The 91,672-nt window shown below is 65.0% G+C and carries 91 protein-coding genes; 44 read left to right on the top strand and 47 right to left on the bottom strand.

The features are described 5' to 3' along the window. On the top strand, positions 1-234 hold a 234-nt coding region (locus WCE05_RS14805), incomplete at its 5' end, for a hypothetical protein (RefSeq protein WP_368816107.1). Positions 235-381: 147 nt separating this feature from the next. Here WCE05_RS14805 and WCE05_RS14800 read toward each other — a convergent pair. Beyond that, the gene (locus tag WCE05_RS14800; RefSeq protein WP_225789944.1) at positions 382-1,359 is read right to left on the bottom strand and encodes an NADPH:quinone reductase; all 978 of its coding nucleotides are present in this window, start codon (positions 1,357-1,359) and stop codon (positions 382-384) included. A gap of 135 nt (positions 1,360-1,494) precedes the next feature. On the opposite strand from WCE05_RS14800, the gene hemF reads away from it, so the two are divergent. Together hemF and aroE are read left to right on the top strand one after the other, a co-directional pair. Beyond that, on the top strand, positions 1,495-2,406 hold the full coding sequence (hemF, locus tag WCE05_RS14795; protein ID WP_225789945.1) for an oxygen-dependent coproporphyrinogen oxidase: 912 nt from the start codon (positions 1,495-1,497) through the stop codon (positions 2,404-2,406). Positions 2,407-2,431: 25 nt separating this feature from the next. Beyond that, positions 2,432-3,256, top strand: coding sequence for a shikimate dehydrogenase (aroE, locus tag WCE05_RS14790; RefSeq protein WP_225789946.1), 825 nt, complete (start codon positions 2,432-2,434; stop codon positions 3,254-3,256). 40 nt (positions 3,257-3,296) lie between these two features. Here the strand turns inward: aroE and WCE05_RS14785 are convergent, their stop codons facing one another. The 4 genes from WCE05_RS14785 to WCE05_RS14770 all read right to left on the bottom strand — a co-directional run bounded on the left by WCE05_RS14785 (position 3,297) and on the right by WCE05_RS14770 (position 8,260). Further along, entirely contained in the window at positions 3,297-4,862 is a 1,566-nt protein-coding gene (locus WCE05_RS14785) for a SulP family inorganic anion transporter (protein WP_253080750.1), read from the bottom strand. 149 nt (positions 4,863-5,011) lie between these two features. Next, positions 5,012-5,938, bottom strand: coding sequence for a choline ABC transporter substrate-binding protein (gene choX / locus WCE05_RS14780; protein WP_225789948.1), 927 nt, complete (start codon positions 5,936-5,938; stop codon positions 5,012-5,014). Positions 5,939-5,952: 14 nt separating this feature from the next. Beyond that, positions 5,953-7,470: a choline-sulfatase gene (gene betC, locus WCE05_RS14775; protein WP_225789949.1), complete on the bottom strand. Its 1,518-nt coding sequence runs from the start codon at positions 7,468-7,470 to the stop codon at positions 5,953-5,955. Between the two features lie 172 nt (positions 7,471-7,642). Further along, positions 7,643-8,260, bottom strand: a complete 618-nt coding sequence (locus WCE05_RS14770) for an NAD(P)H-binding protein (RefSeq protein ID WP_253102769.1) — start codon at positions 8,258-8,260, stop codon at positions 7,643-7,645. 78 nt (positions 8,261-8,338) lie between these two features. Between WCE05_RS14770 and WCE05_RS14765 the strand changes: the two genes are divergently transcribed. Beyond that, positions 8,339-8,668, top strand: a complete 330-nt coding sequence (locus tag WCE05_RS14765) for a DOPA 4,5-dioxygenase family protein (protein ID WP_253102768.1) — start codon at positions 8,339-8,341, stop codon at positions 8,666-8,668. 56 nt (positions 8,669-8,724) lie between these two features. On the opposite strand, the gene trpA is transcribed toward WCE05_RS14765, so the two are convergent. Beyond that, positions 8,725-9,534, bottom strand: a complete 810-nt coding sequence (gene trpA / locus WCE05_RS14760) for a tryptophan synthase subunit alpha (protein WP_225789952.1) — start codon at positions 9,532-9,534, stop codon at positions 8,725-8,727. Next, complete coding sequence (gene trpB / locus WCE05_RS14755) at positions 9,531-10,748, bottom strand: tryptophan synthase subunit beta (protein WP_225789953.1); 1,218 nt, start codon at positions 10,746-10,748, stop codon at positions 9,531-9,533. Before trpB ends, trpA begins: the two co-directional genes overlap by 4 nt. 107 nt (positions 10,749-10,855) lie before the next feature. Here trpB and WCE05_RS14750 point away from each other — a divergent pair, with 107 nt between their 5' ends. After that, entirely contained in the window at positions 10,856-11,752 is an 897-nt protein-coding gene (locus WCE05_RS14750) for a LysR family transcriptional regulator (RefSeq protein WP_368816106.1), read from the top strand. Here the strand turns inward: WCE05_RS14750 and WCE05_RS14745 are convergent. Next, complete coding sequence (locus tag WCE05_RS14745) at positions 11,749-12,072, bottom strand: YqjD family protein (RefSeq protein ID WP_225789955.1); 324 nt, start codon at positions 12,070-12,072, stop codon at positions 11,749-11,751. The genes WCE05_RS14750 and WCE05_RS14745 overlap by 4 nt on opposite strands. Positions 12,073-12,223: 151 nt before the next feature. On the opposite strand from WCE05_RS14745, the gene WCE05_RS14740 reads away from it, so the two are divergent. Then, positions 12,224-12,439: a dodecin gene (locus WCE05_RS14740; protein WP_225789956.1), complete on the top strand. Its 216-nt coding sequence runs from the start codon at positions 12,224-12,226 to the stop codon at positions 12,437-12,439. 110 nt (positions 12,440-12,549) lie between these two features. Beyond that, positions 12,550-12,771, top strand: a complete 222-nt coding sequence (locus WCE05_RS14735; RefSeq protein ID WP_225789957.1) for a DUF1161 domain-containing protein — start codon at positions 12,550-12,552, stop codon at positions 12,769-12,771. Between the two features lie 104 nt (positions 12,772-12,875). Here WCE05_RS14735 and WCE05_RS14730 read toward each other — a convergent pair whose 3' ends face one another. Next, entirely contained in the window at positions 12,876-13,880 is a 1,005-nt protein-coding gene (locus WCE05_RS14730) for an LLM class flavin-dependent oxidoreductase (RefSeq protein WP_368816105.1), read from the bottom strand. Positions 13,881-14,036: 156 nt separating this feature from the next. On the opposite strand from WCE05_RS14730, the gene WCE05_RS14725 reads away from it, so the two are divergent. Beyond that, positions 14,037-14,462 carry an OsmC family protein gene (locus WCE05_RS14725; protein WP_225789959.1) on the top strand — a complete coding sequence of 142 codons (426 nt, stop codon included), beginning with the start codon at positions 14,037-14,039 and terminating at the stop codon, positions 14,460-14,462. 72 nt (positions 14,463-14,534) lie between these two features. Beyond that, entirely contained in the window at positions 14,535-14,768 is a 234-nt protein-coding gene (locus tag WCE05_RS14720) for a DUF1161 domain-containing protein (RefSeq protein ID WP_225789960.1), read from the top strand. A gap of 71 nt (positions 14,769-14,839) precedes the next feature. Here the strand turns inward: WCE05_RS14720 and WCE05_RS14715 are convergent, their stop codons facing one another. Both WCE05_RS14715 and WCE05_RS14710 read right to left on the bottom strand, forming a co-directional pair. Continuing rightward, positions 14,840-15,253: a hypothetical protein gene (locus WCE05_RS14715; RefSeq protein ID WP_225789961.1), complete on the bottom strand. Its 414-nt coding sequence runs from the start codon at positions 15,251-15,253 to the stop codon at positions 14,840-14,842. 89 nt (positions 15,254-15,342) lie between these two features. Further along, positions 15,343-15,756 (bottom strand): hypothetical protein, encoded by a 414-nt coding sequence (locus tag WCE05_RS14710; RefSeq protein WP_225789962.1) that lies wholly within the window; start codon positions 15,754-15,756, stop codon positions 15,343-15,345. A 66-nt stretch (positions 15,757-15,822) separates the two neighbouring features. On the opposite strand from WCE05_RS14710, the gene WCE05_RS14705 reads away from it, so the two are divergent. Next, entirely contained in the window at positions 15,823-16,914 is a 1,092-nt protein-coding gene (locus tag WCE05_RS14705; RefSeq protein WP_368816104.1) for an aminopeptidase, read from the top strand. A gap of 38 nt (positions 16,915-16,952) precedes the next feature. Here the strand turns inward: WCE05_RS14705 and WCE05_RS14700 are convergent, their stop codons facing one another. Further along, complete coding sequence (locus WCE05_RS14700) at positions 16,953-17,603, bottom strand: HAD family hydrolase (RefSeq protein WP_368816103.1); 651 nt, start codon at positions 17,601-17,603, stop codon at positions 16,953-16,955. A 44-nt stretch (positions 17,604-17,647) separates the two neighbouring features. Then, on the bottom strand, positions 17,648-18,196 hold the full coding sequence (locus tag WCE05_RS14695; protein WP_225789965.1) for a gamma carbonic anhydrase family protein: 549 nt from the start codon (positions 18,194-18,196) through the stop codon (positions 17,648-17,650). Positions 18,197-18,298: 102 nt separating this feature from the next. On the opposite strand from WCE05_RS14695, the gene prlC reads away from it, so the two are divergent. The 6 genes from prlC (at position 18,299) to WCE05_RS14665 (ending at position 26,681) form a co-directional block, all read left to right on the top strand. Beyond that, positions 18,299-20,350, top strand: a complete 2,052-nt coding sequence (gene prlC, locus WCE05_RS14690) for an oligopeptidase A (protein ID WP_253102766.1) — start codon at positions 18,299-18,301, stop codon at positions 20,348-20,350. Next, positions 20,347-20,625, top strand: a complete 279-nt coding sequence (locus tag WCE05_RS14685) for a YheV family putative zinc ribbon protein (RefSeq protein ID WP_225789967.1) — start codon at positions 20,347-20,349, stop codon at positions 20,623-20,625. The genes prlC and WCE05_RS14685 overlap by 4 nt, the downstream gene beginning before the upstream one ends. 45 nt (positions 20,626-20,670) lie before the next feature. After that, positions 20,671-22,833, top strand: coding sequence for a M3 family metallopeptidase (locus tag WCE05_RS14680; RefSeq protein WP_368816109.1), 2,163 nt, complete (start codon positions 20,671-20,673; stop codon positions 22,831-22,833). Between the two features lie 61 nt (positions 22,834-22,894). Then, positions 22,895-23,953, top strand: coding sequence for a PA0069 family radical SAM protein (locus WCE05_RS14675; RefSeq protein WP_368816108.1), 1,059 nt, complete (start codon positions 22,895-22,897; stop codon positions 23,951-23,953). Between the two features lie 276 nt (positions 23,954-24,229). Beyond that, positions 24,230-24,949 carry a carbonic anhydrase gene (locus WCE05_RS14670; protein WP_225789969.1) on the top strand — a complete coding sequence of 240 codons (720 nt, stop codon included), beginning with the start codon at positions 24,230-24,232 and terminating at the stop codon, positions 24,947-24,949. A 202-nt stretch (positions 24,950-25,151) separates the two neighbouring features. Further along, positions 25,152-26,681: a SulP family inorganic anion transporter gene (locus tag WCE05_RS14665; protein WP_368816102.1), complete on the top strand. Its 1,530-nt coding sequence runs from the start codon at positions 25,152-25,154 to the stop codon at positions 26,679-26,681. A gap of 2 nt (positions 26,682-26,683) precedes the next feature. Here WCE05_RS14665 and WCE05_RS14660 read toward each other — a convergent pair whose 3' ends face one another. Together WCE05_RS14660 and WCE05_RS14655 are read right to left on the bottom strand one after the other, a co-directional pair. Then, complete coding sequence (locus WCE05_RS14660; RefSeq protein WP_368816101.1) at positions 26,684-27,772, bottom strand: hypothetical protein; 1,089 nt, start codon at positions 27,770-27,772, stop codon at positions 26,684-26,686. A 103-nt stretch (positions 27,773-27,875) separates the two neighbouring features. Next, positions 27,876-28,520 (bottom strand): hypothetical protein, encoded by a 645-nt coding sequence (locus WCE05_RS14655; RefSeq protein ID WP_225789972.1) that lies wholly within the window; start codon positions 28,518-28,520, stop codon positions 27,876-27,878. Between the two features lie 368 nt (positions 28,521-28,888). On the opposite strand from WCE05_RS14655, the gene coxB reads away from it, so the two are divergent. The 4 genes from coxB to WCE05_RS14635 are packed head-to-tail and all read left to right on the top strand — an operon-like array spanning position 28,889 to position 33,139. Further along, positions 28,889-30,016, top strand: a complete 1,128-nt coding sequence (coxB, locus tag WCE05_RS14650) for a cytochrome c oxidase subunit II (RefSeq protein ID WP_225789973.1) — start codon at positions 28,889-28,891, stop codon at positions 30,014-30,016. 52 nt (positions 30,017-30,068) lie between these two features. Beyond that, positions 30,069-31,658, top strand: coding sequence for a cytochrome c oxidase subunit I (gene ctaD, locus WCE05_RS14645; RefSeq protein ID WP_225789974.1), 1,590 nt, complete (start codon positions 30,069-30,071; stop codon positions 31,656-31,658). Positions 31,659-31,668: 10 nt separating this feature from the next. Next, positions 31,669-32,235, top strand: a complete 567-nt coding sequence (locus WCE05_RS14640; RefSeq protein WP_225789975.1) for a cytochrome c oxidase assembly protein — start codon at positions 31,669-31,671, stop codon at positions 32,233-32,235. Between the two features lie 16 nt (positions 32,236-32,251). Then, a complete protein-coding gene (locus WCE05_RS14635; protein WP_225789976.1) occupies positions 32,252-33,139 on the top strand; it encodes a cytochrome c oxidase subunit 3 in 888 nt (295 codons plus the stop codon). A 21-nt stretch (positions 33,140-33,160) separates the two neighbouring features. Here the strand turns inward: WCE05_RS14635 and WCE05_RS14630 are convergent, their stop codons facing one another. Then, entirely contained in the window at positions 33,161-33,364 is a 204-nt protein-coding gene (locus WCE05_RS14630; protein ID WP_225789977.1) for a twin transmembrane helix small protein, read from the bottom strand. A 63-nt stretch (positions 33,365-33,427) separates the two neighbouring features. Between WCE05_RS14630 and WCE05_RS14625 the strand changes: the two genes are divergently transcribed. From WCE05_RS14625 to WCE05_RS14605, 5 genes are read left to right on the top strand one after another with little or no spacing between them, the layout of a single operon-like run. After that, entirely contained in the window at positions 33,428-34,168 is a 741-nt protein-coding gene (locus tag WCE05_RS14625; protein WP_253091316.1) for an SURF1 family protein, read from the top strand. Next, positions 34,134-34,718 (top strand): hypothetical protein, encoded by a 585-nt coding sequence (locus tag WCE05_RS14620; protein WP_253091315.1) that lies wholly within the window; start codon positions 34,134-34,136, stop codon positions 34,716-34,718. Before WCE05_RS14625 ends, WCE05_RS14620 begins: the two co-directional genes overlap by 35 nt. Positions 34,719-34,727: 9 nt before the next feature. Beyond that, positions 34,728-35,801: a heme A synthase gene (locus WCE05_RS14615; RefSeq protein WP_225789980.1), complete on the top strand. Its 1,074-nt coding sequence runs from the start codon at positions 34,728-34,730 to the stop codon at positions 35,799-35,801. Continuing rightward, a complete protein-coding gene (cyoE, locus tag WCE05_RS14610; RefSeq protein ID WP_225789981.1) occupies positions 35,786-36,685 on the top strand; it encodes a heme o synthase in 900 nt (299 codons plus the stop codon). Before WCE05_RS14615 ends, cyoE begins: the two co-directional genes overlap by 16 nt. After that, positions 36,682-37,314: an SCO family protein gene (locus WCE05_RS14605; protein WP_225789982.1), complete on the top strand. Its 633-nt coding sequence runs from the start codon at positions 36,682-36,684 to the stop codon at positions 37,312-37,314. Before cyoE ends, WCE05_RS14605 begins: the two co-directional genes overlap by 4 nt. Positions 37,315-37,417: 103 nt before the next feature. Here WCE05_RS14605 and WCE05_RS14600 read toward each other — a convergent pair whose 3' ends face one another. From WCE05_RS14600 to WCE05_RS14590, 3 genes are all read right to left on the bottom strand, one after another. Next, positions 37,418-38,188 carry a MetQ/NlpA family ABC transporter substrate-binding protein gene (locus WCE05_RS14600; RefSeq protein WP_225789983.1) on the bottom strand — a complete coding sequence of 257 codons (771 nt, stop codon included), beginning with the start codon at positions 38,186-38,188 and terminating at the stop codon, positions 37,418-37,420. Between the two features lie 64 nt (positions 38,189-38,252). Further along, entirely contained in the window at positions 38,253-38,924 is a 672-nt protein-coding gene (locus tag WCE05_RS14595) for a methionine ABC transporter permease (RefSeq protein ID WP_225789984.1), read from the bottom strand. Continuing rightward, the gene (locus tag WCE05_RS14590; protein ID WP_225789985.1) at positions 38,924-39,931 is read right to left on the bottom strand and encodes a methionine ABC transporter ATP-binding protein; all 1,008 of its coding nucleotides are present in this window, start codon (positions 39,929-39,931) and stop codon (positions 38,924-38,926) included. Before WCE05_RS14590 ends, WCE05_RS14595 begins: the two co-directional genes overlap by 1 nt. Before the next feature lie 173 nt (positions 39,932-40,104). Here WCE05_RS14590 and katE point away from each other — a divergent pair, with 173 nt between their 5' ends. Continuing rightward, complete coding sequence (gene katE / locus WCE05_RS14585) at positions 40,105-42,300, top strand: catalase HPII (RefSeq protein WP_368816100.1); 2,196 nt, start codon at positions 40,105-40,107, stop codon at positions 42,298-42,300. 63 nt (positions 42,301-42,363) lie between these two features. On the opposite strand, the gene WCE05_RS14580 is transcribed toward katE, so the two are convergent. The 4 genes from WCE05_RS14580 to zur all read right to left on the bottom strand — a co-directional run bounded on the left by WCE05_RS14580 (position 42,364) and on the right by zur (position 45,229). Then, positions 42,364-43,071, bottom strand: a complete 708-nt coding sequence (locus tag WCE05_RS14580) for a PA5502 family lipoprotein (RefSeq protein ID WP_368816099.1) — start codon at positions 43,069-43,071, stop codon at positions 42,364-42,366. Between the two features lie 127 nt (positions 43,072-43,198). Then, positions 43,199-43,981: a zinc ABC transporter permease subunit ZnuB gene (gene znuB, locus WCE05_RS14575; protein ID WP_225789988.1), complete on the bottom strand. Its 783-nt coding sequence runs from the start codon at positions 43,979-43,981 to the stop codon at positions 43,199-43,201. Further along, on the bottom strand, positions 43,974-44,747 hold the full coding sequence (gene znuC / locus WCE05_RS14570; protein ID WP_368816098.1) for a zinc ABC transporter ATP-binding protein ZnuC: 774 nt from the start codon (positions 44,745-44,747) through the stop codon (positions 43,974-43,976). Before znuC ends, znuB begins: the two co-directional genes overlap by 8 nt. Beyond that, entirely contained in the window at positions 44,744-45,229 is a 486-nt protein-coding gene (zur, locus tag WCE05_RS14565; protein ID WP_225789990.1) for a zinc uptake transcriptional repressor Zur, read from the bottom strand. Before zur ends, znuC begins: the two co-directional genes overlap by 4 nt. Before the next feature lie 66 nt (positions 45,230-45,295). Between zur and WCE05_RS14560 the strand changes: the two genes are divergently transcribed. Next, entirely contained in the window at positions 45,296-46,207 is a 912-nt protein-coding gene (locus WCE05_RS14560; RefSeq protein WP_368816097.1) for a zinc ABC transporter substrate-binding protein, read from the top strand. Positions 46,208-46,317: 110 nt separating this feature from the next. Here the strand turns inward: WCE05_RS14560 and WCE05_RS14555 are convergent, their stop codons facing one another. Beyond that, complete coding sequence (locus tag WCE05_RS14555) at positions 46,318-47,268, bottom strand: homoserine kinase (protein WP_225789992.1); 951 nt, start codon at positions 47,266-47,268, stop codon at positions 46,318-46,320. A gap of 72 nt (positions 47,269-47,340) precedes the next feature. Further along, positions 47,341-47,628, bottom strand: a complete 288-nt coding sequence (locus WCE05_RS14550) for a DUF2782 domain-containing protein (RefSeq protein WP_225789993.1) — start codon at positions 47,626-47,628, stop codon at positions 47,341-47,343. A gap of 75 nt (positions 47,629-47,703) precedes the next feature. On the opposite strand from WCE05_RS14550, the gene polA reads away from it, so the two are divergent. Then, complete coding sequence (gene polA / locus WCE05_RS14545; RefSeq protein WP_368816096.1) at positions 47,704-50,469, top strand: DNA polymerase I; 2,766 nt, start codon at positions 47,704-47,706, stop codon at positions 50,467-50,469. 336 nt (positions 50,470-50,805) lie between these two features. Here polA and yihA read toward each other — a convergent pair whose 3' ends face one another. Next, positions 50,806-51,438, bottom strand: coding sequence for a ribosome biogenesis GTP-binding protein YihA/YsxC (yihA, locus tag WCE05_RS14540; RefSeq protein ID WP_225789995.1), 633 nt, complete (start codon positions 51,436-51,438; stop codon positions 50,806-50,808). 193 nt (positions 51,439-51,631) lie between these two features. Here yihA and WCE05_RS14535 point away from each other — a divergent pair, with 193 nt between their 5' ends. The 7 genes from WCE05_RS14535 (at position 51,632) to WCE05_RS14505 (ending at position 58,770) form a co-directional block, all read left to right on the top strand. Beyond that, the gene (locus tag WCE05_RS14535) at positions 51,632-51,934 is read left to right on the top strand and encodes a cytochrome c5 family protein (RefSeq protein WP_225789996.1); all 303 of its coding nucleotides are present in this window, start codon (positions 51,632-51,634) and stop codon (positions 51,932-51,934) included. Positions 51,935-51,965: 31 nt separating this feature from the next. Continuing rightward, positions 51,966-52,583 (top strand): cytochrome c, encoded by a 618-nt coding sequence (locus WCE05_RS14530; protein WP_225789997.1) that lies wholly within the window; start codon positions 51,966-51,968, stop codon positions 52,581-52,583. Between the two features lie 152 nt (positions 52,584-52,735). Beyond that, positions 52,736-53,368, top strand: coding sequence for a thiol:disulfide interchange protein DsbA (gene dsbA, locus WCE05_RS14525; RefSeq protein ID WP_225789998.1), 633 nt, complete (start codon positions 52,736-52,738; stop codon positions 53,366-53,368). Between the two features lie 12 nt (positions 53,369-53,380). Further along, entirely contained in the window at positions 53,381-54,235 is an 855-nt protein-coding gene (locus WCE05_RS14520) for an endonuclease/exonuclease/phosphatase family protein (protein WP_225789999.1), read from the top strand. A gap of 63 nt (positions 54,236-54,298) precedes the next feature. Further along, a complete protein-coding gene (locus WCE05_RS14515) occupies positions 54,299-56,185 on the top strand; it encodes a diguanylate cyclase (RefSeq protein ID WP_368816095.1) in 1,887 nt (628 codons plus the stop codon). A gap of 61 nt (positions 56,186-56,246) precedes the next feature. Next, positions 56,247-57,023 carry an N-acetylmuramoyl-L-alanine amidase gene (locus WCE05_RS14510; protein ID WP_253080763.1) on the top strand — a complete coding sequence of 259 codons (777 nt, stop codon included), beginning with the start codon at positions 56,247-56,249 and terminating at the stop codon, positions 57,021-57,023. 145 nt (positions 57,024-57,168) lie between these two features. Further along, positions 57,169-58,770 carry an EAL domain-containing protein gene (locus WCE05_RS14505; protein ID WP_225790002.1) on the top strand — a complete coding sequence of 534 codons (1,602 nt, stop codon included), beginning with the start codon at positions 57,169-57,171 and terminating at the stop codon, positions 58,768-58,770. Positions 58,771-58,851: 81 nt separating this feature from the next. Here WCE05_RS14505 and WCE05_RS14500 read toward each other — a convergent pair whose 3' ends face one another. Both WCE05_RS14500 and algB read right to left on the bottom strand, forming a co-directional pair. Then, the gene (locus tag WCE05_RS14500; RefSeq protein ID WP_225790003.1) at positions 58,852-60,630 is read right to left on the bottom strand and encodes a KinB sensor domain-containing domain; all 1,779 of its coding nucleotides are present in this window, start codon (positions 60,628-60,630) and stop codon (positions 58,852-58,854) included. Next, positions 60,627-61,973: a sigma-54-dependent response regulator transcription factor AlgB gene (gene algB, locus WCE05_RS14495; RefSeq protein ID WP_225790004.1), complete on the bottom strand. Its 1,347-nt coding sequence runs from the start codon at positions 61,971-61,973 to the stop codon at positions 60,627-60,629. The genes WCE05_RS14500 and algB overlap by 4 nt, the downstream gene beginning before the upstream one ends. Before the next feature lie 208 nt (positions 61,974-62,181). Here algB and WCE05_RS14490 point away from each other — a divergent pair, with 208 nt between their 5' ends. From WCE05_RS14490 to WCE05_RS14465, 6 genes are all read left to right on the top strand, one after another. Continuing rightward, positions 62,182-63,003: a BON domain-containing protein gene (locus WCE05_RS14490; RefSeq protein WP_225790005.1), complete on the top strand. Its 822-nt coding sequence runs from the start codon at positions 62,182-62,184 to the stop codon at positions 63,001-63,003. Between the two features lie 172 nt (positions 63,004-63,175). Beyond that, a complete protein-coding gene (locus tag WCE05_RS14485) occupies positions 63,176-63,460 on the top strand; it encodes a hypothetical protein (protein WP_253080764.1) in 285 nt (94 codons plus the stop codon). A 41-nt stretch (positions 63,461-63,501) separates the two neighbouring features. Beyond that, positions 63,502-63,663, top strand: coding sequence for a DUF1328 domain-containing protein (locus WCE05_RS14480; protein ID WP_011531543.1), 162 nt, complete (start codon positions 63,502-63,504; stop codon positions 63,661-63,663). Between the two features lie 2 nt (positions 63,664-63,665). Beyond that, on the top strand, positions 63,666-64,136 hold the full coding sequence (locus WCE05_RS14475) for an inhibitor of vertebrate lysozyme family protein (RefSeq protein ID WP_225790007.1): 471 nt from the start codon (positions 63,666-63,668) through the stop codon (positions 64,134-64,136). A gap of 788 nt (positions 64,137-64,924) precedes the next feature. Continuing rightward, positions 64,925-66,259 (top strand): glutamate/aspartate:proton symporter GltP, encoded by a 1,335-nt coding sequence (gene gltP, locus WCE05_RS14470; RefSeq protein ID WP_253080765.1) that lies wholly within the window; start codon positions 64,925-64,927, stop codon positions 66,257-66,259. Between the two features lie 135 nt (positions 66,260-66,394). After that, the gene (locus WCE05_RS14465; RefSeq protein WP_368816094.1) at positions 66,395-67,624 is read left to right on the top strand and encodes a nucleoside recognition domain-containing protein; all 1,230 of its coding nucleotides are present in this window, start codon (positions 66,395-66,397) and stop codon (positions 67,622-67,624) included. Here the strand turns inward: WCE05_RS14465 and WCE05_RS14460 are convergent. From WCE05_RS14460 to WCE05_RS14420, 9 genes are all read right to left on the bottom strand, one after another. Then, complete coding sequence (locus tag WCE05_RS14460) at positions 67,606-68,226, bottom strand: ABC-type transport auxiliary lipoprotein family protein (RefSeq protein ID WP_253080766.1); 621 nt, start codon at positions 68,224-68,226, stop codon at positions 67,606-67,608. The genes WCE05_RS14465 and WCE05_RS14460 overlap by 19 nt on opposite strands. Further along, positions 68,223-69,161, bottom strand: a complete 939-nt coding sequence (locus tag WCE05_RS14455) for an MlaD family protein (RefSeq protein ID WP_225790011.1) — start codon at positions 69,159-69,161, stop codon at positions 68,223-68,225. Before WCE05_RS14455 ends, WCE05_RS14460 begins: the two co-directional genes overlap by 4 nt. A 2-nt stretch (positions 69,162-69,163) precedes the next feature. Next, positions 69,164-69,958: an ABC transporter ATP-binding protein gene (locus tag WCE05_RS14450; protein WP_225790012.1), complete on the bottom strand. Its 795-nt coding sequence runs from the start codon at positions 69,956-69,958 to the stop codon at positions 69,164-69,166. Then, complete coding sequence (locus WCE05_RS14445) at positions 69,955-71,088, bottom strand: ABC transporter permease (RefSeq protein ID WP_225790013.1); 1,134 nt, start codon at positions 71,086-71,088, stop codon at positions 69,955-69,957. Before WCE05_RS14445 ends, WCE05_RS14450 begins: the two co-directional genes overlap by 4 nt. A gap of 118 nt (positions 71,089-71,206) precedes the next feature. Then, entirely contained in the window at positions 71,207-72,229 is a 1,023-nt protein-coding gene (locus WCE05_RS14440) for a DUF5924 family protein (RefSeq protein ID WP_225790014.1), read from the bottom strand. Between the two features lie 166 nt (positions 72,230-72,395). After that, positions 72,396-73,802 (bottom strand): M16 family metallopeptidase, encoded by a 1,407-nt coding sequence (locus WCE05_RS14435; protein ID WP_368816093.1) that lies wholly within the window; start codon positions 73,800-73,802, stop codon positions 72,396-72,398. Between the two features lie 30 nt (positions 73,803-73,832). Then, the gene (locus tag WCE05_RS14430) at positions 73,833-75,491 is read right to left on the bottom strand and encodes a Na/Pi cotransporter family protein (protein WP_225790016.1); all 1,659 of its coding nucleotides are present in this window, start codon (positions 75,489-75,491) and stop codon (positions 73,833-73,835) included. Between the two features lie 237 nt (positions 75,492-75,728). Continuing rightward, positions 75,729-76,499 (bottom strand): TerC family protein, encoded by a 771-nt coding sequence (locus WCE05_RS14425; protein ID WP_225790017.1) that lies wholly within the window; start codon positions 76,497-76,499, stop codon positions 75,729-75,731. A 66-nt stretch (positions 76,500-76,565) separates the two neighbouring features. Then, positions 76,566-77,873, bottom strand: coding sequence for a CitMHS family transporter (locus tag WCE05_RS14420; protein WP_225790018.1), 1,308 nt, complete (start codon positions 77,871-77,873; stop codon positions 76,566-76,568). Positions 77,874-78,141: 268 nt separating this feature from the next. On the opposite strand from WCE05_RS14420, the gene WCE05_RS14415 reads away from it, so the two are divergent. Next, entirely contained in the window at positions 78,142-78,543 is a 402-nt protein-coding gene (locus tag WCE05_RS14415; protein WP_225790019.1) for a GFA family protein, read from the top strand. A 68-nt stretch (positions 78,544-78,611) separates the two neighbouring features. Here WCE05_RS14415 and WCE05_RS14410 read toward each other — a convergent pair whose 3' ends face one another. The 10 genes from WCE05_RS14410 to gcvA form a co-directional block, all read right to left on the bottom strand. Then, positions 78,612-80,570 (bottom strand): DUF4105 domain-containing protein, encoded by a 1,959-nt coding sequence (locus tag WCE05_RS14410; protein ID WP_368816092.1) that lies wholly within the window; start codon positions 80,568-80,570, stop codon positions 78,612-78,614. Continuing rightward, on the bottom strand, positions 80,567-80,887 hold the full coding sequence (locus WCE05_RS14405; RefSeq protein ID WP_225790021.1) for a DUF2388 domain-containing protein: 321 nt from the start codon (positions 80,885-80,887) through the stop codon (positions 80,567-80,569). The genes WCE05_RS14410 and WCE05_RS14405 overlap by 4 nt, the downstream gene beginning before the upstream one ends. Before the next feature lie 36 nt (positions 80,888-80,923). Then, positions 80,924-81,217, bottom strand: a complete 294-nt coding sequence (locus tag WCE05_RS14400) for a DUF2388 domain-containing protein (RefSeq protein WP_225790022.1) — start codon at positions 81,215-81,217, stop codon at positions 80,924-80,926. A gap of 89 nt (positions 81,218-81,306) precedes the next feature. Continuing rightward, positions 81,307-81,627, bottom strand: a complete 321-nt coding sequence (locus WCE05_RS14395) for a DUF2388 domain-containing protein (RefSeq protein ID WP_225790023.1) — start codon at positions 81,625-81,627, stop codon at positions 81,307-81,309. Positions 81,628-81,941: 314 nt separating this feature from the next. After that, positions 81,942-82,157 carry a DUF1127 domain-containing protein gene (locus WCE05_RS14390; RefSeq protein WP_225790024.1) on the bottom strand — a complete coding sequence of 72 codons (216 nt, stop codon included), beginning with the start codon at positions 82,155-82,157 and terminating at the stop codon, positions 81,942-81,944. Positions 82,158-82,630: 473 nt separating this feature from the next. Continuing rightward, on the bottom strand, positions 82,631-84,124 hold the full coding sequence (locus tag WCE05_RS14385) for an acetyl-CoA hydrolase/transferase family protein (protein WP_253081720.1): 1,494 nt from the start codon (positions 84,122-84,124) through the stop codon (positions 82,631-82,633). 214 nt (positions 84,125-84,338) lie between these two features. Beyond that, entirely contained in the window at positions 84,339-85,775 is a 1,437-nt protein-coding gene (locus WCE05_RS14380; protein ID WP_225790026.1) for an NAD(P)(+) transhydrogenase (Re/Si-specific) subunit beta, read from the bottom strand. Between the two features lie 2 nt (positions 85,776-85,777). Beyond that, positions 85,778-86,092 carry an NAD(P) transhydrogenase subunit alpha gene (locus WCE05_RS14375; protein WP_003256966.1) on the bottom strand — a complete coding sequence of 105 codons (315 nt, stop codon included), beginning with the start codon at positions 86,090-86,092 and terminating at the stop codon, positions 85,778-85,780. A gap of 11 nt (positions 86,093-86,103) precedes the next feature. Next, a complete protein-coding gene (locus tag WCE05_RS14370) occupies positions 86,104-87,225 on the bottom strand; it encodes a Re/Si-specific NAD(P)(+) transhydrogenase subunit alpha (protein WP_368816091.1) in 1,122 nt (373 codons plus the stop codon). Positions 87,226-87,654: 429 nt separating this feature from the next. Next, a complete protein-coding gene (gcvA, locus tag WCE05_RS14365; RefSeq protein ID WP_253081721.1) occupies positions 87,655-88,572 on the bottom strand; it encodes a transcriptional regulator GcvA in 918 nt (305 codons plus the stop codon). 162 nt (positions 88,573-88,734) lie between these two features. Here gcvA and WCE05_RS14360 point away from each other — a divergent pair, with 162 nt between their 5' ends. Both WCE05_RS14360 and WCE05_RS14355 read left to right on the top strand, forming a co-directional pair. Beyond that, positions 88,735-89,916 (top strand): acyl-CoA dehydrogenase, encoded by a 1,182-nt coding sequence (locus tag WCE05_RS14360; RefSeq protein ID WP_225790029.1) that lies wholly within the window; start codon positions 88,735-88,737, stop codon positions 89,914-89,916. 15 nt (positions 89,917-89,931) lie between these two features. Continuing rightward, positions 89,932-91,152: a CaiB/BaiF CoA-transferase family protein gene (locus tag WCE05_RS14355; protein WP_253081722.1), complete on the top strand. Its 1,221-nt coding sequence runs from the start codon at positions 89,932-89,934 to the stop codon at positions 91,150-91,152. Positions 91,153-91,672 lie beyond the last annotated feature (520 nt).

Below are 91,672 nucleotides of genomic sequence, written 5' to 3'. Positions count from 1 at the left end.
CACCCACCCCTCTTCACCGTAAACCCCGACATCTGCGCCCACGATGCCCTGGTCCACGTAGCGCTTTACCTGCGCTGTGCCTACGAAACCGGCTACAAGGCGCTTGACCACCTGGGTGAATCAGGTCGAGGCATGTACTGGTCGAGCTTGCATGCGATCGAGATGGCCGAGGGATTGGTGGAGGCCATGCTGGATGACATCGAGTCTGCGCCAACGGGGCAGCAGGGAGCCTGAAGCAAGGCAGGCAGAGCCTCATCAGGTCTAGCCCATTCGCGGGCAAGCCCGCTCCCACATGGCCCTGCAAATCACATCGTTGGTGATCGACTCAGAACCCTGTGGGAGCGGGCTTGCCCGCGAATGGGCCGCAGCGCGGCCCCGGGTTCAGGGCAGCAGGACCGTCGAACCCACCGTCCGGCGCGCCGACAATTGCGCTTGTGCCTTGGCCGCCTCGCTCAGCGGGTACCGTTGCTGGATATCCACCACCAGCTTGCCGCTGGTGATCATGCCGAACAGGTCATCGGCCATCAGTTGGGTGTTCTCGGCATTGTTGGCATAGGACGCCAGGGTCGGCCGGGTGACGTACAGCGAGCCCTTCTGCGCCAGGATGCCGAGGTTCACGCCGGTCACCGCGCCGGAGGCATTGCCGAAGCTCACCATCAACCCGCGCGGGCGCAGGCAGTCGAGCGAGGTCAGCCAGGTGTCGGCGCCCACGCCGTCGTAGACCACCGGGCACTTTTTGCCGTCGGTCAGTTCCAGCACCCGCTGCGCCACGTCCTCGCGGCTGTAGTCGATGGTTTCCCACGCACCCAGCGCCTTGGCGCGTTCGGCCTTTTCAGCCGAGCTCACGGTGCCGATCAGCTTGGCGCCCAGGGCCTTGGCCCACTGGCAGGCCAGGGAGCCGACCCCGCCGGCGGCGGCATGGAACAGAATGATGTCGCCATGCTGCACGGCGTAGGTCTGCTTGAGCAGGTACTGCACGGTCAGGCCCTTGAGCATCACCGCCGCGGCCTGTTCGAAGCTGATCGCCTCTGGCAACTTGACCAGGTTGGCCTCCGGCAAGGTGTGCACCTCGCTGTAGGCGCCCAGCGGCCCGCCGGCGTAGGCCACACGGTCGCCGACCTGCAGGCGGGTCACCCCCTCGCCCACCGCCTCGACCACGCCGGCCGCCTCGGTGCCCAGGCCCGAAGGCAGTGCGGGCGGTGCGTACAGCCCACTGCGAAAGTAGGTGTCGATGAAGTTCAGGCCGACCGCATGGTTACGCACGCGAACCTGCTGCGGGCCGGGTGGGGCCGGATCGAACTCGACCCACTGCAACACCTCTGGGCCGCCATGCTGGCTGAACTGGATACGCTTGGCCATCTCGCACTCCTGTTGTCGGGATTGGGACAGGCCCTCTATCGGACGCCTTTGCTTGATCGCCGTCAACTGCGGCGTGGCGGCCGCCGGTGGTATGCTAGCCGGCGAATTTCTTCTCCGCTCCTTCCAGGTGACCCGATGACCAGCCGCACCGAGGCCGTGAAAGCCTACCTGCTCGACCTGCAAGACCGCATCTGCTCTGCCCTCGAGAACGAAGACGGCGGCGCCCGCTTCGTCGAGGATGCCTGGGTGCGCGAAGCCGGTGGCGGTGGCCGCACGCGGGTGATCGGCGAGGGCAAGGTGATCGAGAAAGGTGGCGTGAACTTCTCCCACGTGTTCGGTGCCGGCCTGCCGCCGTCGGCCAGTGCCCACCGTCCGGAGCTGGCGGGCCGTGGCTTCGAGGCGCTGGGCGTGTCGCTGGTGATCCACCCGCACAACCCGCACGTGCCCACCTCCCACGCCAATGTGCGTTTCTTCATCGCCGAGAAGGAAGGCGAGGAGCCGGTCTGGTGGTTCGGCGGCGGCTTCGACCTGACCCCCTACTACGGCAATGAGGAAGACTGCATCCACTGGCACCGGGTCGCCGAGCAGGCCTGTGCGCCCTTCGGCGCCGATGTCTACCCGCGCTACAAGGCCTGGTGCGACCGCTATTTCCACCTCAAGCACCGTGGCGAGCCGCGTGGCATCGGCGGGCTGTTCTTCGATGACCTGAACGAGTGGGACTTCGACACCTGCTTCGCCTTCATCCGCGCCATCGGCGATGCCTACATCGACGCCTACCTGCCCATCGTCCAGCGCCGCAAGGCCACGCCCTACACGGCCCAGCAGCGTGAATTCCAGGAGTACCGCCGTGGGCGCTACGTGGAATTCAACCTGGTCTACGACCGTGGCACGCTGTTCGGGCTGCAGTCGGGCGGGCGTACCGAGTCGATCCTGATGTCGCTGCCGCCGCAGGTGCGCTGGGGCTACGACTGGAAGCCCGAGCCGGGCAGCGAGGAAGCGCGCCTGACCGAGTACTTCCTGCAGGACCGCGACTGGCTCAGCCAGTAAGCCGGTGGAAACTTAAGGAGCCCCCATGGACCAGTACGTCGTTTTCGGCAACCCCATCGGCCACAGCAAGTCGCCGTTGATCCACCGCCTGTTCGCCGACCAGACCGGCCAGGACCTGGAATACAGCACCCTGCTGGCACCGCTGGATGAGTTCAGCGACTGCGCGCGCGGTTTCTTCAAGCAGGGCCGTGGCGCCAACGTCACCGTGCCATTCAAGGAAGAAGCCTTCCGCCTGTGCGACAGCCTGACGCCGCGTGCCCGGCGCGCTGGTGCTGTGAACACCCTGAGCAAGCTGGACGACGGCACCCTGCAGGGCGACAACACCGACGGCGCAGGCCTGGTGCGTGACCTGACCGTCAACGCCGGGGTGGAGCTGGCTGGCAAGCGCATCCTGGTCCTGGGCGCGGGTGGGGCGGTGCGTGGGGTATTGGAGCCGATCCTGGCGCATGGGCCGCAGTCGCTGGTGATCGCCAACCGTACCGTGGAGAAAGCCGAGCAACTGGCCCGCGAGTTCGATGAGCTGGGGCCGGTGGTCGCCAGTGGCTTCGCCTGGCTGCAGGAGCCGGTGGACCTGATCATCAATGCCACCTCGGCGAGCCTGTCCGGCGAGTTGCCGCCGATCGCCGACAGCCTGGTCGAGCCAGGGCGCACGGTGTGCTACGACATGATGTACGGCAAGGAGCCGACGCCGTTCTGCCAGTGGGCCACGAAGCTGGGCGCGGCCAAGGTGCTCGATGGGCTGGGGATGCTGGCCGAGCAGGCGGCCGAGGCGTTCTTCATCTGGCGTGGGGTGCGGCCGGATACCGGGCCGGTGCTGGATGAACTGAGGCGACAGTTGGCGCGGGGGTGAGCCCTGGTGTTGTGGGGCCGCAAAGCGGCCCCCGGCACCTTCACTCCTCGAACCGGATCGGACACAGCTCCACCCCTTCCAGCTTCTGCAACTCCTCGATCACCTGCGCACGGGCCCGATGCAAGGTCAGGCTGCCGCCGTTGCGCGTCAGGCGCCTGGCTTCGCGGTGCAGCATGTCCACCCCTGAATAGTCGATGAAGTTGATCTGCCGCGCATCGATCACCACGTGCGGCCCCTGGCAACGCTGCAGGCGCACCTGCAGGTAATGCGCGGCGCCGAAGAAGATCGAGCCGCCGACCCGCAGCACATCGGCCTCCCCTTCCCGGCTCTGCTGTACCCGTGGCCGCGAGGTGCGCTTGAGGTAGAAGAACAGCGAGGCCAGCACCCCGGCATAGATCGCCGTCTGCAACTCCAGCAGCAGCGTGGCGGCGGCGGTCAGCGCCATCACCAGGAACTCCGAGCGGCTGACGCGAAATAGCGCGCGGATCGCCCGGTGATCCACCAGCCCCCAGCAGATCAGCAGGATGCTGCCGGCCATGGCCGGGATCGGCAGGTGGGCGATCAACCCGGCACCCGCCACGGCGAACAGCGCCACCCACAGCGCCGAGAACACCCCGGCCAGCGGCGAGCGGGCGCCTGCGTCGTAGCTCAGCCCCGAGCGGGTGAAGGAGCCGGACGACAGGTAACCGGAGAACAATGCGCCGACCATGTTCGACAGGCCCTGGGCGCGGATCTCCTGGTTGGCATCGATCAACTGCTCGGAGCGCGCCGACAAGGAGCGGGCGATCGACAGGCTGGTGACCAGCCCGAGCATGCCCACCGCCACGGCGCTGGGCAGCAGGCGCAGGATCAGTTCCAGGTCCAGCAGCGGCAGGGGGCTCAGCGGCGGCAGTTGGCCGACGAAGGCCGGCACGCGCGGTACATGGCCGAAGAGGCCGGGCAGCAGCCAGGCCAGCAGGCTGACGATCACCAGGCTTATCAACAGGCTGGGCCAGCGTGGGCGCCAGAGCTTGAGGGTGATCCCGATCAGTACGGTGAGCAGGCCCAGTGCCAGGGAGGGCAGATCCACCTCGCCGGCATGGCTGGCCAGGTCCTGCACCGTCTTCAATGCCGTGGCCTGGCTTGGCAGGTCCATGCCCAGCAGGTTCGGCAGTTGGCCGAGGGCGATCACCACCGCCGCGCCGAGGGTGAAGCCGATCACCACGGAATGGGAGACGAAGTTGACCAGCGCGCCGAAGCGCAGCAGGCCGAGCAGCAGTTGGAACACGCCGCCGAGGAAGGTCAACAGCAGTACCAAGGTGACGTAGTCGTCGCTGCCGGCGACCGCCAGCGGGCTGATGCTGGCGTAGAGGACGATGGAAATGGCCGCGGTCGGCCCGCAGATCAGGTGCCAGGACGAGCCCCACAGGCAGGCCACCAGCACCGGTACGATGGCTGCGTACAGGCCGTATTCGGCGGGCAGGCCGGCGATCAGGGCGTAGGCGATCGATTGCGGCAGGGCGAGGATGGCGCCGCTCAGACCGACCAGCAGGTCCTGGCGCAGGCTGCGGCCCGATTGGCGTGGTAGCCAGGTGAGAAAAGGCAGCAGGAGATGGAGGCGGGGCATGCGTTGTTCCTGGTATCCGGTCAGCATTCGAGATCGCAGGCGAGGGCTGTGCCCTCGACAAGGCCGCTCCCACAGGGATCGCGCATGTGGGAGCGGCCTTGTGTCGCGAAAGGGCCGCAGCACGGCCTCGACAGCTTAACAGGCGATGCTCACAACTTGGCCTTCACCGCCGCCAGGGCATCCCCGCCCTGCCTGGTGGTCACCCCGGCAAGCCAGCCCTCCAGCAACTGCGGGTGCGTCTTGACCCAGCCTTTGGCCGCCTCGTCGAAACTGACTTTCTTGTCCACGACCTGCGCCATGATGGCGTTTTCCATGTCCAGCGTGAACGTCAGGTTCCCCAGCAGTTTCGCGGCGTTCGGGCACGCCTGTGGATAACCGTTGCGTACCAGGGTGTATACGTCACCCTTGCCGCCGAACCATTTCTCCCCGCCGCTCAGGTAGTGCATCTTCAGCTTCACGTTCATCGGGTGCGGCGTCCAACCGAGGAAGGTGATGAACTGCTGCTTCTGCGTGGCCCGCTGCACCTGGGCGAGCATGGCCTGTTCGCTGGACTCCACCAGCTTCCACTGGCCGAGGTCGAATTCGTTCTTGTCGATGATCTGCTTGAGCGACAGGTTGGCGGGGGCGCCGGAGCCGATGCCATAGAGCTTCTTGTCGAAACGGTCGGCGTATTTGTGCAAGTCGGCGAAGTTCTTCACGCCGGCGTTCCACACGTAGTCCGGCACCGCCAGGGTGAACTCGGTGCCTTCGAGGTTGCGCGCCAGGCGCTGGACGTCGCCGCTGGCGATGAACTTGTCATGGAAGCCCTGTTGCGCCGGCATCCAGTTGCCGAGGAAGGCATCCACCCGGCCATCCTTGAGGCCGCCATAGATGATCGGCACGGCCAGGTTGTCGATCTTCACCTGGTAGCCCAGGCTCTCCAGCAGCAGGCGGGCGATGGCGTTGGTGGAGGCGATGTCGCTCCAGCCGGGGTCGGCCATCTTCACGGTGCTGCATTGCGTGTCACTGTCGGCGTGGGCTGTGACCGCACCCAGGCCAAGGGCCAGGGCGATCACGGCGGTGGAGAATCTATTCATGGCGGCCTCTCTACTCAATCCAGGGGTGCGGGCTGTGGATAACGTGCCTTGCGCTCGAGGTCGTCGAGATCGATGTGGTTGCGCATGTACTGTTGGCTGGCGTCCACCAACGGTTGGTGGTCCCAGCTTTTCAGCTTGCCGATGGCCAGGGCCTCGGCCACCAGGCGGCGGCGGCGCTGGCTGGCCAGCACCTGCTGGCGCAGGTGGGGAAGGTCCCAGCGTTGCCGGGCTTCATCGACAAATGCCTGCAGCAGCGCCTGGTGATCCGGGCTGCCGGTGAGGTTCTCCCGCTCGTGCGGGTCGCGGCTCAGGTCATAGAGTAGGCAAGGGTCGTCCTCGCTGTACACGAATTTGTACGGGCCGCGGCGGATCATCAACAGCGGGCCGACCGTGCCTTCGGCCATGTACTCGCCGATCACCTCGTCATGCCCGCCCTGCCCTTGCAGGTGGCCGAGCAGCGAGCGGCCGTCCAGGTGCAGGCTGGCGTCGACCTGGCCGCCGGCCAGCTCCACCAGGGTCGGCAGCAGGTCGCAGGTGGACACCGCGGCGCCGACTCGTGCCGGGGCGAAGCGTTTGGGCGCGTGGACCAGCAGCGGCACCCGCGCCGACATCTCGAACCAGTGCATCTTGTACCAGAGCCCGCGCTCGCCGAGCATGTCGCCGTGGTCGCCGGAGAACACGATCAGGGTGTCGTCGGCCAGGTCGCATTCCTCCAGGGTTTGCAGCAACTTGCCGATGTTGTCGTCGATGTAGCTGCAGGCGCCGAAGTAGGCGCGGCGGGCGTCGCGGATCTTGTGTTCGGGCAGCGGCTTGTCCCACAGGTCGTAGACCTTGAGCAGGCGTTGCGAATGTGGGTCTTGCGCGTGCTGGGCGAGGGTGTCGCGGGGCATGGGGATGTCCACAGCCTCGTAGAGATCCCAGTAGTGCCGGGGAATGGTGTACGGGTCGTGGGGGTGGGTCATGGAGACGGTCAGGCAGAACGGCCGGCCATCGCTCTCGCGGACATGGTCGTAGAGGTATTGGCGGGCCTTGAACACCACCTCCTCGTCGAAGTCCAGCTGGTTGGTGCGCACGCACGGCCCGGCCTGCAGCACCGAGGACATGTTGTGGTACCAGCTCGGGCGTTCGTCGGGGGCGTCCCAGTTCACCGCCCAGCCGTAGTCGGCCGGGTAGATGTCGCTGGTCAGGCGTTCCTCGTAGCCGTGCAACTGGTCCGGGCCGCAGAAGTGCATCTTGCCGGACAGCGCGGTGCGGTAGCCGAGGCGGCGCAGGTAATGGGCGTAGGTGGGGATGTCGGCCGGAAAGTCGGCGGCGTTGTCGTAGGCGCCGATGCGGCTGGGCAACTGGCCGCTGACCAGGGTGAAGCGCGAGGGTGCGCACAGGGGGCTGTTGCAGTAGGCGGCGTCGAACACCACCGCTCGCTCGGCCAGCCGGACCAGGTGCGGCATCTTGATGGGGGACGGGTTGTAGATCGGCAGCATGGGCGCGGCCATCTGGTCGGCCATGATGAACAGGATGTTAGGGCGCTTCATGGTTGGCTTCCATCGTTGAAGGTTATGGGAACCGCTTGCGAACGAGGATGAAGCCGTGGGTATCAGGGGTAAAGCCCATGGTGGGCAATGGCTGGGATTAGCTGGGGTTATGTTTTAGCCAGATAATTGAGCGGTGGGTTTCGATCCTGGGGCGCGAAGCGGCCCCAGCGCACTAGGGGACGAAGTTGAGATGCTCACCCTGGTGCAAGTTCAGCTCCAGGGCATCGACCATCCCCGCCGCGATCCGCGCCAATCGCAGCAAAGGCCCGGCCAGCCCAGGCTCCAGCGTGCCCTCGGTATGGCGAAAATGTTCGATCCCCAGCCCAGGCACTTCCTCCGGCGCATTGACCAGCGTCCAGCGTAGCGTGCTGCGTTGCAGCAGGTCGACGATCTGGTCGACGCACTCACGTTGCTCGTCGCTATGCTTTGCTGGCTCGTCCAGCACATCGAAATCGCCCACCAGTAGCAGGCGGCGTATAGTCGTGCGTGACAGGCCGGCCACCAGGGCCTCGGTCATCTGCCGTTGGGCCGGCAGGTCGCCGGGCGCGAGGGCCGACACCAGGGCGATCACCGCCGAAGCGCCGGCGACGCTCTGCTCGGCCTGGTGGGCATTGCCCAGCCCGCCTATCTTGAAGTGCAGGCCGGGGCGCGGTGCCTGGCGGTTGAGGTCATCGACCACCGCGATGACTTCGTGCTGGCGCGACAGCAGCTCGACGGCCAGGGCGCTGCCCAGGCTGCTTTCGGCGCCGAACAGGGCCAGCTTGAACACTGGGGTTTCGGCATTCTTCACCGGATCGCTCCCTTTGCGGGTCGGGTGATCGTTGGACTGCGCGCCATGGGCCGGGTTCGTTGTTATTCAGGAGTTATCGTGCAGAGAATCAAGGGGTATCACGCCCACGTGTACTACGACGCCAGCACCCTGGCCCAGGCCCGGGAGCTGTGTGAGCAAGCGTCGCAACTGTTCCCTGTGACCATGGGGCGCATGCACCAGAAACCGGTCGGGCCGCACCCGGACTGGAGCTGCCAACTGGCCTTCGGGCCGGAGGTGATCGGCGTGGTGCTGCCTTGGCTGGCGCTGCATCGGCGGGGGTTGGTGGTGTTCCTGCATCCTCTGACCGGGGATGAGCTGGCGGATCACCGGGACCATGCGATCTGGATGGGGGCGGTGCGGCCGTTGGATCTGTCGATCTTCACTTGAGGGCCAGGGGCTGCTTTGCAGCCCATCGCCGGCAAGCCGGCGATGGGCCGCGAAGCTCAGGTTCGGGCCGAGCGCACGCCTTCGGCCAGTTGGGCGCACAGGCCCAATACGTCTTTCACGGCCTGGTCGGCATCGTTTGCCTGGGCGATCTTGTCGACCAGCGCCGACCCTACCACCACGCCATCGGACAACCTGGCGATGGCTGCGGCCTGCTCCGGCGTGCGGATGCCGAAGCCGACGCTGATCGGCAGGTCGGTATGGCGGCGCAGGCGGGCGATCGCCTCGTTGACGTGTTCGGTGGTCGCCGAACCTGCACCCGTCACACCTGCTACCGAGACGTAGTAGACGAAGCCGGAGCTGCGCTCCAGCACGCGCGGCAGGCGGGCGTCGTCGGTGGTCGGGGTGGTCAGGCGGATGAAGTCGATGCCCGCGGCCTGGGCCGGGGTGGCCAGCTCGGCGTCGTGCTCGGGCGGCAGGTCGACGATGATCAGGCCATCGACGCCAGCGTCCTTGGCCTCTGCCACGAACTTCTCCACGCCAAAGCGGTGGATCGGGTTGTAGTAGCCCATCAGCACGATCGGCGTGGCCTGGTTGCCTGTGCGGAACTCGCGGACCATCTGCAAGGTTTTCGCCAGGGTCTGGCCGGCTTCCAGGGCGCGCAGGGTGGCGAGCTGGATGGCCACGCCGTCGGCCATCGGGTCGGTGAACGGCATGCCCAGTTCGATCACGTCGGCACCGGCTTCTGGCAGGCCCTTGAGGATCGCCAGGGAGGCGTCGTAGCCCGGGTCGCCAGCGGTGATGAAGGTGACCAGCGCGGAGCGGCCCTCGGCCTTCAGCTCGGCGAAGCGTTGTTCAAGACGGCTCATGCCTGTTTCTCCTGGGCGGCCATGTGGTTCATCACGGTTTGCATGTCCTTGTCGCCGCGGCCCGACAGGCACACGACCATCAGGTGGTCCTTGGGCAGGTTCGGTGCGCGCTTGATCGCCTCGGCCAGGGCATGGGAGCTCTCCAGGGCCGGGATGATGCCTTCCAGGCGGCAGGTGGCATGGAAGGCGTCGAGGGCTTCGTCGTCGGTGATGCTGACGTACTCGACGCGCTTCACTTCGTGCAGGTAGGCGTGCTCCGGGCCGATGCCGGGGTAGTCCAGGCCGGCGGAGATCGAGTGGGCGTCGGTGATCTGGCCGTCCTCGTCCTGCAGCAGGTAGGTGCGGTTGCCGTGCAGCACGCCCGGGACGCCGCCGTTGAGGCTGGCGGCATGCTTGTCGGTATGCACGCCGTGGCCACCGGCCTCGACGCCGATGATCTGCACGCTGGCATCGTCGAGGAAGTCATGGAACAGGCCCATGGCGTTGGAGCCGCCGCCGACGCAGGCGATCAGGCTGTCGGGCAGGCGGCCTTCCTTCTCTTGCAACTGGGCACGGGTTTCCTTGCCGATGATCGACTGGAAGTCGCGGACCATCGCCGGGTACGGGTGCGGGCCGGCCACGGTGCCGATCAGGTAGAAGGTGTCCTCGACGTTGGTGACCCAGTCGCGCAGGGCCTCGTTCATGGCGTCCTTGAGGGTGCCGGTGCCGGCGGTGACCGGGACGATCTCGGCGCCCAGAAGCTTCATGCGGAACACGTTGGCCTGCTGGCGCTCGATGTCGGTGGCGCCCATGTAGATCACGCAGGGCAGGCCGAAGCGCGCGGCCACGGTGGCAGTGGCCACGCCGTGCATGCCGGCGCCGGTCTCGGCGATCAGGCGCTTCTTGCCCATGCGCTTGGCCAGCAGGACCTGGCCGATGCAGTTGTTCACCTTGTGCGCGCCGGTGTGGTTGAGTTCTTCGCGCTTGAAGAAGATCTTCGCGCCGCCGCAGTGCTCGGTCAGGCGCTCGGCGAAGTACAGCGGGTTGGGGCGGCCGATGTAGTCGCGCTGGAAGTAGGCCAGCTCTTCGAGGAACTTGGGGTCGGCCTTGGCCGCTTCGTACTCGCGGGCCAGGTCCAGCACCAGCGGCATCAGGGTCTCGGCCACGTAGCGGCCGCCGAACGAGCCGAACAGGCCGTTGGCATCGGGGCCGGCGCGGTATTGGGTCTGGGTCATGGGCGCTCCAGGGCGTGATCTGTGGTTGATGGGCTTTACTCTACCCACGACATGCCCGGCTGAAAACCGATAAGATTGCGCCAACCTGTCAGGAAAACTCACACGTCATGCGCCAGGACCTTCCGCCCCTCAATGCCCTGCGAGCCTTCGAGGCGACTGCCCGGCTGAACAGCGTCAGCCTGGCGGCCGAAGCGCTGCATGTCACCCACGGGGCTGTCAGTCGGCAGATCAAGGTGCTCGAGGAGCACCTGGGCGTGGCCCTGTTCGTCAAGGATGGGCGCGGCATCAAACTCACAGATGCCGGGATCCGCCTGCGCGATGCCAGTGGCGAGGCGTTCGACCGCTTGCGCGGGGTCTGCGCGGAACTCAGCCGCGATGTCGGCGAGGCCCCCTTCGTCCTCGGTTGCTCGGGCAGCCTGCTGGCACGCTGGTTCATCCCACGGCTCGGACGGCTCCAGGCAGACCTGCCGGAACTGCGCCTGCACCTCTCGGCAGGCGAAGGCGACCTCGACCCGCGCCGTCCTGGGCTGGATGCGCTGCTGGTCTATGCCGAGCCGCCGTGGCCTGCGGACATGCACGTCCATGTACTGGCCGAGGAGCGCATCGGGCCGGTGCTGAGCCCCTTGTACAGCGGCTTCGAACGGTTGCGCCACGCACCGGCAAGGGCCTTGCTGGACGAGCCTTTGCTGCACACCACCTCGCGCCCCCAGGCGTGGCCGACATGGGCCGCCTCGCAAGGGCTGGAGCCTGCCGCGTTGACGTTCGGCCAGGCGTTCGAGCACCTGTATTACCTGTTGGAAGCTGCAGTCGCCGGGCTGGGCGTGGCCATCGCGCCACAGCCGCTGGTGGCGGACGACCTGCGCGCCGGGCGCTTGAGCGCGCCCTGGGGCTTCTCCCCCTCCCGCGCGGCGCTGGCGCTGTGGGTGCCCCGGCGCGCCGCGGACGGGCGCGCCGGGCAGTTGGCGCAATGGCTGCGCAACGAGTTGGAGCGGCAAACCGCCTAGTTGCGCTTGCACATCAGCCAGGCGGCCAGCAGGCCGAGGGCGCCGATGGCGACCCCGGCGGTGGTCCAGGGATGTTCCTGGGCGTAGTCGCGGGTCGCAAGGCCGGTCTGCCGGGTGCGGGTCTTCACTTCCTCGTAGGCATCGCTGAGCAGGCTGCGCGAATGCTTGAGGGCATTCTCGGCATTGCTGCGGATGGCCTTCATGCTTTTCTGCGACTCCTCCGAGGCGTCGTGCTTGAGGTTTTCCAGGGTCTTGAGCAGGCTTTCGATCTCGGCTTCCATGCTTTCCAGGGATGTTTTGCGCAACGCATTGCGGGCCATGTCGACTCTCCTTCGCTGGGGTAGGGGTGGTAAGGGTTGCGACTGCGCGGCATGGCGAAAGTGCGATCGAACTTTCGTCGTTGACGATTGCTCGCAGGTAAACCGGGCCTGCGCTGCTAGGCTCAATCTCAGACATCCAAGGAGAGTGCTCATGTCCGATCATCACACCTACAAGAAGATCGAGCTGGTCGGTTCCTCGACCACCAGCATCGAAGAGGCGATCAACAATGCCCTGGCCGAAGCCGGCAAGAGCATCAAGCACCTGGAGTGGTTCGAGGTGATCGATACCCGCGGGCACATCCGCGACAACCAGGCCGCGCATTTCCAGGTCACGTTGAAGGTGGGCTTCCGCATCGCCAATAGCTGAAAACAGCGCCGGGATGGCGTGTCCCGGGGCGATGGGTGAAGCGTCTTCCAGGGTGCCAGTCGTGAATTGGCGCCCTTTACGCTGTGGGTCTGAACAAGGAAAAGCGATCGATGAACAGACTGCTAGGGGTGGTGTGCCTGATGGCACTGGCCGGCAGTGCGCTGGCCGTGGGCAAGCCGTGCGAAGAACTCAAGGCCGAGATCGATGCCAAGCTCCAGGCCAAGGGCGTCACCGGCTATGTGCTGGAGATCGTCGACAAGGGTGCTGGCGGTGGCAAGGTGATCGGCAGCTGCGAGGGCGGGACCAAGGAAATCATCTACCGCCGTGAGTGAGCAGGGCTGCTTTACAGCCCATCGCCGGCACGCCGGCTCCCACAGGCTTGGCGCCGATTTCAAGAGCGGCCCAGGCCGCTGTGGGAGCGGGCTTGCCCCTACCCTCACTCGGCTTTCAGCGCCTGCGCCATCAGCTCATATGACCGTACCCGGTCCGCATGCTCGAACAGGTCGCAGGTGAAGATCAGCTCATCCGCTCCGGTCTGTTCCAGCAACACCTCCACCTTGGCCCGCACTTTCTGTGGGCTGCCGATCATCGCCAGGCCCAGGAAACTGCCCACCGCGTCGCGTTCGTGGGGCAGCCACAGGCCGTCCATGCTCGGCACTGGTGGGCGCTGCATCAGGCTCTGCCCGCGAATCAGCGCGAGGATGCGTTGGTACACCGAGGTGGCCAGGTATTCGGCCTTTTCGTCGGTTTCGGCCACCACCATGGGCACGCCGAGCATCACGTAGGGCTTGTCCAGCACGGCCGAGGGCCGGAAGTGATCGCGGTAGATGCGGATCGCCTCGTGCAGGTAGCGCGGCGCGAAGTGCGAGGCGAAGGCGTAGGGCAAGCCGCGCATGCCGGCCAACTGGGCGCTGAACAGGCTGGAGCCGAGCAGCCAGATGGGCACCTCGGTGCCGTGGCCGGGCACGGCGATGACCTTCTGCTCCGGGGTGCGCGGGCCCAGGTAGCGCACCAGCTCTTCCACGTCGTCGGGGAAGTCGTCGGCGCTGCCGGAGCGCTCGCGGCGCAGGGCGCGGGCAGTCATCTGGTCGGCGCCTGGCGCACGCCCCAGGCCCAGGTCGATACGCCCCGGGTACAGGCTGGCCAGGGTGCCGAATTGTTCGGCGATCACCAGGGGTGCGTGGTTGGGCAGCATCACGCCGCCGGCCCCGAGGCGGATGGTCGAGGTGCCGTTGGCCAGGTAGCCGATCAGCACGGCGGTGGCGGAACTGGCGATGCCGTCCATGTTGTGGTGCTCGGCGACCCAGAAGCGGTGGTAGCCGAAGCGCTCGACATGGCGTGCCAGGTCCAGGGCGTTGCGCAGCGACTGCGCCGGGCCTGTATCGGCGCGCACCGGTACCAGGTCGAGGGTGGAAATCTTCAGGTCACGCAGGTGCGTCATCGGAGCCTCCGCAGCAGTGGTTGGCCAGAGGCCTTTTCGACTCTGTATGGGCATATCCGGCAGATTCAATGCCAGGTGTGGGACCGATCTGAACTTGCCGGAGGGTGTTGGCCTCTGAACCCATAGGCATACCTACCTCATGACCAGGAGGCAATCATGAAAAAGACAGCATCGGCGATCTGGCAAGGCGGTCTGAAGGACGGCAAGGGCTTGTTGTCCACCGAGAGCGGTGCGCTCAAGCAGAACCCGTATGGTTTCAACACCCGTTTCGAAGGCTCGCCCGGCACCAATCCGGAGGAACTGATCGGGGCGGCCCATGCCGGCTGCTTTTCCATGGCCCTGTCGATGATGCTGGGCGAGGCGGGGCTGACCCCGGAGCGTATCGATACCATCGCCGAGGTCAGCCTCGACAAGCAGCCAGACGGCTTCGCTATCACAGCCGTGCACCTGACCCTCAAGGCCAAGGTGCCTGGGGCCAGCGACGCGCAGTTCCAGGAGATCGCCAACAAGGCCAAGGCCGGCTGCCCGGTTTCCAAGGTGTTGAACGCGAAGATCAGCCTGGACGCCACCCTGCTCTCCTAGCGGCGCAACGGGGACGGTTTCCTGTAGTCTAACCAGCGTTGGCAGCCCGACTGCCTTTTCAGGAGCCGTTCCATGATCCGCGTTGCAACCGTCGTGCTGGCTTGCCTGCTGGGCACGACCGCATGGGCCGCGCCCAAGCCGTGCGAGGAGCTCAAGGCCGAGATCGAAGCGAAGATCCAGGCCGCCGGCGTGACGTCTTATACCCTGGAGATCGTGCCCAACAGCGAGGTCCGCGACCAGAACATGATCGTCGGCAGTTGCGATGGGGGTACCAAGAAGATCATCTACCAGAAGAACGACCGCTGACAGGGGCTACTTGGGGCCACTTCGCGCCCATCGCCGGCCAGCCGGCGATGGGCTGCAAGGCAGCCCTGTCGTCAGGGGATGCAGAACACTTCGCTGGGCTCGTTCACCACCACCTTGCGGCTGGCGTCGAACAGCAGCACCTGCGGTTGCATCACCGGGGCCCGTGCCTCCAGGCGGTAGCGCTCTCCGGCCTTGAAGCCGTCGTAGCGCACGGTCAGGTAGCAGGTGCGTTCGGTCGGGTCTGTCGTGAAGCCGCCCGCATACACTTCGTAGTCGAAGCGCACTACCAGCTCGTGCCGGCCAGGGGTGACCTGGAAATAGCGGCCATCATCGAGGCGCTTGCCGTCCAGGCGGTCTGCCATGATGGTCCTGCCGGGGGTGATGGTGTAGAGGTCGATCCAGGCTTGCTTGGGGTCGACGGGCGGCAAGGGGCTGGCGCAAGCCCCCAGTGCACTGAGGGCGATCAGCATCATGGGCTGGCGCATGGCGAGACTCCCGCTTGCGGTTTACAAGCTACAAGCATAGCGCCGCGCGCGGTCCCCAGCCATGCGCCATGTCACGTCGAGCATGCCTTTCAGGTGCGTTGGCAGCCTGCTGGCAGCCCTTGTCCCACCAGCTTCTGCTGCTGGTCGTAGAGCTTGATCCAGGGGCGAAAGCCAATGCTGCCCGCTTGCAGGCGATAGCGCTGGCCGGCGCCGAAGTCCTTGAACGTCAGGTTGAGCTGGCAATCGCGCCACAGGGGTTCGTCCACCGGGCCGATGTTGCTCGGGGTCACGGCGAACTGATAGCGCACGGTGAGCTCATGGTGGCCAGGCGGCACTTCGAAATAGCGGGTATCGGCCCAGTCGCGCTCGTCCACCTGGACAGCGTGCAGCGAGGTGTCGTCATGCGGGGCCAGGTCGATCCAGGCCTGGTTCGGGTCTGGGTCCGGCAAGGTGGAACACGCGGACAGCAGCATGAGCGTGCCGACGGCAAACAATGGACGCATGGCGAAACTCCCCCCTGGCGAGATAGTCTTGGAACGCACTGGCCGTGAGCGAGACAGACTGCCCCGATGTTCAGACTTTTTCTTTTCTTGCGCTCAAGCCCTGGGGCACTCGACCGCTTTTTCCCTGTTTTGGTTCCCCTGTTGGCGGCCCTTCTGCTGAACGGTTGCGCCAGCGTCGGCTATTACGGCCAACTGGCCCAAGGGCAGTGGCAACTGTTGCGCGCCCGCCAGCCGGTCGAGCGTGTGCTGCAGGACCCGGCCACGTCCCCTCGACTGCGCCAGCGCCTGCTGCATGCCGAACAGGCCCGGGCGTTCGCCAGCGAGCAACTGAAGCTGCCCGACAACCGTAGCTATCGGGTCTACGCCGACCTGGGCCGGCCTTTCGTGGTGTGGAACCTGTTCGCCACGCCCGAGTTGTCGTTGCAGCCGGTGACCCACTGCTTCCCGATCGCTGGCTGCGTAGCCTACCGGGGCTACTACCGCCAAGGGGCTGCCCGGGGCGCGGCGGCCTTGATGCGGCAGGCGGGCATGGACGTCTATGTGGGGGGCGTGGAGGCCTATTCCACATTGGGTTGGTTCGACGACCCGATCCTGTCGTCGATGGCCAGCTGGGACGACGAGCGCCTGGCCGCGCTGATCTTCCACGAGCTGGCGCACCAGCGTTTCTATGTGAAGGACGACACGGCGTTCAACGAGTCCTTCGCCACCTTCGTCGAGCAGGAGGGATCGCGGCAATGGCGCGTGGCGCGTGGGCTTCCAGCGATTCAGGAGCGCGCCGTGCGCCAGCGTGAGCAGTTCATCCGGTTGGTGCTGGCCTGCCGTGAAAGGCTCCAGGCGATCTATGCCGGCCCCCTGGACGATGCGGGCAAGCGGGCGGCCAAGCAGGCGGAGTTCGAACGCCTGCGTGCAGAGTACCGGGTGCTGCGGGATGGCCAGTGGGGCGGTGACCGGCGGTATGACGCCTGGATGTACGGGCCGCTGAACAATGCCAAGCTGTTGCCGTTCGGGCTGTACGACCAGTGGGTGGCGGGGTTCGCGGCGTTGTTCGAGCAGGTGCGGGGGGATTGGAGCCGGTTCTATGCGCGGGTCGAGGCGTTGGGGCGGATGCCGGCCGAGGTGCGCAAGGCTGAGTTGGCCAGGTTGTCGGGGGGACGCTGACCGGGGGGCCGCTGCAAAGCAGCCCCTGGTCATTGCGTTCAGGCGCCGATGAACGCCTGGTGCATCTGCGCCAGGGTGTCGAAATGGAACGCCGGCGCTTCTGCCATCAACTCCTCCCGGCTGCCGAAGCCATACCCCACCGCCACCGCCTGCAACCCGTTGCTGCGGGCTCCGATCAGGTCGTGCTTGCGATCGCCGATCATCAACGTCTGCGCCGGGTCCAGGCCTTCTTCGTCGAGCAGGTGGCGGATCAGCTCGACCTTGTTGGTGCGGGTACCGTCCAGCTCGCTGCCGTAGATCACCTTGAAGTGATGATCGAAGGCGAAGTGCCGAGCGATCTCGCGGGCGAACTCCCACGGCTTGGAGGTGGCGATGTACAGGGTCCGGCCCTGGCCGTTGAGGGTTTCGAGCAGCGCTGGCACGCCTTCGAACACCAGGTTTTCGTACAGGCCGGTGACGCGGAAGCGCTCGCGGTAGAAGTTCACCGCCTCCCAGGCCTTGGCCTCGTCGAAGTCGTAGAACTGCATGAAGGCCTGCAGCAAGGGTGGGCCGATGAAGTGCTCGAGCCGTGCCAGGTCCGGCTCGTCGATACCCAGCTTGGCCAGGGCGTACTGGATCGAGCGGGTGATGCCCAGGCGCGGGTCGGTCAGGGTGCCGTCGAGGTCGAAAAGGATGTTCTGCTGGTGCATGCGCTGCTGTCCACTCAGGTGTTCGGGGGCAAGCCCCACAGGGATCATTCGGGGCGGTCGTAGCCTTCGGCCAGGTGTTGGTCCTTGAGCTTGACGTAGTTGGCGGCGCTGTAGGGGAAGAAGGCGCGCTCCTTGTCGGTCAGCGGCCGGGCCTGCTTCACCGGGCTGCCCACGTACAGGTAGCCGCTTTCCAGGCGCTTGCCGGGCGGCACCAGGCTGCCGGCGCCGATGATCACCTCGTCCTCGACGATGGCGCCGTCCATGATGGTGCTGCCCATGCCGACCAGGATCCGGTTGCCCAGGGTACAGCCGTGCAGCATGACCTTGTGCCCGATGGTCACCTCATCGCCGATCAGCAAGGGGAAGCCGTCCGGGTTGAACGGGCCGGCATGGGTGATGTGCAGCACGCTGCCATCCTGCACGCTGGTGCGCGCACCGATGCGGATACGGTGCATGTCGCCGCGGATCACGGTCAGCGGCCAGACCGAGCTGTCCTCGCCGATCTCCACGTCGCCCAGCACCACCGCCGAGCGGTCGACGAAAGCCCGTGGCCCAAGGTTCGGAGTGTGCTGCTGGAATGTTCGGATGGCCATGATAGCGCCTCTCTTGAATGCCGATAGGCGGGCTGCCTGCTGCGGTCGGCGTCGATTGTAATTAAGATGGGCGCGTGTTTCTCCTGCCAAGGTATCCAAACCGTGAGTGCGAACAACCCGCTTCTGCAGTCCTACGATCTGCCGCCCTTCTCGGCGATCCGTGCCGAACATGTGCAACCGGCGATCGAAGAGATCCTGGCCGACAACCGCAAAGCCATCGCCGAGATCCTCGAAAAGCAGGGCCAGCACCCTACCTGGGCCGGCCTGGTGCTGGCGATGGACGAACTCAACGACCGCCTGGGCGCGGCTTGGAGCCCGGTCAGCCACCTCAATGCGGTGTGCAACAGCAAGGCGCTGCGCGAGGCCTACGAGTCTTGCCTGCCGGCCCTGAGCGCCTACTCCACCGAGCTTGGGCAGAACCGTGCGCTGTTCGAGGCCTATGAAGCGCTGGCCAACAGCCCGCAAGCCGCAGGTTTCGATGCCGCGCAGAAGACCATCATCGAGCACGCCCTGCGTGACTTCCGTCTGTCGGGTATCGACCTGCCGGCCGACAAGCAGCAGCGCTACGCCGAAGTGCAGAGCCGCCTCAGCGAGCTGGGCAGCCGCTTTTCCAACCAGTTGCTGGACGCCACCCAGGCCTGGACCAAGCACGTCACCGACGAGGCCGTGCTCGCCGGGCTGACCGAGTCGGCCAAGGCGCAGATGGCCGCCGCCGCCCAGGCCAAGGGCCTCGACGGCTGGCTGATCACCCTGGAGTTCCCCAGCTACTACGCCGTGATGACCTACGCTGCCGACCGTGCTCTGCGTGAAGAACTCTATGCCGCGTATTGCACCCGCGCCTCCGACCAGGGCCCGAACGCCGGCCAGTTCGACAACGGCCCGGTGATGAGCGAGATCCTCGACCTGCGCCAGGAACTGGCCGAGCTGCTGGGCTACCGGAACTACGCCGAACTGAGCCTGGCGACCAAGATGGCCGAGTCCAGCGACCAGGTGCTCAGCTTCCTGCGCGACCTGGCCAAGCGCAGCAAGCCATTCGCCGCCCAGGATCTGGAGCAGCTCAAGGCCTATGCCGCCGAGCAGGGTTGCGCCGAGCTGCAGAGCTGGGACGCCGGCTACTACGGCGAGAAGCTGCGCGAGCAGCGCTACAGCGTGTCGCAGGAAGCCCTGCGCGCCTACTTCCCGATCGACAAGGTGCTCTCGGGCCTGTTCGCCATCGTCCAGCGTCTGTACGGCATCGAGATCGCCGAGCTCAAGGGCTTCGACAGCTGGCACCCGGACGTGCGCCTGTTCGAGATCAAGGAAAACGGCCAGCACGTGGGCCGCTTCTTCTTCGACCTGTACGCCCGCGCCAACAAGCGCGGCGGTGCTTGGATGGATGGCGCCCGTGACCGTCGCCGTACTGCCGCGGGCACGCTGCAGAGCCCGGTGGCCAACCTGGTGTGCAATTTCACCCCGGCCGCGCCTGGCAAGCCGGCGCTGCTGACCCACGATGAGGTCACTACGCTGTTCCACGAGTTCGGCCATGGCCTGCACCACCTGCTGACCCGCATCGAGCATGCCGGTGTTTCCGGTATCAACGGTGTGGCCTGGGATGCGGTGGAACTGCCGAGCCAGTTCATGGAGAACTGGTGCTGGGAGCCCGAAGGCCTGGCGCTGATCTCCGGCCACTACGAGACCGGCGAACCGCTGCCCCAGGATCTGCTGGACAAGATGCTGGCAGCGAAGAACTTCCAGTCGGGCATGATGATGGTGCGCCAACTGGAGTTCTCGCTGTTCGATTTCGAGCTGCACGCCAACCATGGCGACGGCCGCAGCGTGCTGCAGGTGCTGGAAGACGTGCGCGACGAGGTCTCGGTCATGCGTCCGCCGGCCTACAACCGCTTCCCCAACAGCTTCGCCCACATCTTCGCCGGCGGCTACGCGGCGGGTTACTACAGCTACAAGTGGGCCGAGGTGCTGTCGGCCGATGCCTTCTCGCGCTTCGAGGAAGAAGGCGTGCTCAATGCCGAGACCGGCCGTGCCTTCCGCGAAGCCATCCTGGCCCGTGGCGGCTCCCGCGAGCCGATGGTGCTGTTCGTCGACTTCCGTGGCCGCGAGCCTTCCATCGATGCGTTGCTGCGCCATAGTGGCCTGAGCGAGGACGCGGCGGCATGAGCGAGGTACGTGTGAACAAGACCAAGAAGCGCTTCATCGCCGGGGCGGTTTGCCCGGCCTGCAGCGAGACCGACAAGCTGATGATGTGGGACGAGGACGGCGTACCGCACCGCGAGTGCGTGGCCTGCGGGTTCTCCGACACCCTCAACGAGCAAGGCCTGTCGATTCCGAAGGAGCTCGGCACCCGGGTCAACCAGCTGGCGCCCAAGGCGCCGGCCAAGGTGCAGACGGTCCAGTTCTTTCCCAATCCGAAGCTGAAGAAGCCAGCGGAGTGACACGTCTGCAACGCCCCGGTTCGCAACACTGGGGCGTTGTTGGGTGTGTTCCGTCGGCCAGGTGGTAGATATTCAACCCTTCACCCCGGGATCAGCCCTATAGCCTCTTGCGCTCCTTTTCATTCGATGGAGCAAGAAATGGCCCAGGATAACCCGCTGCTGCAACCCTTCGAGCTGCTCGACTACACTCGCCTGGAGGTCGAGCACCTCGAACCTGCCTTTCGCCAGATCGCCGAAGACAACCGCCGTGAACTCCAGACGATTCTTGCCTCTGCGGCCACCTCCCCTACCTGGGACAACCTGGTCATGGCTATCGAGCGCCTCGACCTGCGTATCGAGGACCGTTTCAAGATGGTTGTTCCCTGTGCCCACCGGGACGACGGCTGGGCTGCAGCGGTCAATGATTGCCATGCCCATCTGAGCGCCTACCGGGATGAGAAAGAGGCCCATGCACCGTTGCTGCTCGAGGCCTATTCCCAGGTGGCCCGTGGTGACCTGGACGCCGAGCAGAAAGCGACCTTGGCCAGCATCCTGGAGGAACTTAGGCTTGCCGGTGCGGCCCTGCCGGAGCCCGAGCGCCAGCAGCTTGTTCGGACGCAGGAGGCCATCAGGGGACTGGAGGATACCTTCCTCGATAACCTGAGCGCGTCCAGGAAAGACGGGGTGTTGTTGATCACTGACCCAGGCGAACTTGCCGGTATTCCAGAACAGACCCTCGTCACCCTGGCGGATAAAGCGAGGACGGCGATGAGCGATGACGTTCCAGACGAAACGCTGGCCGCCATCACGGAAAATGGGCGCAAGGGTTGGCTGGTCACGCTCGACGACACAACGGTGACCGTCCTGCTGCAGCATGCCGACAATCGTTCGCTTCGGGAGACTGTCTACCGCAGAGGGTCGACCTTGGCCTCGGACCAAGCCGCCAAGACCGGCTGGGATAATGCGAAGGTCCTCCAGGCGCTGGTGCGCTTGAGGCACGAAAAGGCCCAATTATTGGGCTTCGAGAATGCCATGGCGTTGAGCCTGCAGAGCAAGTCCGCCCAGACGGTGGATGAGGTGGAGGCGTTTCTTGGCACGCTCACCGAGCATGCCAGACCGGCGTTGAAACAGGAAGCCATCGCTTTGGTCCATCTGGCTGAAACACAAGGTATGGGGAGGTTGCAGCCTTGGGACCAGGCCTACCTTGCCAGCCGCCTGCATGACCGCGAGGCGCAGGGCCCCGAGCAGGACATGCTCGCCTACTTCCCCTTGCCAGGCGTGCTCGCGTCATTGCAGGCATGGGCGGCGCGGCTGTTCGGCATCACACTGGAAGACCAGGGCAACGTGGCGTGGCATCCGGACGTCCAGTTGTGGAAGGTCACCCAGGCAGGTAACACGTTGGGGTACATCTACATCGATGCCTTCGCGCGCCCGGGCAAGCCGGACTGGGCGTTTGCCTTTCCAATGAGGAGCCGGCACGAAGACCCGGGAACGGGGACCACGCTGCCGGTCATAGCGCTGTCCTGTGCTTATCCCAGGCATGAAGACAACCAGCCGACCCTGCTTGGCCACCGTGACCTGTGCAAGCTCTTCCATGAGTTCGGACACTGTCTGCACCAGGTACTGATGGGCAACGCCCAGCGACGGCTGAACTCGATCGAGCACCTTGGCAAGGATGCCTCGGAGTTCGTGGGCAAGGTGCTGGAGCAATGGTGCTGGAGCCCTCAGAGCCTGCAACGTCTCTCCAGGCATTTCGAGCACGGCGGGCAGGCTTCGCTGGAGAAGGTCGAGCGATGGCTGCGGGCAAAGTGCAAGCAGCAATTGCAGACCCTGGCCAAGGAGCTGCGCCTGGCGCTGTTCGACGTCCTGTTGCACCAGGCCGCCGATACACCCATCGACGTGCGGAAAATCGCCGGGCTGGCGAGCAGCCGGGTCATGGTATTGGCTGGCCAGGACGACGAACGATACCCGGAGGCCTTCGACTACCTGGTAACCGGTTATGACGCAAGCTACTACTGCTACCTGTGGGCCGAGGTCCATGCGTTGGATATCTTCGCGCGTTTCGAGGCGCAAGGCGTGGATGACGCCAGGCTCGGGCAGCGGTTGCGCGAGGAGATCCTGGCGCCGGGTGCCTTGCGTTCGATGAGCGCCTCGCTGGAGGCCTTCCTGGGCAGGCCGTTGTCGCACGAGGCCTACCGCGCGCGATACCTGGCGACGGCTGGCGCCTGACGGTACTGGAAACCCGACTAACTCCGAGATACTGTATATGAATACAGTATCTCGGTATCCCATCATGAACCCAGCACCCTTGCGAGGACGCGGCACTTCCAGCAACCCGCACAACCGCTTCGCCCCGAGCCAGTCGGTGAAGGAGGACGATGGCTGGTACCAGGAAGTCCCGCCCACCCAGGGTACCGAGGTGCGGATCGAGACGGCCAAGAGCATCATCACCCGCAACACCTCGCCGGACCTGCCCTTCGACCGTTCCATCAATCCCTACCGGGGCTGCGAGCATGGCTGCATCTACTGCTACGCCCGCCCCAGCCATGCCTACTGGGACCTTTCCCCTGGCCTGGACTTCGAGACCAAGCTGATCGCCAAGACCAACGCGGCCGAATTGCTCGAGCAGCAATTGAGCAAGCCGGGCTACGTTTGCGCGCCGATCAACCTGGGTTCCAACACCGACCCCTACCAGCCCATCGAGCGCGAGCGGCAGCTGACCCGGCGCCTGCTCGAAGTGCTGCTGCGTTTCCGCCATCCGGTGACCATCGTCACCAAGGGTGCATTGGTGCTGCGCGACCTGGACCTGCTGGCGGAGCTGGCGAGCCAGCGGCTGGCGCGGGTGATGATCAGCCTCACCACCCTCGATGACGAACTCAAGCGCATCCTCGAACCCCGCGCCGCGGCACCGAAGGCGCGGCTGCGGGCGATACGGGTCCTGCGCGAGGCGGGCGTGCCGGTGGGGGTGCTGTGTTCGCCGATGATCCCGATGATCAACGACAGCGAGCTGGAGCACCTGCTGGAGGCGGCGAAGGCAGCGGGTGCGCAGAGTGCGGCCTACATGATGCTGCGCCTGCCGCTGGAGGTGGCGCCGTTGTTCGAGCAATGGCTGCACGACCATTACCCGCAGCGCGCCGCCCATGTGCTCAGCCTGATCCGCCAGAGCCGGGGCGGCGAGCTGTATGACAGCCGGTTCGGCACACGCATGCGTGGGGAAGGCGTTTTCGCCGAGTTGCTGGCGCAGCGGTTCGGCAAGGCCATGCGGCGGCTGGGGTTCGCAGGCCGCGAGGCGCAGGCGCTGGATTGCACGGCGTTCTGCCCGCCGAACGGGCAACTGAAGTTGTTCTGATGCCATCCCCAGCCCCACTAATGGCAGCTGTTATTTTCGCTCATGGGTATTGGCGATTGATGTTTTTTTGCTATTATCGAGCACCCGCCTGTATCAGCTAGAACGCCCGTTCTAGAGCCTCCGAATTCAGTTTCAGTTAAGTTTTCCCCGGTAGCGTAGGAAATCAGTCCACAGAGACTGTGATCAATGGCCTGTGCGCGTCATCTAAACCCTGCATAGCCAGAATCTTTAACCGGTAAGATGGAATTTGCCTACAAACCGTCAAGAGGATGAATCATGCCCGTCAAGGACCCCTCCAAGGCCGTCCCGGCTGCACCCGCCGAAAGCGCCGATGCTGCCCTGAAGCATATCGTCGACGGCTTCCTGCGGTTTCATCACGATGTCTTTCCCGAGCAGCAGGAGCTGTTCAAGAAGCTCGCCACGGCACAAACGCCGCGCGCCATGTTCATCACCTGCGCCGACTCGCGCATCGTTCCCGAGCTGATCACCCAGAGCTCGCCGGGCGATCTGTTCGTGACCCGTAACGTCGGCAACGTCGTACCGCCCTACGGGCAGATGAACGGTGGCGTGTCCACCGCCATCGAGTACGCGGTGATGGCCTTGGGCGTGCATCACATCATCGTCTGCGGCCACTCCGACTGTGGTGCCATGCGGGCGGTGCTCAACCCTCACGCGCTGGAGAAGATGCCGACGGTCAAGGCCTGGTTGCGTCATGCCGAGGTCGCGCGCACGGTGGTCGAGGACAACTGCTCCTGTGGCAGCGAGCACGAAAGCATGCAGGTGCTGACCAAGGAAAACGTCATCGCCCAGTTGCATCACCTGCGCACCCACCCTTCGGTCGCTTCTCGCCTGGCGGCTGGCCAGCTGTACATCCATGGTTGGGTCTACGACATCGAGACCAGCCAGATCGAAGCCTACGATGCCGCCAGCGACAGCTTCCTGCCGCTAGCCGCAGGCGAACCGATCCCCTGCGCTACACCGAGAGGCCGCTACTAGGCTACACGCCTCAAGCGACCCGAACACCTCTGCATGACGTCCTGATCGCCGGCCGCACCCTCGTGGTGTGGTCCGGTTATCGGCTGCCTTGAATTCCCTGGATACCTTGCCGGCCTCGCTGGCGGCGCGCCCCTGCGCGCGATTCAGGGATCCCCGTGTCCCGGCCAGAGGAATGGCCGTGCAACTGAAAGTAAGGAGCTTCATGGTGAACAAGACACAGATCAAAGCGGCCCTGCCGCGCGAATTGCTGGCCTCGGTCGTGGTCTTTCTGGTGGCCCTGCCCCTGTGCATGGGTATCGCGATCGCCTCGGGCATGCCGCCGGCCAAAGGGCTGATCACTGGCATCATCGGTGGCATCGTGGTCGGTTTCCTGGCCGGTTCGCCGCTGCAGGTCAGCGGCCCGGCCGCCGGCCTGGCGGTGCTGGTGTTCGAGCTGGTGCGCCAACATGGCATGGCCATGCTCGGGCCGATCCTCCTGCTGGCAGGGTTGCTGCAACTGCTGGCCGGGCGCTTGCGCCTGGGCTGCTGGTTCCGCGTCACCGCGCCGGCTGTGGTCTACGGCATGCTCGCCGGTATCGGCGTGCTGATCGTGCTGTCCCAGGTGCATGTGATGTTCGACACCGCGCCGCAGCCCTCTGGCGTCGAAAACCTGCTGGGCTTTCCCGCCACGCTGGCCTCGGCATTGCCCCAGGAGAGCGCCGGCAGCGGCTGGCAGGCCGGTGCGCTGGGGCTGGGGACCATCGCCCTGATGTGGGGCTGGGAGCGCTGGCGGCCCCAGCGCCTGCGTTTCTTGCCGGGTGCCCTGCTCGGCGTGGCGGCGATGACGGCCATCAGCCTGTGGCTGGCGCTGCCGGTGAAGCGGGTGCAGGTACCGGCCGACCTGTCCGAGGCCATCGATTGGTTGCGCCCGCATGACTTGCTCGCGCTGGCCGACCCGACCCTGCTGGTGGCCGCCCTGGCCCTGGCGTTCATCGCCAGCGCCGAGACCCTGCTGTCCGCCGCCGCGGTCGACCGCATGCACAGCGGCCAGCGCTCGGACTTCGACCGTGAACTGTCGGCGCAAGGTGTAGGCAACATGCTCTGCGGCTTGCTGGGCGCACTGCCGATGACCGGGGTGATCGTGCGCAGCTCGGCCAACGTCCAGGCCGGGGCGCAGACACGCTGGTCGGCGATCTTCCATGGCGTGTGGCTGCTGGCCTTCGTGGTGGCCTTGAGCAGCGTCTTGCAGCAGATTCCGGTGGCGAGCCTGGCTGGCGTGCTGGTCTATACCGGCGTGAAGCTGGTGGATTTCAAGGCGTTGCGCGGCCTTGGCCGCTACGGGCGCATGCCGATGTTCACCTATGCCGCCACCGCCTTGGCGATCATCTTCACCGACCTGCTCACCGGTGTACTCCTAGGTTTCGCCCTGACGCTACTGAAGCTGGCGCTCAAGGCCGCGCGGCTGAAGATCAACCTGGTCCACCTCGACCGTCCCGGGCACATGGAACTGCGCCTGAGCGGGGCGGCGACCTTCCTCAAGGTCCCTGCCCTGACCCAGGTACTCGACAGCGTGCCGCCCGGCACCACGTTGCATGTCCCGCTGGCCAACCTGACCTACATCGACCATTCCTGCCTGGAATTGCTCGAGGATTGGGGCAAGGCCAGCCAGGCCAGCGGTTGCAGCCTGCGTATCGAGCAGCGTGGCCTCAAGCGCAGGATCGAAGGGCGCTTGCGCAGCGCTGCGGGCGCCTGACCTCAGGCGTCCACTTCCTTCATCTGCGGCGCACCCGGCCAGGTACCGGTCAGGTTGACGACCCGGGTGCCGCCGAGCCACTCGGTGGCAGGCGTGTTCCAGGTGAGCGCCTGGCGGGTGTTCTTGCCGAGGTTGATGAACTCGGCGACGAGTGTCATCCGGGTGGCTGTCAGCGGGATATCGCTGAAGCTGGCGGAGCTGCCGCCGACGATGGTCCGGGTGTCTTCGACCGGGCCATTGGGGGTTTCGTACGACAAGGTGACCCGGGTGGTGTAGGTGGTGAAGGCCGAGGCCTTGCTGTCGACCACCAGGCTCAACACACCCATCTTGCGGATCCAGTTGGGCACCAGCACCCTGCTGCCGGCGAAGGATGCGAAGCCATAGGCGACGGGCAGCGGCTCGCTGGCCACCTCGCCGCTTCTTGCCGGCAAGGTGTGCGACTCGATCGCGCTGCTGTCGCTGGTGACGATGAAGCTGGCGTTGCCCTTGCCGGAGATGCCGTCCTCGCCGAGCAACCTGTTCAGGCCGCTGGCGCTGCCGGCGAGGGAGAACCGGGCGTTGCGTTTCTTGGCGCCGGCATTGACGCCGCTCTGGGCATAGACCACCGTGGTCACCACGCCGAAGCCTTCGGAAATGCCGGCGGCGGTGGCCATGTTCACCCGCCTGGCGTGATCCAGCAGCCAGTCGTAGCTGTCGTGCAGCAGCGTGAGGTTGCTGAGGCTGCGTTCACCGCTGAGGGCGAACTCCGAGGCGATGGATTCCTCGCGGTCGAAGCTCCATTCGATGGCGGCATCCGGCTGCACCTGGGCGCCGGTGGCCGGGTCGTAGACCATTCCCGCCACGCTCGTCTTGACTTCGCGGCGCTGTACGCCGCTCGAGCTGATCTGCCACTTGCGGCCCTGCTGGCTGCTCGATACTTCTGCGCCGGGCAATTGTTCGCAGACGAGCCTGAAGTCACCCGAGGCCGGGTCGACGATGCCGACCGCGCCTGGCTGGATGTTGGGGTTCAGGGCCCAGTTGCCCCAGAGCGTCGGCCGGCTGCCGCGCAGCAGGTCGGTATAGATTCGATTCCACTGGATCGTCATTGTCATCACCTGTTCGATGGGTCGGGGCCGCCCTTGCGGCGGCCGGATGACAGTAGCGATCGAGTACGAGGGGCAGCAGCGGGACGCCTTTCCCAGCCGCCTCGGTGCGTCAGGAGGGTTGCAGGGCAAGGTCCACGTTCAGTTGCCGCGACAGGCACGGCCAGCGTTTCCAGGCTTCGCCGGTCGCGGGGCTGCACAGGGTCTCGCGGTAGGTCTCCACCGACTCCACGGCAAAGCTCTCGTCGTCGAGCAACTCGTCCACCGAGTGGTGCACCACCTCGTCCAGCTGGTTGGCGAAGGTCTCGCCGATCAACTGATGGGCGATCAGGTTGGCCACGGTGGTATCGAGGGGGATCAGCGGTTGCTGGAAATGACGGATGTACAGGTCATTGACCTCTTCGACCAGGCGATGGGCCAGGTAGGCCTCGTCCAGCAGGCAGTCGAGGCCGACATGCCCTTGCATGACGCTCGGAGGCTGGAGGAAATAGGCTTCGGCGATCTTCAGCACCGGCTTGATCTGCGACTCGATGCCGGCCTCGCGGGCCACTGCATGCGCAGCTTCCAGCAACTCCGGGACTTGGTCGATATAGGCGCTGACGAAACGCGTCAAGGTACCCTGGGCGTCCTGCTCCGGCAGTCGGATCGACGGATGCAGGTGGGGCAGTTGCTGCTCGAGGCGTACTTTCAATTGGCCGGTCTGGCTTTCATGTTGATGGGCTTGGCTGATCTGCTCGCGTACAGCGGCGATGTTCATGACAACTCCAGGGACAAGGCGTTACAAACGGAAGACACTAAGTTAGCTTGCTTACGAGAATGCCTAAGACGCATTTGTTATAACCGAAAGACACGCCTGCATAAGCAGTTATATCAATGTGCCATCATTGTGCCCCGAGCCGTTGAGCACGGGGTTTACAGGCGATCCGGCGGAATCATGAAGTTCATTTCATGGCCTTCGTTGCGTGCCATTGGTCGGTGTCTATACTCCGGTTGAACGTGATTCGTTGATGAGGCCCGACTGCTGTCGCAGGGGCTCGGTCGTCGAAGTAGGCAGTCTTGGCCGCCGTCCCCCCTTGCCGTAGGTCCACGCCTCCGGGACAACAAGAACGATAAGGGGAACCCGCAATGATGCGACATCCACATGTCTGGATGGGCCTCCTGTTGTGGTTGGGATTCGGTCAGGCGCACGCTGCCTGGACCGTGAACATGGCTCCGGGGGCCACGGAAGTCTCCAGCGCCGTGTTCGACCTGCACATGACCATCTTCTGGATCTGTGTGGTCATCGGCATCGTGGTGTTCGGCGCGATGTTCTGGTCGATGGTCATCCACCGTCGCTCCACCGGCCAGGAGCCTGCTCACTTCCACGAGCACACCTGGGTGGAGATCCTCTGGACCATCGTCCCCTTCCTGATCCTCGTGGCCATGGCCATCCCGGCCACCAAGACACTGATCGACATCTACGACGCCAGCGACTCGGACATCGACATCCAGGTCACCGGCTATCAATGGAAATGGCACTACAAGTACCTGGGCCAGGACGTGGAGTTCTTCAGCAACATCGCCACCCCCGCCGAGCAGATCCGCAACCAGGCGCCCAAGGGCGAGCACTACCTGCTGGAAGTCGACCAGCCGCTGGTCTTGCCGGTCGGGGCCAAGGTGCGCTTTCTGGTGACTGCCGCCGATGTCATCCACTCCTGGTGGGTGCCGGCCTTCGCGGTCAAGCGCGACGCCATTCCCGGCTTCGTCAACGAAGCCTGGACGCGCATCGAGAAACCCGGCATCTACCGCGGCCAGTGCACCGAGCTGTGCGGCAAGGACCATGGCTTCATGCCGGTGGTGGTCGAGGTCAAGTCGCAGGCCGACTACGACACCTGGCTCGGCGAGCGCAAGGCCGAGGCGGCCAAGCTCAAGGAGCTGACCAGCAAGGAGTGGACCCTGGAGGAGCTGGTCGAGCGTGGCGACAAGGTCTACCACACCGCCTGCGTGGCCTGTCACCAGGCCGAGGGCCAGGGCCTGCCGCCGATGTTCCCGGCACTCAAGGGCTCGAAGATCGCCACTGGCCCCAAGGAAGACCACCTGGGCATCGTGTTCCACGGCAAGCCTGGCACTGCCATGGCCGCGTTCGGCAAGCAGCTCTCGGAAGTCGACATCGCCGCCGTGGTCACCTACGAGCGCAATGCCTGGGGCAACAACAAGGGCGATATGGTCACGCCGAAGGATGTGCTGGCGCTCAAGCAGGCAGAAGGCCAATGAGCCGGGTCGACGGGTGTTCCCGCAACAGCCACCGGATTGCAGGAGACAGGACATGAGTGCAGTGATCGACGACCACGCCCAAGGCCATGAGCATGCCCACGGCCCGGCCAAGGGCCTGATGCGCTGGGTGCTGACCACCAACCACAAGGACATCGGCACGATGTACCTGTGGTTCAGCTTCGCCATGTTCCTGCTCGGCGGCTCGTTCGCCATGGTGATCCGCGCCGAGCTGTTCCAGCCCGGCCTGCAGATCGTGGAACCTGAGTTCTTCAACCAGATGACCACCATGCATGGCCTGATCATGGTGTTCGGGGCAGTGATGCCGGCATTCGTGGGCCTGGCCAACTGGATGATCCCGCTGATGATCGGCGCGCCGGACATGGCCTTGCCACGGATGAACAACTTCAGCTTCTGGCTGCTGCCGGCGGCTTTCCTGCTGTTGGTCTCGACCTTGTTCAGCGCCGGCGGCGGGCCGAATTTCGGCTGGACCTTCTACGCTCCGCTGTCGACCACCTACGCGCCGGCCAGCGTGACCTTCTTCATCTTCGCCATCCACCTGATGGGCATCAGCTCGATCATGGGCGCGATCAACGTGATCGCCACCGTGCTCAACCTGCGTGCGCCAGGCATGACCCTGATGAAGATGCCGCTGTTCGTCTGGACCTGGCTGATCACCGCGTTCCTGCTCATCGCAGTGATGCCGGTGCTGGCCGGCGTGGTGACCATGATGCTGATGGACATCCACTTCGGCACCAGCTTCTTCAGCGCCGCCGGCGGTGGTGACCCGGTGCTGTTCCAGCATGTGTTCTGGTTCTTCGGCCACCCCGAGGTGTACATCATGATCCTGCCGGCCTTCGGCGCGGTCAGTTCGATCATCCCGGCGTTCTCGCGCAAGCCGCTGTTCGGCTACACCTCCATGGTCTATGCCACCGGGGCGATCGCCTTCCTGTCGTTCATCGTCTGGGCCCACCACATGTTCGTGGTCGGCATCCCGGTGGTGGGCGAGCTGTTCTTCATGTACGCCACCATGCTGATCGCCGTGCCTACCGGGGTGAAGGTGTTCAACTGGGTCAGCACCATGTGGCAGGGTGCGCTGACCTTCGAGGCGCCGATGCTGTTCGCCGTGGCCTTCGTCATCCTGTTCACCATCGGCGGCTTCTCCGGGCTGATGCTGGCCATCGCGCCGGCGGACTTCCAGTACCACGACACCTACTTCGTCGTCGCCCACTTCCACTATGTGCTGGTGCCCGGGGCGATCTTCGGCATCTTCGCCTCGGCCTACTACTGGCTGCCGAAGTGGACCGGGCACATGTACGACGAAACCTTGGCCAAACTGCACTTCTGGCTGTCGTTCATCGGTATGAACATGGCGTTCTTCCCCATGCACTTCGTGGGCCTGGCCGGCATGCCGCGGCGGATCCCGGACTACAACCTGCAGTTCGCCGATTTCAACATGGTCTCGTCGATTGGCGCCTTCACCTTCGGCGCCACGCAGTTCCTGTTCCTGTTCATCGTCATCAAGTGCATCCGCGGCGGCGCGCCGGCACCGGCCAAGCCCTGGGATGGCGCCGACGGGCTGGAGTGGACGGTGCCTTCGCCGGCGCCCTACCACACCTTCCAGACGCCGCCGGACGTGAAGTAGGAGGTCGAACATGGAAGGCCTGTCGCTCAAACGCCTGGTCACGCGCCTGCTGATGCTGACGGTGGTGATGTTCGCCTTCGGCTTCGCCCTGGTGCCGATCTACGACGTCATGTGCCAGGCCTTCGGCATCAACGGCAAGACCGGCGGGCAGTACCAGGGCAGCCAGGTCAGCGACCCGACGCGCACCGTGCGGGTGCAGTTCATGTCGACCAATGCCAGCGACATGGTCTGGGAGTTCCATTCCACCGCCGACCAGCTCGAGGTCAACCCGGGGGCGGTCAACCAGATGGTCTTCGTCGCCCGTAACCCGACCGATCGGCCCATGAGTGCCCAGGCCATCCCCAGCATCACCCCGGCCGAGGCCGCGGCGTACTTCCACAAGACCGAGTGCTTCTGTTTCACCCAGCAGGTGCTGCAACCCGGCGAGCGCATCGAGATGCCGGTGCGTTTCATCGTCGACCGCGACCTGCCGGCCAACGTGAAGCACCTGACACTGGCCTACACCTTGTTCGATATCACCGCTCGCCACCCGCCGGTCGCCCATGTCGCGGCCCAGGACGTCCAGGGCGCCCGTTAAGGGAAGGAGAACAACAATGGCAAGTCACGAGCACTACTACGTCCCGGCGCAGAGCAAGTGGCCGATCATCGCCACGATCGGCCTGCTCATCACGGTGTTCGGCCTGGGCACCTGGTTCAACGACCTCAAGGCCGGCCACGAGGCGTCCCATGGGCCGTGGATCTTCTTCGTCGGCGCGCTGTTCTTGGCCTACATGCTGTTCGGCTGGTTCGGCGCGGTGGTCAAGGAGAGCCGTGCGGGGTTGTACAGTGCGCAGATGGACCGCTCGTTCCGCTGGGGCATGAGCTGGTTCATCTTCTCCGAGGTGATGTTCTTCCTGGCCTTCTTCGGCGCGCTGTTCTACGTGCGGGTGCTGGCCGGGCCCTGGCTCGGCGGCGAGGGCGACAAGGGCGTCTCGCAGATGCTCTGGCCCGGCTTCGAGTTCGCCTGGCCGCTGCTCAACACACCGGACCCGAAGCTGTTCCCGCCACCCAAGGACATCATCGACCCCTGGCACCTGCCACTGATCAACACCATCCTGCTGGTCAGCTCCAGCGTGACCATCACCATCGCCCACCATGCCCTGCGCAAGGGGCATCGTGGCCCACTGAAGCTGTGGCTGGGGCTGACCATCCTGCTCGGGCTGTCGTTCCTGGCGTTGCAGGCCTACGAGTACTACGAGGCCTATGCCCACCTGGGGCTGACCTTGGGTTCGGGGATCTACGGCGCGACCTTCTTCATGCTCACGGGCTTTCACGGCGCCCACGTGACCTTGGGCTCCTTGATATTGATCGTGATGCTCGTGCGTGTGCTGCGCGGGCATTTCAACCCCGACAAGCACTTCGGTTTCGAGGCGGCCAGCTGGTACTGGCACTTCGTCGATGTGGTCTGGGTCGGGTTGTTCATCTTCGTGTATGTACTGTAGCAGGGGGCTCCTGCACAGGATTCAGAACGGCGCGTGCGAGACGAGCTGCCCGCTGATGAAGCCCCAGGCGACCAGGCCGATGGTCAGCGCCGCGAGGGTGACGCGCACGGTCAGGGCCTTGAGCAGGCGGGTCGAGTGTTCGTCGTCCTTGACCAGGAACACCAGCCCGCTGAACAGGCTGGCGATGGTGGCCAACAGCATCAGGACAATCGCAGCCTTGAGCATGGCGATACTCCGGGGGAATGCAGTGATGGTTTCAAGTATAGCGATCGACCTTGCGAGGCCGTGGTGAAGCCGTTTCGCCCTGGCCTGGTACCGACCCTGGTGGTGCTTGCCCTGCTGCCGGGGTTGATCGCGCTCGGCAGTTGGCAACTGCGCCGAGCGGACGAAAAGCGCCAGCTGCTCGACAGTTATGCCGAGCGTCGCGTCGAGGCGCCGGTGGCGGTCGCGCAGTTGCAGCAATTGCCTGACCCGGCCTTCCAGCGCGTACACCTGCACGGCCGCTTCGATGCCGCACACAGCCTGCTGCTGGACAACCGCCTGCGCGACGGCCAGGTCGGCGTCGAGCTGCTGCAACCCTTCCACGACCAGGCCAGCGGCCTGTGGCTGCTGGTCAACCGTGGCTGGCTGCCGTGGCCCGACCGCCGGGTGCCGGTGCGCTTCGATACCCCCGAACACCCCCTGACCCTCGACGCCTCGGTCTACGTGGCGCCGGGCAGCATCTTCCAACTGCACCCCGACCCGGCCGGCAAGCAGTGGCCGCACCTGCTCACCGCCATCGACCCTGCGCAAGTGTGGCAACAGCTCGGTCGCGAAGGTTTCCCCCATGAGCTGCGCCTCGAACCGGGGCCAGCCAGCTACCGGCTGGACTGGCCGGTGGTCGCCATGGGGCCGGAAAAACACCTGGGCTACGCCGTGCAGTGGTTCGCGTTGGCCACGGCGCTGGTGCTGCTCTACCTCTATTTCGGTTGGCACAACAACAAGGAGAACAACCATGGGCGCCGTCACGAGTCCACTGGGCGTGCCTGAACGCCACAAGTCCCGCGCGCGTGGGCGCTTGCAGCTGATCCTCATCCTGCTGGTGGCGCTGGGGCCGATGATCCTCGCCACCAGCATGTACAAGTTCAAGTTCTGGGTGCCGGAGGGCCGCAGTTACCACGGCGCGATGATCGGCAGCGGCGAAACCCGCGCCGACATTGGCATCGACGCCCAGGAGGAAGGCTGGCAACTGTTGGTCAGCGCGCCGCAAGCCTGTGCCCAGGATTGCCAGCAACTGGTGTACCTGGCCCGGCAGATCCAGATCGGCCTGGGCCGCGACGCTGGCCGTGCCAGCCATGCCCTGGCCGCCGCGCAGCCGCTGGACGCTGACTACCAGGCGTTGTTGGGCCGCGAATATCCGCAGCTGCAGCGTTATCCGCTCGACCTGCAACGCTACGGCCAGAAGGTCGGCGAGCCCGGCCCGCAGCTGTGGATCGTCGACCCCCACGGCAACCTGGTGCTGCGCTACGACGTCAAGGCCAAGGGCAAGCATGTGCTCGACGACCTGCGCCACCTGCTCAAACTGTCCAACATCGGCTAGGAGGCCGCCATGGCCAGACCCGGATACCGCCTCGCTGTGTTCGCCACCCTGCTGGCACTGCTGGTCGTCCTGCTCGGTGCCTATACCCGGCTGACCCACGCCGGCCTCGGCTGCCCCGACTGGCCGGGTTGCTATGGCTTCATCGGCGTGCCCAAGACCGAGGCGCAGTTGGCCCATGCCGAGCTGCACTTCCCGGAGCATCCGGTGGAGCAAGCCAAGGGCTGGGCAGAGATGGTCCATCGCTACTTCGCCGGCACCCTGGCGCTGGTGATCGCCGTGCTGGCGTTCCAGGCGCTGAGGCGCCATGCCCGTGATGGCCAGCCCTATCGCCTGCCGCTGCTGTTGCTGGGCGTGGTGCTGGCGCAGGCGGTGTTCGGCATGTGGACGGTGACCCTCAAGCTCTGGCCCCAGGTGGTCACTGCGCACCTGCTCGGCGGCTTCACCACCCTGAGCCTGTTGTTCCTGCTGTCCCTGCGTCTATCCCGGGCCTTCGCGCCCTTGCCCAAGCTGCCGCTGAGCCTGCGGCGGGTGGCGGCGCTGGCATTGCTGGTGGTGATCGGGCAGATCGCCTTGGGGGGGTGGGTCAGCGCCAACTATGCGGCGGTCGCTTGTATCGACCTGCCCACCTGCCACGGCCAGTGGTGGCCAGCGGCGGACTTCAGCAACGGCTTCCACCTGACCCAGCACGTCGGCCCGAACTACCTGGGCGGGCAACTGGACAGCGATGCGCGTACCGCTATCCACATCAGCCACCGGCTCGGTGCGTTGCTGGTCATCGCCGTGTTGCTGCTGCTCAGCTGGAAGCTGCACCGCAACGCTCTTTCCGGCCTGGCCCGCCTGGTGCTGCTGGCGCTGGCCGTGCAGGTGGGCCTGGGCATCAGCAACGTGCTGTTGCACCTGCCCCTGGGCGTGGCGGTGGCGCACAACGCCGGCGGTGCCGCGTTGTTGCTGTGCATGGTGCTGGTGAACTACCGGATCCGCGTGGTCGACAAGGTCCGCATCACGCAGGGCTGGCGCCTGACACCGGTGACCGGCGTGGGGCTCTCCCAGCACATGAGGGGTGATTCGTGGCGACGCTTCTGAGCGAGCGCAGACGGCGGGCCGGTTGGCGCGACTACCTGGAACTGACCAAGCCCAAGGTGGTGGTGCTGATGCTGATCACCTCGCTGGTGGGCATGTTCCTCGCTACCCGTGCCGGGGTGGCGTGGAGCGTGCTGCTGTTCGGCAACCTGGGCATCGGCCTGTGCGCGGGCGGCGCGGCGGTGGTCAACCATGTGGTGGATCGGCGCATCGATGCGCTGATGGCCCGTACCCACCGGCGCCCGCTGGCCGAAGGGCGGGTCGCGCCGCTGCCGGCGCTGGGCTTCGCTCTGGCCTTGGCGGTGCTGGGCATGGCCCTGCTGCTGGTGTTCACCAATGCCCTCACCGCTTGGCTGACGTTGGCCTCGTTGCTCGGCTACGCGGTGATCTACACGGGCTTTCTCAAGCGTGCCACCCCGCAGAACATCGTGATCGGCGGCCTGGCCGGTGCGGCGCCGCCGCTGTTGGGTTGGGTGGCGGTCAGCGGCCATGTCGGCGCCGAGCCGCTGCTGCTGGTGCTGATCATCTTCGCCTGGACCCCGCCGCACTTCTGGGCCCTGGCCATCCACCGCAAGGAGGAGTACGCCAAGGCCGACATTCCCATGCTGCCGGTGACCCATGGCGAGCGCTACACCAAGCTGCACATCCTGCTCTATACCTTGGTGTTGCTGGCGGTGAGCCTGCTGCCCTATGCCATCCACATGAGCGGCCCGTTGTACCTGGCGTGTGCCCTCGTGCTGGGGCTGCGCTTTGTCCACTGGGCCTGGGTGTTGTACCGTGGCACCAGGCCGCACGCTGCGATCGGGACCTTCAAGTACTCTATCGGGTACCTGTTCCTGCTGTTCATCGCACTGCTCTTGGACCACTACCTGTTGCTGAATCTATGACCCGAACCCAGAAAACCGTTTTCATCCTCGTCGCCGTGGTCGCCCTGATCCTCGGCCTGACCGTCAACAAGGTGCTCAACGGCCGCAGCGAGGCGAACCCGGCCGAACTGATCGACGCCGGCATCATTCTCCTGCCCCAGAGCCGCACCGTGCCGGACGTGAAGATGAGGGACCAGGAAGGCCGGCCGGTGGAGCTGGACGAGCTCAAGGGCAAGTGGTCGTTGCTGTTCTTCGGCTATACCTACTGCCCGGACATCTGCCCGACTACCCTGGCCCAGCTGCGCCAGGTGAAGAGCGAGCTGCCCAAGGAGGCGCTGGAGCGGTTGCAGGTGGTGCTGGTGAGTGTCGACCCGAATCGCGATACGCCGGACCAGCTCAAGCAGTACCTGGGGTACTTCGACAAGGACTTCCTCGGATTGGCGGGCACCCTCGAGGACACCCAGGCATTGGCCAATGCCCTGAGCATTCCGTTCATTCCGGCGGATACCAGCAAGCCGGGGTATACCGTGGATCACAGTGGCAACCTGGCGATCGTCGGGCCGGATGGGCGCCAGCGGGGGTTCATCCGGGCGCCGTTCAACAACCAGAAGCTGGTGGCGCAGTTGCCGGGGTTGGTCAAGCGGGACTGAGTATCGGCTGATTTGGGGCCGCTTCGCGTCCCATCGTCGGCGTACCGGCGATGGGCTGCAAAGCAGCCCTGCTGAACTGACCGGCCCAGAGAACTTGGCGCAATCAGAACGCCGGAATCACCGCGCCTTTGTACTTCTCGGTGATGAACTGCTTCACCTCGGGCGAATGCAGGGCATCGGCCAGCTTCTTCATGGCCTGCGAGTCCTTGTTGTCCGGGCGGGCGACCAGGATGTTCACGTAGGGCGAGTCGCTACCCTCGATGACCAGCGCATCCTTTTCGGGGTTGAGCTTGGCTTCCAGCGCATAGTTGGTGTTGATCAGCGCCAGGTCCACCTGGGTCAGCACGCGCGGGATGGTGGCCGCTTCCAGCTCGCGGAACTTCAGGCCCTTGTCGTTAGCGGTGATGTCCTTGACGGTGGACAGGATGTTCTTGTTGTCCTTGAGCGCGATCACGCCGGCCTTGTCGAGCAGCAGCAGGGCGCGGCCGCCGTTGGTGGCATCGTTGGGGATGACCACGGTGGCGCCGGACGGCAGTTCGTCGAGCTTCTTGATCTTGCTGGAGTAGGCGCCCAGCGGCTCCAGGTGCACGCCGGTGACGCTGACCAGTTCGGTGCCCTTGGACTTGTTGAACTCGTCCAGGTACGGCTGGTGCTGGAAGAAGTTGGCGTCCAGGCGCTTCTCGGCCACCTGTACGTTCGGCTGGATGTAGTCGGTGAACTCCTTGACCTTCAGTTCCACGCCAGCTTTCTCCAGCTGCGGCTTCACGAAGTTGAGGATTTCCGCGTGAGGCACCGGGGTGGCGGCGACGGTCAGGGTTTCGGCGTTGGCCGAGAAGGCCGCGACGGCGGCCACGACAGCAAGCAGTTTCTTCATCGATCACTCCTTGTGAGGGCCGCGACGGCCCCCGAACGGGTCGGCCAGGCCGACCCCATTGGGGTTACTTACGGGAAAAGTGCACGACCAGTTTGTCGCCGACGCTCTGCAGAACTTGAACCAGGACCAGCAGGAGCACCACGGTGACCACCATCACGTCGGTCTGGAAGCGCTGGTAGCCGAAGCGGATGGCCAGGTCGCCCAGGCCGCCCGCGCCCACCACGCCGGCCATGGCGGTGTACGACACCAGGGTGATGGCGGTGACGGTGATGGCCGCGAAGATGCCCGGCCGGGCCTCTGGCAACAGCGCGTTCATGATGATCTGGCGGGTGGTGGCGCCCATCGACTGGGTCGCCTCGATGATGCCGCGGTCCACTTCGCGCAGGGCGGTTTCCACCAGGCGCGCGAAGAACGGCGTGGCACCCACCACCAGCGGCGGGATGGCGCCGGCGACGCCCAGCGAGGTGCCGGTGATCAGCACGGTGACCGGAATCATGACGATCAGCAGGATGATGAACGGCAGCGAGCGCAGGATGTTGACGATCAGCGACAGCAGCGCGTACACGCCCCGCTGCTCGAACATCTGCCGTGGGCCGCAGAGGAACAGCAGCACGCCCAATGGCAGGCCCAGCAGCACGGTGAAGAACAGCGAGCCGAACAGCATGATCATGGTGTCGATGCTGGCCAGCCAGATCTCGGCCCAGTCGACGTTGGCGAAGAAATTCAGGGCGTCCATCAACGCAGTACCTCCATATGCACATCCGCTGCCTTGAAGCGCTCGAACGCCGCGTCCATGTCGCCACCGGTGACGGCCAGGGTCAGCTGTCCATAGGGGACGTCCTTGATGCGGTCGATACGCCCGGCGAGGATGCTGTAGTCCACGCCGGTCTCGCGGGCCACGGTGCCCAGCAGCGGGGCGTACGTGGCCTCGCCCTGGAAGGTCAGGCGCAGGATGCGCCCGGGCACGTGGGCGAAGTCGTCGCGCTGCTCGTTCTCGTCGACCTGCTCGTCTTCCTGGACGAAACGTCGGGTGGTCGGGTGCTGCGGATGCAGGAACACATCGGCCACCGGGCCTTGTTCGACGATCTGCCCGGCATCCATCACCGCCACGCGGTCGCAGACCCGGCGGATCACGTCCATCTCGTGGGTGATCAGCACGATGGTCAGCTTCAGCTCGCGGTTGATCTCGGCCAGCAGTTGCAACACCGACGCGGTGGTCTGCGGGTCGAGGGCGCTGGTGGCCTCGTCGCACAGCAGGATCTTCGGCCGGGTCGACAGGGCGCGGGCGATGCCCACGCGTTGCTTCTGGCCGCCGGAGAGTTGGGCCGGGTACTTGCGGGCATGGTCCGACAGGCCGACGCGGGCCAGCAGTTCGGCGACACGCTGGTCGATCTCGGCCCGCGACAGTTCGCCGGCCAGGGTCAGCGGCAGGGCGACGTTGTCGGCCACGGTCTTGGAGGCCAGCAGGTTGAAGTGCTGGAAGATCATCCCGACCTGCTGGCGGAAGCGACGCAGCTGGTTGGCGTCGAAGGCGGTGACGTCCTCGCCGTCGACGATGATCTTGCCGCCGCTCGGGGCCTCGAGGCGGTTGATCAGGCGCAGCAAGGTGCTCTTGCCTGCGCCGGAATGCCCGATCAGGCCGAACACCTGGCCGTTGTCGATGGTCAGGCTGGTCGGATTGAGGGCGGGGATATCCCTACCGGCGACACGGTAGGTCTTGTGGACATGTTGAAACTCGATCACTGAGCGAACCTTGTGGGGCGCATGGAATAGGGTCAGCGGTTAGCCGGGGCGCGCATTTTAGCCTTTTCCCATAGTTGTTCTTAGCATTTATTTCGTCATGAACCAATCCGGCCGGCATAACGCGACAACTGGTAATCCCGATTGAACGCTCGCGAACGCCTTCCAGTCACTAGTTGAACAAGCCCGATACGGGCTCGCTCAAGACTGATAAGGAGAGCCGAACCATGCCCAGCAAGAAGAAGGACATGCCCAGGGAAAGCCAGGTCGCCGGTACCACGACCCCCGACCGGGCCAACACCAATGCCAAGGTGCAGAGCCTGGAGGCGTTTCGCAGCGACGCCACCGGCCAGGCCTTGCGCACCAACCAGGGGGTGAAGATCGCCGATAACCAGAACACCCTCAAGGCCGGTGCGCGGGGGCCCTCGCTGCTCGAAGACTTCATCATGCGCGAGAAGATCACCCACTTCGACCATGAGCGTATCCCCGAGCGTATCGTCCACGCCCGCGGCACCGGCGCCCATGGCTACTTCCAGAGCTACGGCTGCCATGCGCAACTGACCAAGGCCGGGTTCCTCCAGGACCCCGAGAAGATCACGCCGGTCTTCGTGCGTTTCTCCACCGTGCAAGGCCCGCGCGGCTCTGGCGACACCGTGCGCGACGTGCGCGGCTTTGCCGTGAAGTTCTACACCGACGAGGGCAATTTCGACCTGGTGGGCAACAACATGCCGGTGTTCTTCATCCAGGATGCGATCAAGTTCCCGGACTTCGTCCACGCGGTGAAACCCGAGCCGCACAACGAGATCCCCACCGGTGGCTCGGCCCACGATACGTTCTGGGACTTCGTCTCGCTGGTGCCGGAGTCGGCCCACATGGTCATGTGGGCCATGTCGGACCGGGCCATCCCGCGCAGCTTGCGGATGATGGAAGGCTTTGGCGTGCACACCTTCCGCCTGATCAATGCCGAGGGTGTGGCCAGCCTGGTGAAGTTCCACTGGAAACCACGCCAGGGCGTGCACTCGGTGCTGTGGGACGAAGCCCAGAAGCTGGCAGGCAAGGATACCGACTACCACCGCCGTGACCTGTGGGACGCCATCGAGACCGGCGACTACCCGGAATGGGAACTGGGGGTGCAGATCGTGCCCGAGGCGGATGAGCACCGTTTCGACTTCGACCTGCTCGACCCGACCAAGATCATTCCCGAGGAACTGGTGCCGGTGACGCCGCTGGGCAAGATGGTGCTCAATCGCAATCCGGACAACTTCTTCGCCGAAGTCGAGCAGATCGCCTTTTGCCCCGGGCATATCGTGCCGGGCATCGACTTCACCAACGACCCCCTGCTGCAGGGCCGGTTGTTCTCCTACACCGACACCCAGCTCAGCCGCCTCGGTGGCCCGAACTTCCATGAGATCCCCATCAACCGGCCGATCGTGCCCAACCACAGCAGCCAGCGCGATGCCATGCACCGCATGACCCTCGACAAGGGACGTGCCTCCTACGAGCCCAACTCCATCGATGGTGGTTGGCCCAAGGAGACACCGCCGGCTCCGGAGGATGGCGGTTTCGAGAGCTACCAGGAGCGTATCGATGCGCACAAGATCCGCCAGCGCAGCGACTCCTTCAGCGACCACTTCTCCCAGGCACGGCTGTTCTACCAGAGCATGAGCCCCAACGAACAGCAGCACATCGTCAAGGCCTACAGCTTCGAGCTGGGCAAGGTGGAGCGCGAGGCGATCCGTGTACGCGAGGTCAACGAGATCCTGGCCAATATCGACCTTGGGCTGGCGGCGGCGGTGGCGGCCAATCTGGGCCTGCCTGCACCCAAGGCCGGTACCGTGCAGGTCAAGGGCTCGAAACCGGCGCAGTCACCGGCCTTGAGCCAGATGAACCATCCCGGCAGCGTGGGCATCAAGGGGCGCAAGATTGCCCTGCTGGTGGCCGATGGCGTGGAAGGCGCCAGCGTCGACAGGCTGGTCAAGGCCTTCGAGGCCGAGAGCGCACGGATTTTGGTGCTGGGGCCGACTTCGGCGCCGGTCAAGACCGCCGAAGGCAAGCCGTTGCCGGTGGATGCGTCGATGGAGGGGATGCCGTCGGTGATGATCGATGGGCTGTGGGTGCCAGCCGGCAAGGCGGCGCTGGATGCCCTGGGCGAGAGTGGGGTGGCCAAGCATTACCTGCTCGAGGCCTACAAGCATTTGAAGCCCATGGGCTTGGCCAGGGGCGCCAAGGCCTTGCTGGACAGGCTGGGGCTCAAGGAGGACGAGGGATTGCTACTGGGGGATGATCAGAAAGTGGTGGCGGCCTTCGTCAAGGTGCTGGAGCAGCACCGGGTGTGGGCGCGGGAGGCTGGAGTCGAGGGTATTCCTGCTTAAGGGGGCTGCTGTGCAGCCCATCGCCGGCTTGCCGGCGATGGGCCGCGAAGCGGCCCCAGGATCTCAAGGCTGATGCGGCACCAACACCACCTGCGCCGGCAGCGAGCGCTGGATCTCATGCCGTTGTTTCAGCGCGAACCCTTCGTCGAGCTTGCGCACGCGCTTTTCCAGCAGGGTCTTGAGCCAGGGCGCATCCTGGGTGCGCGGGACTTGGAACACCACCTCGCACTGGTAGTTCACCACGTCGGCAGCGATGTCATCGAGCTGCCGGCGCATGGCACGGATATCCGTGGTCTTCAGCGCCACGACGGTATTCGGCGCGGTGGGGTCGATCAGCCGTGCCTTGGGCCTGGCCTCGGCGGCCTTGAGCGCGGCCTCGGCCTTTTCCAGCTCGGCCTTGCGCGCCTGGGCCACGGCATCGCCGCCGGTCAGCGCCGGCGCCTGGGGCATCAGCGCGCGGGCGCGGGCCAGGGCCGTGGCGGCGGCATTGACGTCACCCTTCTGCAGGACGATCTGGCTGCGCTGCAGGTAGGCCTCGGCGAGCTGTCGCTGGTACTGCTCCAGGCGCGCGTCGTCGGGCGACTGGGCCTGCAGGGCGGCCAGCTGGTCTTCGGCAGTGGCCAGTTCGTTGCTGGTGATGCTCTGCTGCAACTGCTGCCAGGCATCTGGCTGGGCAGGCGCGGCGGACTGTTCGGCCGGCGTGCCGGAACAGGCAGCCAGGAACAGGGAAAACGCGGCAACAAGCAGATAACGGGAGACGAACGGCTTCATTCCTGCGACTCTCTATTTGCGCAAAAAGCGAGCAAGTCTACACCCAGGTGCGCGCGCTCGAAAACACGTCTTACAGACCCTTTACAGGGGAAAAGGTTGCAGGGTGCGCCAGCGCACACCCTGTAACTCAGCGCTTTGGCAACGCCAGGCTCAGCAAGAATAGCACCGCCGCACAGACCACGATCGATGGGCCGGCCGGGGTGTCCTTGAACCAGGACAGGGCCAGGCCGCTGCAAACCGCCGCCACGCCCAGCAAACTGGCGCCCAGGGCCATTTGCTCCGGCGAGCGGGCGTGACGCTGTGCCGCGGCGGCGGGAATGATCAGCAGCGAGGTGATCAGCAGCACGCCGACGATCTTCATGGCCACGGCGATGACCACCGCGATCAGCAGCATCAGCGCCAGGCGCAGGCCCGCCACCGGCAGGCCCTCGACCATCGCCAGCTCCTCGTGCACGGTGATCGCCAGCAGCGGCCGCCACAGGGCGCCGAGCAGCAACAGCACCAGCACGCTGCCGCCGAGGATCCAGGTCAGGTCCGTGGGGCTGATGGCCAACAGGTCGCCGAACAGGTAGGCCATCAGGTCGATGCGCACGTCGCGCATGAAGCTCAGCGCCACCAAGCCCAGGGACAAGGTGCTGGGGGCGAGGATGCCGAGCAGGGTGTCGGAGGCCAGTGGCTGGCGTTGCTGCAGGGTCACCAGGAGGATCGCCAGCAGCAGGCAACCGACGGTCACCGCCAGGGCGGGGCTGATGTCCAGGGCCAGGCCCAGGGCCACGCCGAGCAACGCGGCATGGGACAGGGTATCGCCGAAATAGGCCATGCGCCGCCAGACCACGAAGGAGCCCAGGGGCCCGGCCACCACCGCCAGGGCCAGGCCTGCAAGCAGGGCGTAGAGAAGAAAGTCAGCCATGCTTGCAGTGTTCTCCGTGGACATGGGGGCCTGGGGCGATCACCGAGCCGTGCAGGTCGTGGCGGTGATCGTGATGGTGGTGGTAGATGGCCAGGCTCGGCGCGTTCTGGCCGAACAGTTCGACGAACGCCGGATCGCCGCTGACTTGCTCCGGATGGCCCGAACAGCACACGTGGCGGTTGAGGCAGACCACCTGGTCGGTGGTGCTCATCACCAGGTGCAGGTCGTGGGAAACCATCAGCACGCCGCAGCCGTGGCGGTCGCGCAGGCGGGTGATCAGGCTGTAGAGCTCGGCCTGGCCGGCCACGTCGACTCCCTGCACCGGCTCGTCGAGCACCAGCAGCTGTGGCTCGCGCAGCAGTGCCCGGGCCAGCAGCACACGCTGCATCTCGCCGCCGGAGATGGTCTGGATCGGATTGCCGATCACCTGCTCGGCACCGACCTCCTGCAGCGCAGCCAGCGCCGCGGCACGGTCCACGCCAGGCACCAGGCGCAGGAAACGCAGCACCGACAGGGGCAGGGTCGCATCCACCTGGATCTTCTGCGGCATGTAGCCGATGCGCAGCCGTGGCTTGCGCCAGACCTTGCCCCGGTGCGGCTTGAGCAGGCCGAGCACGGTGCGCACCAGGGTGGTCTTGCCGGCGCCGTTGGGGCCGATCAGGGTGACGATCTGGCCGGGGGCGACCGACAGGTCGATGCTGTCGAGCACCGCCTCGCCGGCGAAGGTGACCCCGACCTGTTCGAGGCGGATCAGCGCGTCGCTCATGGCGTGCCCCGGCAGTTGCTGCACAGGCCGACCACTTCCACGGTCTGCGACTCGACGCTGAAGCCGACACCCTTGGCGCTGGTGACGATGGCGTCGCTGATGCTGTCCTGCTCCAGTTCGATGGCCACGTGGCATTCGCGGCAGATCAGGAACTGGCCCTGGTGCGCGTGCTCGGGGTGGCTGCAGCCGATGAAGGCGTTGAGCGAGGCGATGCGGTGCACCAGGCCGTTTTCCAGGAGGAAGTCCAGGGCGCGGTACACGGTCGGCGGGGCGGCGCGGCGGCCGTCCTGCTCGCTGAGCACGGCGAGGATGTCATAGGCGCCCAGCGGCTTGTGGCTCTGCCAGACCAGTTCCAGCACACGGCGGCGCAGGGCGGTCAGGCGCAGGCCCTGGCGCGTGCACAGGGCATCGGCTTCGGCCAGGGCGCTGTGCACGCAATGGGAGTGATCGTGGGGACGGTGGGCCAGCGGCGTGATGGACATGGGCGGCGACGGTTCTGGATAGAGACGTTATTATGTTACTCGTTTCTGAGCCGTCGAGTATTCATCGTGTCCCGATTCCTTGCCCTTTTTGTCGCGTTCATCGCCTTTTCGGCCCAGGCCGACGTGCGCGTGCTGACCAGCATCAAGCCCCTGCAGCAGATCGCCGCGGCCGTCCAGGACGGTACCGGCAGCCCGGATGTGTTGCTGCCGCCGGGCGCCTCGCCGCATCACTACGCCCTGCGGCCGTCCGATGTAAGGCGGGTGGCCGAGGCCGACCTTCTGTACTGGATCGGCCCGGACATGGAAGGCTTCCTGCCCCGCGTGCTGGGCAGTCGTGGCAAGCCGACCGTCGCCGTGCAGTCGCTGCCAGGCATGCAACTGCGCCATTTCGGCGAAGACAGCCATTCCCATGAACATGAAGAAGACCACGACGATCACGACCATGACCACCGCCCGGGAAGCCTCGATGCGCACCTGTGGCTGTCGTCGGCCAACGCCCGGGTGATCGCGGCGAAGATGGCCAGTGACCTGGCCGCGGTCGACCCGGCCAATGCCGCCCGCTACCAGGCCAACCTGAAGGCCTTCGATGCACGCCTGGATGCCCTGGATGCGCGCATCAAGGCGCGCCTGGCGGGGATCGCGAGCAAGCCTTACTTCGTGTTCCACGAGGCGTTCGACTACTTCGAGGCGGCCTATGGCCTCAAGCACACCGGCGTGTTCAGCGTGGCTTCCGAAGTGCAGCCGGGTGCGCAGCATGTGGCGGCGATGCGCAAACGCCTGCAGGCGGTGGGCAGGACCTGCGTGTTCAGCGAACCGCCGCTGCGCCCGCGTTTGGCCGAGACCCTGACGGCCGGGCTGCCGGTGCGGCTGGCGGAACTGGATGCCCTGGGAGGCACCGACCCGGTGGATGCCAAGGGCTACGAACGGTTGCTGGAGAAGCTGGGCAATGACCTGGCGGGGTGCCTGGAGCAGCTCTAGGGCCGGCGTGGGCTGTGGGGCCGCACAGCGGCCCCACACTTGTTCGCAGCCTGCAAGGCCATCACGATCCCTGTGGGAGCGGGCTTGCCCGCGAAGACGGCCCCGCCGGATCAGAGGGCGAACGGCAGGCTCAGCGCCACCTGCTGACGCTGCGCCAGGCGCACCTCGAACTCGCTCGGGTCGTGGATCATCACGTCCATCCCGGCGAACGCCTGCGCGGCGATCAGGCGCGACAGCCAGAAACGCACGCAACCCACACGCAGCATCATCGGCCACAGTTCGGCCTCGGCCGCGGTGAATGGCCGCAGCGCCGCGTAGGCGCCCAGCAACGCCTGGGCGCGGGGCAGGTCGATGCCACCGGCCTCGTCGCAGCACCAGTCGTTCACGGTAATGGCGATGTCATACAGCATCGGCCCGGAACAGGCGTTGTAGAAGTCGATCACCCCCGTCAGGTGGGTCCCCTCGAACATCACATTGTCGCGGAACAGGTCGGCATGCAGGTTGGCCCGTGGCAAGGCGAGGATCTGCGCCTTGTGCGCGGCGATCTCGTCCAACGCCGCGCGTAGCAGTTGGCCCTGCCGGGCATCCAGCCCTGGCATCAGCTCGGCGCCGGCCGCGAGCATCCAGTCCAGGCCACGGTCGGTGCGGCGTTCGATGATGCGTTCGCGGGTCGCCAGGTGGATATGCGCGAGCAATTCGCCGACCTGGGCGCAATGCTGGCTGTTCGGCGCCTTGATGTGCTTGCCCGACAGGCGTGGCTGCAGCAGCGCCGGCTTGCCGCACAGCTCGCGCAGGGCGTTGCCGTCGCGGTCGCGCAGGGCGTAGGGCACCGGCATGTCGGCATCGTGCAGCACGTCGAGCAATTCGATGAAGAACGGCAGGTCCTCGACCGGCCCCCGTTCGACCAGCGTCAGGACGAACTCCCCCTGCTCCAGGCTGATGAAGAAATTGCTGTTCTCGGTGCCGGCGGCGATGCCCTGGAAGTCGAGCAAACGGCCCAATTCGTAGGGCGCCAGAAAGGTTTCCAGCTCAGGCCGGGTCACAGGGGTGAAGACTGACATGATGAAAAGAAGCCCATGCGGGCACTTCCGCCCGGAAGTGCCTGGTTTATGTGAACGATACGCGTTATTACCTTACCACTCGAAGAGCTTCCAGGAGGGGATCAGCATGTCCGGTTGGTCGGAACGAATGAAATTGCCCTCGGAGCCATCGGCGCGTACCAGGAAATAAGGCTTGCCGTGCTTCGGCGTGACCTTGATCGCATACAGGAAACCGTTCTGCCGGTACTCCTGGATGGTGTTGTCGCCTTCCGTGCGAATGGTCACCTCGGGATCGGCCGAGGGGGCGTCGTCCGCCGCCAGGGTGACGACAGGCATGGTGGCCAGCAGACCGAGCAGCAACAGGCGAATGGGTGTACGCATGATAACCTTGTCCCTTTGTCGTCAATTGTTCCCGCTATTCTAGCGCCGGACCTGCCGAAAAGGTTGATTCTCCTCATGAGCCAAGCGCCCCTCGTCCTGGTGGACGGTTCCTCCTACCTGTACCGCGCCTTCCACGCACTGCCGCCGCTGACCACCTCCAAGGGCATGCCCACCGGCGCGGTCAAGGGCGTGCTGAACATGCTCAAGAGCCTGCGCAAGCAGTATCCGGACAGCCTGTTCGCGGTGGTCTTCGACGCCAAGGGCGGTACGTTCCGCGACGCCATGTTCGCCGAATACAAGGCCAACCGCCCAAGCATGCCGGACGACCTGCGGGTGCAGATCGAGCCCCTGCATGCCAGCGTCAAGGCCCTGGGCTACCCGCTGCTGTGCGTCGAAGGGGTCGAGGCCGACGACGTGATCGGCACCCTGGCGCGCAGCAGCGCGGCACTGGGGCGGCCGGTGATCATCTCGACCGGTGACAAGGACATGGCCCAATTGGTGGACGGGCACATCACGTTGGTCAATACCATGACCGGTAGCGTGCTGGACGTTGCTGGCGTGCACGAGAAATTTGGCGTCGGCCCCGAGCACATCATCGACTTCCTCGCCCTGATGGGGGACAAGGTCGACAACATTCCCGGCGTGCCCGGCGTCGGCGAAAAGACCGCCGTGGGCCTGCTGACCGGCATCGGTGGCGGCCTGCGCGAGCTGTACGACAACCTGGACAAGGTCCCCGCCCTGCCGATCCGCGGCGCCAAGGGCCTGCCGGCCAAGCTCGAGGAGCACCGCGACGCGGCGTTCCTGTCGTACGAGCTGGCCACCATCAAGATCGATGTGCCACTGGAGATCGAGGTCGAGGCGCTGGTCTGCGGCGAGCCGGACCGCGAAGCGCTGCTGGCGCTGTACACCGAGATGGAGTTCAAGAGCTGGATCGCCGAGGTCCAGCGCGATGCGGCCCAGGCCGGCGAAGCGATCGCCACGGCGCAGGAGCCGGTGGCCAAGGCCGAGCCCAAGTACGAGACCATCCTCGACCAGGCGCGCTTCGATCACTGGCTGCAACGGCTGCGCCAGGCGCCGCTGTTCGCCTTCGACACCGAGACCACCAGCCTGGATGCCCAGCAGGCCAGGCTGGTCGGCCTGTCGTTCGCCATCGAGCCCCATGAGGCGGCCTACGTGCCACTGACCCACGACTACGAAGGCGCCCCCGCCCAACTGGACCGCGACGAGGTGCTGCTGGCCCTCAAGCCGCTGCTGGAAGACCCGGGCAAGGCCAAGATCGGCCAGAACGCCAAGTACGACATCAACATCCTGGCCAACTGCGCCATCGGCGGCGACCCGGCCCAGGGCATCCAGATGCGTGGCGTGGCCTACGACACCATGCTCGAATCCTACGTGCTGGACTCCACCGCCACCCGCCACGACATGGACAGCCTGGCGCTCAAGTACCTGGACCATTCCACCATCGCCTTCGAGGACATCGCCGGCAGGGGCGCCAAGCAGTTGACCTTCAACCAGATCCCGCTGGAAAAGGCTGGCCCCTACGCTGCCGAGGACGCTGATATCACCCTGCGGCTGCACCATGCCCTGCAGGCGCGCTTGGCCCGGACCCCGAGCGTGCAGCCGGTGCTGATGGACATCGAGATGCCGCTGGTGCCGGTACTGGCGAAGATCGAGCGCCAGGGCGCGCTGGTCGACGCCGAGCTGCTGGCGGTGCAGAGCGGCGAGCTGGGCGTGAAGATGGCCGAGCTGGAGCGCGAGGCCTTCGAACTGGCTGGCGAGGAATTCAATCTCGGCTCGCCCAAGCAACTGGGCGTGATCCTCTACGACAAGCTGGGCATGCCGGTGCTGAGCAAGACCGCCAAGGGCCAGGCCTCCACCGCCGAGGCGGTTCTGGCGGAACTGGCCGAGCAGGACTACCCGTTGCCCAAGGTGCTGATGCAGTACCGCTCGATGAGCAAGCTCAAGAGCACCTACACCGACCGTTTGCCGGAGCAGATCAACCCGCGTACCGGGCGCATCCACACTTCCTACCAGCAGGCCGTGGCCGCCACCGGCCGGCTGTCGTCCAGCGACCCGAACCTGCAGAACATCCCGATCCGCACCGCCGAAGGCCGGCGTATCCGCCAGGCGTTCATCGCCAGCCCCGGCTACAAGCTGCTGGCCGCCGACTATTCGCAGATCGAGCTGCGCATCATGGCCCACCTGGCCAAGGACGAGGGCCTGCTGTATGCCTTCCGCAATGACCTGGACGTGCACCGGGCGACCGCCGCGGAGGTGTTCGGCGTGCCGCTGGAGCAGGTCACCAGCGACCAGCGGCGCAGCGCCAAGGCCATCAACTTCGGCCTGATCTATGGCATGAGCGCCTTCGGCCTGGCCAAGCAAATCGGTGTCGACCGCAAGCAGTCGCAGGACTACATCGACCGTTACTTCGCCCGCTACCCAGGCGTGCTGGCCTACATGGAGCGCACTCGTGCCCAGGCCGCCGAGCAGGGTTTCGTCGAGACGCTGTTCGGCCGCCGCCTGTACCTGCCGGACATCAACGCGAAGAACCCGGCCCTGCGCAAGGGCGCCGAGCGCACCGCGATCAACGCGCCGATGCAGGGCACCGCGGCCGATATCATCAAGCGCGCCATGGTGGCGGTGGACAACTGGCTGACCGACAGCGGCCTGGATGCGCGGGTGATCCTGCAGGTGCACGACGAACTGGTGCTGGAGGTGCGCGAGGATCTGGTCGAGCAGGTCAGGGAGCAGATCCGCCCATACATGAGCAACGCCGCGCAACTGGACGTGCCGCTGCTGGTGGAAGTCGGCATCGGCTCGAATTGGGACGAAGCTCACTGAACGGTGTGACAAAGAGGCGTAGGATCTGCGGCGTAGTGTCGCGGATCCGAAGCTGGCTCAGCGTCAGTGGTTCTGAGTGCTCATGAAACTATCGCAAATAGTTTTCAGGGCGTCGGAACTAAACCGGTGAACCGGGACTCAGAGTAACTGAATGGCTGGTGAAGCCTTTCGATGCTCCTATGTTGTGTTAAGTGTTGGCAGATACCCGGACCCCGCCCTAGCGGTCCGGACTTGAACCCCGAACTTCCCCCTCCCCATACGAAGTCCGGGGTTTTTTTTGCCCGCGATTCGGCGATCCCGGGCATGTAGCAGCCCCAGCTTGAAGCTTGCCCCCAGTCATGCCGCTGGCTTGTCTTCCAGCTCCATCCAGCCGGCCAGCACGCCATAGGCCTCTTCCAGCCCCATGCGCTTGGGCGCCGAGAACAGCTGGATGGTCACTCCCTCGCCCCAGCCCTTGCGGATTTCCGACTGCACCTTGAGCAAGGTGTTCTTGGCGGCGCCGAAGGTCAGCTTGTCGGCCTTGGTCAGCAGGATGTGCATGGGCATGCCGCTGGCCGTGGACCAGTCGAGCATCATCTTGTCGAAGTCGGTCATCGGGTGACGCACGTCCATCAGCAGGATCACCCCGCGCAGGCACTCGCGGCTGCCGAGGTAGGCCTCCAGGTGATGCTGCCAGTGCTGCTTGAGCGGAATCGGCACTTTTGCATATCCGTAGCCTGGCAGGTCGACCAAACGCCGTTCATCGTCCAGACTGAAGAAATTCAACAGCTGGGTGCGTCCCGGGGTCTTGGAGGTACGCGCCAGGCTGGCATGGGTCAGGGTGTTGAGGGCGCTGGACTTGCCGGCGTTGGAACGGCCGGCGAAAGCCACCTCGTAACCCTGGTCGTCCGGGCATTGTTCGACCTTGGCGGCGCTAAGGGCGAATTTGGCTTTCTGGCAGAGGCCGAGGATGGGGTTTTTGACTTGCATGGGATATCCGATGTGGGTGCCGCCAAGACCAGGCCCGGCAAGCTGTGTCGTTTCCGTTTGGATGGCGGAAGTATATAATGCCCCAGTTTTTGTGTGCGCATTATCCCGGCGTAGGATGATGTGCATGGGGTGTCGATCAGAAGCTCGCGCATCAGAACGCAGCGCGGCCCCCAACCCTGAAAGGTCGTTGCGCATGGCGAAATGGCTGCTTGCTGTCGGTATGTTCCTGCCGTTTTTCAGCGCTCAGGCTACACAGGATCCCGAGGCGTTGTACAACCGCACGTGTGCGGCCTGTCACGCCGGGCAGTTGCCACAGGCACCCAAGAAGGGTGACCGGGCAGCCTGGGAGCCAAGGCTGGCGCGAGGTGTGGAGGTACTGGTGGCGCATGTTACCCAGGGTTTCAAGGCTATGCCGCCGCGTGGATTGTGCATGGACTGCAGTACCGAGGACTACCGGTCGGTCATCCTCTGGATGAGCGACAGTCCCGATACATAACATTTCACCCTTAGCCGTGTTGGATTAGCTGATGAACAAACTATTCGTGAGTCTGCTGTTGACCGTGGGTGTCGCAGGTGCGGCCAATGCTGCGCAACCCATCAAAGGCGATGCTGCTGCCGGCCAGGCCAAGACAGCCGTCTGTGGAGCCTGCCACAACCCCGACGGCAACAGCTTGGCGCCGAACTTCCCCAAACTGGCCGGCCAAGGCCAGCGCTATCTCGAGAAACAACTCCACGACATCAAGTCCGGCAAGCGTACCGTGCTGGAAATGACTGGCATGCTCGACCCCTTCAGCGACCAGGACCTGGCCGACATCGCGGCCTATTTCGCCAGCCAGAAGGGCAGCGTCGGGGCCGCCGACCCCAACCTGGTCGAGCGTGGCCGTGCCCTGTTCAACGGCGGCGACCTGGAAAAAGGCATGCCGGCCTGCACCGGTTGCCACTCGCCCAACGGCGCGGGTATCGCCCTGGCCGGCTTCCCGCACCTGAGCGGCCAGCACGCCCAGTACGTGTCCAAGCAACTCACCGACTTCCGTGAGGGCAACCGCACCAATGACGGCGACGCCATGACCATGCGTTCGATCGCCGCCAAGCTGAGCAACAAGGACATCGAAGCCTTGGCCAGTTACATCCAGGGCCTGCATTAATTTTCGGTTAATGCTGTCAGGCGATGATGAAAGGGCGGCGCGGGCTGCCCTTTTTTCTGTCCGTAGCCATTACACTACAGAACTCGGGCCCTTCCCGACCTGTCACAGTACGGGTCGCGTCGAGGCGACCAATGACTGCTCAGGAGTAAAGCATGCGTAAACTGATTCTCAGCGCTGCGCTGGTCGCCGCCAGCGTATTCGGAATGACCGCCGTACAGGCCGCGGAGCCTGTGGCAGGCGAGCAGTATTTCGAGCTGAGCAACCCTGTCCCGGTTTCCGTGCCAGGCAAGATCGAAGTCGTCGAGCTCTTCTGGTACGGCTGCCCGCACTGCTACCACTTCGAACCGACCATCAACCCCTGGGCTGAAAAACTGCCGGCCGACGTCAACTTCAAGCGCGTGCCAGCCATGTTCGGTGGCCCGTGGGACGCCCACGGCCAGATGTTCCTGACCCTCGAAGCCATGGGTGTGGAGCACAAGGTCCATGCCGCGGTGTTCGATGCCATCCAGAACAAGCGCATGCACCTGACCAAGCCTGAGGAAATGGCCGACTTCCTCGCCACCCAGGGTGTGGACAAGGACAAGTTCCTCGCCACCTTCAACTCCTTCGCCATCAAGGGCCAGGTCAAGCAGGCCAAGGAACTGGCGAAGAAGTACGAGATCACCGGCGTGCCGAGCATGGTGGTCAACGGCAAGTACCGCTTCGACCTGGGCACCGCCGGTGGCCCGGAAGGGGTGCTGGATGTCGCCGACCAGTTGATCGCCAAGGAGCGCGCCGCGAAGTAAGCGGCGCCCTGCATGAGCCGCTTCCGGACCACGCGAGGTATCGGCCCGCATCAGCCGCAGGTCAACGAACATCACCTGCAGGCCCCGGGCCTGCCGGAAGATGGCCGGCTGCGGCTGCTCAGCTTCAACATCCAGGTCGGCATCAGCACCGAGCGCTACCACCACTACCTGACCCGCAGCTGGCAGCACCTGTTGCCGCATACGGGGCGTGCGGGCAACTTGCAGAAGATCGGTGACCTGCTTGGCGACTTCGACCTGGTGGCCCTGCAGGAGGTCGACGGCGGCAGCCTGCGCTCGGGCTACGTCAACCAGGTCGAGCACCTGGCCCAGCTTGGTGCCTTCCCTTACTGGTACCAGCAGCTCAACCGCAACCTGGGGCGTTTCGCCCAGCACAGCAACGGCGTGCTCAGCCGGCTCAAGCCCCAGCACCTGGAAGACCATCCCCTGCCCGGCCCTGCCGGGCGCGGGGCGATCCTGGTGCGTTTCGGTGAAGGCAAGGACGCGCTGATCGTGGTGATGATGCACCTGGCGCTCGGCGCCAAGACCCGTGCCCGGCAACTGGCCTACGTGCGCGAGCTGATCGGCGGCTACCGCCACCAGGTCCTCATGGGCGACATGAACACCCATGCCAACGACTTGCTCGAGCATTCACCCCTGCGCGACTTGGGCCTGGTGGCCCCGCAGGTCGAGGCCACCTTCCCCAGTTGGCGCCCCCAACGTTGCCTGGACCACATCCTGCTCAGCCCGAGCCTGACCCTGGAGCGGGTCGAGGTGCTGGCCCAGCCCATTTCCGATCACCTTCCCGTTGCCGTCGAGATTCGTTTGCCTGAAGCCTTGGCGGTGGATACGCTGCCGGTCGTGAGCTAGAGGTCTCAAGAGTTCGGGCTTTTCGCCGAAATCTAGATGCCACCACCCGTTGCGGACCCAGGCATGACCGACGAAGCCGAGCGCTGGAAAGAAAAATACCTCAAGAGCATCGAACAGCAGGAAAAGCTCGAACGCCGCTGGGAAGCCCGTCTCGACCTGCTGCGCCGTGGCCTGGTGCGCAGTTCCCTGGCAGCCGAGGGCAGTGACAAGGCGGTCGACCAGTGCATGAAGGAAATGCGCGAAGTCATCCGTAGTGACAACCTGGACGCCGGCCTCGCCGGCTTGATCCCACGGCTGGAAAAGGCCGTGCTGGATTCTGAGCAGCGACGCGAAACCCGCATGAACCAGGTCAGTGATGCCTTGACGGCGCTGGTTGGTCAGTTGCAAGGCCTGCCATTGCCAGGCGAGGTCGCCCGCCCTTTGAAGAAACTCTCCAAGAAGCTCGAAGGGGGCGTCAGCCAGTCCCGCGAGCTGCCGCCCTTGCTGGGCGAACTCAGCGGTTTGCAGGGCCGGGCCTTGCGTGTGTTGCAAAGGCCGGAGGAGGAGCCCCGGCCAGGGTTGCTGCAGCGCTTGTTCGGTAACCACGAGACGCAGGCGCAAACCCAGCCTGTCGCGGCCATGGCCGAGACGCTGCCCGTCGCCGGCGCCATGGCGCAGCCGGGTGCCGAGCCCGTAGCCCTTCCGGGCGACATGGATGAATTGCAGCCGCTGGCCGAGGCACCAGGTCCAGACCCGATCGAGATCGAGCTACCCTCGGCGCAGGAGACGGCCCCGACCGAGTGCCCGCTCGAGGTGGAGCCGTCGCCGGACGATGACCGCGAGCCTGGCGAGCCGCTGGCCGATGGCCCAGGCGAAGCCATCGATGAAGACGGTTCCTACGCCCTGCCCGATGCCGTCGAACCGCCCTACAGCACGGTAGCCGCACACATCGAGCAGACCCTGATCGGCCTGCTCGACGACCTGAGCCTACCGGAGCGTCACAAGGCCCAGGCCCTGGCCATGCGTGAGCGGGTGTCACGCGGGCTCAACTGGTATGAGCTGATCCCGGTACTGGATGACCTGGCGGTGCTGATGCTGGCGATCACCGACAGCGGCCAGCACGAGTTCGAGGCCTACCTGCAGCAGCTCAACGAACGCCTGGAAAGCTTCCAGGGCCACCTGCAGGAGGCCAGTGCCGGGCATGCCGACAACAGTTGCGCCGCCCGCGAACTCGACAGCCAGTTGCGCGAGCAGGTCGACGGTCTGCAGAACAGCGTGCAAGGCGCCGTTGACCTGGACAGCCTCAAGCACATCTTGGAGAACCGCCTCGAGGGCCTGCTGACGACCATGGACGAACACCAGCAGGAGCGCGACCGCCGCGAGCAGGAACTGGCCGGCCGCCTGCAGGGTTTGGCCGAACGGGTGGCGCATATGGAGCAGGAGGCCCTCGGCTATCGCGATCACCTGGAGGAGCAGCGGCAGAAAGCATTGATCGACCCACTGACCGGCCTGCCCAACCGAGCCGCCTGGACGGAGCGTGTCGAGCGCGAGGTACAAGCCTGGCAGGAGCAAGGTGGCCATCTGTCGATGGCGATTCTCGACCTCGACCACTTCAAGCGTATCAACGACAGCTATGGCCACCTGGCTGGGGACAAGGTCCTGAAGATCGTCGCCGACCAGTTGCGCAAGCGCCTGCGTGGCCAGGACTTCATCGCCCGCTTTGGCGGCGAGGAATTCGTCCTGCTGCTACCGCAGACCTCGCTGGCGGACGGGGGCGAGATGGCCGAGGCCCTACGCGCGGCAGTCGAGGCTTGCCCGTTCCACTTCAAGGGCCAGCGGGTGGTGATCACCACTTCCATAGGGCTGAGCGCGTTTCGCTCCGGCGAGCGTGGCGACCAGGTGCTCAAGCGCGCCGATGCCGCGCTGTACCGTGCCAAGGAGCTGGGGCGAAATCGGGTGGAACAAGGCTGACTGGGCGAGGCGTGCATACGTTATGCTATTGCATTACTGACCCATCACCCTGGCTGTTTCCATGAAAGCGTTGTTCACTGCCCTGCTGCTGATCGTCCTGACCGGCTGCTCCACTGGCTTGCGTATCGATCGCAGCCATACGTCGGTCAACCAGGACAACCGTATCCAGTTCGTCGTCCTGCACTACACCAACGCCTCGCTGGAGCGCTCCCTGGCGCTGCTGACCCATGGCGAGGTCAGCAGCCACTACCTGATCGGCGATGGCCCGGCGAAGGTCTACCAACTGGTGGATGAGAGCCGCCGCGCCTGGCATGCCGGCGACAGCCAGTGGCAAGGCCGTACCTGGCTCAACTCCAGTTCCATCGGCATCGAGATCGTCAATCCGGGCTATACCGACACACCCACTGGCCGTGTCTGGCACCCCTACAGCGAGGCGCAGGTCCAGGCACTGATCGCCTTGCTCAAGGACATCGTCAAGCGCAACGGCATCGCGCCCCGGAACATTATCGGCCATAGCGACATCGCGCCGCTGCGCAAGCTAGACCCCGGGCCGGTGTTCCCCTGGAAGCGCCTGGCCGATGCAGGCCTCGGCGTATGGCCGGAGGCGACGGCGGTGGCACGGCAGCAGGCGTACTTCAGCGTCAATCCGCCGACGGCGGGCTGGTACCAGCAGCAACTGGCACGGTTCGGCTATGCCATCGCGCAGACCGGCGAGCTGGATGTCGCCACCCGTCATGTCATCGCCGCCTTCCAGATGCGCTTCCGCCCGCAGCGTTTCGACGGCATGCCGGACGCCCAGACTGCGGCGATGCTGCAGGTGCTCAACAGCATGCGCTGAACCTTGGGGCTGCGAAGCGGCCCAGACCTTCGCGGGTCAACATAGCGCCAGCAGCACCCTCGGCCAGCCAGGCCCATGCGCCCAACGGCGAGGCCGATTGTCCATTCCGTTGCTATACCTCTTGGTAATCAACTGGATGCCTGTGATGTCAGCCCTCTTCGCCGCGTTGCGCCAATTTTTCTACCGACCCTGGATGCTGGCCGGGATGGCAGCATTGGCCAGCGCCGTGCTGTTGCTGACGGCCAGCTTCGGCGTGGCCGTGCAACAGATGAAGCAAAGCGAAAGCGCGCAGATGAACGCCCGGGGCGAGCGCTTCCTGGAGCGTCTGGAGCAGGTGTTCGGCCAATTGCGCGAAGGTGTCGACCGTCTGCAGGCACAACCCCTGCGCGGCTGCGATGCGTCGATGCTGGAGGCCTTGCAGCAGGTTGGCCTGAGTTCGCGCTTCATCTATGAGGCGGCTTATGTCGAGGGCAACATCGCCTGCTCCAACCGGGGGGGCGAACGGCTCATCGAGCCTTTGCGGGCACCCGACATCCAGGGCCCGACCTACAGCTACTGGCTCAACACCACCACCGAACCCAACGAGAACCTGGCCGCGCTGATGCTCGGCCGGGGAAGGTTCCTGGTGTCCACCTCCCGCGGCCACCTCAGCGACGTGGTCGACCTCCCCCCCGGCGGCAGCCTGCTGGTGGTCCTCGACCACGGCACCCGGGCGATCCCGGTGCTGGGCCCCGTCCAGGTCTGGCCACCGGTCGCCAACTGGCCTCCTCCTTCGCACAAGGCCCTGCTCGAGCTGAGCGATCGCCTGGTCTACCGCATGCCGACCAAATCGCCGGACTACCAGTTGGTGCTGATTGCCCCCCGCGCCAGCCTGCCGCTGAAAATGAACGGCATGCTCTGGCTGCTGTTCCCTGGCAGCCTGCTGCTGGCCTGTTGCATCGGCTGGCTGGTGCTGCAACTGGTGCTGCAGCGACGTTCGATGAGCTCGGAGCTGCAGAATGCCCTGCGCCGGGGCGAGCTGCAGGTGCTCTATCAGCCGATCTTCGAGCTCGACAGCCGGCGTTGTGTCGGTGCCGAGGCGCTGGTGCGCTGGCGTCGCCCGGACGGTACCCTGACCAGCCCCGAGCTGTTCATCCCGCTGGCCGAGAACACCGGGCAGATCCGCCAGATCACCGACTTCGTCCTGCAACGGGTACTGGAGCAACTGGGCCAGCTGTTGCGGGCCAACCGCCACCTCTATATCTCGGTGAATCTGGCGGCCTGCGATGTCATGGTGCCACGTATCGGCCGGGTGGCGGCGCGCCTGCTGGCGCACCATCGGGTGTCCCCCAGCCAGATCGCCTTCGAGGTGACCGAGCGCGGCCTGATCGACGTGGTGGTGGCGCGTGACAACCTGCAGGCGCTGCGTGCGGTGGGGCACCAGGTGCTGATCGACGACTTCGGCACCGGCTATTGCAGCCTGGCCTACTTGCAGACCCTGCCGGTGGACTGCCTAAAGATAGACAAGTCGTTCATCGACGCGCTGGGCCATGATGCCGCCAGCAGCGGTGTGGCTCCGCACATCATTCGCATGGCCCATGACCTGCATTTGCGGGTGATAGCCGAAGGCATCGAGTGCGAGGACCAGGCGATTTTGCTCAACAATGAAGGCGTCAACTACGGCCAGGGTTGGCTGTTCGCCCACCCGCTCAATGCCCGGCAGTTCGCCGAACTGGTCACGCGGGGGCGGCGCGTGGGCAAGCCCTGACATTGCCGGTGCTTGTCATCCTGGGGCGCGAAGTGGCCCCCCAAAGTCTTGAGTGATTGCCCGCGAAACGAGTCGCCCACCTCAGACCGGCAAGGCCATGTAGAACTGGGTACCCTGCCCTGGCCGGGAAAACACCCCCATGCGCCCCCCATGCAACTGAACGATCTCCTTGCACAGCGCCAGCCCCAGGCCAGCGCCACCCTTTTTGCGCCCCACCTGCACGAAGGGCTCGAAGATGCGCCCTTGCTGGCCATAGGCGATGCCCTCGCCATTGTCCTCGACGCTGATGATCACCCGCTCGGCATGGCGCCGTGCGTGCAGGCGGATACGTCCGCCGCTGGCGGTGTGGCGAATGGCGTTGTGCAGCAGGTTGTCCAGCACCCGCTCGAGCTGGGCGATATCGGCCTGGATACGTGGCAAGGGCAGCTCCAGTTCGGTGAGCAGCTCGATCTGCTTGTGCGTGGCTTGCTCGGCAAAGCGTGCCTGGGCGCGTTCGAGCAGCTCGTCGATGGCACAGGGCGCCAGTTCCAGTTTCTGCAGGCCGCTCTGGTAGCGGGAGAAATTGAGCAGGTCGTTGATCAGCTGAGTCAGCCGCTGCATCTCCTCGCCAATGGTGTCGAGCAGGTCGTTTTCCCGGGCTTCGGGCGGGAACTTCAAGCGTTCGCGCAGCAGGCCGAAGGCCATGTGCATGCCGGTGACCGGCGTGCGCAACTCATGGGAGGCGCGCAGGACGAACTCGCTGCGCACCCGCTCGAAGGCACGCTGCTCGGTGACATCGTGCAGCACCATCACGGCGCCCAGGATCGGCCCCTGGGGATGGCTGACCGGCGTGAGGCTATAAGCCAGCAGGCGGGTTTCCTCATCGACCTCGATGCTCAGGTCATCGGGCGGGCGGTCTAGGTTGCCGCCACGCAGGACCTGGCGCACTTGCTGCTCCAGCTCCGGGCGCTGCAGCGCCTCGGCCAGGCCCGTGCCGACACGGCTGGAGTCCCAGCCAAGCTGGCGTTGGGCCACCGGATTGAGGTGCTCGAGGCAACCCTGGCGGTCGATGATCAACAACCCGTCGTCGATGCTGTCGAGCACCGCCTGCAGCCGTTGCTGGCCGGCCAGCAGTTCGTCGACATTGGTGGCCTGGTGCTTGCGCAGGGCATCGGCCATCAGGCCGAAGCGGCGGGTCAACTGGTTCAGCTCGGTGGCCTGGGTCACGGGCAGGGTGACATCGAAGTTGCCCTGGCCAACCTGGTCGGCGGCCTTGGCCAGGGCTTCGATCGGCTGGCCGAAGCGGCGGGCGATGTTGTGCGCGGTGACGAAGCCCAGCACCAGTACCGCCAGGCCCATCAGGCCGAGCATGCCGCTGATCAGCAGCGCGCGGCCGCGGGTTTGCTCCTCGCTGCGGGTGATGTGCTCCAGCGCCTGCTTGTGCGAATCGATCAGGTCGGTACGCACCTGGTTGAACGCTGCGCCCAGTGGTTGCTCGACCCCCATGCTGCGGGCCGGCGCCGGACTTTCGCGGTACGCCTGGAGAAAGGCCTGGTAGTTGCTGTTGGCCTTGCTGAAGCCGGTGCGCTCGCCACCTTGGGCCAGGCCCTCGTCGAGCAGGGTCTTGAAGCTCTCCTGCAGGGTCACCAGGCTTTGCGGATCGGTGCTTTCGTCGAGGATCAGGTTGAGCTGCTCACCCAGGTTCTGCCGCAGCTTCAGGCCGACTTCCAGGGCATGGGTGGTGTCGCGGACCAGGCGCTGCTGCACGGTGGCCATCTGCAACACGCTGACGAGCCCCAGCAGCAGGCCGAGCAGGGCGACCGTCACCAGCGCCGAGATGCTGAGGAAAAGCCGCGTGCGCAGCTTCATCGACCATTTCATAGGTTGTACTGCTTGCGCTTGCGGTACAGGGTGGAGGCGTCGATGCCCAGGGTCTTGGCGGCCTGGTCGAGGGTGTCGCTGGTGGCCAGCACCGCGCCGATGTGGGCGCGTTCCAGCTCGTCCAGGCTCAGCGCGGCGCCGACCCGCGGCGCGTTGCCCGTGGGTTGTTCGGCCATGCCCAGGTGGCTGATTTCCACACGTTCCTGCGGGCAGATGATGCTGGCCCGCTCCACCACGTTGCGCAGCTCGCGGATGTTGCCCGGCCAGCGGTAGTTGAGCAGGGCTGTGCGGGCTTCGTCGCTGAACACCCGGGCGGGGCGCGAGTATTCCTTGACGAAGCGGGCGAGGAAGCGTTCGGCGAGGGTGAGGATGTCTTCGCTGCGCTCGCGCAGGGGAGGCAGGTGCAGGGTGATGACGTTCAGGCGGTACAGCAGGTCTTCGCGAAAGCGCCCGTCGCGGACCATCTCCTCGAGGTTGAGGTTGGTCGCCGCGAGAATCCGCACGTCGGCCCGGCGGGTGATGGGGTCGCCAACCCGCTCGTATTCCTTGTCCTGGATGAAACGCAGCAGCTTAGGCTGGAGTGTCAGAGGAAAATCGCCGATTTCGTCGAGAAACAGCGTGCCGCCGTCCGCCTGGTTGACCCGCCCGAGGGTGCTTTCGCTGGCCCCTGTGAAGGCGCCACGGGTATGGCCGAACAGTTCGCTTTCCATCAGCTCGGCGTTCAGCGAGGGGCAGTTGATGGTCACGCAGGCCTTGCGTGCCCGTTTGCTCCAGCCGTGGATGGCGCGGGCCAGCTCACCCTTGCCGGTCCCCGACTCGCCGAGGATGAGGATATTGGCGTCGGTGGTCGCCACCTGCCGGGCGGTTTCCAGCACCGCCATCATGGCTGGGCTGTGTGAATCCAGGCCGTCCTTGGGTTTGCGCACCTCGCCTTCCAGCGCCTCCAGGCGCGCCGACAACTGGCGGACTTCCAGCTGCTTGGCCGTGGCCAGGCGCAATTGGTCGGGGCTGCACGGCTTGACCAGGTAATCGGCGGCGCCGGCCTGGATGGCATCGACCGCAGTGTCGATCGCCGAATGGGCGGTGACGATCACTACACGCATCCAGGGAGCCTGGATACGCATCTGGGCCAGCACATCCAGGCCATTGTCCTCGCCCAGGCGCAGGTCGAGGAAACACAGGTCGAACACCTGGCGCTGCAGCAAGGCTTCCGCCTGCGCGGCACTGCTGGCCGTGGCCACGCTGTAGCCTTCGTCTTCCAGGCAATAGCGGAAGGTTCGCAGGATCGCGGATTCATCATCCACCAGCAGAATGCGGCCTTGGTTGTCCTGGGCTGATTCCATTTTCCTACGCTCCTTCGGGATTGATCTCAATTAGTGTCGGAAAAATCGGGCAAGTTGCATGGTCCATTCTGAAGGAATCCGTTGTTTGCATGCTAGCCAATGGCCTGGTCTCGGTCTGAGCCCCCCAACAGCACGAGGTTCCACGGGCTTTTAGGAATGGCACAGCGGTTGCGACTGTCTTTTGTTATGCCAAGCAAGGAGGTGACTCATGCGCTTTTCCCCTCGAATGACCCTGTTGGCGGCCTGCCTGCTGCCGGTGTTCACCCCGGCCCTCGCCGACCCCGTCCAGGACGCGCGCCTGCAAGGCGCCCTGCAAACCGCACTGTCGCTCAACCGTGTGCTCAACCCGTTCCGTATCACGGTCGAGGTGGACGGCGCCCAGGCCCGTCTCTCCGGCGAAGTGGAGAACGCGGTCGAGAGTCAGTTGGCCGAGCGTGTGGCCCTTGCCACCCGTGGTATCGAGCAGGTCGACAACCAGCTGCGGGTCAACCCCGAGCTGGTCGAGCGGCCCCAGGAGCTGCGGGCTTACGCCCAACGTCTGGAAGACGCCACGCTCGCGGCGATCGTGCGCGCACGCCTGCTCTGGAGCCGTATCACCGAGAAGGCGCCGATCGAGGTCGAGAGCCGTGAGGGCGTGGTGACCTTGCGGGGCAAGGTCGATAGCCCTGAGGCCAAGGAGTTGGCCGGCGTGCTGGCGCGTAGCACCGATGGCGTGCACCTGGTGAACAACCTGGTCAGCCTGGACAGCGCCGCCATGGCCAAGGCCCGGGAAAAGCCGGTGGATGCGCCCACGGGGCCGCAACCCAGTGACAGCTGGATCGTCGCCAAGATCCAGAACAGTCTACGCTTCAGCCGCAACCTCGATGGCCTGAACATCAAGGTGGCCAGCGAGCAAGGGCTGGTCCGGCTGTCTGGCGAGGTGGTCAGTAGCGAACAGAAGGCCATCGCCGTGGAGGTAGCCAGGCAGATCATCGGTGTGCGAGGCGTGGACGCCGACCTGCTGAAGATCGCCACCAAAGTGGAAGGATGATCGTGCAAAACGCACGACCTTGCCGGGTCCATCGTGCAGGATACGTCCCCGGTGTTCGTGAGTTTTTTTCTATATTTTTGTTTTAAAAGGAATTTTACAGATGGCCAAGGCTGGCATGCAGGCTGCAACTTCCTGGGCAGGTTCGAATAAAAACACAGCAGGAGGAGCTGGCATGAACCGCCCATCCGTCAACCGCTCGCAGACTACCGCACTGCCCCTGCGCCAGTGCCTGTACCTCGGGCTGGCGCTGCTGCTGACCCTGGCCGCTGGCCAGTTCTACTACAGCTGGCAGACCTCCCGGCTGGCCGAGCAGGTGGCGGCGCAGACCGCGCTGCTGGCGCAGATCCAGGCGAACCGTGCCAATACCCTGGTGAGGGCGACCGAGCCGCTGCCGGCGGCAAAGGCGTCCCCTGCCACCCTGGAGCGCGTCGCACCCCAGGAGCGCTGGGTGTTCTGAGCGCCACGCCAGGCTGATTTCGAAAAGAAAGGAGAACCATCATGCTGAGTTGGGCCATCACTTTCCTGATCATCGCCATTGTCGCCGCCGTGCTGGGCTTCGGTGGTATCGCCGGCGCCGCCACTGGTATCGCGAAGATCCTCTTCATCATCTTCCTGGTCCTGTTCGTGGCTTCCTTCTTCTTCGGACGTGGCAGGGGTTGAACATGCGCAGGATGCTTTGCACAGCCCTGGCTACCGCCCTGCTAGTGGGCGGTGGCGCGGCGGCGATGGCGGCCAATGACGGCCAGGTCCGGGTCAATCAGCTGCTGGGTACGGACCCCGAGTACCGGGAAACCTGGCAGGACACCCTCGAGGGCGAAGAGCGGCTGCCCGATTGGGTGATCAACCTCACCGGCAGTTCGCAGGAGCAGATGTCGGCGGTCACCGAGGATGGCGACCGGTATCTGGTCGGGCCTTTGTGCGAATCGGAGAACAATTGCACCTACAAACGCCTGATCGTGGCGTTCAGTTGGGACAAGGACGACGCCTACGGGATGCTCGTGGAAGTCCCGGAGGGCCTGCCCTCGGACAAGTCGCCCACCCGCCATGCGCAATACCGCTGGCTGGGTGATCCGGACGACGGCATGAAGGCCATGCTGCGCGAGCAGCTCAAGCGCGACCCGAAGTGGTACTGACCGAAGCTCGCGCGTTGTAACGCTGTAGAAGCCGAACTTTTCCCGCTTTCCGGCTTCTATGATGCGCCGCCCCGAGGAGGGATGGCGCATGACCAAGGGGCCGGGCCGTTCTGGTTGTTGCAGGACCGGAGTGGCCTAGGGGTACAGGGAGTGCCTCCGCGATGGGCCGGGTCAGGTGAAGGTGACGTCGGAAGCTTCAGGCCGACCGTGTCGGATGGGCATGGGCTCGGGCCTGGCTTCCGAGGTACCCTCTATATAAAGAAGGCATCCACGTTTCTCCCCCTTTCCCTCGACAAGATCCTCTTTCGATCCGCACGCCTTCCTCCGGAAAAAAGCGAAATTGCCCCGAGACACATTTTGTCTCGACCGTACATCGAAATTTTTTTCGATCCCCTACCGTCACCGACGGGGGCGATTTTGGCCATTCGGATTGTCGAACAGGCCGTTCAAACCCTCGAATGAGTGCAGTCAAATCTGCCGAAAAATGGCGCTTTGGTCTTGTTCGGAAATCCGAACGCAGAAGAGACAACCTCTTCTGATGCCCGATTTCCTCTGGAAGTATCATGCCGATTCGGCATGGGCTACTCGTTTCCGGCATTAGACTGCCCTCTTTTGCATCGCAATAGTTGCCGCCTTTTTCGCTGACCCGAGCGCCGTGTCGCTCGCTTGCGGTGTCCTTCCATGGAGCCGCCGAACGGAAGAAAAACGCTGATCCATGGGCTGGAAACGGCTCTGCAACGCGCTTTTCCGGTTGGTGCCCGTGACCACTAGAACAAAGGGGGAATGACATGAAGAAGGCAAAACTAAGCCTCGCCTGGCAGATCGTCATCGGTCTGGTACTCGGCGTTGCAGTCGGCGCGCTGCTTAATCATTTCAGTGCAGAAAAGGCATGGTGGATCAGCAACGTCCTCCAGCCCGCCGGCGACATCTTCATTCGCCTGATCAAGATGATCGTCGTCCCGATCGTGATTTCGTCGCTGATCGTGGGCATCGCCGGGGTAGGCGACGCGAAGAAACTGGGCAGCATCGGCCTGAAGACCATCATCTACTTCGAAGTGGTGACCACCATCGCCATCGTCGTCGGCCTGGTCCTGGCCAACCTGTTCCATCCGGGTGCCGGCATCGACATGAGCACCCTGGGCACCGTCGATATCTCCAAGTACCAGGCCACCGCGGCCGAAGTGCAGCATGAGCACGCGTTCATCGAGACCCTGCTCAACCTGATCCCGTCGAACATCTTCGCGGCGCTGATGCGTGGCGAGATGCTGCCGATCATCTTCTTCTCGGTGATGTTCGGCCTGGGCCTGTCGAGCCTGCAGGCGGAGCTGCGCGACCCGCTGGTACGTACCTTCCAGGCTGTGTCGGAGACCATGTTCAAGGTCACCCACATGATCATGAACTACGCACCGATCGGTGTGTTCGCCCTGATCGCCGCCACCGTCGCCAACTTCGGCTTCGCCTCGCTGCTGCCGCTGGCCAAGCTGGTGCTGCTGGTGTACTTCGCCATCGCCTTCTTCGCCTTCATGGTGCTGGGCTTGGTGGCGCGGATATTCGGCTTCTCGGTCATCAAGATCATGCGCATCATGAAGGACGAGTTGATCCTGGCGTACTCCACCTCCAGCTCGGAAACCGTGCTGCCGCGGGTGATCGAGAAGATGGAGAAGTACGGTGCGCCGAAGTCGATCTGCAGCTTCGTGGTACCGACTGGCTACTCCTTCAACCTCGACGGCTCGACCCTGTACCAGAGCATCGCGGCGATCTTCATCGCCCAGCTGTATGGCATCGACCTGTCCCTGGGCCAGCAATTGCTGCTGGTGCTGACCCTGATGGTCACCTCCAAGGGCATCGCCGGCGTGCCGGGCGTTTCCTTCGTGGTACTGCTGGCGACCCTGGGCAGCGTGGGCATCCCGCTGGAAGGCCTGGCCTTCATCGCCGGTGTCGACCGCATCATGGACATGGCCCGTACCGCCTTGAACGTGATCGGCAACGCCCTGGCCGCGCTGGTCATCGCGCGCTGGGAAGGCATGTACGATGCGGCCAAGGGCGAGCAGTACTACAGCTCGCTGATGCAGGCCGCGGGCAAGCGGGAAACCGTGCTGGTGGGCGAGACCGCCAAGCGCTGACCCTGCTGCGTTGCACCGAAGAGCCCCGACTTGTCGGGGCTTTTTGTCGTCTGTAGCGACGCATTCGCCCGGCAAGCCCGCTCAACCGACCGGCATGCGTTATCATTCGGGGCATTTTTCAGGGGGAACACACGGATGCTCAACGGCCTTTGGCTCGGCTTTTTCCTGGTGGCGGCCATTTCCGCCCTGGCCCAATGGCTGGTCGGCGGCAATGCCGGCATCTTCGCCGCGATGGTCGAGAGCATCTTCGCCATGGCCAAGCTGTCCGTGGAGGTCATGGTCCTGCTGTTCGGCACCCTCTCCCTCTGGCTGGGCTTTCTCAAGATCGCCGAGCAGGCCGGAATCGTCGAATGGCTGGCCAAGGTCCTGGGCCCGCTGTTCGCCCGCTTGATGCCCGAGGTCCCGCCCGGCCATCCGGCCCTGGGCCTGATCACCATGAACTTCGCCGCCAACGGCCTGGGCCTGGACAACGCTGCCACGCCCATCGGCCTGAAGGCCATGCGCGCCCTGCAGGAGCTCAATCCGAGCAGCAGCACGGCGAGCAACGCGCAGATCCTGTTCCTGGTGCTCAACGCATCGTCGCTCACCCTGCTGCCGGTGACCATCTTCATGTACCGCGCCCAGCAGGGCGCGCCCGACCCGACCCTGGTGTTCCTGCCGATCCTCCTGGCCACCAGCTGCTCGACCCTGGTCGGCCTGCTGTCGGTGGCGGTGATGCAGCGCCTGCGCCTGTGGGACCCGGTGGTACTCGCCTACCTGATCCCCGGCGCCCTGCTGCTGGGCGGCTTCATGGCTCTCCTCGGCACCCTGTCGGCGGCGGCCTTGGCCAGCCTCTCGTCGATCCTCGGCAACCTGACGCTGTTTGGCGTGATCATCCTGTTCCTGGTGATCGGTGCGCTGAAACGGGTCAAGGTCTATGAGGCCTTCATCGAAGGCGCCAAGGAAGGTTTCGACGTGGCCAAGAGCCTTTTGCCGTACCTGGTGGCCATGCTCTGCGCGGTCGGCGTGCTGCGCGCCTCCGGGGCCCTGGAGCTGGCGCTGGACGGCATCCGCCATGCGGTGGAATGGATGGGCATGGATACCCGTTTCGTCGAGGGCCTGCCGACCGCGCTGGTCAAGCCGTTCTCCGGCAGCGCGGCGCGGGCCATGCTGATCGAGACCATGCAGACCCACGGCGTCGACAGTTTCCCTGCGTTGGTGGCGGCGACCATCCAGGGTAGCACCGAAACCACCTTCTACGTGTTGGCGGTGTACTTCGGCGCGGTGGGCATCCAGCGTGTGCGCCACACCGTGGGTTGTGCCCTGCTCGCCGAGCTATCCGGGGTGATCGCGGCGATCTTCGTCTGCTACTGGTTCTTCGCCTGAGCCTGGCCGGCCTGGGCGATGGTCCAGGCCACCACTTGTCCCACCAACTGGTCGCTGGCACTGCCGAAGCCGGCGACCACCGCCGGCACTTGGCTGTCGCCCAGCGGCTGGCGCACCTCGAAGCGGCGGCTGGCCAGGATACGCTGGCTGCGGCCCTGGACCAGCCGTGCGTCATAGCGGATCAGCACCTCTACGCCCCCGGCCCGGTACTCGCTTTGGAACGCCTGCAACTCGCCGACCAGCTCGAAGTCGGCCTGCAGGTTGCTGTCGTCCGCGCTCAGGCGCTGTACCCGGCCGTCGCGCTGGAAACCGTCGAGCAGGCGGTTGCGCAGCAACAGCGGCACCGGGTCGCTCCAGCGCGCACCCTTGTAGCTGCTGATGACGTCACCCTGGGGAATCACGGCGATGCGCGGCCCGGCCAGGGCTTCGCTGGCCAGTGGCTTGTTCAGGCGCAGCGACCAGTCCAGCGGCGCCTGGTTGCCGTTGGCCTGGCTCACCGGCAAGCGATAGATGTCCACCGGCTCGCTTTGCGGCAGGATCGAACAGGCCGTGGCCAGGCCCAGGGAGGCTGTCAGGGCGAGCAGGCGCAGCGACCGTTTCATGGCTGGAACTCCTTGTTGTTGTCGCGGCCCAGCAGGTAGCCGCCTGGGTCTGCCTCCAGGCGCCGGGAGATACCCTTCAGGGCGTTGAGGGTTTCGCGCAGCTCGCGGATCGCCGGGGCCAGCTGGTTCAGGCCCTGGGCGCCGTCGTCGAGGGCTTGGCGGTTATCCTTGAGCAGGGCGTTGATGGTCGCGGTGCTTTCGGCCAGGGACTGCATGGCCTGCTCGGCGCTGCCGATCGCCTGCTTGCCTTCGCTGCCCAGCAAGGCGTTGGCGTCGTGCATCAGCGTTTGGGTCTCGGCCAGGGTGGCGCTGGCCTGCTTGCCGACCTCGGCCAGTTGCTCGATGGCCTGGGCGATGCCGCCCTTGTGGTTGGCGAAGGCGCTGGTGGTTTGCTCGAGGTTCGCCAGGGTGTTGCCCAGGCGGTCGATATTGGTTTCGGAGAACATCTGATTGGCGTTGTGCAGCAGCAGGTTGATGTTGGTCACCAGGTCGCTGCTGTCGTTGAGCAGCCGCGAAATGGGCGATGGCGAGGCGACGATCACCGGCAACTGGCCTCCCTTGCCCTTGAGTTCCGGGCTTTGCGGCGTGCCACCACTGAGCTGGATGAAGGCGTTGCCGGTGACGCCGGCCAGGGTCAGCTTGGCTTGGGTGTCCTGCTTGACCGGTGTATCGGCGTTCAGGCGGATGCGCGCCAGTACCCGGCGTGGGTCCTGCGGGTCGAGGCGCAAGGTGGTGACATCACCGACCTTGATGCCGTTGTACTGCACCGTGCTGCCGCGTGACAGGCCCGAGACCGCTTCGTTGAACACCACTTCGTAGTCCTTGAAGGTGTCGTCGACGCTGGACTTGGCCAGCCACAGGCCGAACAGCATGGCGCCGGCCACCACCAGGACGGTGATCAGGCCGATCAGGACGTGATGAGCTCGGGTTTCCATCTTCAGCGCTCCTGCTCCGCACGGCGGGCGGCGTCTTCGGCCGCCCGCCCGCGCGGGCCGTGAAAGTATTCGTGGATCCAGGGGTCGTCGGTCTGCTCGACCTGTGCCAGGGGGGCGGCCACCAGCACCTTTTTCTGCGACAGTACCGCGACCCGGTCGGTGATGGTGTAGAGCGTGTCCAGGTCGTGGGTGATGAGGAATACCGAAAGGCCCAGGGCGTCGCGCAGGGTCAGGATCAACTGGTCGAAGGCTGCGGCGCCGATCGGGTCGAGGCCAGCGGTGGGCTCGTCGAGGAACAGGATGTCCGGGTCCAGGGCCAGGGCCCGGGCCAGGGCGGCGCGCTTGACCATGCCGCCGGACAGCGACGATGGGTACTTGTCGGCAGCGGAAATCGGCAGGCCGGCCAGGGCCAGCTTGACCCCCGCCAGGTGTTCGGCGTCCGGGCGGGACAGCCCGGCATGCTCGATCAGTGGCAGGGCGACGTTCTCGGTCACGGTCAGCGAAGAGAACAGCGCGCCCTTCTGGAACAGCACGCCGAAGCGCCGCTCCACCCGCGAGCGCTGGGTATCGCTGGCCTGGGCCAGGTCCTGGCCGAACACCTTGACCTGCCCTTCGTTGGGCCGCCGCAGGCCGACGATGCTGCGCAGCAGCACCGACTTGCCGCTGCCCGAGCCGCCGACCACGGCGAGGATCTCACCGCGATACAGGTCCAGGTCGAGGTTTTCATGGACAACCTGGCTGCCGAAGCGGTTGCAGATGCCCCGCGCCTCGATCACTTTCTCGCGCGTGCCGTTCACCAGCCCATCTCCATGAAGAACAGCGCGGCCACCGCATCCAGCACGATGACCACGAAGATCGACTGGACCACGCTGGAGGTGGTATGCGCGCCCACCGATTCGGCGCTGCCGCTGACCTTGAAGCCTTCCAGGCAGCCGATGGCGGCGATCAGGAAGGCGAAGAACGGTGCCTTGGCCAGGCCTACCAGGAAGTGCTGCACGCCGATGTCGCTCTGCAACAGCGAGAGGAACATGGCTGGTGAGATATCCAGCGACAGGGCGCAGACCACCGCGCCGCCGATGATCCCGCAGAGCATCGCGACGAAGGTCAGCAGCGGCAGGGCGATCAGCAGGGCCAGGACCCGCGGCACCACCAGCAGCTCGATGGGGTTCAGGCCCAGGGTGCGGATGGCGTCGACCTCTTCGTTGGCCTTCATCGAGCCGATCTGCGCGGTGAAGGCGCTGGCGGTGCGGCCGGCCATGAGGATGGCGGTCAGCAGCACGCCGAATTCGCGCAGGAAGGAGAAGGCCACCAGGTCGACGGTGAAGATGCTCGCGCCGAAGTCGGCCAGTACCGTGGCGCCGAGGAAGGCCACCACCGCGCCCACCAAGAAAGTGAGCAAGGCCACGATCGGCGCGGCATCGAGGCCTGTCTGCTCGATGTGCGCAACCACCGGCGTGACCCGCCAGCGATGCGGCTGCAAGGCGCGTCGCAGCAGTGTCTCGAGGATCAGGCCGATGAAGCCGAGCAGTTGCCGGGTGTCCTGCCAGAGGGTATCGACGGCCCGGCCGATGCGCTCGAGCAGTTGCAGCAGCACTGGGCGTTCCGGCGCCTTGACCGGGATGCAGTAGTCCTGCACCGAACAGTAGACGTTCTTGAGCAGGGCGCGGCTGGCGTCGGGAAGGTCGCCGGTGCAGCGCGACAGGCGTTCGGCACCGAGCAGTTCGGCCAGCAGCGAGGCGCCGGCGGTGTCCAGGCGGCCCAGCTGGCTGAGGTCGGCGACCGTGTCGTCGCCGTATTGCGGGCGCAGGCGCTCACTCTCGCGCTTGAGGCTGGCGTAGTGGGCCAGGGTCCAGTCGCCGGCGATACGCAAGCAGGCCGGTTGGCTACTGGTGTCCAGGGTGGCGCTGGGGGTTGTCATAGGCTCCATGCATTTGACCGGGCGCGAGGCATCGAGTCAGATCATAGCGTAATGGCGGCATTTGGGGCTGCTTCGCAGCCTATCGCCGGCAAGCCGGCTCCCAGACAGGTTCAGCGGTGCCCTCGGGCTACTGTGCAGGTGCATCGTCCACCACCCTGAAGCGCAACACGCCAATCACCTGCCCATCCTCGGTCAGCACCCTCACCTGCCACTTGCCCACCGGGTTGGGCGGGAAGTTCTGCTTGTGCGTCCAGGCCCGGTAGCCTTCCTTGCGTCCGCCGTGGATATCCAGGGCGATGCGATCCACCTCTTTACCATCGAGCTGCCACACGTGGTAGATGCGTTCGTTGAGGCCGCGCGGGGCATTGATCGCGGTATAGGCATACAGGCCGCCGCTGCGGATGCGGCTGGCAGCGACTTCCTCCAGAGAGTCGCCCGGCTGGCGGTTCTGCACTTCGGTGCTGACGGCCACCTCGGTCATCCACAAGGTGGCCGGCGGCACCCAGGAACGCAGCAACCAGCCACCGCCGCCGACTGCCAGGGTCACCAGCACCAGAGCCACGCCGCGGCGCCAGGTGTTGATCGGGAAGCTGCTGGCCAGGCTGGGGAAGGACAGCGCCATGGCGGCGACCAGGGCCAGCTTGAAGCTCTGCGCCGTGGTCAGGTGCAGGATGATCGGCAGCGCCGTGAGCAGCGCGGCGAACAGGGTCAGGGTGTGCAGGGCGAGGAACAGCCAGCGCCGGGGCGCCAGCCACTTGTAGTACAGCGGGTCGATGATCGAGATCAGCCCCGCAGCGCCGAGCAGGCCGGTGAAGACCAGTTGCCCGCTGTTCCAGGTGGTGGTGATGAAGAAGAACGGCAGGACGAAGAACAGGCTTTCCTGGTGGATCATCTGCGTCGCGTAGCGCAGCAGCGGTTGCGGGATCTCGCGCTTGAAGGCTCGGGCGAACAGGCCCGTGAGGGTGTTTTCCAGCATCAGCCAGACCCAGCTGACCAGCATGACGATGGCGATCCAGCTGGCCAGGCCGGCCTGGCGGTCGACCAGGATGAAGCTGCCGATGCCAGAGAGAAAGCCGCAGAGCGCGATGATGCCGGGGTAGCGCTTGAGCAGTTCGATCACGCGCAGGATGAAATTGGGTATCGGAGGCATGGGGCTGATAGACAGAGAGATTTAGGTGCCGGTTCTGGCTCGGTCGCAGGACGAGCCTGCTCCCACAGGCTTGCGCAAAGCCTGGCACGAATCCTGTGGGAGCGGGCACGTCGGGGCGCCGAACCGCCGTGAAAGGGCCGGATGATGGCTACAGGATACCGCTGAATCAGGGCTGGCGTGTAGCGCCGCTGGAGCGTGGCGTCGGGTGGCGGCGACGGCGCAGCAGCCCGGCGGCCAGGACCAGGCCCAGCAGCAGTGCCAGCAAGCCGTAGAGTTCGTCGTAGCCGAGCAGCGGTTTTTCGATACGCAGGTAGCCTGGGTCGTCGAGCAGCGTGCGCAGGGCTTCGTCGGCCTGCTTGAGGCTGACCTGGCGCAGCTTGCGGACCGGGTCGGCGAAGCGCCCGTCGGTGTAGTCGTTCAACGCGCCCCAGTAGTAGTCGGCCAGGGCGCTGTTACCCTGGGTGGTCCAGCTTTCGCGGGCGATGGCTGCTTCCTTGAGGCGCGCGAAGGTGTCCGGGTCCAGGCCGTTCTTGCGCAGGTGGTCGAACAACTGCTGCATGACCTTGACCGCTTCGTCGATGTCCTGCCGCTCAAGGTCGGCATTGAGGCTGAGCATGCCCCGGTCGCCAAAGCTTTCGCGTTGCACCGAGGGCCCATAGGACAGGCCATGGCGCAGGCGCAACTGGTCGTACAGGGCCCAGTCCAGGTAGCGCGAGAGCAGGTCGAGGGTCTGGTCGTGGGCGTTGTCCAGCACCGGCTCGATGAACAGCCAGTGCAGCTTGACGCTGTCGCCCAGCCAGCCGCGGGTCAGGTCGCGGCGCTGTTCGGCCTGGCGGCTGATGCTTTCCAGGCTGCGCCGCTCGCCTGGCTCCACGGCCGGCAGCTCGCCATAGGTGCGCTCCAGGTAGGCCGGCAGCAGGCGGTCGAGGCCGCCGACGACAATCAGGGTCATGTTGTTGGCGGCATACCAGTGCTCGCGCAGTGCCTGGACCTGCTCCAGGGTCATGTCGTCGAGGTTGGAGCGCTCCGGGCACTTCAGGCCCAGTTCCACGGCCAGTTGGTCGCTGGCGCGGTGGCCGATGTCCTGGCGGTCGAGCCAGCGCTGCAGGTGGCCGTAGTGGCCGCCGTCCTCGCGTTCGATGATCTTCTTCGCCGTGGCCAGGGCCTTGCCATCGATACGTGTGTCGCGGATCGCCGCCAGCAGCAGGTCGAGGACCTTGCGCTGGTTGCGCGCCGGCGCCTCGACGACGAAGGTGGTGTCGGCGCTGCTGGTGTAGGCGTTCCACTCCCCGCCCAGTGCCTGCATGCGCTCTTCCAGGCCGCCCTCGCCGCTGGCGTCGATGCCGCTGAACAGCAGGTGTTCGAGCAGATGTGGCAGCTCCCGCAGGTCGCAGTCGAAATCGTCCAGGCCAACCCCCACCACCAGGCGGATCGCCACATGGTCGCGCTCGTAGCCCGACTTGAGGATCACCTGCAGGCCGTTGGGCAATAGATACCCTTCGACCCGGGAGCGATCGAGGGCGAACGTGGGCAGGCTGCACAACAGCAGGCAAACGAACATCAGGCAACGCATGGGCGAGCTCGGGTCTCCAGGTACGCGGGATCAGGACAGGCGGGCTTCGTCCGGCACGCTGTCGAGCAGAAGCCCGCCCGTGTCCGCGCCGCCCAGTACCACATAGGCACTGCTGCAGAACAAAGAGTTCAACCGCTTCATGTCGGCGATCAGCTCCAAGTGTAGCGAACTGGTCTCGATACTTTGCACCACTTTGCGTTGCAAACGGCTGACATGGGCGTGGGCCAGGCGTCGCTCCTGGGCGCGGAAGCGGCGTTTCTCGCGTAGTAGCAGGCGGGCGCTCTGCGGATCGGCGCTGAGGAACACCGACAGACCCAGGCGCAGGTTGGCCAGCAACTGCTCCTGCAGGCCAGTCAGTTCCTCCAGGCCGACCTGGGAGAACTCGCGGCGCTGGGAGGTTTTTTGCTGCTGGACCTTGCGCAGCATGCGCTCGATCAGGTCGCTGGCGAGCTTGAGGTTGATCGCCAGCTCGATGATCTCGGCCCAGCGCCGGTTGTCCTGTTCGCTGAGATCCTCCCGCGACATCTGCGCCAGGTACAGCTTGATGGCGCTGTACAGGGCTTCGGCATCCTCGACCAAGGCGCGTACCTGCTGCGGCATGGCGGTCTGGGTGCCGCGCAGGGCACCCAGCATGGCTTCGAGCAGGCTGTCGACGATGTCCCCCAGGCGCAGGGTCTCGCGCGCGGCGTTGGCCAGGGCCAGGCTCGGTGTGTCGAGGGCGGAGGCGTCCAGGTGGCGTGGCCGGATCTGGCCGTTGCCGTTCTCGCGCTCCGGCAGCAAGGCGTTGCACAGGCGCCCCATGGGCTTGACCGTGGGCAGCATGATCAGGCAGCGCAGGGTGTTGTAGAGCAAGTGGAAGCCGATCACCAGCTCCTGCGGGCTGAACCTCAGCGAGTCCATCCAATCCACCAGCGGGTGCAGCACCGGGATCACCAGCACCAGGCCGATCAGTTTGTACAGCAGGCTGCCCAGTGCCACCCGTCGGCCCGCGGCGTTCTGCATGCTGGTGGTGAGGAAGGCCAGCAGGCCGCTGCCGATGTTGGCGCCGACCACCAGGCCGATGGCCACCGGCAGGCTGATGACTTCCGCACCGGCCAGGGTGGCGGTGAGCAGCACGGCGGCCAGGCTGGAATAGGACACCAGGGCGAACAGGGCTCCGACCAGGGCGTCGAGCATGATGTCGCCGGTCAGGGAGGCGAACAGGACCTTCACGCCCTGGGCATGGGTGATCGGCGTGGCCGCCTGGACGATCAGCTCCAGGGCCAGGATGATCAGGCCCAGGCCGATGCCCACGCGGCCGAGCTGGCCAGCGCGGGTCTGCTTGCGCGAAAGAAAGAAGATCACTCCGAGGAAGACCAGCAACGGCGACAGCCATGACAGGTCGAAGGTCAGTACCCGGGCCATCAGCGCCGTCCCGACATCGGCACCGAGCATGATCGCCAGGGCCGGGGTCATGGCCATCAGGCCCTGGCCGACGAACGACGTCACCAGCATGGCCGTGGCGTTGCTGCTCTGCACCAGCGCGGTGACCAGGATGCCGGCGATGAAGGCCAGCGGGCGCTTGCTCATGTTCTGGCTGAGCACCCGGCGCAGGTTGGAGCCATAGACCCGCAGGATGCCGGTTCGCACGATGTGCGTGCCCCAGACCAGCAGGGCCACGGCGGAGAGCAGGTTGAGCAGGGTCAGCATGTTTCGAGGCCCCCCTAATGCCTTCGCCCCAGCGTGGGGCCAACGGGTGAAGCCGTGAGGCGGGTTTGCCCCGTGCTCACTCAAGCTTTAGTTGTTTTGCGGACTTGCCGCCAGCTTGGCATGGCTGAAACATATTTGAAACATTTCGTCGCGGGACCCAGCCCGCTGCTACAAGCCCTGTGGCGGGCATGAATGAAAGAAGGCCCCGGAGGGCCTTCTTTCTTGCGCGTCCTGATCTTATTGACCCGGGATGTCCTTGCGCAGTTTCACCGGCTCGTGCTCCTTGCCCTCTTTGCGCGCCATGGCCGTGCGCATGCGGATGTTGATCGCCTCCACCGCCAGGGAGAACGCCATGGCGAAGTAGACGTAGCCCTTGGGCACGTGCACGTCGAAGGATTCGGCGATCAGCACGGTACCGACCACGATCAGGAACGACAGGGCGAGCATCTTCAGCGACGGGTGCTTGTCGATGAAGTCGCTGATGGTGCCGGCGCAGAGCATCATCACCAGCACCGCGACGATGATCGCGGCGATCATCACCGGCACGTGGGAGACCATGCCCACGGCGGTGATCACCGAGTCCAGGGAGAATACGATGTCGATGATGGCGATCTGGATGATGGTGTAGAAGAACTGGCCACCGGCGCCCTTGGGCGCTTCCGGGCTCTCGTCCTCGCCTTCCAGGCCGTGGTAGATCTCCTGGGAGCTCTTCCACAGCAGGAACAGGCCACCGAAGAACAGGATCAGGTCGCGCCCGGAGATGCCCTGCTCGAGCACGACGAACAGGTCGTCGGTCAGGCGCATCACCCAGGTAATCGACAGCAACAGCAGGATGCGCGTGACCATGGCCAGGGCCAGGCCGAAGATCCGGGTGCGTGGCTGCATGTGCTTGGGCATGCGGCTGACCAGGATCGAGATCATGATGATGTTGTCGATACCGAGGACGATCTCAAGTGCCGTGAGGGTGAAAAAGGCAACCCAGATTTCCGGGCTGGTCAGCCATTCCATGTGTATTCCTTCGAACGATAGAGGCGATGCGCCCGGGCTCGGGGCGCATCGCGGTTTGGGCTTGTCTTACAGACTGCTGAACAACGGGAAAATCCCCATGAGCAGTGCGGCGAGCATTATGCACAGGCACACCAGCACTGCCCACTTGAGGGTGAAGCGCTGGTGGTCGCCGAACTCGATGCCGGCCAGGGCCACCAGCAGGTAGGTGGAGGGTACCAGGGGGCTCAGCAGGTGTACCGGTTGCCCGACGATCGATGCACGGGCCATCTCCACCGGGCTGATGCCGTAGTGGCTAGCCGCTTCCGACAGGACCGGCAGGACGCCGTAGTAGAACGCATCGTTGGACATGAAGAAGGTGAACGGCATGCTGACGATCGCGGTGATCACGGCCAGGTACGGCCCGAGCGCCTCGGGAATCACCGACAGCAGGCTCTTGGACATGGCCTCGACCATGCCGGTGCCAGACAGGATGCCGGTGAAGATGCCCGCGGCGAAGATCAGGCCGGTGACCGCCAGGACGCTGCCGGCATGGGCGGCGATGCGGTCCTTCTGCTGCTGCAGGCACGGGTAGTTGACGATCATGGCGATGCTGAAGGCGATCATGAACAGCACCGGCAACGGCAGCGCGCCGGCGATCAGCGCGACCATCAGGGCGGCGGTCAGGGCGCCATTGAACCAGATCAGCTTGGGCCGACGTGCCTCGGGGAACTGCGACACGCTGATCTCGCTGTGGTCGATGTCGTCGGTGGGCAGGTGCAATTCGCCCAGGCGGGCCCGCTCACGCTTGCCGTACATGTAGGCGATGCCCAGGATCGCCAGGACACCGAACACCATGGCCGGGATCATCGGCACGAAGATGTCCGACGGGTCTACGTGCAGCGCGCTGGCCGCGCGGGCCGTGGGGCCGCCCCAGGGGGTCATGTTCATCACCCCGCCGGCCAGGATGATCAGGCCGGCCATGATCCGCGGGCTCATCCCCAGGCGGCTGTACAGTGGCAGCATGGCCGCGCAGCAGATCATGTAGGTGGTGGCGCCGTCACCGTCGAGCGAGACCACCAGGGCCAGCGCCGCGGTACCGACCGAGACTTTCAGCGGGTCGCCCTTGACCAGCTTGAGGATCTTGCGCACGGCCGGGTCGAACAGGCCGGAGTCGATCATCAGGGCGAAATAGAGAATGGCGAACATCAGCATCACGCCGGTGGGCGCAAGCTTGCTGATGCCCTCGAGCATCATCGGGCCGATATGGCTGTAGAAGCCCCCGAACAGGGCGAACAGGATCGGTACCAGGATCAGGGCGATCAAGGCCGATAGGCGCTTGGTCATGATCAGGTACATGAAGGTGATGACCATGGCAAAGCCGAGGAAGGTCAGCATGGCGGTACTCCAGGCGTGGCGCGTCGAAAGGCGGGTCGATTCGGGCGGATCAGCGCGTCAGGCGCTGCGCATGGAATAGCGGATGGGGTACGGCGAGGAGGCGGTTGCAGGAAGACATCAGTATCACCATTGTTTTTGTCGATTGGGCCGGGCGCGGAATGTTCCGGGTGCCCTGGCTGACCGGTCTGTCGCCGGTAGTGGGGCTATCCTATTGGCGAAAGCTTTCAGCCAGCTTTCGCCTGGGACAAGGCGACGGGAGGTCATATCGATGCCGGAGGTACAAGAAGGCGGCTGCCATTGCGGCGCCCTGCGCTATCGCCTGGAGGGTGACCTGACGGATGTCGCCCATTGCCATTGCTCGATCTGCCGGCGGGTCAGCGGTGGGTTGGTGGTCACCTGGCTCACCCTGCCTCGCACCGGCTTCCAGTGGCTGGCGGGCACGCCCAGGTGCTATATGGCGCCGGCCAGCTGCAGCCGTTACTTCTGTGGCCAGTGCGGGGCGCACGTGGCCCTGGTGACCTCGCACAGCCCGGACAGCATCGATGTGACGGTGGCGACGCTGGATCATCCGCAGCGGGTGCGGGCCCATCGGCATATCTGGACCAGCAGCCGGTTGCCCTGGCTGCACCTGGATGAGGACTTGCCTGGGGAGACCGAGGAGCGTCTTTAGGCGGCTGATGGGATGGCGCTGCGAGTCTGGGGCCGCTTTGCAGCCCGTGACGCTCCGCGGCCCAGCCATCAGGGCAGTTGCAGCCCCCCGGCCGCCTTGTGCAATGCACGCAGGTGCTCGCCGATCTGCTGCACATTGGCCTCCACTGCGGCGATCTCCCTGGCCCGCTCAGGCTCGAGCAAGGCCCGCACTGCCTTGTCCAGATCGGTACTCAGGCGCAGCAGTTGCGCCTGGCGCTCGCTGCTGACCTGCTCCAGGTGCTTGCGCTCGTCCGGCTGGGGCAGGCCATAGCCGCTGCTGCCCAGCAGCTCCGCCGGGCGGCTGAGGAAGCCGCTGTTGGCCAACATCTGCTGCAAGGTCTCGTTGGCCTTGGCGATGCTGCCATCCTTCAGCGCCTGGGCGTTCAGGTAACGCTGCTTGACCTCGTCCTGGGCCAGCAGCAACTGGCGGCGCAGGCTGGCTTGCTCGAGCAGGAGCAAGGCGGCGCTGGTGCGCAGGTTGGCCTGCTGGAACCAGGTGCCGCGTTCGCTGGCGTCCAGGGCGAGCCAGTCCTCGACCTTCACCTGCTTGATCGGCAACTGCTGCTTCAGTACCTCGAACATGGCCTGGTAGCGATCGCGGTAGGAGTCGAAGCGGTAACCCAGGCGCAGGGCCTCGCGCGGGTCGTCGAGCACGCTGGTGTCGGCCAGCCCACGGCCCTTGAGCACCTCCAGCAGGCCGTTGGGCATGATACTGTCCAGGTCGTTGAGGCGCGGGTTGGCAGTGCCGCTGCGCAGCAGCTTCAGCGACTCCACCGCACAGTTGTTGGACAGGAAGTAATAGTTGCCGTCATAGCTCCAGTGCATCTCGGCGGCCTGGCGCACCAGCCCTTCCACCTCCTGGCGGTTGAGCTTGAGCGGGATCGAGGCCAGGCTGCGCAGCTCGGTCTTGGTGTACTCGTCGATCACCTGGCCCAGGGGCAGGACGAACAGTCGCGACGGATAGGCGCCGGTGAGACCGTCCCAGCTGGACAGTTGCAGGTCGTTGACGAAGGCCCGGTACGACAGCACCAGGTGTTGGTCGAGGTCCAGCCGGCAATCCGGGCCGCGCGGCCGGCCCGGGGCGCAGATCACCAGGCGCAGCATGCTGTGGCCCCAGCGGCTGACCCAGTTCTGGTTGGCCTCGGCCAGCAGGTAGTCGACCTCGTAGACCCGCTCGGGGTCGATCTCGCCCAGCGGCTGGCGCGCGAAATCGTTGCCGGCATTGAGGAATGGCAAGCCCTTGGCGCAACTGGCTTGTGGCGGTGCCCAGGCGAAATGCTCGCGCAGGTACTGGTTCAACGCCGGGCGGCGGCAGGCGTAGCTCGGGTCGAGGAGAAAGTACTCCATGTTGACCGCGATGAACTCCTTCGGGCTGCTCAGTTCGTAGCTGTCGGGGCTGCGTACCAGCTGGCCGTTGTGCAGCTCGCGCTCGCCACGGCGGCCGACGTATTGCGGCCAGCCGGCCAGGTCGAGCAGGCGCGGATCGTCGCTGAGGGTGAAGCGCCGTTCGGCCTGGCCACGGCACTGCTCTGGCAGGCCGACCTTGCCCAGGCTGCCCTGCTGGCGCGTGCAGCGGGCGATCAGCTGGCGCTCGCCGGCGGGCCAGAGGCGGGCGCGGTCGTAGAGGTGGGTCAGTTCGTGCAGCACGGTGGCCAGCAACTCCTGGCGCACGGTGCCATGGGGGCGCCCGGTCTGTTCGCGGGCCGCGCTGCCGTCCACCAGCCCGGGAAGCAGGCGGCGGTTCAGCTCTAGGGTGGAAACCAGCGAGGCCTGGCCGTAGGCGTCGGCAGGCATGCGCTCGCTCCAACTGACCTGGACGCGGCGGTCCAGTCGCTGCTTGAAGCGCGGCGGGAGCTTGCCCAGGGCCTCGTCGAGCAAGGCCTGGGTGGCATGCTGTTGCCGTGGGGCGAGCCCTTGGGCCTGCAGCTCAAGCTGCAGGTCGGCCAGGGCGGGCGTGCCGAGCAGCGTCAGGGCGCAGCCGAGCAGCCAGGCACGCACGCGTCTCACAGCGCCAGGATGGCTTCGGCCAGTACCTGGTCGTTGGCGTCGCGGGCTTCGGGGACGCGCTGGCGAATGGCATTGAACGCGGCCTCGAGCTGGGCACCACGGATTTCGCCGTGGCTGGCGACGAAGCTGGCCGCGTCGTCGCGGGCTTCCTGCACGACCTTGGCGTCGCGGATGGAGGTGGTGGTGTCCGAGGTGAAATCGATCGAGCGACCGAAGGCGCGCACGATGATGTTGCTGGTGGCCACCAGGGTTCGTGCCTGGGCCAGGTCGGCCAGCAACAACATGCCGAGGATGGCGGCGATCAGCGGTTTACGCATGGAGCATCTCCGAAAGATACAGGGAGTCAGGTGTAGTCATTGGACGAGAATGGCCTCGGCCAGTTCACGGTCGCCGACAGAGTGATGTGGGTAGGCACGTCGCAGCGAATCCAGCGCTGCCTGCAGGCGTGCGCCACGGATCAGGCCGTCGGTGGCGACGAAGGCCGCGGCGTCGTCGCGGGCCTGGATGACCAGCTTGCGGTCGAACGGGGCGGTGGTCACCTGGCTGGTGACGTAGCCGCTGACAACCAGGCTCTGGGTGGTGACATCCATGGCATGGGCGCTTCCCATGCCGGCGAGGGCGAACAGCAACGGCAACAGATAACGCATGGACTTTCTGTAAACGATGGACTCGGGCGGCGAAGGCTACCCCGGATGCGCCGACGAGGGCCAGCGTATCCGGGCGTTGCGGCGAAGGCTCAGAGCGCCAGGATGGCCTGGGCCAGTTGTGCGTCGCTGGCCTGCAGGGTCGGCATCTGCTGGCGGATATGGATGAAGGCGCTCTCCAGCTTCGCGCCCCGGATGCTGCCTTCGCTGCCGACGAAGCTGGCGGCGTCGTCACGGGCGGCCTGGACGATCTTGTCGTCACGCAGCGACGAAGACAGGTCGGAGGTGGCGTCGGTGGAGGCGGCGACACCGCGCACGACCGCGTCAGTGGTGACGACGAAGCTGGAGGCGTTGGCGGTGCCGGTCAGGGCCAACAGCAGGGCGGCGCCAACAAACAGGTGGTTACGGGACATGGTCATGGACTCCTGCACTAGGGGGTTCTGGTTATCGGACGCTCGTTCGGCTCGTCGCGGTACGTGTCTATTTACCAGGCTGGTAAGCCAAGCGTATCACGCGGCGATGTTTCCAGATGTTTTATGGTGAGGTTGGGTGATAACTGTTATGGAATTTTAAGATCTTATTAAAACTGTACCTGTCGCAGTGATCTTTTCGCGGGCACCACAGGAAGCCCCTTTTGGCCTGAAGCAAGCGACAAAAAACCCGCCGCGGTCTCCCGTGGCGGGTTCTTGGAATTCTTTGGTGCCGGGCAAGCCCGGCGAACCAAGGCTCAGCGCCAGAACGGCTTGCTCAGCTCTTCGTAGCGCTGCGACTCGCTGATACCGGCATCGGCCAGCAGGCGGGCGTCCAGGCGAGCCAGCTGACGGCGGCTGGAAACGCGGCGCTGCCACAGCAGCAGGGTGGACAGAGCGCGCAGAGGCAGCGAAGCGTGGGCGTTTTGAGCGTTGTTTTCGAAAACCAGACCGGAACTCAGGGTGCGTTCCATGATGTGTCATCCTTCCGCTTGTGGCGGCATTGGGTAGTGATTTAACTGATGCCAATGATCCGCTTCTGCTGTCCAGAACAGTAGATACAGTTCAACAGTATTGCGATGGTCCAGTTAACTGTTTAACCCTGCTGTTGCACTCGAATTTGGCGTAACTGTACTGGTCTGCACTTATTTGGTGCGTTTATGAGTGGATTCAGGATTTTGTCAGGCGGGAGGTCGCTAAATTATAGGTACAGTAGAACAGTTTTTTGAGGATGTGCTGTTCGAACTGTGCAGGCCTGCTTCCACAGAGTCATGGGCAGCAACTGTCGTGCTTTTGTCTGTACCGGCCCCATCGCCGGCAAGCCGGCTTCCACAGGTACTCCACCAGGGCTGAGGGCAGTGGTGAACCTATGGGAGCCGGCTTGCTGGCGATGGGCTGCAAAGCAGCCCTCTAGCTCACACTGGTTTTCAGAGGGGCTGGTACTGGCTCAGCTGGCGAGCATGCGCCCGCTTTCTTCCAGGTTCTCGTGCCAGCTCAGGGCCTCGCGCAGGATATGCGGGGTATGGCCACCACGCTGGCAGGCGCGCTCGAAGTAGTCGTTCAATGCGGCGCGGTAGTCCGGGTGCACGCAGTTGTCGATGATCGCCCGGGCACGTTCGCGTGGTGCCAGGCCCCGCAGATCGGCCAGGCCTTGCTCGGTGACCAGGATGTCGACGTCGTGCTCGGTATGGTCGACATGGCTGACCATCGGCACCACGCTGGAAATCGCGCCGCCCTTGGCGATCGACTTGGTGACGAAGACGGCCAGGTGAGCGTTGCGGGCGAAGTCGCCGGAGCCGCCGATGCCGTTCATCATCTTGGTGCCGCAGACGTGGGTCGAGTTGACGTTGCCATAGATGTCGAACTCGAGCGCAGTGTTGATACCGATGATGCCCAGGCGACGCACCACTTCGGGGTGGTTGGAGATCTCCTGCGGGCGCAGCACCAGCTTGTCCTTGTAGCGCTCCAGGTTGCCGAACACGTCAGCGTTGCGGCGGGTCGACAGGGTGATCGAGCTGCCCGAGGCGAAGCGCAGCTTGCCGGCGTCGATCAGGTCGAAGGTCGAGTCCTGCAGCACTTCGGAGTACATGGTCAGGTCTTCGAACGGCGACTCGATCAGGCCGCACATCACCGCGTTGGCGATGCTGCCGATGCCAGCCTGCAGCGGGCCGAGCTGGTTGGTCATGCGGCCGGCGGCCACTTCGCGCTTGAAGAAGTCGATCAGGTGATCGGCGATGGCCTGGGTCTCGTGGTCCGGCGGCAGCACGGTGGACGGCGAGTCCGGCTGGTCGCTGATGACGATGGCGACGATCTTCGCCGGGTCGATCGGGATCGCGGTGCTGCCGATGCGATCGTCGACCTTGACCAGCGGGATCGGGGTGCGGGTCGGGCGGTAGGTGGGGATATAGATGTCGTGCAGGCCTTCGAGGTTGGCGTTGTGCGAGAGGTTGATCTCGACGATCACCTGCTTGGCGAAGATCGCGAAGCTGGCCGAGTTGCCCACCGAAGTGGTCGGTACGATGTGGCCTTGCTCGGTGATGGCCACCGCTTCGATGACCGCGATGTCCGGCAGCTTCAGTTGCTGGTTGCGCAGCTGCTCGACGGTTTCCGACAGGTGCTGGTCGATGAACATCACCTGGCCGTCGTTGATGGCCTTGCGCAGGGTGCTGTCCACCTGGAACGGCATGCGGCGGGCCAGGACACCAGCCTCGGTCAACTGCTTGTCCAGGTCGTTGCCCAGGCTGGCGCCAGTCATCAGGCTGATCTTCAGGGGCGACTGCTTGGCGCGCTCGGCCAATGCGTGGGGCACGGCCTTGGCTTCGCCGGCGCGGGTGAAGCCGCTCATGCCGACGGTCATGCCGTCCTGGATCAGGCCAGCGGCGTCAGCCGCACTCATTACCTTGCTGTGCAGGGAGGACAAGCGGATACGATCACGGTACATGGATTGTTATCTCGGGCTACTGAAGCTACTGGAGCGCAGTCTAGAGATTTCGTCCGGTGCCGTCCCGCGACCATGGTCGAATGCGAAGGCCGGAAATAGAGCCGTTGATCTGGAACAATAAACGGTGGCGAATCCTGGGAATGTGTTCGCCGGGGGGGTGTCATGGGCATGTGGGTGAAGGCTGCAAAGCAACCCTCGCCCCGCCCTTCTTCTTTTATTCCACAGCCTTGACCATGTCCTCGAGGACCTTCTTGGCATCCCCGAACACCATCATGGTCTTGTCCAGGTAGAACAGTTCGTTGTCCAGGCCCGCATAGCCGCTGGCCATGGAGCGCTTGTTGACGATGATGGTCTTGGCCTTGAACGCCTCGAGGATCGGCATGCCGGCGATCGGCGACTTGGGATCGTTCTTCGCCGCCGGGTTGACCACGTCGTTGGCGCCCAGCACCAGGACCACGTCGGCCTGGCCGAACTCGGCGTTGATGTCTTCCATTTCGAACACCTGGTCGTACGGCACTTCGGCCTCGGCCAGCAGCACGTTCATGTGCCCGGGCATGCGCCCTGCCACCGGGTGGATCGCGTACTTCACGTTCACGCCGTTGTGGACCAGCTTCTCGGTCAGCTCCTTGAGCGCATGCTGGGCGCGGGCCACCGCCAGGCCGTAGCCGGGGACGATGATCACGCTGTCGGCATTGCTGAGCAGGAAGGTGGCATCGTCGGCCGAGCCGGATTTCACCGGGCGCTGTTCCTGCGAGCCTGCGCTTGCGCTCGTGTCGACGTCGGCGCCGAAGCCACCGAGGATGACGTTGAAGAACGAGCGGTTCATCGCCTTGCACATGATGTACGAGAGGATCGCACCGCTGGAGCCGACCAGGGAGCCGGCGATGATCAGCATCGAGTTGTTCAGCGAGAAGCCGATACCAGCCGCCGCCCAGCCCGAATAGCTGTTGAGCATCGACACTACCACCGGCATGTCGGCGCCACCGATCGGAATAATGATCAGCACGCCCATGATGAAGGCCAGGACCAGCATCAGGGTGAAGGCACTGTAGTGGCCGGTGAAGGTGAACAGCAGGCCCAGGGCGATGGTGGTCAGGCCCAGGATCAGGTTCAGCTTGTGCTGGCCGGCGAACTGTACTGGTGCGCCCTGGAACAGGCGGAACTTGTACTTGCCCGACAGCTTGCCGAAGGCGATCACCGAGCCGGAGAAGGTGATGGCGCCGATTGCCGCACCGAGGAACAGCTCCAGGCGGTTACCGGTGGGGATCGGGTCGCTCATGCTGGCGACGATGCCCAGCGATTGCGGCTCGAGCACCGCGGCGATGGCGATGAACACTGCCGCCAGGCCGATCATGCTGTGCATGAAGGCGACCAGCTCGGGCATCTTGGTCATTTCCACGCGCTTGGCCATGATCGAGCCGGCGGTGCCGCCAACCAGCAGGCCGACGATCACGTAGCCGATGCCGGCCGTCGCGAGCTCGGCGCCCAGCTTGTAGATGAGGCCGACCGTGGTGAGGATGGCGATGGCCATGCCGATCATGCCGAACACGTTGCCCCGGCGCGAACTGGTCGGGTGCGACAGGCCCTTGAGCGCCTGGATGAAGCAGACCGAGGCGACGAGGTAGAGAAGCGTTACCAGATTCATGCTCATACTTACTTCTGCGCCTCGTTCTTGGTTTTCTTCTTGAACATTTCCAGCATGCGCCGGGTGACCAGGAAGCCACCGAACACGTTGACCGCCGCCAGCGCCACGGCCAAGGTGCCCATCAGCTTGCCGGCCGGGGTGACCGTCAGCGCGGCAGCCAGCATGGCGCCGACGATGACGATCGCCGAGATGGCGTTGGTGACCGCCATCAGCGGGGTGTGCAACGCCGGGGTGACGTTCCAGACCACGTGGTAGCCGACATAGATGGCCAGCACGAAGATGATCAGGTTGTAGATCCCGTGGGAGATCAGCATGTCTTCCATTGTCGTGCTCCTTAGGCGTTCTTGCGCACGACCTGGCCGTCGCGGCACATCAGGCACGCGGCGACGATGTCGTCTTCGAGGTTGATCACCAGCGCGCCGTCCTTGTCGAACAGCAGCTTCATGAAGTCCAGCAGGTTGCGTGCGTACAGCGCCGAGGCGTCGGCGGGTACCTGGGCCGGCAGGTTGGTCGGGCCGACGATGATCACGCCCTGCTCGGTTACCACTTGGTCAGGCACGGTCAGCGGGCAGTTGCCCCCTTGGGCGGCGGCCAGGTCGATGACCACGGCGCCGGGTTTCATCTGCGCCACGGTTTCGGCGCTGAGCAGGGTCGGAGCCTTGCGCCCGGGGATCAACGCCGTGGTGATGACGATGTCGGCTTGCTTGGCACGCTCGTGCACTGTCTGGGCCTGGCGTTGCATCCAGCTGGCGGGCATCGGGCGGGCGTAACCGCCGACGCCTTCGGCGCATTCGCGCTCCTCGTCGGTCTCGTAGGGCACGTCGATGAACTTGGCGCCGAGGGATTCGATCTGTTCCTTCACCGCCGGGCGCACGTCCGATGCCTCGATCACCGCGCCCAGGCGCTTGGCCGTGGCGATCGCCTGCAGCCCCGCGACACCGGCGCCGAGCACCAGTACGCGCGCAGCCTTCACGGTACCGGCGGCGGTCATCAGCATGGGCATGAAGCGCGGGTAGTGATGGGCGGCCAGCAGCACCGCCTTGTAGCCGGCGATGTTGGCCTGGGACGACAGCACGTCGAGGCTCTGGGCTCGCGAGGTGCGTGGCGCGGCCTCGAGGGCGAAGGCGGTGATGCCGTGCTCGGCCATCTTGGCGATCAGTTCGCCGTTGAACGGATTGAGCATGCCCACCAGCAGGCTGCCGCTGTTGATCTGGGCAAGTTCCTGGTCGTTGGGTGCGACCACCTTGAGCACCAGTTGCGCGCCGAAGGCATCGGCGGCGCTGCCCAGGGAGGCGCCTGCGGCCTCGTAGGCACTGTCCGGAATGCTGGCCTGAAGCCCTGCCCCCCGTTGGACGGTGACCTGATGACCCTGGCCAACCAGCTTCTTGATGGTTTCCGGGGTGGCGGCGACCCGCGTCTCGCCCGTCTGCGTCTCGAGAGGAACACCAATGTGCACGACTTTGTCTCCTGCGGTGACCTTTTTATCGTTGTGGATACCGGCAATCGCGGACGAGCCCGCAACGTTGCACTGGCCCGACCGTTGAACGCGGCCCGCCTGATCCGGGGCGGGCGGAGCATTTTGCAGATGAACCTGAGGAGCTTCAACCGGTTCTGAAACGAAACGATCTTAAAACTACAAGTCACCCTGTGACCGTATGTCGCAACGATTCGGCTTAAGCCCATCAAGGACGGGCTATTGGGAGATTAATGGAAAATTTGAAAAATTTTGCAGGGATTTCGCTAATGCACTCGTGAGTGTCGCAAAAAATCCCTGGAGGCCGCATGGTTGTTAGCGCGCAGAGGATTTTGACAGTGACCTGAACAGTTTTCGTATTTGCGACAGATACGTATATCTGTAGGTGTTTAAAATAATTGACTACAACGCTCAGGCAGAGGTTTCGCTTCGGTGTGTCGCGGTATAGCGCTGGGCCTGCTCCACCAGCCAGTCGCGGAAGGCTCGCAGCGACGCGGACTCTACCTTGCGATCGGGAATCATCAGGTAGTAGGCCTTGGCACTGGACAGCGCATGGCGGTTGGCGATCACCAGCCTGCCCTCTTCCAGTTCGCGCTGGATCAGGAACGGCGGGATCAGCGCGATCCCCATCTCATGCATGGCGGCCTGGGCCAGCATGGAGAATAGTTCATAGCGCGGGCCTGTCATGTCTCGGTCCACGCTCATGCTCAGGCTGTCGAACCATTGTCGCCAGGCATAGGGGCGGGTGGTCTGCTGCAGCAGTGGCAACTCGGCGATGCGCTGGGCCTCGAGAGTGCCCTGTCCGCCCAGCAGCGCCGGGCTGCACACCGGCAGCGGGTTTTCGCCCATCAGCCGGTGGGACTGGGTGCCGGACCAGTCGGCGTCACCGAAATAGATGGCGGCATCGAACGCGGTGTCGGCGAACAGGAACGGGCGCGTGCGGTTGGTGAGGTTGACGGTGACCTCGGGATGGCGCTGCTGGAAGTCCTTCAGGCGTGGCAGCAACCATTGGGTACCGAAGGTCGGTACCACGGCCAGTTCGATCACGTTGGCGCCCTGCTGGCGCATCACCGACAAGGTGTCGCGCTCCACGGCGTCCAGTTGGGCGGCGACCTGGCGGCTATAGGACAGGCCGGCTTCGGTCAGTTTCACGCCCCGGCGCGAGCGGCGGAACAACTCGACATTGAGGAAGCTTTCCAGCCCACCGATCTGCCGACAGACGGCGCCCTGGGTCAGGGCCAGCTCTTGGGCGGCCTTGGTAAAGCTCTCGTGGCGGGCTGCCGCTTCGAAGCAGACCAGGGCGGTAGTGCTGGGGATCTTGCGGCGCATGTACGTCAACCTCACTTGTCGAGCGTCGAATAAGGCGATTTGCAGATTTTCCAAGTGAGAAAATATCACTAATCGGTGCGCAATCCTCGTTTGTCCCGACAGCCGATCAGGCCTAGGATCAAGGCACGAGAAACCTGTTCCCATATTTCGAGGAATTCGCTCATGGCCGGTAAAGCAAGCTTCAACTGGATCGACCCGCTGCTGCTCGACCAGCAGCTCACTGAAGAAGAGCGCATGGTGCGTGACAGCGCTTATCAGTTCGCCCAGGACAAGCTGGCGCCGCGCGTGATGGAAGCCTTCCGCCACGAGCAGACCGATCCGGCGATCTTCCGCGAGATGGGCGAAGTCGGCCTGCTTGGCGCGACCATTCCGGCGGAATATGGCGGCAGCGGCCTGAACTACGTGTGCTACGGCCTGATCGCCCGTGAGGTGGAGCGTATCGACTCCGGCTACCGGTCGATGATGAGCGTGCAGTCGTCGTTGGTGATGGTGCCGATCAACGAATTCGGCAGCGAGGCGCAGAAACAGAAGTACCTGCCCAAGCTGGCCACCGGCGAGTGGATCGGCTGCTTCGGCCTGACCGAGCCCAACCATGGCTCCGACCCGGGTTCGATGATCACCCGCGCGCGCAAGGTCGACGGCGGCTACCGCCTGAGCGGCAGCAAGATGTGGATCACCAACAGCCCGATCGCCGATGTCTTCGTGGTCTGGGCCAAGGACGATGCCGGCGACATCCGCGGTTTCATCCTCGAGAAAGGCTGGGAAGGCCTGAGCGCTCCGGCGATCCATGGCAAGGTCGGCCTGCGTGCTTCGATCACCGGCGAGATCGTCATGGACAGCGTGTTCGTGCCGGAAGAGAACATCTTCCCCGAGGTGCGCGGCCTGAAAGGCCCCTTCACCTGTCTCAACTCGGCCCGTTATGGCATCTCCTGGGGCGCGCTGGGCGCGGCGGAAGCCTGCTGGCACACCGCCCGCCAGTACACCCTGGACCGCAAGCAATTCGGTCGCCCGCTGGCGGCCAACCAGCTGATCCAGAAGAAGCTGGCCGACATGCAGACCGAGATCACCCTGGGCCTGCAGGGCTGCCTGCGCCTGGGCCGGATGAAGGACGAAGGCACCGCCGCGGTGGAGATCACCTCGATCATGAAGCGCAATTCCTGTGGCAAGGCGCTGGAGATCGCCCGCCTGGCCCGCGACATGCTGGGCGGCAATGGCATTTCCGACGAGTTCGGCGTGGCCCGTCACCTGGTCAACCTCGAGGTGGTCAACACCTACGAAGGGACCCACGACATCCACGCGCTGATCCTTGGCCGTGCCCAGACCGGTATCCAGGCGTTCTATTAATAGAGGAGCCAGGCCATGGGTGCGCTATCCCATCTGCGGGTGCTGGACCTTTCGCGCGTGCTGGCCGGGCCTTGGGCCGGCCAGATCCTCGCCGACCTCGGGGCCGACGTGATCAAGGTCGAGCGCCCGGGCACGGGTGACGACACCCGTTCCTGGGGGCCGCCCTTCCTCAAGGATGCCCAGGGCGAGAACACCAGCGAGGCGGCCTACTACCTGTCGGCCAACCGCAACAAGCGCTCGGTGACCATCGACTTCACCCAGCCGGAAGGCCAGCGCCTGGTGCGCGAGCTGGCGGCGAAGTCGGATATCGTCATCGAGAACTTCAAGGTCGGTGGGCTGGCCGCCTATGGGCTGGACTACCAGAGCCTGAAGGCGGTCAACCCGAAGCTGATCTATTGCTCGATCACGGGGTTCGGCCAGACCGGGCCTTATGCCAAGCGCGCCGGCTACGACTTCATGATCCAGGGCCTGGGCGGGCTGATGAGCCTGACCGGGCGCCCGGAGGGTGAGGAAGGTGCAGGGCCCATGAAGGTAGGCGTGGCGCTGACCGATATTCTGACGGGGCTATATTCGACGGTGGCGATCCTGGCTGCCCTCGCCTATCGCGACCAGACCGGCGTCGGCCAGCACATCGACATGGCGCTGCTGGATGTGCAGGTGGCCTGCCTGGCCAACCAGGCGATGAACTACCTCACCACTGGCACGCCACCCCGGCGCCTGGGCAATGCCCACCCGAATATCGTGCCCTACCAGGACTTCCCGACGGCGGATGGCAACTTCATCCTCACCGTGGGTAACGATGGCCAGTTCCGCAAGTTCGCCGAGGTGGCCGGGCAGCCGCAGTGGGCGGACGATCCACGCTTCGCCACCAACAAGCAGCGGGTTGCCCATCGTGCCGAGCTGATTCCGCTGATCCGCCAGGCTACGGTATTCAAGACCACGGCCGAGTGGGTCAGTGAACTGGAGAAGGCTGGCGTGCCCTGTGGTCCGATCAACGACCTGGCGCAGATGTTCCAGGATCCGCAGGTGCTGGCCCGTGGTCTGGCGGTGGATATCCCTCATCCGCTGGCCGGCAGCGTGCCGCAGGTGGCCAGCCCGATTCGGCTGTCGGAGACGCCGGTGGAGTATCGCCAGGCGCCACCGCTGCTGGGCGAGCATACCGAGGCGGTGTTGGGCGATGTGTTGGGGTTGGAGGCCGGGGCGGTGCAGCGCTTGCGAGAGGCTGGGGTGCTCTGAGTGGGTGGCTATATAGAGAACGGGGAGGCCAGTAGGCCTCCCCGTTTCGTCTGTGCCGTGCTCTTTATTTAAAGATTTATGAAAATAACGGTTGACGGGGTTTCGAATCCCCTTATAATGCGCCCCACTTCCGACGTAGTCGAAACGAAAAACTCCTTGAGATTCAATGAGTTGAACGATTCAGGTAGTGTCGGGAGGGCTTCGGTCCTTAGATCGGCAGCGGTGCAAAAGGCAGTTGACAGCAGGCGGTAACGCTGTATGATTCGCCTCCCGCTACGAGCGATCGCAGCGAGTCAAGTGGTTGAAGTGAAACGAAAAACTTCAAAATAAACGCTTGACAGACTCTGAGGAAAGCGTAGAATGCGCGCCTCGGTTGAGACGAAGCGCTCTTGACCAAACGCTCTTTAACAATCGAATCAAGCAATTCGTGTGGGTGCTTGTGAGTACGGACTGATAGTCGCCAAGATTATCAGCATCACAAGTGGCCATATGAGAAATCACATAGTCATTTGAGATTGCT

The sequence above is a fragment of the Pseudomonas sp. I2 genome (assembly GCF_040984075.1).
GTDB lineage: Bacteria > Pseudomonadota > Gammaproteobacteria > Pseudomonadales > Pseudomonadaceae > Aquipseudomonas > Aquipseudomonas guariconensis_B.
This window is presented reverse-complemented; position numbering and strand designations above follow the sequence as displayed.

What these genes read in the sequence shown, in the direction of transcription:
- WCE05_RS14430 (WP_225790016.1), bottom strand. Translation starts at nt 75,491, where the DNA reads ATGCTGACCCTGCTCAACCTGCTCTCCGCCGTGGCCCTGCTGGTCTGG.
- WCE05_RS14750 (WP_368816106.1), top strand. Translation starts at nt 10,856, where the DNA reads ATGCGCCAGGACCTTCCGCCCCTCAATGCCCTGCGAGCCTTCGAGGCG.
- WCE05_RS14400 (WP_225790022.1), bottom strand. Translation starts at nt 81,217, where the DNA reads ATGCGTTATCTGTTGCCGTTGCTGTTCGCCCTCGCCGGCATGGGAAGC.
- trpB (WP_225789953.1), bottom strand. Translation starts at nt 10,748, where the DNA reads ATGACCCAGACCCAATACCGCGCCGGCCCCGATGCCAACGGCCTGTTC.
- WCE05_RS14555 (WP_225789992.1), bottom strand. Translation starts at nt 47,268, where the DNA reads ATGTCAGTCTTCACCCCTGTGACCCGGCCTGAGCTGGAAACCTTTCTG.
- WCE05_RS14630 (WP_225789977.1), bottom strand. Translation starts at nt 33,364, where the DNA reads ATGCTCAAGGCTGCGATTGTCCTGATGCTGTTGGCCACCATCGCCAGC.
- WCE05_RS14685 (WP_225789967.1), top strand. Translation starts at nt 20,347, where the DNA reads ATGAGCGAGGTACGTGTGAACAAGACCAAGAAGCGCTTCATCGCCGGG.
- WCE05_RS14655 (WP_225789972.1), bottom strand. Translation starts at nt 28,520, where the DNA reads ATGAACATCGCCGCTGTACGCGAGCAGATCAGCCAAGCCCATCAACAT.
- gltP (WP_253080765.1), top strand. Translation starts at nt 64,925, where the DNA reads ATGAAGAAGGCAAAACTAAGCCTCGCCTGGCAGATCGTCATCGGTCTG.
- WCE05_RS14550 (WP_225789993.1), bottom strand. Translation starts at nt 47,628, where the DNA reads ATGCGTACACCCATTCGCCTGTTGCTGCTCGGTCTGCTGGCCACCATG.
- WCE05_RS14715 (WP_225789961.1), bottom strand. Translation starts at nt 15,253, where the DNA reads ATGCGCCAGCCCATGATGCTGATCGCCCTCAGTGCACTGGGGGCTTGC.
- WCE05_RS14580 (WP_368816099.1), bottom strand. Translation starts at nt 43,071, where the DNA reads ATGAAGCCGTTCGTCTCCCGTTATCTGCTTGTTGCCGCGTTTTCCCTG.
- WCE05_RS14620 (WP_253091315.1), top strand. Translation starts at nt 34,134, where the DNA reads ATGGGCGCCGTCACGAGTCCACTGGGCGTGCCTGAACGCCACAAGTCC.
- WCE05_RS14510 (WP_253080763.1), top strand. Translation starts at nt 56,247, where the DNA reads ATGAAAGCGTTGTTCACTGCCCTGCTGCTGATCGTCCTGACCGGCTGC.
- WCE05_RS14360 (WP_225790029.1), top strand. Translation starts at nt 88,735, where the DNA reads ATGGCCGGTAAAGCAAGCTTCAACTGGATCGACCCGCTGCTGCTCGAC.
- znuB (WP_225789988.1), bottom strand. Translation starts at nt 43,981, where the DNA reads ATGGCTGACTTTCTTCTCTACGCCCTGCTTGCAGGCCTGGCCCTGGCG.
- choX (WP_225789948.1), bottom strand. Translation starts at nt 5,938, where the DNA reads ATGAATAGATTCTCCACCGCCGTGATCGCCCTGGCCCTTGGCCTGGGT.
- WCE05_RS14435 (WP_368816093.1), bottom strand. Translation starts at nt 73,802, where the DNA reads ATGCGTTGCCTGATGTTCGTTTGCCTGCTGTTGTGCAGCCTGCCCACG.
- WCE05_RS14595 (WP_225789984.1), bottom strand. Translation starts at nt 38,924, where the DNA reads ATGGACGCCCTGAATTTCTTCGCCAACGTCGACTGGGCCGAGATCTGG.
- WCE05_RS14740 (WP_225789956.1), top strand. Translation starts at nt 12,224, where the DNA reads ATGTCCGATCATCACACCTACAAGAAGATCGAGCTGGTCGGTTCCTCG.
- WCE05_RS14480 (WP_011531543.1), top strand. Translation starts at nt 63,502, where the DNA reads ATGCTGAGTTGGGCCATCACTTTCCTGATCATCGCCATTGTCGCCGCC.
- WCE05_RS14670 (WP_225789969.1), top strand. Translation starts at nt 24,230, where the DNA reads ATGCCCGTCAAGGACCCCTCCAAGGCCGTCCCGGCTGCACCCGCCGAA.
- WCE05_RS14640 (WP_225789975.1), top strand. Translation starts at nt 31,669, where the DNA reads ATGGAAGGCCTGTCGCTCAAACGCCTGGTCACGCGCCTGCTGATGCTG.
- WCE05_RS14535 (WP_225789996.1), top strand. Translation starts at nt 51,632, where the DNA reads ATGGCGAAATGGCTGCTTGCTGTCGGTATGTTCCTGCCGTTTTTCAGC.
- WCE05_RS14475 (WP_225790007.1), top strand. Translation starts at nt 63,666, where the DNA reads ATGCGCAGGATGCTTTGCACAGCCCTGGCTACCGCCCTGCTAGTGGGC.
- WCE05_RS14725 (WP_225789959.1), top strand. Translation starts at nt 14,037, where the DNA reads ATGAAAAAGACAGCATCGGCGATCTGGCAAGGCGGTCTGAAGGACGGC.
- WCE05_RS14705 (WP_368816104.1), top strand. Translation starts at nt 15,823, where the DNA reads ATGTTCAGACTTTTTCTTTTCTTGCGCTCAAGCCCTGGGGCACTCGAC.
- WCE05_RS14460 (WP_253080766.1), bottom strand. Translation starts at nt 68,226, where the DNA reads ATGAAACGGTCGCTGCGCCTGCTCGCCCTGACAGCCTCCCTGGGCCTG.
- zur (WP_225789990.1), bottom strand. Translation starts at nt 45,229, where the DNA reads ATGTCCATCACGCCGCTGGCCCACCGTCCCCACGATCACTCCCATTGC.
- WCE05_RS14455 (WP_225790011.1), bottom strand. Translation starts at nt 69,161, where the DNA reads ATGGAAACCCGAGCTCATCACGTCCTGATCGGCCTGATCACCGTCCTG.
- yihA (WP_225789995.1), bottom strand. Translation starts at nt 51,438, where the DNA reads ATGCAAGTCAAAAACCCCATCCTCGGCCTCTGCCAGAAAGCCAAATTC.
- WCE05_RS14465 (WP_368816094.1), top strand. Translation starts at nt 66,395, where the DNA reads ATGCTCAACGGCCTTTGGCTCGGCTTTTTCCTGGTGGCGGCCATTTCC.
- ctaD (WP_225789974.1), top strand. Translation starts at nt 30,069, where the DNA reads ATGAGTGCAGTGATCGACGACCACGCCCAAGGCCATGAGCATGCCCAC.
- WCE05_RS14440 (WP_225790014.1), bottom strand. Translation starts at nt 72,229, where the DNA reads ATGCCTCCGATACCCAATTTCATCCTGCGCGTGATCGAACTGCTCAAG.
- WCE05_RS14745 (WP_225789955.1), bottom strand. Translation starts at nt 12,072, where the DNA reads ATGGCCCGCAATGCGTTGCGCAAAACATCCCTGGAAAGCATGGAAGCC.
- hemF (WP_225789945.1), top strand. Translation starts at nt 1,495, where the DNA reads ATGACCAGCCGCACCGAGGCCGTGAAAGCCTACCTGCTCGACCTGCAA.
- WCE05_RS14445 (WP_225790013.1), bottom strand. Translation starts at nt 71,088, where the DNA reads ATGGAGCCTATGACAACCCCCAGCGCCACCCTGGACACCAGTAGCCAA.
- WCE05_RS14395 (WP_225790023.1), bottom strand. Translation starts at nt 81,627, where the DNA reads ATGTCCCGTAACCACCTGTTTGTTGGCGCCGCCCTGCTGTTGGCCCTG.
- WCE05_RS14605 (WP_225789982.1), top strand. Translation starts at nt 36,682, where the DNA reads ATGACCCGAACCCAGAAAACCGTTTTCATCCTCGTCGCCGTGGTCGCC.
- WCE05_RS14390 (WP_225790024.1), bottom strand. Translation starts at nt 82,157, where the DNA reads ATGGAACGCACCCTGAGTTCCGGTCTGGTTTTCGAAAACAACGCTCAA.
- WCE05_RS14490 (WP_225790005.1), top strand. Translation starts at nt 62,182, where the DNA reads ATGCGCTTTTCCCCTCGAATGACCCTGTTGGCGGCCTGCCTGCTGCCG.
- betC (WP_225789949.1), bottom strand. Translation starts at nt 7,470, where the DNA reads ATGAAGCGCCCTAACATCCTGTTCATCATGGCCGACCAGATGGCCGCG.
- WCE05_RS14730 (WP_368816105.1), bottom strand. Translation starts at nt 13,880, where the DNA reads ATGACGCACCTGCGTGACCTGAAGATTTCCACCCTCGACCTGGTACCG.
- WCE05_RS14485 (WP_253080764.1), top strand. Translation starts at nt 63,176, where the DNA reads ATGAACCGCCCATCCGTCAACCGCTCGCAGACTACCGCACTGCCCCTG.
- WCE05_RS14425 (WP_225790017.1), bottom strand. Translation starts at nt 76,499, where the DNA reads ATGGAATGGCTGACCAGCCCGGAAATCTGGGTTGCCTTTTTCACCCTC.
- WCE05_RS14660 (WP_368816101.1), bottom strand. Translation starts at nt 27,772, where the DNA reads ATGACAATGACGATCCAGTGGAATCGAATCTATACCGACCTGCTGCGC.
- WCE05_RS14720 (WP_225789960.1), top strand. Translation starts at nt 14,535, where the DNA reads ATGATCCGCGTTGCAACCGTCGTGCTGGCTTGCCTGCTGGGCACGACC.
- trpA (WP_225789952.1), bottom strand. Translation starts at nt 9,534, where the DNA reads ATGAGCCGTCTTGAACAACGCTTCGCCGAGCTGAAGGCCGAGGGCCGC.
- WCE05_RS14385 (WP_253081720.1), bottom strand. Translation starts at nt 84,124, where the DNA reads ATGTACCGTGATCGTATCCGCTTGTCCTCCCTGCACAGCAAGGTAATG.
- WCE05_RS14700 (WP_368816103.1), bottom strand. Translation starts at nt 17,603, where the DNA reads ATGCACCAGCAGAACATCCTTTTCGACCTCGACGGCACCCTGACCGAC.
- WCE05_RS14665 (WP_368816102.1), top strand. Translation starts at nt 25,152, where the DNA reads ATGGTGAACAAGACACAGATCAAAGCGGCCCTGCCGCGCGAATTGCTG.
- WCE05_RS14375 (WP_003256966.1), bottom strand. Translation starts at nt 86,092, where the DNA reads ATGGAAGACATGCTGATCTCCCACGGGATCTACAACCTGATCATCTTC.
- WCE05_RS14710 (WP_225789962.1), bottom strand. Translation starts at nt 15,756, where the DNA reads ATGCGTCCATTGTTTGCCGTCGGCACGCTCATGCTGCTGTCCGCGTGT.
- WCE05_RS14800 (WP_225789944.1), bottom strand. Translation starts at nt 1,359, where the DNA reads ATGGCCAAGCGTATCCAGTTCAGCCAGCATGGCGGCCCAGAGGTGTTG.
- WCE05_RS14505 (WP_225790002.1), top strand. Translation starts at nt 57,169, where the DNA reads ATGTCAGCCCTCTTCGCCGCGTTGCGCCAATTTTTCTACCGACCCTGG.
- WCE05_RS14615 (WP_225789980.1), top strand. Translation starts at nt 34,728, where the DNA reads ATGGCCAGACCCGGATACCGCCTCGCTGTGTTCGCCACCCTGCTGGCA.
- WCE05_RS14515 (WP_368816095.1), top strand. Translation starts at nt 54,299, where the DNA reads ATGACCGACGAAGCCGAGCGCTGGAAAGAAAAATACCTCAAGAGCATC.
- aroE (WP_225789946.1), top strand. Translation starts at nt 2,432, where the DNA reads ATGGACCAGTACGTCGTTTTCGGCAACCCCATCGGCCACAGCAAGTCG.
- WCE05_RS14530 (WP_225789997.1), top strand. Translation starts at nt 51,966, where the DNA reads ATGAACAAACTATTCGTGAGTCTGCTGTTGACCGTGGGTGTCGCAGGT.
- WCE05_RS14420 (WP_225790018.1), bottom strand. Translation starts at nt 77,873, where the DNA reads ATGCTGACCTTCCTCGGCTTTGCCATGGTCATCACCTTCATGTACCTG.
- WCE05_RS14355 (WP_253081722.1), top strand. Translation starts at nt 89,932, where the DNA reads ATGGGTGCGCTATCCCATCTGCGGGTGCTGGACCTTTCGCGCGTGCTG.
- WCE05_RS14635 (WP_225789976.1), top strand. Translation starts at nt 32,252, where the DNA reads ATGGCAAGTCACGAGCACTACTACGTCCCGGCGCAGAGCAAGTGGCCG.
- polA (WP_368816096.1), top strand. Translation starts at nt 47,704, where the DNA reads ATGAGCCAAGCGCCCCTCGTCCTGGTGGACGGTTCCTCCTACCTGTAC.
- WCE05_RS14695 (WP_225789965.1), bottom strand. Translation starts at nt 18,196, where the DNA reads ATGGCCATCCGAACATTCCAGCAGCACACTCCGAACCTTGGGCCACGG.
- WCE05_RS14600 (WP_225789983.1), bottom strand. Translation starts at nt 38,188, where the DNA reads ATGAAGAAACTGCTTGCTGTCGTGGCCGCCGTCGCGGCCTTCTCGGCC.
- gcvA (WP_253081721.1), bottom strand. Translation starts at nt 88,572, where the DNA reads ATGCGCCGCAAGATCCCCAGCACTACCGCCCTGGTCTGCTTCGAAGCG.
- WCE05_RS14735 (WP_225789957.1), top strand. Translation starts at nt 12,550, where the DNA reads ATGAACAGACTGCTAGGGGTGGTGTGCCTGATGGCACTGGCCGGCAGT.
- WCE05_RS14500 (WP_225790003.1), bottom strand. Translation starts at nt 60,630, where the DNA reads ATGAAATGGTCGATGAAGCTGCGCACGCGGCTTTTCCTCAGCATCTCG.
- WCE05_RS14405 (WP_225790021.1), bottom strand. Translation starts at nt 80,887, where the DNA reads ATGCGTAAACCGCTGATCGCCGCCATCCTCGGCATGTTGTTGCTGGCC.
- znuC (WP_368816098.1), bottom strand. Translation starts at nt 44,747, where the DNA reads ATGAGCGACGCGCTGATCCGCCTCGAACAGGTCGGGGTCACCTTCGCC.
- WCE05_RS14520 (WP_225789999.1), top strand. Translation starts at nt 53,381, where the DNA reads ATGAGCCGCTTCCGGACCACGCGAGGTATCGGCCCGCATCAGCCGCAG.
- WCE05_RS14380 (WP_225790026.1), bottom strand. Translation starts at nt 85,775, where the DNA reads ATGAGCATGAATCTGGTAACGCTTCTCTACCTCGTCGCCTCGGTCTGC.
- WCE05_RS14785 (WP_253080750.1), bottom strand. Translation starts at nt 4,862, where the DNA reads ATGCCCCGCCTCCATCTCCTGCTGCCTTTTCTCACCTGGCTACCACGC.
- coxB (WP_225789973.1), top strand. Translation starts at nt 28,889, where the DNA reads ATGATGCGACATCCACATGTCTGGATGGGCCTCCTGTTGTGGTTGGGA.
- dsbA (WP_225789998.1), top strand. Translation starts at nt 52,736, where the DNA reads ATGCGTAAACTGATTCTCAGCGCTGCGCTGGTCGCCGCCAGCGTATTC.
- algB (WP_225790004.1), bottom strand. Translation starts at nt 61,973, where the DNA reads ATGGAATCAGCCCAGGACAACCAAGGCCGCATTCTGCTGGTGGATGAT.
- WCE05_RS14415 (WP_225790019.1), top strand. Translation starts at nt 78,142, where the DNA reads ATGCCGGAGGTACAAGAAGGCGGCTGCCATTGCGGCGCCCTGCGCTAT.